The sequence below is a fragment of the Kaistia sp. MMO-174 genome, from assembly GCF_037147815.1.
GTDB lineage: Bacteria > Pseudomonadota > Alphaproteobacteria > Rhizobiales > Kaistiaceae > Kaistia > Kaistia nematophila.
The window spans coordinates 1,194,639-1,302,124 of the sequence record NZ_JBBCUO010000001.1 but is presented as its reverse complement, the minus strand read 5'-3'; the positions used below and the strand labels follow the sequence as shown (position 1 = coordinate 1,302,124).

The window sequence follows — 107,486 nt, the reverse complement described above, 5'->3', positions numbered from 1 at the left end:
TTTGTCGGATGGCAGGGTGTAGATCTGGTCATTCTGGGCACCGTTGAACGTCCCGAAGAAGAAGATGATCGGGTAGTAGCCCTTCCACTCGTAGGTGAAATCGATGTCGGTGTAGACGTTGTCCGTGGGGCTGTCGGCCGCGCCCTTCCGGCTCGAGGCGGGCGCATAGGTCTTGTTGATGACCGAGAAGTCGTCGTCGGAACTGAAGACCATCTGCGCCTTCGAACAGGTCTCGACGTTGAAGCCGGGCCGCGAGACGTAGAGACCGTACTCACTGCCCCGCTTGCCCATCATCATCCGCGCCAGCGGGTGCGGATCGTCGCCGACGATGTCCAGATCGCGCGCCGGGATCTTGAAGACGATGGCGCAGAGGTAATGGTTGAAGCGAAACTGCCCCGACTGAGAATAGATCACCACCCGGTCGTTGTAGGCCTCATAGGTGAGCGATCCCGCTCCTGGCGCCAGCGGGCCGATATCCTCGCGCCACCAGATCGTGCTGCCGTCCGGGCTGGATAGAAACACCTTCACGCACGGGACATAGGGAAGCGCCGGGAAGAAGATCTGCAGCGGGCTCGAATTGTCCGGTCCAGGGCTCTGGCTTGCATTGATGCCAATGATCCTGCGGCTGGCGACCGCATGAATGTTGCCGGCGAAGGGCCAGGCCGTGTCGAAATCGAGCCTGTCGCGTGTCAGGCTCGGATCGGATGCATCGAAGCCGGGCTTTGAAACGCGAGCCCGCCAATCGCCCGGCGACAGCTGGCCCGCAAACAGGCGAGGAGTGGCGACCATCAGGGCTCCGTGAAGATCATGGCGTCGTTGCGCAGATCGAGCTGGACGACGCTGTTCGAGGACTTGATCACCACGCCGCTCATGTAGACGACGCCATCGACGATCGCGAACGGAACGACATTGGTGGCACCGTTACCGATCGAGAACTTGTCGACCTGGAACATGCAGCGCGACACGCCACCGACGATGTCGAGCACCATGCCGGCCTCTTTCCAGTTCGGCGTCCCGACCGAGCCGGCATTCAGGAAGATCTGGAACCGCACGTCGACGCCTGTCGGCGCCGCCGTCGCCGCGAACTTCACGAAGCCGCCGGCCGACATCTGGTCGGCCTTGACGTTGACCGCGGTGGTCTGGTCGGCGATCGCCGTGTCGCCAGCGATGTAGGCCTGCGTCACCTGCTGGATGGCAGCGACCAGGTCGCCGCGGATCGCCGCGCGCTGGATGTAGTCGGCGCCGACATTTTCTGCCCCGTCGAGCGCGATCCGGTCTATCACCTCGTCCAGTTGCCGCTGCAGTTCCTGCATCGAACCGCGAGCGTCACCCGTCATCAGCGAAAGCTCGTAGGCCTGCTGCTGCGTCATGCCTTCGGCCACATCCGGCGTCAGGACGTTCAGCCATCCCGACCAGGCGGTGTCGCGAGGCGATGCGGGACGATAGCGGCCACGCGCCTGATACTGCGTCCGGCCCAGAATGTTCTGCGAGATCAGGATTGCGCCGGCGTCATAGCGGTCCGTCTCGCTCTGCAAGATGACGGTGCCGTCGACGGCAAGGCGGATCTCGAACTGCACGCCATCGACGTCATCGACGTTCGGGTCCCAGGCGAGGCGGATGCCGGCACGCTGGCTACCCTCATCACCATTGATCGTCACCGGCGTCGCCGACCAGTCGATGATGATCTGCGCCGCTGGCGGCAGGTTGAGCGTCGGCGCGATGACGATCGGCGTGAGGGCGCCGGGGTTGTAGTCGCTCGGATCCACCTCGGTCAGCGTCCAGCCGCTGTTCAGGTTCGGCAGATCCTGCACGGCGTCGATGCGCCAGAGCTTGCCGGAATAACGATTGCGGTCGCTCGACCAGGCGACGAAGTCGTTCGGCTCGAAGATCGAGCAATAGGACGGCATCGGGAGGTTGTGGCGACGGAATCGGCGCGATTCATCGCGGGCCGCCTTCATGAGCCGTTGCACCTGCGTGCCGGAGAAGACGAGCGCATAGTCGACATCGACCGCCTGGCGCCGGCCACCATCATCCGCCTCGAGCGTGAGCGAATAGAGCGGCGGCGCATCCTTCTGCACCCAGCCTTCGCCGGGCTCGACATACTTGGCCGTGACCGCATTCACCGCCTGGTCGAGCGACGGGAACGGCTCCAGCGTCTGCTTGTCGGTCGAGAGGATGTCCCCATCGGTGAAGGCGAAGATGGCGGAGCCGGCTGCGCCAACATGCGGCTTATAGATGCCGCCGACCTCTGCCAGACGACCGTTGCAGGCCTTCATCAACTCGGCGAGCACGTCGGCCGGAAGCGCCTCGAGCGAGATCTCGCCGGCTGCGCGGAACTGCCTCTCCGTACCCGAACCGATCGCCGCCACCAGACGGTCGCACTCATTCGCGGCGGCCGTCCAGGTCGACAGCGGCAGTTGCGGCGACGCGACTGTCTGGCCGCCGAAGAGCCATTTGCCGGCGAAGCGGATGCCGCGGATGATGTTGTAGGCGATCACGACCGGGTTATCGGGCGAGCCGGTCCAGGTCGACGGGTCGGTCCAACGCTGCGCGCCGTCGCCACCGGCCGAACTGTCCGCGCGCCAGTCATAGAGCGGGATGCCATCGACGACGAACTTGTACTGCGGCAGGCCCGACCAGAGCTTGTCATTGAGGCGGGCCGTCATCACGACATAGGCCACACCCGTGCCGATGCGCGTGTTGAGGTAGGGGTGCGCAGAGCCGGCGAATTTCTCGACCATCAGCGTGTCGGCCGCCGTCTGCCGGCCGTCATAGAACCGCACCATCAGGTGGTTCTTGTCGTCGTTGCGATATTCCGGAATCGCGATGCCGATTCCGCCCGGCGTGGCGTTCGGATCCCATGTGACCTTCTCGCCGCCGACCCAGATTTCCGCCAGCCCCTGAACCGGCAGGTCAGAAAGCGCAATCACCATCGAGAGATAGGCGTTCGGGGTGTTGTCGACTTCGCCCCAGGTGCCGGCATAGACCAGTTTGCCCGCCGTCATGGCGCGGCCAAGGATGAAGCTGCGCGGCACGGCGCCGCCGCTCTGCAGCTTGCCCGACATGCCGCCGACGCCCTGCTGCGGCTTCTTGCCGAACAGCGTCTGCGACAGGTAGGAGAGCCCCAGGCCGACGGCGAGGTTGATGCCGGCGGCGACGACGGATGCGAGCGTTCCGGTCAGGCCGATGAAGCCGGCAATCGCAGCACCGATCGGCAGGGCCTGGGCAGGCTCGATCGCGCCGGCGAAGAACACCAGCGCGGTGAAGATCAGCATGATGAAACGCATGTCAGGGAACCCGGAACGCCTTGGTCACCATGGAGCGGTCGACGCTGCCGAGCCCGTCCGGCCGCAGCACGGTCACACGCGGTCCGCCATAGACGCCGAGCGACCAGCCTTCGGCCGTCTCGATCGCGGCGATGTCGCCGACGCCGGCACGAACCGGGTGGATTTCTTCGAAGAAGCCCGCGACGACATCCGGAAGATCCTGGAAGCCGGCACGACGGATCGCCTTCATGGCGCCGGCCGCATCGTCATACCCACCGCGGAAGCCGAGGCCGAGATCATGCCCGGTCATCGCCTTGACGCAGTCGGCCGCGAACAGCGCGCAGTCGCGCTCGCCCCAGCGGAAGGGGGCGCGGCGGGTCGTCTCGATCACCTCATGCAGGGCCGGCCGCCAGTCGTCGCGGCGCTGGATGGTCATGTCTGCTTCACCTTTGCCTGCTTCTTGCCCCAGAACAGCGTCCAGTCACCGGCGACGCCGGTATCGCGATAGAAGTCATCCGTCGAACTGCGCAGGATCTGGCTCTCATGCGAAGCGACGTCGGGGTTCTTGCGGCGCAGTTCCTGCGTCGTGGACGTGCAGGAGAGCGTGACGGTCGAAGCACCGCCCTCGGCCGCCGTCTCGATCGGCGCGGTATCGACCTGGCCGAGGAAGCGACAACGTGCCGGCGCCACCTGCAGCATGGTGACGGGATCGAGGTAGACGCGGTGGATCTCGATCGGCGCATTGCGCACGTCATAGGTCCGCACCGCCTCCTGGACGTCGTCATCGATCGCCGCCAGCACGACCTCAACCTCACGCACCGAGATGTCGGAGATCAGCGGGATCTCGCCAACGCTGATCAGGGCGTCGCCGATGAAGCTCCGCGCCTCGGTTGCCCCGGTGCGCGGGTTGATGACATTGAAGGCGCCCGGCCCGGCATCCATCCAGAAGCCGAGCGGCACGGGGTTGCCGGTGAGCCGATCCTTCACGGTGAGAGAAATCAGCGTGCGCGCGACGACGGTGCCGGCCTGGATCGCGGCGAGTTCGGCAGGATCAACGTCACGCATCAGACCACCTGCACCGCTTGCAGGTTGATCGAACCGAGCATGCCCTGCGCATTGCCATTGAACGATCCCGGCACCAGCCGCATTTCGGCGGTCGGACGCTTCAGCGTCACGTCGGCGTTTGTCGCGGCCCCGGTCCGCAGGTTGGGCACCACCTCGAATTCCGGCGTGACGCCGCCACCGTTCGCAGCCGCCGATACGGAGGAGATCCGGTGAAAGGCGCGACGTCCGCCGAAGTCGAAGCAAAGGGGATCACCGCGCGACACCACATAGCCGGGCGGGAGCCCCTTCAGCGACAAGCTCCGATTGTCGGCACCGAGGCTGTTGATCTTGACGGCGCTGGCGCCAAGACCGGAACCGTCCGGGTCGAGCTCCGGAAAAGGCCGGCGCGGATCCCAGGCGTAGAAGCTGCCCTTCGAGCCCCCGATCTGGTCGATCAGCGTCTCGACATTGAGCAACTGGTCGAGGGTCAGCGTCGAGCACTCGGCCTCCATGGTCCAGAGCGGCGAACGCAGGTCGGCGACACGAATAGTGCCGCCGGCCTGGCCCGACGTTTCCTGCCCGTAGCTCAGGCCGAATTTGACGCTTGCGACGACGAGCGCCGCCATAAGGTCGGTGTTCGCCATCAACCGCGCCCCTGAAACTGGCCGCGGACCTGCGCCTTGGTAACGAGGCCCGGCAGATCCGCGCGGAGCTTTCGATCTCGCCGATCGAGTTCCGACTGGAGCCGGGCGAGCGTGTCCTTATCGGCCCCGCCCTGCACGGTGATTGTCGTCGACGGGGCGAAGGTGATGACGTTGCCGCCGCCCCCGCCATTGCCAACGGCCTCGACGCCGAGCCTCCCCCCAGCCAGGCGGCGCAACGGCATGACCGCCTCGAAATCCTTCTCTCCCATGACGCCAGTTCGACCACCGGACATCGGGAAGGGTGTCGGCCGGGTGACGATGCCGCCGTTTGCGAACGGGATCACGTTGCCGCCAGAGAACGCCGCGCCGTTGGCGAACAGGCCTCCCGTGATGGCGCCACCGCCGCCGAGCACGCCGGAGAGCTGTCCGAACAGGCCGCTGATCAGCTGGTCGGTCGCCATCTCGATCAGCTTATCCGCGAGGCGGTTCAGCGAGTTGCCGAGCGCCTCGAGGATCGACTGACCGTCGCGCAGACCCGAGATGAAGCTGGACGCGAAATCCATCGCCATATCCTTGCCGATAGCCAGCTGTTCGTTGAGGCGGATCATCTGCGCCTCGGTCGAGTTCATGTCCTCCGGCAGGCCAGCGCCGCGCAGCGTTGCCGCCACCGTCTGATCGATCGCCGAGCGGCCAAGCTGGCGCCGATCGAAGAGCAGATCCTGCTGCAGGCGAGCCTTCGCCACCTGCTCCGCCAAGGCCGCATATTCGTCGGCCAGCTTCTCGATCTCCTTGCGCATCGGCTCGGAGACCTTGCGCCCCTTGTCGGTGGCGCTGGCCAGCAGTTCCTGCCGCATGCGGTACTTCTCCGCCGCGGCATCGGCCATGCCGACCGTCTCGATCTCGACATGCAGCTGGTCGATGCGGTCCTGCGCGTTCTTGACCAGATCGCGATAGGCGTTCGCCTCGCGCTCGGCCGCCTTGCCGGCGGCGGCGCCGTAGCTGCCGTCCGGGTTGGCGGCGAGATAGTTCGGCTTCGAACGCGGCAGCGGCACCTTGCTGTCGGCGATACGCTGGCGGGCAGATTCGGCCGCACTGATCGCGGCGGCTCGATCGGCAGCGCTAGCTGTGCTGCCCAGCGCTGTATCGAGCGCCCGGTCCACCTGCTCAAGGTCTGAGAGCTGCGGCAGGGCGATCTGCGAGATCGTCTTGAGGGCATTGGCGTAGTTGTCGAGGCTGACCTGGTTGCGCCGGGCCGCCGAACCGGCAGAGTCGAAGCCGCCAGTCAGCCCAAGGAGCGAGCCCTGCGCCTGATTGGCCGTGTCGGTGATTTCCATCAGCTTCTTGACGGATTTGCCGAGCGCCTCGTTGGTCGGGTCCAGATTGGCGAGGTTGGCCACCTCGGAGCGCAGCCTGCGAACGTCCGGCTGGCCGGAGCGCACGCTTTCGAAGAACCGGTTTAGCGGCGCCTCGAGCGCCTTGAACTGCTCGGCGAGCGCGAAGCCGCCGCCGCTCGCACCGCGGGCGAGGTCACCAAAGCCATATCGCAGGGCCTCAGAAGCCTTTTTCATCTGATCCTGAAGATCGTTCTGCTGGATGCGCGCAAGCACCTCGGCGACGTTGCGCCCCTCCGCCGCGAACGCCTCCAGCTTGGGAGCGGCATCGCCATAGCTCGCCTTCAGCGTCTGGATCACGGACTGGTGGCGCTTCAGCACGGACTCGAGGCTTTCGGAATCGCCGCGCATCTTCCTGAAGATCAGGCTGGCCGCGTAGCCGCCCGCAGCCAGCGCCGCCATGCCGAGCGTCACCGGCGTGATCATCGACGCCAGGCCCTGGAAGGTGCCGACGAGCGCAGTGCGGATGCCACGGCTGCCGAAGATCTGCGAGACCTGGCCGCTCTGCTGCGCCAGGATCATGAAGGGCGACTGCCCGGTCGCGAGGCCGGTGGCGATATCGTTCAGCTGGTAGGTGAGGTTTGTCACCTCGTGTGCGGCCAGCTTGCTGCTGCCGCTCATCCTGGTCAGCGAGCCGACCGCGTCATCATAGCGGCCGCGCGCCATCGCCTGCGCCTGCGCCAGCTCGCCGGCGGAGATCGCACCAGCGTCGGCGAGCCGGGAATACTGCGTCAGTTCGCTGTTGAGCTGGTCGAGCGCCGCACCGAGCGGATTGATCTGGGCGCGTAGCTGCGCGGCCTCGCGCGCCATCTGCTGCTCGGCGCGCGCGGCATCCTCGAACACAGCGGCGCTGTCGCGGGCAGACTTGCCACCGGGCGCAAAACTCGCCGAGAGATCCTGATTGAAGTTCTGGCCGGTCTGCTGCGCCATCAGCGCGGCAATCTCAGCCCTTCTGGCGTTCGTCGCGGCTAGCGTCGCATCCATTCGGGCATACTTCGCCGTCAGCCTCTCGACCGCCTCGGCTGCCGCCTGAGTATCGATGACGCCCTGCTCGAGCGCAGCATTGATTATCCGCTGGCCCTTTTCCATCTGCACTTGGGCACGATAGTCCAAATCAATCGACTGGCGCAGCCGGTCATAGGCGCCGGCCGAAGACGTCACCTTCTTGGCGACGGTATCGGTGGCGACACCAAGCGGACCGGCCGAGGCCGCCACCTGCTTCTGCGCCGTGTCGACCAGGCGCAGATCCGCCGCGACCTTGTCGAGGCCCTCCGAGTTGCCACGGACCGACAGTCGCCGGATGGTTTCAAGCGTTGCCATTGTGAGGCTGGTCTTTCCGGGCTTTCTCGCGCTCGCGCTCGAGGTGGTCGAGATAGGTGCTGTCCATCGCCCGGATCAGGGCATGGAAGCGCTCGAAGCTGTCGGCATCATCGAGCCGATGGCGGATGGCGAAACGGTCTATCGCCGTCCAAGGGATGGGTCCGGTCGCAAAGCCGACCGGGCGATCCGTAGTCAGGCACCAGAAGGCATCCCAGACGAAGCGTGTCGCCTCGTCGGGATCCTCGCGTGTCGCCAGGAACGGCAGGTCGCCGAGCGGCAGTCCACTCTCATCTGCCGCAGCCGCGATCCGTTCGGCATGCGCCCCCCACTGGAGATGCCAGTTGAGGGCGCCCGTCAGTTTCCCGCGTCGTCGTCGAGATCGGACTTGCGCCGCTCGGAGACGGCGCCGGCCGCCCAGATCACGCCGTCGCTGAACGCTCGCATGTCGGGATCGGAGAGGATCGCCAGCACATTCTCGCGAGTGAAGGCCAGAGGCTTGCCGTCATCGGCCTCGACCTTCTCCCAGCCCTCGAGCAGGGTCTCGACGATCAGGGTGTTCAGGATCTTATCCTGCTCCGCCGGCTCCTTGCGAAGGTGGCGCGGCAGCGCGGCGGAAAGCTCCGACTGGCGCCGGCGATAGTCGTCGTTGCCGAGACCACGCACACGCAGGCGGATGTCGCCTAGGCCGGGGATGTCGCCGACCCAATCGCCATGCTCGAGCCTGGCGGAATCGATCTTGAGATTTGCGAGTTTCATCGTGAGGGTCCGGGTTGAACAGAGGGAGGGAAGCGGCGCCGTCCTACGGCAGGAACCAGAAGCGGCCGATGCTCATGGTGAAGCCCTTCACGGCGTCCATGATCGCGTTGAAGCCGGCCGACAGCATCACGTCGGCATTCTTGCCGGAGACGCCCGGCGAGCCGCTCGAGAGCTTGATCGACGGGAAATCGAACAGCAGCGCTTCCTTGTTGCCGTCCTGGCGGCCGAGACGCAGGTCGAAGGAGGTCAGCGTGTTGTTGATGACCTTCTGGTAGACCGTGGCGTCGCCGAAATAGGTCTCGAGCGTACCGGTCACCGAGAATTCGCCATTGCCGATGCCGACCGCGCCGAGATGGGCGACGGCGTCCTGGCGGCGAAGATTGTTGTTCACCTCGAACTGCGCCGACATGACGAAGTTCGGGCCGGAGAGAGCCGCGCCGTCGAAGCCGAGGCGACCGACATTCGACGATGTGTTGAGCACCGGATAGGTCGGCGCCGGAACGTCTGTGACGCCAGCGAACCGCACCGATGCGACCTCGGCGTCGGCGCCGATGTAGGACTTAGTATAGGCGGCAGGCTTCTTGGCCGGCGCGTTGACCGACAGCCGGTCGAGCGTCTGACCACGCAGATACTCGTAGGTCACCGGCGAATGGTCGAGATACTGCCGCTCGATCGTGTTCGAGCGCTTCGTCGAGCCGTTCACCAGGAAGTCGCCGGCATAGATCTCGATCGACTTGCCGGTACCGGCGTCGGCCGCAAAGCCTGCCGGCACATTCTCCAGCGACAGCCGGTTCGCTCCGATCGCCGCGATCCGAGCCCAGCCATTCGCGCCGGCCGTCGCGAAGAAGCTGTTCGCCGCCTTGCCGCCGATCAGGATCCACTCGCCGACATGCAAGCCGAGCGTCGTGAAGTCGAGCGCCGTCGACGCCAGCGCATTGCCGCCAGCCGTGACCGCGGAGATGTCGGCCGCCGCGCCGGCGAAACCGACGACGCGCACCGCGGCGCCGACCGGGATCGGATCCGTCTCGGCGGCGAAGGTCGCGGCCGGGAAGACGATAGTCGTGCCGGTCGACGAGGTGACCTTGGCCACCTTGTTGTTGCCCGCGGTAGGCAGTCCGGAAAGCAGTACCAGATGGTTCGCCTTGAAAGGCGAGCCGAGCCCGGCGCCGACCGTCAGCGTCGTCGCGGAGACGTCCGAGATCTCGGTGTCGGTCGTTGCGACCTCGATCGCCGGCTTGCTCGCCCAGGTGCCCTGCAGCGCTTCCTCGAAATCGTCATCCGCCGAGCGAAACGACAGCTCGCCGCCGATGTCGCCGCCGGCCTGGATGCCGACCAGGATCAGGTCGGTCACCTGGCGGTCGGGCCGGATCTCAGCTGACACTTCGGTCTGCGGGCTCGCCGAAAGGCCAGAAGAGGTCTGGCGGATACTCTTGAATGCCGGATTCGGCGGCGTGACGCCAAAGGTCGCTTCCCGGACCTTGGCGAGGGCAACGCGGTTCGTCGACTGAAGGTCGGCCATGGTACGGCTCCGTAGGGTGAGAGGTCAGCCGACGAGATCGGCCTGGTAGGGAACGGCGATCGAAAGCAGCAGGTAGTTGCCGTTGTCGGTGTCGTCCTCGATCGCGGGCGACGTCGGCGCATAGGTCGTCACGCCCATGAAGGTGTCGCTGGCGCCGAATTGCTTGCCGCGGAAGAGCCGCGCCAGCTCGTCCGTCCAGATCAGCGCCAGCAGTCGCCCATCGACAGTGCGCGGCATCGCCAGCACCAGGCGGAAAGCGCCCTCCTCCCGGAAGACGTTGCTGCCCGGCGCGCCGATGGTGATCTGGTCCGACATCGAAACCGGGTACTGAACGACGAGGAAGGCCGAGCCATCGTCCGGCGTGTCGCCGTTGTTGTCGTCAAAGCCGCGAACCGGACAATGCGTCCAGCCGTCCGCGAGCCGCGCCTCGACCGCGGCCACCACCTGTTGCAAGGGCATGTTCAGTGCGTCCTGATCTTGATCGCCGGCTGGCGGCGCAGCCACTCGCCGGGCGCCTTACGGCGGCCATGCCGACGGGCATGGCGAAGCGCGCTGGCGGTGTTGGCCCATTCGTCGATCTGGCCGGCCTGCAGCACGACATGGGTGAAGGAGATCGAGGCAAGATTGGAAAAGCGCCGCGCTGCGATGGCGGCGACGGCCTGAAAGACGCCGTCCGGTGCCTGCGAAGACAGGCCGCGCTCGATCTTGCGGGCATAGGCGACCGAGCTGACGAAGACATATTCCGATGCCGGCGGCACGGCTGCGCCCGGATCAACCACAACGCCGTCAGCGAGGAACAGGAACGACCGCGCATAGCGCCCAGAGCGGATCGGCGACGCCTGCACCAGCATCTCGCCGATCTGGGCGAAGATGTCCTGCAACATCTCGAACTCGAAGACGACGACGCCATCCGGCCGCACGGTCTCGATCGCAGCGCCGGCGCGGCCGTCGACATAGGTGTCATGCGGCGGCACCTGGCCGAGCGCCTGCAGGTTGATGCGCTGCGCCTCGGCCAGCTCGCGCCGGGCGAATGACGCCAGCTCGAGGCTGCGCGCCTCCGGTGACAACGTCTCGTCGAGCATGACGGCGATGTCGCGCTCGATCGAGTCGATCCGCGAGGCGATGGCCATCAGCCGCGGACCTGCAGGTTGATCCGCACAAGCCGATCGTCGATCAGCAGGAAATCAGCAGCCTCGACATTGCGGACCCTACCCCGGATGACGACCTTGTCGTTGCGCCTGATAGGCGCGGCGTCAAATTGCGAACCGGCAATCTGGGTTGGCGAAAGCGCAATGTTGGTATCGCCTTGGGCGATGCCGCCGACGATCTCCTCCGGCTTGTAGTCGCGCACGAAGCCTCGCGCGGTCAGGTCGTCCGTGGCCCGTCGCAGAATGACCGTCTGGCCGTGACGCGCGACCGTCCGGTCGAGCATCGCAATGGCGGCGTCGGGTGTCATCTACAGCGGCCAGCGGCGATAGTTGGAGAGCAGCGCGGACACGGCGCGCTCGACAGATCCGGAGACCTCGACGACGCCGCCAAATTGGGTCGAGCCGACACCCTCGACCGTCTCGGTGCGAACGAGCGCATCCCGGCCCGCCAGGCTGGCCGCGAGGCCGACCAGCAGAAGTATGGCGGACCGGATCTGTGCCGGCACTCGCTCCGGCGAGCCATATCCCGCGACGGCCGTAGTCACAATCCGCGACCCTGGTTTCTTCGCAGGCCACTGTCGGCCCGGGCTCAGACCAATCATCGGCGACAGCTCGTCGGCATCGACGTGATAGATATCGGCGGGGACGATCACGCTACTACCGTCGAGGTCGGTGTAAGCGATCGCCAGCAGCTCCTGGATGGGAGCCACAGGCAACGACGTCAGGTCCGAAAAATCGTCGCAGCTCATCTCGATTGTCTGGGTTACCAGGCGGACGCTGCAATGGAGCTCGACGAATTCGCGGGCCGTGGAGATATGCCGCTCGAGCTCCGACTGCCGGTTCGAAGCGGTAAGCGAAATCCCGCATTGCGCGGCAGCCTCGGTGACCGTGGCGGGCTCTTCGGCCGGCCCCTCCAGAAGCTTCGTTGCGCGCCACACGTCAGCCGCGCCGCTTGCGAGGGGAGCCGGCCTTCTCGCTCGCTTCTCCGCCGGCCTGCGGCTCGATCTCTGCCGGCAACGCGAGCGCGGGCTGCGCCGGCTCAGAAGCCCCGGAATCGGCGTCGGCGGCCGAGCCGTCACGCTCATCCGCTACGGGCGCAACTCCGGACTCGACCGCAGCCGTGGCCACTTGGCCCTCGGTCTCGGCCAGCTCCGCAGGCGTGGACGCGGCGGCGCCCTCGTCATCCAGCGCCTCACCCGCCGACGGTTCGATCTGTACCGGTTCGACATCCGCCGCCGATACGGGCCCAGGCACGGCACCGCCAGCCGTCGGCTCGACGGCCACGGCATAGGCAGCCTCGATCAGCCGGGCAGCCTGGACCTCGTCGAAGCGATCCGTTTCGTCGCCGCGGGAAAGGGCAAAGTGAGACCCTGCCAGGCTGACGAGCATCCGCACTTTCATGATGTTTCTCCTCGGGTTTCGCGGGCGGCGGAGGCCGCCCGCCTGGCTGTGCCCTGCGGCCTACGATGCGGCGGTGATGAGGTGCTTGACGGCGGCGCTGTCGCCGAGCTCGCCATCGAAGCGGATCAGGCCGGCGATGCCGAGATCGGGCCAGAAGCGCTCGCGCAGCACGCCGATCGCCGGCGCGCCGACCTTGCGGACGTAGTACTTGCCGAAGTCGCCGAACAGCATGACCTTCTTGGCGGCAGCGAGGGAATCCATCGCCTGGTTGATGCTGTAGCGGTAGCCGAGCAGCGTTCCGGGCTGGCTCTTGGAGACGTCCCCCATCTGCCAGAGATAGTTGCCCTGGCCGTCCTTCAGCTTGCGGATGGCCGCCAGCGTCAGGTCGTTGAACATGAAGCGCACCTTGGGCGACTGGCGATAGGCCGGGTCGACTGAGTGCACGAGATCGATGATCTCGTCGCCGGTGATCGCCGCGGCGGCGACCGACGTCCGGCCAAGGCTCGACGCGGCAACGACGCCGTTCGGCGAGCTCGTGCCGGTTCCGACCGAGAGCTGGCTGTTGGCGATCCGCCCGAGCCGCTCGCCGAGCAGGCTGCCGAGCAACGTCTCGACGTTGAACATCGAGTCCTGGGCCAGTTCGAACGAGAACCGCACGAAATGCGTGTCGAACACGTAGGCGTCGAGCGACTTCTGGCCGAAGGTGACATCCTTGTCGCCGGTGTCGGTGAGCGCGGCGCCCTCGGTATGCGCGGTGGCGGTGACGGCGGTATCATCGACCGTCGGGATCTTCATCGGCACACCGCTCGTCGTGCTGAAGACCGTGCAGATGTCCTCGTCATACATCGGCCCCCAGGCCTTCATCGACTTGACGATCTCGTTCGCCAGCTCGACCGGCACGGTGTAGCCGCCGGCCGAGCCGCCGCCGCCCGAAGTCGACTGGGCGCGGAATTCGGCATTGGCGACCGCGCCGGCACGCAGCACCGCCCGCTCTTCGGCGGAGAGCTCGCTGGGGTCGCCGCCATGCGCCAGGAACTTGTGAAAGATCTCGCGGTACTCGGGCTGGTCGCCCTCGTCCTGGCCGCGCGCCTCGCCTTCCGGCGGAATCGGCCGCAGCCGGGCGCGCAGTTCCTCTTGCCGCTTCTCCGCGGCCACGAGCTGCTCCTCGCGCTCGATCTGCTTCTCGAGCCGGTCGTGCTCAGCCATCGCCTTGTCATGCTGGGCTTCCAGCTCCTTGGCGCGGGCCTCGTCGGTCTCGGCGCCGATCTGGTCGAGACGCTCGCGAGCCTCGGCAACGATGATTGCCTGCTTCTCGCGCAGTTCCTTGATCCGATTAAGCATCGGTCAATCCTTTCCGAAAATGGAGGGGATTGGGCCTTGGCGCGATGCCTAGGCTTTACTCCGGATCCTGAGATCCAGGTTGGTTTTCATCCGCAGCCGGTAGGCGGCGGCCGTGAAATTCTGTCGGCGCTTTTCCTTGCGGGCACTGTCGAGCGATCGCAGCGCGATCGAGGTGCCGTCGTAGGCCGGCTCGGAGACGATCGAGACTTCGCGAAGCTCGACCTCGAGGATGGTGCGAAGCGGGATCTCGCCAGATTCGTCCCACTCCTGGCGCAGCACGACGAAGCCGAACGACATGCCGCTGATGTCGCCCCGCTCGATCAGCGTGCGGATGTCGCGCCCGTCGGAGGTATCGGGAAGATCGATCTCGACCGCGAGCCCCTTCGCGTCCTCCTGCAGACGCAACGTTCCGGCGGTGGTACGCCCGAGCACCCGGCCACGGTCATGGTCGAAATAGGCGCGGACATCCGCCTTCTGCAGGGTCTTGGTGAAGGCACCGCGCGCCAGAACTTCCTTAAAGTACCCGCCAATGTCGGCGACATCGCCGAAGGTGGCGGCGTATCCGGAGACAGTTGTCGTATCTCCTTCCGCCCTTCGCTCGACGGGTAGGACAAGCGATCGCTGTTCCGCTTCAGGCCGCGTCGTCATTCGTGTCTCCAACATCCGAGGGGGCCTCGGCCGGCGGCGCCGGACCGGACAAGACGGGCGGCGTGGCACGACGCCCCAGTTCAACGGTCGCCCCCTGCATGAACAGTTCATCCGCCGCGGAATTCCTGTGGTTGGGGCGGTTCTCGATCGCCCGCCCCTCATTCGGTGTGAGCAGGCCAGACTGAACGCCACGCGCGAGGCCTTCGATCCGGCTCTTGAAGTCGCCGCGCATAAGCGCGTCGAGATTGTGTTCGATGTAGCGCGTCGGATTGAGCCGACCGAACAGCTTCAGGTTCAGCTCGTCCTCGAGCGCCAGGGTCCACTGGCCGATCAGGTGCTTGACCAGGTGCAGGTCCTGCTGCTCGGCATTGGTGAAGGTGGCCCGCTCAAGATCCTGGAGAAACACAGGCGGCAGCTGGTAGGCGCGCGCGATCTCCACGGTCTGGAACTTACGCGCCTCGGTCATCTGCCCCTTGTCCGGATCAAAGCCGACGGGCTTGAGGTCGTGTCCCGGCGGCAGCGGAAAGACCGGCTTGGCGCTCTTCTTGGCGGCATCGATGACGCGATGAATGTCCGCCATCGCCCGCTTCAGGGCGTCCGCACCGGCCGGAAGCGGTCCCGTCAGAGCCAGCGGCGGAACACCGCCGCCGGCAAAAAACGTACTGGCATAGTCATTCATCGCCAGCGCCAACTGGATGGCCTTGGAGGCGAGATTGATCGGCCCATAATGCGATAGCTGATTGGCCCTCAGCATGAACGGGACATCGATCACGTCGCTGCCTGGATATGTCTTGCCGCCGGACTTGTAGGCAAGTTCGACACCATCACGCTGGATGGTGGTGCGGGTCGGATCGAGCAGCCACATCCCCTCAATTCCGGCGGCACCCGGGCGGCTGCGCTCAATCCAGGCGAGGCCGCGTCCACCCGTAAAAACCTGCTGCCAGAAGAACTGCCAGAACTTGAAGGCGCCCATCTGGTCGTTCGGGCTCTTGTGCACGATCGTGCCGAGCTTACCCTTGACCCGGACCGGTCCTTCGGCGGTTTCGCGGTAGGCATGCTTCGGGACGGCGGCGAGTGTCCGGGACAGAAAGGCGACGGCTGCCATGACGGCCGGCACCTTCAGCGCCGTGTCAGTCGTAACCGCGGGCAGATCGACGCCCTGCATCCCGAAGAAGCCGAGAAAGTTTTCGGCACTCACCGGAATCGTTGGGTTTTCCAGCGAAGTTCCCGAGCGTGTCTCACGCTCGACCCGAAGCCCGAGAAACCTCATGCCGACACCAGGCTGAACTCGGGATCATCCCATGGGGAGGTGATGACGCGCTTGCTCCGCAGCGTGGCGACGCCGATCGACATCGCTTTCGAGACGATGCCGTCGATACGGCCGAACGCCTTGTCCTTGGCAAACATCCGATGCCCCGTCCTGTTCTCGTGATAGACGACGGCTGCCGCACAGCTGTTCATCATCGGGTTGCGGTCGATGCGGAGGCGCTTCTCGAAGAGCGCGTTCTCTAGCTTGTTGATGCTGTCCGGCATCCAGAGGTACAGCTCCTGCTCCCCCTCGACGGCGCCCGGCTCCTTCTCGATGATCCGCTTCTGGAAGCCCTGCGGGTGGATCGTGAGCGGCAGATCGGCGCCGATTTCGTTGACGTGGTCGCGGAGCTGTTCGAGGCCGTACTGATCGCAGCCGATCTCGACGGGATGGGTCACGGCGCAGATCTTGGCGAGCGCCTCGGCAATCCAGCGATAGGAAACACGATCGCCGGCGACCGCTTCGATGAAGCCCTGCTTCTCCCAGACATCGTAAGGGGCGCCATCCTTGGCGGCGCGCCGCGCCAGCGTATCACGGGGCGTCCAGAACCATGTCTTCGATGCAAAGACTTCCTGATCCTTGGTGTTGTCGAGCACCCAGGTCAGGGTGAGTGCCGTGAAGTCGCGGACCCGCGAGAGGTCCAGGCCGCCGAAACAGGGATAGCCGGCAAGCACCAGCGCATCGACATCGACATCGCCGACGCAGGCCATCCAGGCCTCGCGCGAGAAGGCCGCCGACTCGGCGTCGGTCCATTCGCAGAAATGCAGCCGCGCGATGCCGTTGCGCTTGCCCGGGATTGCCTTTGCCTGCGCCACGACGCCGGCCAGGTAGTCGCGCGTGATTGTGACGTCGAGCAGCGGGTTTGGCTTGCCCCAGCAGGTGGGATCGTTCTCCCAGTCGTCCATCTTGTCGAGGGAGCAGACGAAGGAAAAGGTCGTGTCATCCTGGATGAGGCCGGCCGCGACGTTCACCGCGTGCTGGTGTTCCTCGAAGCAGATCGAGTTCCGGTCCGTACCGGAGTTGGTCGCCATCGCCAGCAGCGGCTGCTTGCGGAACTTGAAGCCGCGCTCGAGCAGATCGATCGTGTCGCGGTTCTTGTGCTCGTGTACTTCATCGCAGAGCGCGAAGTGCGGTCGCGGCCCCGACTGGCCGTCATCGGATGAGATCGGCTTGAAGAAGCGCCGGTCATTGCCTCGCCCTGCATAGGACAACTGCCACACGGGGTCGATGCCGTGCGACCTCACGCGCGCCTTCAGCGATGGCGACTGGTCCCGCATCGCGACAGCATCACGAAACAGGACCATGGCCTGGTCCTTCTTCGACGCAGCGGCGTAGATCTCTGCACGCGGTTCTGGATCCTTTACCAGGCCGAGCAGGCCAATGCCGGCCAGCATTGGGCTCTTGCCGTTGCCCTTGCCTTCCTCGTCGTAGAAGCGGCGAAACCGGCGCAGTTTGGTGTCGCGCCACTTCCAGCCGAAGATCGAGCCGACCCGGAAGGCTTGGCTCGGATGGAGCTCAAACGGGCGGCCCTCGAAGTCACCGCCGTTCAAGCGGAGGCGGCGCGGGAAGAACCCGATTGCGTCTTCAGCAGCTGCGACATCCCAGAACAGGCCTCGCTTCGGACCATCCTCCAGATCGGTCAGATGGCGCTTGGCGGTATTGCGGACATTCGGACCCGCAACGATACGCCCGGCCGCAACGTCCTCGGCCCATTTGGTGACGGCATCGGTCACGCGAAGTCACCGTCGCCGAAGTCGAAATCGCCCTGATCGGACGTCGCCTTAATGCCTCGCTCGGCCGCAGGCGTGAGCCCGAAATCCCGCAACAGGGTCAGCGCCTGCCGGAAGCTCTCGTTCATCTGGCCGACCTCGGGCCGCGACTTCAGCTGAGCGCCGTTGCGCGTCTGCGTCTCGTAGGTCTCGCCTTCCAATTCCATGGCTGCGCGAAGCCGCTCGTGACGAGCGATGCAGCGGCAGAGCATCACGAAGGATTCGACCATATGCGCCGCCAGCCGATTGACCGTCGGATGGCAGACGCATGGCGCCAGCCGGTCCCAGACCTTCGACACATCGCGCTCGAGGCCACGAGGCTTGAGGCTCCTCGCCTTCGCCTTGGCCGATGCTTCGAAGTCGAGCCGCCGGACGTCTTCTGTCAGCGGTACGACGTTCGAGTTCTGAGGCTTCCGTCCACGCACGATCAGTTTCCCGGATCACAGGCCACTTCTCGAAAGTGGCTTTTTGTCTCCAATTTCCGCTCGCCACACAGAATTGCCCTGAGCGGTCCGGCACCCCAGGCGCTCCAGAGCCCGTGCCACCCCTACCCCATGGGCCAGCCATCGGCATCGAGGCGACGAGGCTGGAGGCGGCGGGTGAGACGTTGGGCGGCGCGGCTGTCGAGCCAGAGGTCGGCGACGCCGATTTCGCCGCTGTCGAACATCAGCTCGAGGCGCTTCTTCACCACATCGTGGTGCCATCGGCAGCACGGCTGCCACATCGAGCTATCCCAGAACTTGGCCTGGTCGCCTCGGTGCGGCTCAACGTGATCAGTGACATCGACGGCGGTCACCTTGCCGACCGCCTTGCAGCCAAGACAGCACGGATGCTGTCGCTTGAACTGCTGCGACGCTCGATCCCAAGCGGCTGTGTAGCCGCGATGTCGGGACGAACCGCGATCGCGCTCATACACGACGTATATGCCGCGCTTGCCAGGTAGCCATACCCTAGGAAGACGAATGCCCGACCGCATCGCTGCGTGCCGGGCATAGAAATCCATCGTGGAGAGCGGGGATCCGCCTCCTGGGGGCGCCCTGCCACTCGCCGTTTCCGGTGCGACAGATCGAGCGCGCTCGTCCTGTGGCCAGCGTTAGGCCAAGAGCCGAAGCAGGTCAACCGGCACACTGACCTCCCTCACGCCTCCAAGCATGCGAACGGACACCATGGCGCGCGCCTGTCCCTGCTCAAAAGAGGCGACGCGCGCCTCGTAACCCACTAGCGGACCGGCGATAATCGTCACCGATGCATCTCTATGAATGAGATCCGGACTGGTCGCCCTGACCTGGTCGAACTCGCCGCAGTCCTGTGCATAGCGCAGCGCGTCTACCAGCTCCGACCGGGCGCGAACCGGCCGCTCGTTGTTCGTCAGGATGCCGCCGACGCCATCGACCTGGAGCAGCTGGTACCAGCGCGGGCAGGCCTCTATCGCGACGAACATATAGCCAGGGAAAACGGCCACCTGCACTTCGCGCTCGGCCTTCACATGCCGAGGCTTGATCCACTTCTTGCCCAGCGGCAGGTAGACCTCGAAGCCCGCTCTCAGCAGCCTGTCCCGCGTCGCCATCTCACGACGCGGGACAGTGTAGACGACGTACCAATCGAACTCGCCTGCCATCAAAGACCTACTTTCAGAATCATCAGCCGGCCCTCGTCACAGTCTGAGCAAGATCGGACGGCCACTGGCTCGGCACCTTGATGAACGGCATCCGCAGGTCGTTGGCGTTGAAGCGGAACAACGAATCCTGCGCCATGCGATCCGCCCAGGCATGGAACTCCGCCGTCTGATTGCCGGCAGCGTCCCGCACGGCAATGGTCACCAGAGCCGCAACTTCGTCCTGTTTCGGGACCGCGTTGGCCGACACGCCGATGCCTTGCCGCGCCTGCCCCCCGAGCGGAAAGGCCTGCTCGAACATGAACTTCACGCGCTCGCCGGCCTTCCACCGCCGCCAGAACACGGCCCACCACAGATCGGTCCCGGGCTCGATCGGCAGCGGCACGCCAGCCGGCGACACGCCGCCGGTTTTAGAGGCGAGATCCAGCCATTTCCGTTCTTCGATGAACGTGAAGAAGCGGCAATGAGCCCTGTCGATGCGCAGCTTAGCGATGAAGACCGGCACGGCCGCGCTCGCAGCGACTCGATCCGCCGCCGACAGCCGCAGCCAGCTGCCATGGGAACGGACGATGTTGTCGGTGTCCTGTTTCGGCCACTGTCGAAACTGAGACATGAACGCTTCGTCGGCCCGCGCAACTTCGGCCAAGGCCGCTCGCTCGGCGCCGGCATCGAGCTTCCTGCGAATTTCCGATCCCGATCCAAGCGGCGCGCGCGCCTCTCTCTCCAAGTCGTTATTAGAAGGGATCGTTCTATTGGATGCCGGTTCTGGACCGGCATCCCCATGCCGGTTCTGGGGCGGCATGGGGGATGCCGGTATACCGGCATGGGGGGAAGCCGGATCGATAGTAACGTCGTCCTCGTCATCATCGGAATCATCAAGACTATTGATGAATTCGGCCGGCCGCTTGTCGTCGAGCAGAACGCGATATTCATGCGAACGCTTGCCATTGTTCGGATGGAAGCGCTCCTGTTGCTGGACATACCCGCACTCGACGAGGATCGCGATCGCCGCCTGGACGGTCGAGCGTGCGCACTGCAACTGCTCGGCCATCTTCACCTGGCTGCGCGAACACCAGCCGCCGCGATCCGTGTGGCGACCGAGCATGCAGAGCACTTGCAGGGCCTTGCCCTTCAAGCGCGGATCCGTGGCGGCCTCGCCATGGATGATCGAATAGCGCGGCCCGCTCATGCCACGCCTCCCGGCGGTCGCGGCCGATCTAGGCCGAGTCTTTCCGCATGTCGCGCGATGCCGTGGACAACAGAAGAATGATCGCGCTCGAGGAAGCGGCCGATCTGCGGCAGCGACAGTTTCGTCTCCTTGGCGGCGCGATACATGATCTCATGGCGCGCCCGCACCAAGGCAGGGTTCCGCCGGTGCGAGAACAGCTCATTCTCGTTGAGGCCATCACGCAGCATCACCGCGGCGGCAATCGACAGCAGATGTTCCATGTCGACGTCCGACGCCTTCCTCCGCGACGGCCGCGCGGCCACCACCTTGGCGGCACGCTCCCGCCGGCGGGCGACTGCCGCCGGCGCCAACAGAGGCGGCGGCTCGTCCCGCCGCACAGCAGTCGCCCCGGCCGCGATCTGGCCGCGCAGGCGCGCCACGGCGGCGCGCGCGGCGCCATCGGGCGGGTTCGCGCCATGGTGGATCAACAGCAGCGACAGGGATCGTCGGCAGGCCTCGATCCGCTGCCCGCGCGACATGGCGAGGTCTTCAGGTGTTGCGTGGTTCATGCCACCGCCTCCGGCGCTTCCAGCCCCCAGACGTCCCATCCCGGCCGCGCGCGGCGGGCGTTCAGCTCTATCTTGGGGAGGTTCGGGTAATAGGCTTCGATCATCTCGGCGAAGATCTCCGGCTTCGCCGAATGCTCGCCGACGGGCGCCTCGATCACCGAGGGCCATTGCTCGCCCATCGCCGGCGCAGGGATGTCGCCCCGCGTGCCGACGAGCAGCAGCTCGTGCTTGTTGCGGTTCCAGAAGCCGGTGCTGATCCGGTCCTTTAGCCAGATGAACTGCGCCTTGTAGGTGAAGCCCCAATGCTCCATGACGCGCAGCGCAGCCTTGATCATCGGCGCGGTCGCCCAGAGGAACAGCACCGAATCCTTCGCCGCGATGTCGCCGACCGGGCGCGCCACGATGTCGTTGGTCGGCGAGGTCGGATAGTGGTTGTCGGCCGCGCGATCCATGCCCGTCTCGCGGCTATAGACCTCGAACTGCCATTCCGGGTCGGCGTAGATCACGCCGAAGCGCTTTTCCGGCAACGCGCGCTGGCGAACTGCCAGTGCCGCCTCGCGACCGGCGCGCTTTGCCTTCTTCTCCGCCGTCTTTCGGTCGCGAAACTGGCGCGCCACGGCCGCGAAGGCGCGCGGATCGACGCTCTCGACCAAACGCTTTTGCTGGTCGATCGGCAAGGATGCGATGTCGGCCGCTGCTGAAACAGAGACGCGCCCGCCCTCGACGGCGCGGACCAGTTCGGCCGAGCCATGCGCCAGCACTTCGCGCGCCGTCGTGACGCTGCGATCCGAGACGTTCGCGGCGCGCGCCGCCTCGCCCTGGCTGACCTTCCGCAAATTTGCGGAAGGTTCGGTCAGGTCCGTTCGCTCGCCTTGGCGCATCGTCGCGACGCGCGCGGCGATGATCGCGCGCTGGCTCGGCGACAACTGACGGCGATGCAGGTTTCTCGACATGACATAGGCGAGCGGGTCGCTACCGCGAAACTGGCGCGTGTGAACCGTCGCGCCGACGGCGAGCGCGGCGCGGTAGCGGTTGCGGCCGTCGAGGATGGCGCCGTCGAGCAGCTCGATCGGCTCCTGCAGCCCGTTGGCTGCGATGTCCGCCATCAGGTCGTCGAAGGCGTCGCCCTCGATCAGCGGAAACAGGTTCGCCAGCTCGTGAAACGGCAGCTGGCCGACCGGCGCCGGCACATCGCCAGGCTGCCAGGGCGCCACCGTCGTCATGCCGCCTCCGCTGGCCGCGACAACGCGGCGTTGAAGGTCGTGATCATGTCGTTTGCGCGCTGCCGCGCCTCGGCATCGAGGTAGTAGCCCCGTCCCCAGAGCGTGCCGATCGAAATGTCGTGCGGCTTCAGTTTCCTGCGGATCTTGCAGATGAAGACGTCGATGATCTTGATGGCCGGCAGTTCGCCGTCATGCAGCAGGTCATAGGCAGCATTCATCAGCTGCTCCTTGCTGCAGACATCGCGCTTCAGCAGCGCCAGGAAGACCCGCGCCTCGTGTGGCGTCAGGCCCAGACCGGGCGGCAGGTGCAGATGAAGACCGGCGTCGCGCTCGAGCGTCGCGACACGGTCCCGGAGGATCGCGTTCTCGGCCTCGAGCATGGCCACCTTTGCCGCAAGATCAGCCATTGCGCGCCTGCCGTTGTTTCGGCGTGGCGCGGAACCAGGCGATGGCCAGGGCGCGAGCCATCGGCATCTTCATGCCCTTGCGCACGGTGGATTCGGCATGAGCCTGCCACTGGCGGGCCGACTTCGAACGGATCGTTGCCGTCAGGTCGGCCGGATCGAGCGAATCCTTCCATTCCGGCTCGGTCAGCAGTGCGGTGACCGCGCCGATCTCGGCCGAGGCCAGCGGCGCGCGCTGCGCATCGATCAGGATCTTCAGCATCCGCGCCGTGAAATTGACGCCGCGCCGCTCGGTAATCGCGCGCAGCCCGGCGATCGCCATCGTGTCGCCGACCTTGAAGATTCCCTGCGCCGGCGGGCTGCGCAGGATGCGCGCGCCCGCCTTTTCGCAGGCCTGATCCATGGCCACCGCGATCTCGTCGCCCGCGGCGAGCGCGGCGTAGTAGAGCTGGTTGCTCGTCATCGCGACGCGGTTGGAATTGTGCCGGACGAAGGCCATGGCGCGCAGCGCCAGCTCGGCCGCGTCGACCACCATGACGGGAATCGCGTCGATGCCGGGATGGCTCGCCGCGGCGATCGCCGTGTGCTGCCCATCGATCACCATCAACACGCCGTCATCGCCCTCGGCGCAGACCGGCGGCTTGAACGAATCCCACGACCAGTTCCCGACGATGCGGCGGATCAGGGTGACCGACTTGTCCGCCAGCTCGCGCTGATACTTTTCCTCGACGCAGAGCGTCGTCGGATCGACCCAGCGAAATTCAGGCCGGTCGGCCACGACTTCGTTCGGCTCGACACCAGCGATCGGAATCGCCTTAATCGGCCGGAAGCCCGGAACCATGGCGGCAAGGTCGCCGCCGGACACGTCATGCTCGCTCATACGCCATGCCTCCGTTCAATGAATTCAACGTGTTTCACCAGGTGTTTCGCGTGGAACCGGCGCTTCCGGCGGGTTCACCAGCCGCTTGCCCGTCTTGGGGTCGACGAGGAACCAGTAGGGATTGGCGTCGATCCAGAGGCAGAGCCGCAGCATGTTGCCGGCCGAGATCGGCTGCGCGCGTTCAGCGCGGCAGTGCGTGGCGTAGGAAATGCCGGTAATCGTGGCGGCTGCGCGCATGCTGACGCCGAGGATCTCGGATCGATGCGCATGGACGAAGAGGCCGAACGTCTGGCGATCGATGTCCCAGCCGATGGCCGCGCGCGCCGCGCTGTCTTGGGGCGACGCCATCAGACCATCCCCAGCGCGTTCTTGTAGAGTTCGAGGATTGCCTCTTCCTCTTCGCGCTCGTTCGGATCCTTCTTGCGCAGCGCCACGACCTTGCGCACCGTCTTGGTGTCATAGCCATGCGACTTGGCCTCGCCGTAGACGGCCTTGATGTCGTCGGCGATCGCCTTCTTCTCTTCCTCGAGGCGCTCGATCCGCTCGACGAGCGACCGCAGCTGCGACGCGGCAATGCCGTTGACGTAGTCGCCGCCTTCGCCATCGCTGTCGGACTTGTCGTCGGCCGCAGATTTCGGATTGAGCGTCTTGCCCAGCCGGGCATGGCCGACCGCATAGGGATCGTAGACACCCTCATGCTCGCTCATGCCGCGCCTCCGAACAGCTGGGCCTGGCCGGTATCGGCGGCCGGCGTCGCCAGGTCTTCCTGTTCGGCCAGCCATCGCGGAATGGTGACGATCGCGCGCGAGGTGCCCGCCATGGCGACATCCAGATGCGCGAGCGCGACCCAGCGCGAATTGCGCAGGTCGCCATCACGCGATACGCGGACGGCGCGATCCGTCCGGCCATGCACGAAGAGGTCGAGCGTCAGGATGGGAGCAGCCACGGCTCACCTCCCCGGCTCTGCGCCTCGACATGTCGCGGGTGCCAGGCGCGAAGCCGCGACATCCATTCGCGTGCGACATCCATCTGGCTGCCACCGCGGAAGAAATCCCAGCCCTCGAGGCTGCGGATCGGCGCGGCCGTCTCGACATTGTTCGCCCACGGTCCGGGCGGATCACCCATCAGCTCGTCACGCTCGCGCCGCAGCATGCGCAGATCCATGTCGGCGACGATGCCATGCAGATAGGCCGAGAGCGGCCAGTCCAGCCCCAGCCGGCGATAGATTTCGGCGTCGAGCCCCGCCTTCATGATCTTGAGAGTGCTCTGGATGACGCCGTTCACCGGCCGGCCGAGCCGGTCGATCGCCATACGGTCGAGGCTGGCGACGAACGGCGACGTCGGGTCGCCGATGAAGGCTTCGTGCGCGTCGTGCAGCAGGAAGGCCAGCGCGGCGTCGGTGTCGCCGCCGGTCTCCTGCAGCACGGCGTCGGCGCCGAGATAGGCGTGCTGCGCGGTCGAAAAGCCACCGACATCCAACTTCGCCGTATGCCCGGCGAAGCGGTTGGTCAGCGAAAGCGGAATGGCGACATCGACCATCATGTCGATCGCCGAGAGGTCCGGCCGCGCCAGGTCGACCGCAAGGCCGGAGCGGGTCTGCATCCATCTCATGATGCGTCTCCGCAGGAGAGGCAGAGGAAGCCCTCGCCCGTCGCGCGCCGGGTCCAGCCGAACAGATGGGCCAGGTCGAGGACCGCGGGAAGTTTCCCGCGCGCGCAGAACTGCCGCGGTCATGCGTGGCATGTCAGGATCATGTGGGCCACCAGAGCTTGAGGGAGCGTTGATAGATTTCGGCCGCGCCGATCAGTAGGCCGGCGCTGCATGCGAGCCAGAGCACGATGATGGCGATGACCAGCCAGAACCGATCGCGAGCGGGTTGCGGGTTCGGCTCGGTGCGCATGGCTAGCCGACCACCCGGAGCGTCGGCCCACCCTTGGCCTCGGCGATGCCGAGACGCAGACCCGCCACCACGCGCTCAAGCGTGCCGGCGTTGCGGTCGAGAATTTCGAGTTCGGCGCCGGTGATCAGCCCATCGGCGAAGGCCGTCGCCGCCGACCCCAGCAGTTCGGACGCGGCGCGCATCGTCTCGGTGTAATGGTTGAGCATCGCCGCCGCGCTGCCCGCCTGATCCGACGGCCCTTCCAGCCGGCGCCCGCCGAGATCCGCCATGACGGTCGTCACGAGCGGCAGGCCGCAATCGGCCTCGAGCACGAGCACGGCGGCAAGCGGAATGATCGCCTCGTCTGTGTCGACCTGCCAGCGAGAGACCTCGGATTTCGAGGCGTGCGCGATGGCCTCGACGCGCTTCAGCCCGCCGCAGGCCTGGACAAGGTCACGGGTGGCGGATTTCACGCGGTGGAACCAGGCGTCGGAAATGGGTCGGGACATGGTCGCCTCGGGCAAAGCTTTCCCGGCTCGGGAAACGCCATGAGGCTTTCCCAGAGTGGGAACGGTTTCGGTCTGTCAGAATGGGAGCGTCGGAAACGCCTCAGGGAGGGCCGCGCAGATGTCGACCGTCGGGACGATCACCCGCGAAAAGAGCGGGCGGGCACGGCGCGGATTTGCGCCGGCCTGCCCCAAGGCCAGGGAGGAAGGAGATCCCCGCGCGTCGGCGACGAGCACGCAGGGCAGTCACGATCGCCGGGAGGAGATGGCGATCGCTTCTCGGTCCGGCCGTAGCCGGGAAGTCGGAGCCTTCGGAGAAGCGAAAGAGTTGGTCGGGCGTCATGGCGCCGGGCTCTCGGAAAGGGAAAACCGGTCACGACCATTCCGCCGGAGCCAGTCAAGACGAGCAGAGTGCATGTCCTCGGCCTTCACTGCCCCATCTGTAAGCGCGCTGATGGCGTTGATGAGGTCGGCATCGGCGAGCGCCTCACCGCTTTCGATCCGATGGACAGCGCGAGCAACATTAACCCCGGCTAGGCCGAGGTCTCGCCCCACCTCAGCCAGGCTGAGCATTTTCTCTTTTCGCCAGTTTTTGAGCAGCATGGCGCGAATATAGCGCTCAACGCTAACCGCAAGTCAAGTTGATATAGCGCTTGACGCAATATGCCGTCTTAGCGCGTGGCGCTATATAGGAGCTATGGCGTTGAGAATTAAAGAGATAAGGAACCTGCGCGGTCTAACCCAGCAAGAGGTTGCCGATCGCATCGGTGTGCATTTGACCAACTACAACAAGATTGAGAATGGCCAGTCGGATCCGCCGCTGTCCCGTTTTCAAAGGATCGCGGAAATCCTGAATTGCCGCATAGAGGATCTCTTTGCCGACAATTCGGATCTCGGCCGTCGTGTTGATGTGGTGACCACCGTCGAAGCTGGCGCCTGGTCCGAGGGGCTGGATCTCAGCGGCGAAGGCGAAACGGTGACGATACCCAACCTGCCGGCATGGCTGGGCCTGACGCTACGGGCAGCAATAGTGCGAGGCGATTCAATGAACCGGCGCTATTCTGACGGTTCGACAATTGTCTTCAACGATCTGTACGAGACTGGCGAGCGACTTATTCCCAATGCCGCCTACGTCGTGCAGAGAGCCAGACACGGCGAGTATGAGCGGACCTGCAAGGTTCTTCACAAACGCGGTGATGGCAGCTTATGGCTTGTGCCTGACTCGCTTGATCCGACGTTTGAGGCATTCCAGGCAGCACCCCGAGGCCAGGATGATGAGATCTCGATCCTCGGCCGCGTAGTATGGTCGTCTCGTGTCGAGCCGGCAGGCGAGCAGATCACGGGCCCGACTGACTGACCTTCTGCTCAATCGCAAGAAGTTCGCGAAGCGCCACGGCCTCTGCAGGCTCAATACCCCCCAGCTTTGCCAGCTTCAGGGCACATTCGAGCAGATCTCCAGCGGCCTCAGCATGCTTCGCCAATCGCCGATAGTTGGCACGAAGGCTCTCCAGCGAAGGGGCCATTTCCAGCGCATCACTGATCGCTCGAGCGATAGTGAAATCGTCGATCACGCCGCCCGAATAGAGACGTACCCGCTCGGCGTACTCGTTCATGACACGGCGCTCATCGTCGTCACTCCCGCCGTCCGCTGCTGCTATATGAGCAAGGATCTTCAGTCCAGGCATCGCAAATTCCCGCACCCAGACTCGCTCAGCCGCCTTGTCGATCTTCGCCAGTACGTCCTCTACCTCGCGCCGAGCGAAGACAATGAGCTCGATATCCGCAAATCCGCTGTCGCTGAGATAGCCGCTCGCCATGGCAACCTTGTACTCGCGACCTTGTAGGTCCTCGGCCACCTCGCTCGGCAGATAGCCGACGTGGATGGTTCGAAAACCGAGACTTGTTGAGAAGTATCCGTCGATGGCGATCGCGTTGGCATCCCACTTGTTATCAGGCTCAGGACGAGCCCGAAGGCCGTAGGGCTTGGTGCGCTGGATCGCCGACCATGCGCCCTTCAGAAACTCCCCCGCAGCGGCCCGTCGGTAACGGACACCCATGACATCAATCCACGCGCCGCCGTACAGCCGAACAAATTCCTCGTCCGAGAATGGCGTCTCGCAACGGATCTTGATCACCACAGAGCCTCCCGCTCAACAGCGGGAAAACGTAACAACGACCACCTGAGAGTGTAATAGCGTCACACGCTATATGGGACTTGACAGGTATTTAGCGTTGAACGCTATAATGATCCATCGGCGCCGGACACCCGTCGCGCCGAACCTCTCAAGGTTCACGATGGAGACCGCCATGCTTCAGACCCAGACCCGCTTTTCCCGCCCGCCGCGCCAGATCCGCGAAACCGCGCTCGACAAGGCCCGCCGCCTCGGCCGCGTGCCCGAGCTGATGGCCTCCGAGATGATCAATCTCGCCGCCGGCCGCGACAGCTGCACCCGGGATGACCTCCGCGACTACGGCTTCACGCTCGACGAGATCATGACCCACGGCCCGGCCGCCCGCCAAGAAGCCGAGCGCCGCACGGAACGGCAAGCCGCCTGACACGATCGTCAGGCCAGCGCGGCTTCGGTCCCTGCCCCTCCCCCGCCGAAGCCGCGTCGCCGGACGATCCTGTCCTTCGACGAGACCCCCATGAAAACCGTTCTGGATTTCTATGACGCCGTTCGCGGAAGCGAACGCGACGACTGGCTGGCGCTTGCCTTCCTGCCGGCGATGGCGGGACTGGCGATTATTTTCGCGATCGGCTTCGCGCCATGACGGTCATTTCCCCGGCCGATCAGCAAGCCCTGGCCCACGCCGCCGACCTGATGAGCGAGGCATGGCGCCTGCTCTGCGACGCCAAGCGCCTGCGCCAGCCGACGCCGCGCTCCGCCGTCAACAAGGTGGCCCAGGTCGTCGCCACGGCCCTGCGCATCGCCAACGAACGCGCCCACGACGCCGCCCTTCTGGACGCGCTCGAAAAGTGGCTGGCCGAGGATGCAGCGCGATGATGGAGATCATCGTCGACAGCTTCGCCGGCGGCGGCGGCGCGTCCACCGGCATCGAGATCGCGCTGGGCCGCTCGCCCGACATCGCCATCAACCACGATGCCGAGGCGCTTTCCATGCACGCGGCGAACCATCCCGACACGCTGCACCTGCCGCACAATGTCTGGAAGGTCGATCCGCACGCGGTGACCGCCGGCCGCCCGGTCGGCCTGCTCTGGGCCTCGCCCGACTGCAAGCACTTCTCCAAGGCCAAGGGCGGCAAGCCCGTCGCCCGCAACATCCGTGACCTGGCTTGGGTCGTCGTCCGCTGGGCGCGCCAGGTGCGGCCGCGCGTGATCATCCTCGAGAACGTCGAGGAGTTTCAGGGCTGGGGACCGCTCCGCGAGGACGGCATGCCGTGTCCCGAACGGAAGGGCGAAACGTTCAGGCAGTGGACCGGCGAGCTGCGCAAGCTCGGCTACAAGGTCGAATGGCGCGAGATGCGCGCCTGCGACTATGGCGCGCCGACGATCCGCAAGCGCCTGTTCCTGATCGCGCGCCGCGACGGCCGGCCGATCATCTGGCCGAAGCCGGCGCATGGTGACCCGAAGTCGGAGGCTGTGAAGTCGGGCAAGCTGCGGCCCTGGCGCACCGCCGCAGAGATCATCGACTGGTCGCTGCCGTGCCCGTCGATCTTCCTGACGAAGGAAGAGGCGCGCGCCGTCGGCGCCAAGCGGCCGCTGGCCGAGGCCACCATGGCGAGGATCGCCAAGGGCGTGCAGCGCTACGTGCTGGATGCCGCCAAGCCCTTCGTCGTGTCGTTCCGGCACGACCAGGTCGGCCGCGCCATCGACGAGTCGCTGGCAACCGTCACCGCTAACAGCTTCATCAAGCGGCCCGGCGGCGCCGTGCCGCTCGGTCTGGTCACGCCCTTCACCGCGCCGCTCACCCATCAGGGCGGCGACCGCGCCCATTCGCTCGAGGAGCCCGCCCGTACCGTTACGGCCGCGCACCGCGGGGAAGCCGCGCTTGTCGCTCCGGTTCTTTCCTATGCGCAGCAGGGCGGCGCGGTCCGTTCGCCGGAGACGCCCCTGCACACGATCACCGCGTCGTCGAAGGACCAGAACTGCCTCGTCGCGCCGCATCTGATGACGATGCGTAACGCGCAGAAGCCCTTCAATGGCGCGGACGAACCGACGCACACCGTCACAGCCGGCGGCGCAGGGCTCAGCCTGGTTGCGCCCTATCTCGTGCCGCGATACGGCGAGCGAGACGGTCAAGAGCCGCGCACCATGCGAGCCGATAGTCCGATCGGGACCATTGTTCCCGATAGCAACCAGGGCAGTCTCGCCGCCATCCATCTCTCGCGGCAATTCGGCGCTTCGATCGGCAGTGCGGCCGACGCGCCTGTCGGCACGATCACCGCCGGCGGCGGCGGCAAGACAGCGCTCGTTGCAGCCTTCCTTGCTCAGAACAACTACCAGGAGCCCGGGCACGACGCGCGCGAGCCGATGTCGACCATCGTCGCGAAGGGCAGCACGCAGTCCGTCGTCTCCGCCGGCATCCTGAACCTCAAGGGCAGCGACCGCCGCGACGCCGAGATCGACGAGCCTGCGCCGACGATCTGTGCCGGCGGCGGCCATGTCGCCGAGGTCCGCGCCTTCATCGCGAAATACTACGGCTCGACCGAGGACGGTCAGCCGGTCGATGAGCCGTTGCACACCGCCACCGCCAAGCCGCGCTTCGGCCTGGTGACGGTCGAGATCAACGGCGAGCCCTATGCCATCGTCGATATCGGCATGCGCATGCTCTCGCCGCGCGAGCTGTTCCGCGCCCAGGGCTTCCCCGACAGCTACATCATCGACCGGGGCGCCGACGGCGCGCCGCTGACCAAGACCAGCCAGAACCGCATGTGCGGCAACTCGGTCTGTCCGCCCATGGCGGCGGCACTGGTCGCGGCGAACTACGCGGTCGAGGACGTCGATCTCCCCGCCCCTTTCGACATTGGCCCACTCTTTACGGAGGCTGCAGAATGAGCCGCAACTATCTCGTTTGCGCGGGCTGCCATCGGCCGCTCGACATCGGCGATCGCTACTATCCCGGCATCTGTTGCACGCTCGGTGTTTGCTGCGCGCCGACCTTCGATGCACTGCTCCAGGAGCCGACCAGCTTCGTCGAGCGAGACGACGACACGATGCCGCTCAGCCGCGAGAAGCGCCAGGCCATGCTCGACGAGCACCTCGCCACGGGCGGGTGCATGACCGACTCCATGGCGTTCGAGGTGGTCGAATGACCAAGCGCCGCGACATCACACCGGCCATGCGCCAGCAGGCGAACGACTTCCTGCACTGGCGCCAGGCGCGCGGCGGCGCCGTCCGTTGGGATCGAGGCGGAGCCGCCGCCCGCCGGCGCAACCGCGAGCGCCGCGACGAGATCGCGTCGACCGGGCTGGTACCGATCGACAGCTTCCTGCTCAACGAAGGAGTCCTGCCATGAGGGTGGAACGCATCGTTCTGATGATCCTCGTCGACCGCGCGGCGATCCTCGGCGTGACCGCGTATGCCGTGTTCTGGCTTGACCGGTCCGGCAGGTGGTTTCTGCTCGCCATAATCCTGGCCGGCGGCGCCGAGTTCACCTTCTCCGAGAAGAAGGACCGGCCATGAGCAAGCCCAAAGCCAAGGAGCGCCCCATGCTGTTTTCGGGGCCGATGGTCCGAGCGTTACTGGACGGCAGAAAAACGCAGACGCGCCGACGGCTGGACGCCTGGACAGAAGAGCCACTGGCATACGTCGAGGCTGGCGCGATCGAGGCCCTCGACGCCGACGACCGTCCCTATCGCTGGCCTCGGACCCATGCGGTCGGTGATCGTCTTTGGGTGCGCGAGGCATGGAAAGCGCACAGCACGTTCGAGGGGGTTCCGCCTCGCGATGTCCCGCCGTCACGTGTGTTCTATCTGGCTGATGACAGCTATTCGCCTTCGGGATCGCGCGGCCGTCCTAGTGTGTTCATGCCCCGATGGGCGTCACGGCTGACTCTCACCGTGACCGACGTCCGCGTCGAGAGGCTGCAGGACATCAGCAAGCCCGACGCCATCGCCGAGGGCCTCATTCAGTTGCGGACAACCCGGCGATGGGTCGCCAGCAAGGGAGACCAGTATCTGGGATACGCGCACGCCGACCCTCGGGTCGTCTACGGCTGGCTCTGGAACACGATCAACGGCGATGGCGCCTGGGAGGCCAACCCTTGGGTTGCCGCTTACACCTTCACCATCGCTAACCGGAACATCGAAGCGGAAACAGCATGACGACAGAGATCAACGAGCGCGATACCTTCGTCGAGCACGGCGAAGTCGGCGTCAGCCTCTATCAGCTTGAGTGCGCGATCCAGACATGGTCCGCGCTGCAGAGCCGCGAGACGTCGATCGCCGAGGCTGCGACGACGTTCAATGTCCGCCCCGAACTGGTGCGCGAAGTTGTGGAGGCGAATATCTGGATGTCCGTGACTGGCCACGAGAGCGATCCGACGCAGCAGTTCATCGAGCACGAAGGCAGCGACGAATGACCGAATTCACAATCCGCGACCTCGTCGAGGAATTCGGCCTCACCCTGCGCACCCTCCGCTTCTGGGAAGAGCGCCAGATCCTGAAGCCGGCGCGGCGAGGCGCCATGCGCATCTACTCGGACGCCGACCGCGAGACCGTCCGCCGGATCACGGCCTGGTCGGATGCCGGTCTCACGCTGCTGGAGATCCGGGAGATGTTGTCGATGACAGCACCGGCTCGCAATGCCTTCTTGCGACGGCGCCTGCCGGAGATCCAGACGGCGGCCGAGCAGTCTCATGCGCGGCAGGCGGCCGCCCTCCAGAGCGTACTGGCCGGCCTCGCCGCCGAAGAGGAAGCGGCATGAGCAAGCGGCTCCGGCTCGATCCAAAGCAGCAGGGTAGCGACAGCGGGCGGATATCCGCATCGAAGTCGGGCAACGCAACCAGTGAACGCGCGGACGGGGCCTTGCTACTTCGACGACAGAGCGCAGATACTCGCACCGACGAGCGATTGATGGAGTTTGTCCGGATCCTCGCGCGCAAGGCAGCCAGAGATGACTACCGCGCAAGGAATCAGTGGCCCAACAACGACAACGTCGAGAGGATCTGATCCCGTGCGGGTAGCGCTCTACGGCCGTTACTCATCGGACATGCAAAGCGCTTCGTCGATTTCGGATCAGTTCCGAATTTGCCGGGACCATGCAGCTCGCCTCGGCTGGACGATAATCGAAGAATACTCGGATCACGCGATATCCGGGTCCTCCATGTTGAGACCCGGGATTCAGGCGCTTATGTCGGATGCCATCGCCGGCCGGTTCGATATCGTGCTGTCGGAAGCGCTCGATCGCATCTCCCGGGACCAGGAGGACATCGCCGGCTTCTTCAAGCGGATGATGTTCAGCAGCGTCCGGATGGTCACCCTTGCAGAAGGCGAGATCAATCAACTTCACATCGGGCTCAAGGGGACAATGAACGCCCTCTTCCTCAAGGACCTGGCTGACAAGACACGCCGAGGCCAGCGGGGTCGAGTCGAGGCCGATCGGTCGGGCGGAGGCAACTGCTACGGCTATGACGTCGTCCTGACCCTGGGAGATGCGGACCGCGGCAAGCGCACCATCAATGCGGCCGAGGCGGAAGTCATCCGTCGAATCTTCAGGCAATACGCCATCGGCCAGTCCCCGATGGCAATTGCGTCAGCTCTGAACGCTGCTGGTGTCGCCGGCCCTCGCGGCGGAGAATGGTCGGCAAGCACGATCAACGGAAACCGGAAGCGCGGCATCGGCATTCTGAACAATGAGCTCTACCGCGGACAGCTGATCTGGAACCGACAGCGGTTCCTCAAGGATCCGATCTCCGGCAAGCGGATCGCCCGGGAAAACCCCGAGACAGAATGGATCATCCGAGATCGACCGGACCTGCGGATCGTCAGCGACGAAGAATGGCAGACCGTCCGTGACCGGCAGGAAAGCCTGACGCGCGAGGATTTCGGCCAGAAGCCGCTAAATGCCCGGAAGCGCGCGAAGTATCTCCTATCGGGCCTCCTGGTCTGCGGTGAGTGCGGCGCCAACTATGCAGTGAGCGGCAGGGATCACCTGCAGTGCAGCAGAGCCACCAACAAAGGCACATGCGCCAATCGACGCCTCATCCGGCGCTCGAAGGTCGAGCGCGCCGTCCTGGATGGCCTGCGCTTCAATCTGCTCGAGATGGATGCCTTCCAGGAATTCTGCGACACCTACGTCCGTGAGACCAACCGCCTGCAGGCGTCGATCCTGGCCACGATCCAAGCCGATGAGGCGGAGATCGCGAAGATCGATCGGGATCTCGGCCGCCTGGTCGATGCCGTCCTGGCAGGAACGCTCTCCGACGACGTCGTGCGAGAAAGGAGCCAGAAGCTGGAGGCGCGGAAGACAATCCTGGCTGACCGTCTTGCCGGGGCCAAACGCCCGCCCCCTGCTCTTCATCCTCGAATGGCCGACAATTATCGGAAGCAGATCGAGGAGTTCTACGAGCAGCTCCAGGACGAGACGGCCAAGCCGGAAGCGATGGCCCACATCCGGAGCCTCGTCGAGCGGATCGAGATCACGATCCGGGGCGACGAAGTCATCCTCGATGTGGTCGGAGAATTGGCTGGAATCCTCACGATCGCCGCAAATGAAAAAGCCCCAGCCGTTAAGGCCGGGGCTTATCAAGTTATGCTGGTTGCGGGGACCAGATTTGAACTGATGACCTTCAGGTTATGAGCCTGACGAGCTACCGGGCTGCTCCACCCCGCGTCACGCGCGGCGACTGCCGTCGTCGCGCAGGGGTGATATAGGGGGTCTCACGGCGGTTTGAAACCCCACCCGGCGAATTAATCACGGGTTATGCACGGCGACCGACGACCGTGCAGCCAGGCACGAGCGTCCGCCGATGGCGAACAGCGCACCCGGCAGATCCGCCCCGGGCCTCCGGCAGTCGAAGACGCCGGCAGGGCAAGGTTGGGTCGCTCCGCCGGATGCGCGGGCCTCGCAGCACCCCAAGCTTCCACCGGCCACCCTGTCGCCGAGATTATGTCCCGTCTTTTTCTGTCCGCCTGCAAAATAACCATACCGCCGAAAAGCATATCGATCGCCATCGACATCGCCGGATACGTTCCGATTTGACATCCAAGTTTTTCGGTATCTGATGGGCCGCAGTTTCGTTGGAGGTTCCGATGCACTGGATACACGAAATCTTTCAACAGTCCCCCGAAATCGCTCTGTTCCTTTCGCTTGCCGGCGGCTATGCGATCGGCAAGATTCAGTTCGGCAAGTTCCAGCTCGGCGGCGTCGCCGGCTCGTTGCTCGTGGCCGTCCTGATCAGCCAGGTCGGCGTCTCGATCGACAACGGCGTCAAGTCGCTCCTGTTCGCACTTTTCATCTATGCGGTCGGCTTCGAGAGCGGCCCGCAATTCTTCCGCTCGCTCGGGCGCCAGTCGCTACGCGAGATCGCCATGGCCGTGGTGCTCGCCGTTAGCGGCCTGCTGACCGTGGTGGTGCTGTCGCGCATGTTCGGGCTCGACAAGGGTCTCGCCTCCGGCATCGCAGCCGGCGCGCTGACGCAATCGGCGATCATCGGCACCGCCAGCGCCGCGCTTGGCAAGCTCGGCCTCGCCGCCGACGAGGTGCAGCGACTGCAGGGCAACGTCGCCGTCGGCTACGCGGTCACCTACATCTTCGGTTCCTTCGGGGCCATCCTGATCTGCGTCAACCTCCTACCCAAGCTGATGGGCCGCAGCATCCGCGACGATGCGATCAAGGCCGAGGCCGAGCTGCTCGCCGGCGTCCGCGTCTACGGTCCGGGCGAGTCCGCCGCGGCGCCGGATCTGGTCGGCCGCATCTTCCGCATCGACAAGGTCGCCGGCAGGACCGTCGCCGAGGTGGAGGCCGGCACGCCCAAGGAGGCCGCGATCGCGATCGAACGGGTGAAGCGACGCGGCAAGCTGATCGGCGTCGAGCCCAATCTCCAGCTCGCCAAGGACGACATCGTGCTTCTGGTCGGCCGCCGCGCCGGCATGGTGGCGGCGGCCCCGACGATCGGCGCGGAGCTGCAGTCCTCGGAGGGCATGGATGTCGTGGTGGCGCTCCGCGACGTCACCATCAACAACCCGGAATTCGTCGGCAAGACGGTCGAGCAGATCCGCAACATCGCCGCCGCCGATCTCCGCCACGGCATCTTCGTCGTCGGCCTCAAGCGGGCGGACCGGCCGCTGCCACTCGCCCCCGACACCAGGATCGAGACTGGCGACATCGCCACCATCTACGGCACCGACCAGGACCTGCAGCGCGCCGCCAGGTCAATCGGCACGGTGCTCGTGCCCAGCGACAAGACGGACTTCGTCTTCCACGGGCTCGGCCTCGTCGTCGGCCTCCTGATCGGGCTCGCCGTGGTGCGGATCGGCTCCGTGCCGCTGACGCTCGGCAGCGGCGGTGGCGCACTGCTGTCGGGCCTGCTGTTCGGCTGGTACAGGAGCCGCAACCTCGCCATCGGCAACATGCCGACGGCAGCGTCGACACTGCTCCGCGATCTCGGCCTCGCCGGCTTCGTCGCGGTGGTCGGGTTGCAGTCCGGCCTGCAGGCGGTCCAGACCATCGCCACCAGCGGCGTGTCGATCTTCCTGATCGGCGTCGTGGTGACGATCCTGCCGCTCATCATCACCATGCTGTTCGGTCGCTACGTGCTGCGCTACGACAACACGGCGATCTTCGCCGGCGCGCTCTCCGGCTCGCGAAGCGCCAATCCGGCCTTCGGCGAAATCCTGGACAAGGCGGGAAACTCGATCCCGACCACGCCCTTCGCCATCACCTACGCCCTCGCCAACGTATTCCTGACATTGCTCGGTCCCCTGGTCGTCGCATTTGCCTGAGGAGAACGTCATGCCCCGCGAAGACTATAGCCAATACGCCAAGCTCAGCCCGTTCGAACTCAAGGACGCGCTGATCAAGATCGCCTCCAGCGACAAGAACCGGCTGATGCTGAATGCCGGGCGCGGCAATCCCAATTTTCTCGCGACCCTGCCGCGGCGCGCCTTCTTCCGGCTCGGCCTGTTCGCCGCGACGGAGTCGGAGCTCTCCTTCTCCTACATGGAGAACGGCGTCGGCGGGCTGCCGAAGATCGAAGGCATAGAGGGCCGCTTCGAACGCTACATCGCCGATCATCGCGAACAGCCGGGCGTCGTCTTCCTCGGCCGCGCGCTCAGCTATGTCCGCGACCAGCTCGGCCTGTCGGCGTCGGACTTCCTGCATGAGGCGGTCGAGGGAATCCTCGGCTGCAACTACCCGGTTCCACCCCGGATGCTCCGGATCAGCGAACAGATCGTGAAGCACTACATCGTCAAGGAGATGGCCGACGGCTACGTCAGCTCGTCCCAGATCGACCTGTTCGCGGTCGAGGGCGGCACGGCCGCGATGACCTATATCTTCGACACGCTGAAGCAGAACAAGCTGATCCAGGAAGGCGACACCGTCGCCATCGGCATGCCCGCCTTCACGCCCTATATCGAGATCCCGGAGCTGAACAATTACCGCCTGAAGCAGATCCATATCAACGCGGATCCCAAGGCCGACTGGCAGTATCCCGACTCCGAGATCGACAAGCTGCTCGACAAGGACGTCAAGATCTTCTTCTGCATCAACCCGAGCAACCCGCCCTCGGTGAAGATGGACGATCGCAGCCTCGATCGCATCACGCAGATCATCAAGGAGAAGCGCCCGGACCTGATGATCCTCACCGACGACGTCTACGGGACGTTCGCGGACGACTTCAAGTCGCTGTTCGCCACCTGCCCGGCCAACACGCTTCTGGTCTATTCGTTCTCCAAATATTTCGGCGCGACGGGATGGCGCCTCGGTGTCGTCGCGGCGCAGCGAGGCAACATCTACGACGAGAAGCTCGCCGCGCTCCCCAAGGCCGACCGGAAGGAGCTCGACGAACGCTATTCGACGCTGGTTCCCGACGTCTCGAAGCTGAAGTTCCTCGACCGCCTTGTCGCGGACAGCCGCACGGTGGCGCTCAACCACACGGCCGGCCTCTCGACGCCGCAACAGATCCAGATGGTGCTGTTCTCGCTGTTCGCGCTGATGGACGAGAACGACGGCTACAAGGCCGAGCTGAAGAAGCTGATCCGCCGGCGCGAGGCGGCGCTCTATCGCGAACTCGGCCTGCCGCCCGAATCCGGCGGCAACCAGGTCGACTACTACACGCTGCTCGACCTCGAGGACATTGCGCGCCGGCTCTATGGCGAGGATTTCGCCGCGTGGGTGACGAAGAATGTCTCGCCGACCGAGCTGCTGTTCCGCATCGCCCATGATACCGGCGTCGTCCTGCTGCCGGGCAGCGGCTTCGGCACGCTGCATCCGGCCGGCCGCGCCTCGCTCGCCAACCTGAACGAGTTCGAATACGCGAATATCGGCCGTTCGCTGCGCCAGCTCGCCGATCAGGTCTACCAGACCTATCAGGGCGGCAAGAAGAGCAAGCCCAAGAAGGGCTGACCCTTGGCGCCGGGACACGACGACAACGGACCCTTCGGCGGCCACCGCCGAAGGGTCCTGCATTTGGCCCTTCCGCCAAGCTCTCCCTTTTGGGCGCGAGGGATCCCGTCGATCGGCGCAGCGCCACGGCCTGACCAGGGCGTAGCACTCGACAACGGCGAGGCGACCGCTAACTAGCAATCTGGGCGAGTTGCCCCTTCCCGGGTCGATCAACCAGTCCGATGGAGTTGGCCATGCCGGCAGAAGACCCGTTCCGCCTGGATGGCGGCGTCGCCATCGTAACCGGAGCCGCCGCCGGAATCGGCCGCGGCATAGCGGAGACCTTTGCCAGCGCCGGCGCGGCCGTGGTCGTCACCGACCTGAAGAAGGCCGGAGCCGACCAGGTCGCCCACGCGATCGTCGCCGCAAGCGGCAGGGCGATCGGCGTCGAATGCGATGTCACTGACGAAGGGCATCGCGAGGTGGTGATCGACGCCGCGCTCAAGGCGTTCGGCAGGATCACCATCCTGGTCAATAATGCCGGCGGCGGCGGCCCCAAGCCGTTCGACATGCCAATGCGCGACTTCGAATGGGCGTTCGACCTCAACCTCTTCTCGCTGTTCCGCCTGACCCAGCTCGCCGCCCCGCACATGCGGGAAGCCGGTGGCGGGGCCGTGCTCAACATCTCGTCCATGGCGGGCGAAAACCGGAACGTTCGCATGGCGTCCTACGGATCCTCGAAGGCCGCCGTCAATCACCTGACGCGCAACATCGCCTTCGACTTGGGGCCGATGGGCGTCCGCGTCAACGCGATCGCGCCCGGGGCGATCAAGACCCAGGCCCTGATGTCGGTGCTGACGCCGGAGATCGAGGCGGCGATGCTGCGCCACACGCCGCTCGGCCGGCTGGGCGAGACGCAGGACATCGCCAACGCAGCGCTGTTCCTCTGCTCGCCGGCCGCCGCCTGGATCAGCGGCCAGGTGCTGACGGTTTCGGGCGGCGGGGTGCAGGAACTCGACTAGCCAGCCCCGGACGCCGACAGGTGCGAGCGCACCCTGCTCTCTCAGTGTGGAAGATCAAACGCATGTCCGGACGCGCAAAACAAAAGGCCCGCCGGTTAGGGCGGGCTTTTCGCTGTGCTGGTTGCGGGGACCAGATTTGAACTGATGACCTTCAGGTTATGAGCCTGACGAGCTACCGGGCTGCTCCACCCCGCGTCACGCGCGGCGACTGCTGTCGTCGCGCAGGGGTGATATAGACGGACGCCCGGCCTTTGTGAACCCCGGCTAAGAACAATTCGCCGTCGTCCACAGGCCAGGCTCCTGCCGATCAGGTCGGCAGGTTCAGGCGGATGTGCAGCTCGCGCAGCGCCTTCGGCGTCGGATCGCTCGGCGCGCCCATCAGCAGGTCTTCCGCCTGCTGGTTCATCGGGAACAGCGTGATCTCGCGCAGGTTCTGCGCGCCGCAGAGCAGCATGACGATGCGATCGACGCCCGCGGCCATGCCGCCATGCGGCGGCGCGCCGTACTGGAACGCACGGTAGAGACCACCGAAATCGCGCTCGACATCTTCCTTCGAACGGCCGACCAGCTCGAACGCCTTGACCATCGTCTCCGGCAGCTGGTTGCGGATCGAGCCCGAGGCGATCTCGAAGCCGTTGCAGACAGCGTCGTACTGATAGGCCTTGATCGTCAGCGGATCCTGGTTGGTCAGCGCCTCGATGCCGCCCTGCGGCATGGAGAAGGGGTTGTGCGCGAAATCGAGCGTCTTCGTCTCGTCGTCCCATTCGTAGAACGGGAAATCGACGATCCAGCAGAGCTCGAACCGGTCCTTGTCGACGAGGTTCAGGTCGGTGCCGACGCGCGTGCGCGCATCGCCGGCGAACTTGTAGAACTTCTGGGGATCGCCGGCGACGAAGAAGACGGCATCGCCGTCGTCGAGGCCGAGCTGCTGGCGGACCGCCTCGGTGCGCTCCGGGCCGATGTTCTTGGCGACCGGGCCGGCGCCCTCGAGGACGTCGCCTTCCTTGCGCCAGAAGATGTAGCCGAGGCCCGGCTGGCCCTGCTGCTGCGCCCAGGAGTTCATGCGGTCGCAGAAGGCGCGGCTTCCGCCGGTCTTCGCAGGGATCGCCCAGACCTCGGCCTTCGGATCGGCCTCGATCATGCGCGCGAACACCTTGAAGCCGGAGCCGGCGAAATGCTCGGTGACGGCCTGCATCTCGATCGGGTTGCGCAGGTCGGGCTTGTCCGAACCATAGGTGCGGATCGCCGTGTCATAGGGGATGCGGCGGAACTTCTGCGTCACCGGCTTGCCGTCGGCGAACTTCTCGAAGATCGCGCGCAGCACCGGCTCCATCGTGTCCCAGACGTCTTCCTGGGTGACGAAGCTCATCTCGAGATCGAGCTGGTAGAACTCGCCCGGCAGACGGTCGGCGCGCGGGTCCTCGTCGCGGAAGCAGGGCGCGATCTGGAAGTAACGGTCGAAGCCGGCCATCATCAGGAGCTGCTTGAACTGCTGCGGCGCCTGCGGCAGCGCGTAGAACTTGCCGGGATGGATGCGCGACGGCACGAGGAAGTCGCGCGCGCCTTCCGGCGACGATGCGGTCAGGATCGGCGTCGTATATTCATGGAAGCCGATCTCGGTCATGCGCTCCCGCATCGAGGCGATGATCTGGGTGCGCTTGACGATGTTGGCGTGCAGCGTCTCGCGGCGCAGGTCCAGGAAGCGGTACTTGAGGCGGATGTCTTCCGGATATTCCGGCTCGCCGAACACCGGCAGCGGCAGCTCCTTGGCCGCGCCGAGCACCTCGATCTCCTGGGCGAACACCTCGACCTGGCCGGTCGGCAGGTTGGCGTTGACGGTCTCGGGCGTCCGCTTCTTCACGAAGCCGTCGATCTTGATGCACCATTCCGAGCGCAACGCCTCGGCCACCTTGAAGGCGGGCGAGTCGGGGTCGCAGACGACCTGGGTCAGGCCGTAATGGTCACGCAGGTCGATGAACAGGACGCCGCCATGATCTCGCACGCGATGGACCCAGCCCGAGAGACGGACGGTCTCGCCCGCATGGGTCTCGCGGAGTTGTCCGCAGGTATGGGTGCGATAGCGGTGCATGGTGCTGGGATCCGAGTTTGGTCTGGCGACAACGGGGCATGCGCAAAGACCGGCTGACAAGATAGCTGCGCACGCGCGCGGAAGAACACACGCGGGTACGGCTTTGTCAAGAACGGGGGCCTCGGCGCCGCCTCGCGCCCACCCCTTGCAATCCGAGAAAGCCTCCCCATCTAAGTCTCATCCCAGCCACACAATACGGGCCGCGCGCCGCAAGGCGCCGCAGCTCGAACGATCGGGTCAGGACGGATGTACTCCGGCCCGTTCGGTTGGCTCGCGACGGGCTAGCCGTCGCGCGCCGCTGCTGATTGCAGGTTGGCGGGAAATCGGATTGCCCAGGCCCGCAGTCGACGCATGAGGCGCTTTCTCCTGGCGCCCGGTGTCGCCGGAGCCTGGGCTCTCTATGTCTGCGAAGCCGCCTCCCCCCGCGACAAGCCGGCCGGCCTGCGCTATTAGAAGCTTCATGACCGATATCATTACGACAACTGAACACCTCGCCGCCGCTTGCGATCGCCTTTCCCGGTTCGATTTCGTCACCGTCGATACGGAGTTCATGCGCGAGACCACCTACTGGCCGAAGCTCTGCATCATCCAGATCGCGAGCACGGACGAAGCGGTGGTGATCGACGCCGAGGCCCCCGGACTGGATCTCGCCCCCTTCTTCGCCCTGATGGCGAACGAGGCCGTGGTGAAGGTCTTCCACGCCGCCCGCCAGGACATCGAAATCGTCTGGCACCTGGGCGGCATCCTCCCGCACCCGATCTTCGACACGCAGGTCGCCGCCATGGTGTGCGGCTTCGGCGAATCGATCAGCTATGATCAGCTCGTCGGGCGCATCACCGGCCACCCGATCGACAAGTCGTCGCGCTTCACCGACTGGAGCCGCCGCCCGCTGACGCCGCAGCAGATCGAATATGCGATCGCCGACGTGACGCATCTGCGCGACGTCTACAAGGCGCTGAAGAACAAGCTCGACAAGGAAGGCCGCAACGACTGGGTTGCCGAGGAAATGAACGTGCTGACCTCGGTCGACACGTATCAGGTCGATCCGGCCAATGTCTGGAAGCGCCTGAAGATGCGCATCAAGAAGCCGCTGCAGCTGGCCGTGCTGATGGAAATCGCCGCCTGGCGCGAGCGCGAGGCGCAGGCCCGCGACGTCCCGCGCGGCCGCATCCTGAAGGACGACGCGATCTACGAGATCGCCGAGCAGCACCCGACCACGGCCGAGGCGCTCGCCCGCCTGCGCTCGATCCCGCGCGGCTTCGAGCGGTCGCGCACGGCCGAGGACATCCTCGCCGCCGTCAAGAAGGCCGTCGATCTGCCGAAGGACAAGCTGCCCAAGGTGCCGAAGGTGAAGCCGGCCTCGGAAGGCAACGGCGCCGCCGTCGACCTGCTGAAGGTGCTGCTGAAGATGACCAGCGAGGAGCACGGCGTCGCCGCGCGCGTGATCGCCACGGTCGACGATCTCGAAGCGATCGCCGGCGACAACAACGCCGACGTGCCGCCGCTGCATGGCTGGCGCCGCGAACTTTTCGGCGAGCAGGCGCTGAAGCTGAAGCGGGGCGACATCTCGCTGCGCCTCGACGGCCGCCGCGTGACGATCGTCAGCGACGAGCCGAAGCCGGCCATCGAAGCCGCCTGAACCCGCGGATCGAGGGCATCCTCGAACGACAAAGCGCCGACGGCCCGCCGTCGGCGCTTTCTTTTTGACCGCCTTCGCGGCGGATCAGCCTATGTGTCTTCGACGACGATCGCCGGCTTCATCGCGCCGAGCTTCGCCAACTGGGCGACACGGCGCTGCAGGCGGCTGCCGGCGAGCATGCCGCGATCGGTCGGCAGAACCAGGGTCAGCTGGTCGCCGCGCGCTTCCATCCGCGTGCGCGGAATAACGCCGGCCATGGCCCCAGAAACGAGATAGGCGACGCGAAGCGCGGCGCCGAGCGCCCTCGCCCGCTCCAGCAGGCGCGTCGTCGCCAGTTCGCGGATGCGCGAGGAGATATGCTCGTCGACGAGGCCTTCGTGGCGATAATAGTTGGCGAGCGCCAGATAGGCCCGGCCGGGATGGTCGATGCCGACGAAGGAGCCGTGCGCGATCATGTTGAGGCTCTGCTCGCCGCGATAGTCGGGATGGCCGCGCCAGCCGAGATCGGCGAGCAGGCAGGCCGCCGTGCGCAGGCGGATCTCGTCCGGCGTTTCCTCGATGCCGATCGCGGCCAAGGCCTGGCCGGTCCAGGGGCCGAGCTCGCGGGCATGGCCGGGCGAGCGCGAACGCAGCAGCGCCAGTTCGTCGGCGGCGGCGATCAGCGGGTCGAGCTGCTGCGTCTCGGTGTCGAGCAGGTCGTAGAGCAGCCCCTCGCGCACGCCGAGCGCCGACAGGATGATCATCGACGGCTTCATGGCGCGGATGACCTCGCCCAGCACGATCGCGCCATAGGGCAGCAGCAGACGGCGGCTCTTCGAGACCGCCTCGATCGAATCGAGCGATTCCGCGTCGCGGCGCGCCACCATGCGGCAGAAGTCGAGCGCCTCGCCGGCGGGAATGGCGTATTCGTGCATGATATGCAGCGGATAGCCCTTCTGGCGCATGTGCAGGCGGGCGAGCGAGCGCCAGGTGCCGCCGATGGCGTAGAAGGGGCGACCCTGCCCGTTTGCCAACACCGCCGAACCCGAAAGCGCGTCGGAAGCGATCTTCTCGGCTTTCTTCAGCGTCTTCTCGGACACTTCCTCGAGGCGAAGACCGCCGAGCGGGAAAGTCTCGCCAAGGCCGATCTCGCGGCCCCGGATGTCGACGACCTCGAGGCTACCGCCGCCGAGATCGCCGGCGATGCCATCCGGCTCATGCACGCCCGACAGCACGCCCATGGCGGAGAGGCGCGCCTCTTCCGGGCCGCTCAGAAGCGCCACTTCAGCGCCGGTGATGTCCTCGACCTGGGCCAGAAATTCCGGGCCGTTCGCCGCCTCGCGCGCGGCGGCAGTGGCGAGCACATGCACGGACTGCACCTGCATCTGCTCGCAAAGCCCCATGAAGCGGCGGATCGCCGCCAGCGAGGCCTCGACGGCCTGGTCGTTCAGGCGGCCGGTGGCGGCGATGCCGCGACCGAGGCCGGCGAGCTCCTTTTCGTTGAAAAGGGCCATCGGCGTGCGGCTCAGGCGCTCGTAGACGACGAGGCGGACCGAATTGGAGCCGATGTCGATGATCGCGACGGGACCGCTGCCATTCAGCCGTCCCGGCGCATATTCATGCGTCAGCAGGGTTCCCCCTGTCCCGATATCCATTTCAAGGCTTGGCAGGTCGGCTTCCGATTGACCGAGGGGAGCTGTTTTTGAGCGATTTTCCACGGCCAGAGAGACTCGGGTTCGTCATGAAATACTGATGGGCGTTGAAGACTTCTTCGCCCTTGCGCGGCACGATCCGTTTGGACGACCCGTCAGGCTGGATTTCCCAACTCTGCTGATTGTCCTTCAGGTTGGCGACCATAATCTGATCGAGCACCTGTTCGTGCACGGTCGGATTCAGCATCGGGATCATCGCCTCCACGCGACGATCAAGGTTCCGCGGCATCAGGTCTGCAGATCCGATATAAACGATCGCTTCCGGCGAGGGCAACCCGTGGCCGTTGCCGAAGCAGAGAATGCGGGCATGCTCCAGGAAGCGCCCGACGATCGACTTGGCGCGGATCCGGTCGGAAAGGCCCGGCACGCCCGGCCGCAAACAGCAGATTCCCCGAATGACAAGATCGATTTCGACGCCGGCGCGGCTGGCGTCATAGAGCGCGTCGATGATCTGGGGATCGACGAGCGAATTCATCTTCATCCAGATCGCGCCGGGGCGGCCAGCCTTCACATGGTCGATCTCGGCATAGATCAGGTCGAGGATGCGCTTGCGCAGGAAATGCGGCGAGGTCGACAGCCGCTCGATCTCGACCGGCTCGGTGTAGCCGGTGATGTAGTTGAAGATCCGCGCCACGTCGCGGGCGATCGCCGGATCGTCGGAGAAGTAGGAGAGATCGGTGTAAACGCGCGCCGTGACCGGGTGATAATTGCCCGTGCCGATATGGACGTAGCTGACCAGCGCCCCGCCCTCGCGACGGACCACCAGCGACAGCTTGGCGTGGGTCTTCAGCTCGATGAAGCCGTAGACGACCTGCACGCCGGCCCGCTCCAGGTCGCGGGCCCACTTGATGTTGGCTTCCTCGTCGAATCGCGCCTTGAGCTCGACCAGCGCCGTCACCGACTTGCCGGCTTCGGCGGCTTCGGCCAGCGCCTTGACGATCGGGCTGTCCTTCGAGGTGCGGTAGAGCGTCTGCTTGATCGCCACCACGTCGGGATCGAGGGCTGCCTGGCGCAGATACTGCACCACGACGTCAAACGACTCGTAGGGATGGTGGACGATCAGGTCCTTCTTGCGGATCGCGGCGAAGCAGTCGCCGCCATTCTCGCGAATGCGCTCGGGGAAGCGGGCCTGATAGGGCGGAAACTTCAGGTTGGGACGGTCGATGCCGACGAGCTGCGACAGGTCGTTGAGCGCCAGCATGCCGTCGACCAGGAAGATCTCGTCCGGGAGAACGGCGAGCGCGCCGGCGACGAAGTTGCGCAGCGCCTCGGGCGTCGCCGATTCGATCTCCAGGCGGATCACCGAACCGCGACGGCGGCGCTTCAGCGCCGTCTCGAAGAAGCGGACGAGATCCTCGGCTTCTTCCTCGACCTCGATGTCGGAGTCGCGGATGATGCGGAAGGCGCCAACGCCCTCGATGGAATAGCTCGGGAACAGGCGCGCGGTGAACAGCGAGACGGCATTCTCGAGGCTGATGAACCGCTCGATGCCCGCCTCGGACGCCGGCAGGCGGATGAAGCGGTCGAGCGTCATCGGCACGCGCAGCAGCGCGGTCATGCGGCTGCCCGTCGCCGGGCGCACCAGTTGCAGCACCAGCGAGAAGCCGAGATTGGGGATGAACGGGAACGGATGGGCCGGATCGATGGCGAGCGGCGTCAGGACCGGGAAGACCGAGTCCATGAAATAGCCCTCGAGCCAGATCCGCTCGTTTTCCTTGAGGCCGGCCGGATCGACCAGCATGATGCCGGAGATCGCCAGTTCGTCGCGCAGTTCGGCCCAGCGGCTCTGCTGGTCGGAGGCGAGCGACGAGACGGCATCGGCGATCTTCACCAGCTGTTCGCTCGGCGTCAGGCCGTCATCGCTGGTCAGGCTCACGCCCTCGCGCTGCTGGCCGCGCAGACCGGCGACGCGCACCATGAAGAACTCGTCGAGATTGTTGGCCGAGATGGAGAGGAAGCGGAGACGTTCCAGGAGCGGATGCTGCGGATTGCCCGATTCCTCCAGAACGCGCCGGTTGAACTCCAGCCAGGAGAGCTCGCGGTTGATGAAGCGCTCCGGGCTATGGCGCAGCCGGCTCACCTCTTCCGCCTCTACCTTGATCGCAGCCAGGGCCGCCTTGGCGTCCGGATTCTTCTGGTCCATTTCCGCTCTTCCACTCGCGTTGTCCGGGCAGGATACACGCGAATTGTGACAATTGCGTCAGGATCAGGCCGGCACCCGATCTTTAGTCGTCGAAAGGCAATTCCGGCTCGTCGCCTGCCTCGCGGGTCAGCACCGCCGCAGCCAGCTGGCGGTTGATCGGCCGGCCGGCGGCCAGCGCCTCGCGGTCGAGAAGCTCGACCAGCCGGTTGGCCGCGCCGAGCGAACGCTCCATGCGGTGGCTGATGAAATCGATCACGGCGGGGTCGACCGTCACCTGCCGGTCGGCGAACAGCTTGAAGATGACGCGGGCGAGAAGCTCGTCTTCCGGCTCCTGCAGTTCTACCGGCACGGCTGCCCGAAGGCGCGAGGCGAGGTCCGGCAGGTCGAAGCCGAGCGCATGCAGCGGCTTGCGGCTGGTCAGCAACGCCGAAACCCGGCGCTCACGCACCAGGTTAAACAGATGGAACAGCGCCGGCTGCGAAACACCCTCGTCGTGCAGGTCTTCGACCAGCACCGGGTTCGCGCGGACGAGCTCGTCCAGCCCGGCGGTCGCGAGATCGCGCGCAGCGATCTCGACGGCGCCGGCGGCGCCCTTCCAGATCTGGCCGAGATGGGTCTTGCCCGATCCCTCCGGTCCGACGAGCAGGGCGACCGGATTGGGCCAGTCGGGAAAGCGGTCGATCAGCGCGACAGCCGGCTGGTTCGCGCGGCCGACGATGAAGTCCGCGCGCGTCATGGCCGCGCTGTGCGGCAGCGAAAGCGGCAGCTGCCGCAGGGGTTCACTCATATCGACAAGGCTCGAACGAAGACGCTCAAGGATGCGCGGGAGGCTGGTCGTCGCCGCCCAGCCGGCCCCGATAGATCGGGCTGGTCAGATAGCGCGCAATCGCAAAGCGCATCAAGACGGCGATCGCCGCGGAAGCGGGGACAGCCACCAGCAATCCGACGAAGCCGAACAGGGCGCCGAAAGCGAACAGGGCGAACATCAGCCAGACCGGATGCAGGCCGACGCTGCGTCCGACGAGGCGCGGCTGCAGGATATTGCCCTCGATGAACTGGCCCACGGCGAAAACCAGCACGGTCGCGCCTATCCACTGCCATTCGGGCCAGAACTGCACCAGCGCGACGCCGACCCCGACGATGAAGCCGACCGTCGTGCCGACATAGGGGATGAAGGACAGGATGCCGGCGCCGATGCCGATCAGCAGGCCGAAATTCAGCCCGACCAGCATCAGGCCGAAGGCGTAGATGCAGCCGAGCAGGGCGCAGACCAGCCCCTGCCCGCGCACGAAGCCGGCAATGGCGTGATCGATGTCGCGGGCGATCGATCGCACGGTCTCGACATAGTCACGCGGGACCCAGCTATCGATACGGGCGACCATCTTGTCCCAGTCGATCAGCATGTAGAAGGCGACGACGGGCGTGACGACGAACAGCGCGCCGAGGTCAACCAGCGCCGACCCGCCGCTCCAGATCGATTTCAGCAGCGCCGACAGCCAGCCGGCGGCCTCGCTCATCAGGGTGCCCATCGAGTTCGACAGCTGGCCGGGATCGACCTTCAGCATCTGGCCGAGGCGCGTTTCGAGGAACGCCTGCACCAGCGCCTGCAATTGCTGCGCGTAGGTCGGGATCTTGTCGATCAGCCCGGCGAGCTGATTGACCATCAGCGGCACGATCAGCACCACAAGCAGCGCGAGCAGAACGACGAAGCCGATCAGAATCACCAGCGAGGCTGCGAGCCGGCTCAGGCCCCGTCGCTCGAGCCAGTCGGCGATCGGATCCAGGCCATAGGCGACCGCCATGCCCACCAGGAAGGGGAGCAGCACGTCGCGGAAGATGAAGAGGAACAGGACAAAGACCAGGAGCGTGCCCAGCCAGAATCCGATCTGACGCTGCAGATTCATGGCGTTCGCACCCTCTCGCTTCGTCGGTCGGCCGGGTACTCACCACAACCTGTTGTGCCCCAGATAGGGTTTCGAGGGCTGGATGGTCAAGGCGACCCGTTTGCAAGACACATGAACTCAAGGCAAAGTCGATCGATGTTCGCCAATATTCCAGATTCTGCCTGCATAATCGACGCACGATCGGGCGAGAGCTTCACCCGGACCGCGCTGGCCAGCGCAGTCCGGAACCGGGCTGAGGCACTGCTTGCCGCGGGGATCCGCGCCGGCGACCGCGCGGCCGTAGCCCATGGCTCGCCGGTCGGCGTGCTGATCGATCTCTTCGCACTCTGGCGGATCGGCGCCGTCGCCGTCCTGCTGAGCAAGACGCTCACCGCAAGCGAGCGAGCGAATGTGGTCAGCGCGATCCGACCGAGCCTCTGGATCGGCGATATCGACGACGGTCTCGTCCGGCACCTGCCGCCCGCATCCGCCACCTCCGGCATGGCGCTGCTCGCCCCGACCGACGAGCGGGACAATTCGGATCCGGATGCGCCGGCGCTGATCCTGATGACTTCGGGCACGACGGCGACACCAAAGGGCGTGGTGCACACGCGCCGCTCGCTGATGGCCCGGATCGCCCTCAACATCGCCCATATCCCGGCAGTGGATCTCGCCCGCAGCCTGTCGCTGCTGCCGATGCATTTCGGCCATGGCCTGATCGGCAATTGCCTGACGCCGCTCTTCGCCGGGGCGACGCTGGTGCTATCGCCCGATCCCGGCGCGATCGGCCTCGCCCGTCTCGGCGCGCTGCTCGATGCGCAGCGGATCACCTTTATGAGTTCGGTGCCGTCGCTCTGGCGCATCGTCCTGAAGACGAGCCCGCCGGCCGAGCGCGGGACGCTGCGCCGCGTCCATGTCGGCTCGGCCCCGCTTTCGACCGAACTCTGGCAGGCGATCGCGGCCTGGGCGCGCACCCGGCACGTCGTCAACATGTATGGGATAACCGAGACGGCGAACTGGATCGGTGGCCACGATCTCGCCGAGGGACTGCCCGCGGACGGCCTGGTCGGCCGGCCGTGGTGCGGCGCCTTCCGCGTGCTGCGCGAGGACGGCACGCTGGCCGGACAGGGTCGCGGCGAGGTCGCCGTGTCGACGCCCGGCGTGATGACGGGATATCTCGACCAGCCGGACCTGACCGCCTCCGTGCTGCGGAGCGGCTGGTTCCTGACCGGCGACAGCGGCGAGATCGATGCCGAGGGCCGGCTCAAGATCGTCGGCCGGCTGAAGCACGAGATCAATCGCGGCGGAATCAAGATCCCAGCCGAGGAGATCGACCTGCTGCTGGAGCGCCATCCCGACGTGATCGAGGCCTGCGCCTTCGCCCTGCCCGACCCGATCAGCGGCGAGACGGTCGCAGCCGGCGTTGTGATGCGCGCCGGATCGACGCTATCGGCTGCCGACCTCAGGGCCTGGTGCCGGAGCGTCATCCGCGCCGAGGCCGTGCCGGAACATATCGCGGTCCTCGCCGAGCTGCCACGCAACGAGCGCGGCAAGCTGGACCGGCGCCGCATGGCCAGCACATTCGAAGCTATGCGCGCGGTGCCGGCCGGATGAGCACCAGAGTGCGAGGTCTCGCATGAACCCGTTCAACAGGAGCGGAAACATCGAGCTGGCGCGGAGCGTCATCGCCGCCGCCCTCGAGATTCCGCCCGAAGGCGTGCCGGCCGATGGCACGATCGAGACCGTACCCAGCTGGGACAGCATCGGCCATGTCCGCATCATCCTGGCGATCGAGACGCATCGCGGCGAGCGCCTTCCGCCGGAAGAGATGCTGCGGGCGATCGACGTGCCCTCCGTCGCCGAATTGCTTGGCTGAGCGATGTCGGCCGGGAAAGCGCCCTCTGGACGAAGGAGTGCCGGGTGGTCAAATCGTTGCTGAAGCGGTTGTTGCCGCTGCCCCGCGTCGTCATCGAAACCGAGCGCTTCACGCTCAGGGCCGTGCGCCGCGATTGGCTCGGTGCGCGCAGCCTGCACTGGTCTGAAGACACCGATTTCGTCGAGGGCCTGGGCTGGCCTCCCGGTCCCTACAAACCGCGGCAGTGGCGGCGGCGCTTCAACCGCCCGGACAACCGGAAGATCTTCCACTTCGCCATCTTCCCGCGCGGGACGGAGACGCTGATCGGCGCGCATGGCGTGAATTTCACCGAGCCCGGTATCGCCTCACTCTATGTCGGCATAGGCGACCATGCCTGGTGGGGCAAAGGCGTCGTGCAGGAAGTGCGCGCAGCGCTGCTCGACTTCATCTTCGACCAGGCTGGCGGCCATCGCGCCTTCGGCATGGTGCATGCCAGCAATACCGCCTCGATCTACAACTACCAGCGCCTGGGTTTTCGCCATGAAGGGACCCTGCGCCGGCACCGCACCCTTGCAAGGACCGGCGAGCAGGTCGACCTGCTCGCCTTCGGCATGCTCAAGGAAGAGTGGCAGGCCCGCCGCCGGGGCGTCAAAAGCGCCGCAATCGCAGGCATCCGGTGATTCCGGGTTGACGGCGACGGCGCGAATGTGGTCCTCCCTGCCCAAAGCAACCGGGATCCTTCGATGACCGAAAAGACCGGCGCCAAAAACGCCCTGAGCTATGCCGACGCGGGTGTCGATATCGACGCCGGCAACCGTCTCGTCGACATGATCAAGCCGCTGGTGAAGGCGACACGCCGTCCCGGCGCGGACGCCGATATCGGCGGCTTCGGCGGCATCTTCGATCCGAAGGCGGCCGGTTACACCGATCCGCTGCTGGTTGCCGCCAATGACGGCGTCGGCACCAAGCTCAAGGTCGCGATCGATACCGGCATCCACGACACGGTCGGCATCGATCTCGTCGCCATGTGCGTCAACGACCTGATCGTGCAGGGCGCCGAGCCGCTGTTCTTCCTCGACTATTTCGCCACCGGCAAGCTCGACCCGAACGAGGCCGCTACCGTCGTCGCCGGCATCGCCGAGGGCTGCCGCATCGCCGGCGCCGCGCTGATCGGCGGCGAGACGGCCGAGATGCCGGGCCTCTACAAGGCGGGCGACTACGACCTCGCCGGCTTCGCCGTCGGCGCCGTCGAGCGCGCCGGCCTGCTGCCGCGCCCGGATATCGCCGAGGGCGACGTGCTGCTCGGCCTCGCTTCCTCCGGCGTGCATTCGAACGGCTTCTCGCTGGTGCGCAAGATCGTCGAGATCTCCGGCCTCGGCTTCGACGCCCCTGCCCCGTTCGCGCCGGAACTTTCGCTCGGCCGCGCCCTGCTCGCGCCGACCCGCATCTACGTGAAGCCGCTTCTCGCCGCGATCCGCGCCACGGGCGCGATCAAGGCGATGGCCCACATCACCGGCGGCGGCTTCGTCGACAACATTCCGCGCGTCCTGCCGGATGCGCTCGCCGCTTCCGTCGATCTCGACGCCGTCGCCGTGCCGCCGGTCTTCGGCTGGCTCTCCCGCACGGGCGGCGTCGCCGAGCACGAGATGCTGCGCACCTTCAACTGCGGCGTCGGCATGATCGTCGTCGTCAGCCCCGACGCGGTCGAGGCCGTCACCGCGGCGCTCGCCGCCGAGGGCGAGACCGTGATGCGGCTCGGCACGCTGGTTCCGCGCAGCGGCGAAGGCGTCGAATTCTCCGGCGCGCTGGCGATCTGACCATGGCAAGAAAGCGCGTCGCGATCCTGATCTCGGGCCGCGGCTCGAACATGACCGCCCTGATCGAGGCGGCGGCGGATCCCGAATTCCCGGCCGAGATCGCGCTGGTGCTTTCGAACCGCGCCGATGCGGGCGGCCTCGTCCGCGCGGCGGAAGCCGGCATCGCGACGACCGTCATTGATCACAAGGCCTATGGCAGCCGCGCCGAGTTCGACGCGGCGATGGATGCGCACCTACGCGCCGAAAACATCGATCTCGTCTGTCTCGCCGGGTTCATGCGGCTTCTGACCGATGGCTTCGTCGAGGGCTGGCGCGACCGGATGATCAACATCCACCCGTCGCTGCTGCCGCTGTTCCCGGGGCTGCACACGCATGAGCGCGCGCTGGAGGCGGGAATGCGGCTGCATGGCTGCACCGTGCATTTCGTCCGCGCGCAGATGGATTCCGGCCCGATCATCGGCCAGGCCGCCGTGCCGATCGCGCTCGACGATACGCCCGACACGCTGTCAAAGCGGGTGCTGACAGCCGAGCACCAGCTCTACCCGCTGGCGCTCGCCCTCGTCGCCTCCGGCCTCGCGACCGTCGAGGACGAGCGGCTGAAGCTGCACGAGGACCTGCCGGCCGATCTCGGCGGCATGCTGATCGGCCCCACCTTCGAAAGCTAACCGGCAGAACGCTCAGCCGGCAACCGCCCGCGCCAGCAAGAAGGCCGCTGTCGCGACGAGCAGCGTGATGGCCGAAACCCCGCCGAACAGCCGTCCAAAGCGACCTCGGCCGACCACCAGTGCATAGACGGCCTTGGCGATGGTATTCACCGCCACCGTCAGGGCGATCGCCAAAGCCGCGATCCCGGTGTCGAGGTTGGGAAGCTTCGCCACGGTCACGATCGCGGCGTCGACATCGCCGATGCCCGCCAGGGCGGACACTGACACGATGCCGGCCGAACCGAAGACGCTCGATGCCGCGCGCACGGCGAAGCCGATCGCGGTCAAGAACAGCACGACCTTCAGCACGCCTGCCAGCTCGAACGGATTGTCCAGCCGGCCCAGTTCATGGGCGCTGGCGAGGCGGCCGCGCACCAGCCACAAGGCGGCGGAGGCCATGACCAGCGCCCCGAGCAGCAGCGGCGGCAGCAGGAAGCCCGCAAGCGCGGGCGCGAGGCCGACCGCCAGCACGGCGGAGCGAAGATAGGAAACGCATCCCGCCGCGGCCGCCCCGGCCGCGAGCCGGTCGGCATCGCCGCCGGCGGCGACGCGGCGCGCATTGTCGAGCGTGACCGCCGTCGAGGATACAAGCCCGCCGGCGGCGCCTGCCGCCAGCTCGCCCCTCCCCGCGCCAAAGAGGCGGACGGCGACATAGCCCACATAGGAGATCGCCGCGAGCAGGATGGCGAGCGACCAGACGGACCGCAGCGACACGCCGCCAAACGGCCCATAGGGCGCTTCCGGCAGCAGGGGGAGGATGACGAAGCTCATCGCCAGGAGGATGATCGCCGAACGTAGCTCGACCCAGCTCAGCTGCTCGATGAAGCGGTGCAGCGGTTCGCGGCTGGCGAGGATCGCGGTCAGGCCGACGGCGCCGGCGGCGGCAAGGCGGAGATCGCCGACCACGGCCAGGACACCGAACAGATAGGTGAGCATGGCCGCGACCACGGTCGTCACACTGAAGTCAGATTCCGCCTGCTCCTCGCGCCACTTGTAGAAGGCGAAGATGCCGGCAAAGGCGAGGAAGATCGAGGCGACGACAAGGCCCGGCGGCCCGCCGGCCGGAAGCGCCGCCTCGATCAGTCCGGCGGCGCCGCCCAGCATGCCGATCAGCGCAAAAGTGCGAATGCCCGCCGTGCGCTGACCGGAAGCGGCCTCGCGCTCGCGCCAATGGCGCTCGACGCCGACGGTCAGGCCGATCGCGGCAGCCACGGCGAGGCGATAGAACGGCTCGAACTCGGTCACGCCCATCTCCGGCAGGGAATCGACGATGCCGATCATAGCGGCCGCCGCCGATCGCGGCACGGCGTCCGGCGACGTCGCCTGAAACCGTGCCGAACCGGGCCTGCGCCGACGGGTCGAAAGGACGGCCTCAGGCCGCCCTCACCCACACCTTGATGTCATGCACCGCCGCGCCGCCGAAGGGAGCGACGGGATCGGCGCCGGTCAGTGTGTTGATGCCCTTGCCGTCGACGAAGGCGCTGTTCGGCCAGAGACCTTCCGAAATCACCACGCCGCGCTTCAGCCCCTCGAACAGGCGGGCATGCACCTTCACCTCGCCACGCCGGTTGCCGACCGTGACCAGGTCCTCGGCGGCGATGCCGAGGCCGGCGGCGTCGTCGGGATGGATCATCAGTTCGGGGCGGCCCTCGCGGCCGATCGAGGAAGGCGTCTCGTTGAAGGTCGAATTCAGGAACTGCCGCGCCGGCGAGGTGGCGAGGCGGAAGGGATGCGCCTCGTCCGCCGCCTCGATCGAGCCCCAGTGATCGGGCAAGGTCGGCATGTCGGCATGCGGGCCGACGAGACCGTAATTCTCGTTGTCGACCGAGGCCCAGTCGACGCGGAAATGATACTTGCCGTCGGCATGGCCGAAGCCGTTCAGGAAATGCGCGGTCTCGAAGTCCGACTGGCAGTCGATCCAGCGCTTCTCCTCCAGGTCGGCGAGCGTGCCCCAGCCTGAACGCTGCAGCATCAGGTCGATGTGCTCGCGCTCGGTCATGGCGAAGCCGGGCTGCTTCAGCCCTAGTCGCCTGGCGAGGCCGGCGATCACCTGATGGTTGGTGCGGCACTCGGCCGGCGGGTCGACCAGCTTGGGCCCGAAGATGATGTACTGGTGGCCGCCGCCCTTGTAGATGTCGTCATGCTCCAGGAACATCGTCGCCGGCAGCACGATGTCCGCCATCTTCGCGGTGTCGGTCATGATCTGCTCATGCACGGCGACGAAAAGGTCCGGCCGGGCAAAGCCCTGCTTCACCAGCGTCTGGTCCGGGCAGACCGTCACCGGATTGGTGTTCTGGATGATCATCGCCGTCACCGGCGGGCCGCCGGCGAGCGCGTCGGGATCGTTGGTCAGCACCGAGGCGGTGCGCGACTGGTCGAGCTGGCGCACGTTCGGGTCGAGCAGGTCGAGGCCTTCGATCGCGGTCCGGTCGAGATGATAGATGCTGCTGTTCGAGTGGAACGCGCCGCCGCCCTCATATTGCCAGGCGCCGGTTACGGCCGGGATCGACAGCGCCGCATGCATGGCGACCGCGCCGTTGCGCTGCCGCGAAAAGCCGTAGCCGAGCCGGAAGAAGGTGCGCTTCGTCGTGCCGACCAGATGGGCGAACGCCTCGATCTCCGCGGCTTCGAGCCCGGTGATCGCGGCGGCCCATTCCGGCGTCCGTCCGGCGAGATGCGCTTCCAGCGCCTGCGGCTCGTCGGTGTAGCGGGCGAGATAGGCGCGGTCGGCGTGGCCGTCGCGGAAAAGCACATGCATGACCGCGCAGGCGAGCGCCGCGTCGGTCCCCGGCTTCAGGCAGAGCGCGAGGTCGGCCTGCTTCATCGTCTCGTTCTGGTAGATGTCGATCGCGACGATCTTGGCGCCGCGTTCCTTGCGCGCCTTGATCGCGTGGGTCATGACGTTGACCTGCGTGGCGACCGCATTGGTGCCCCAGATCACGATGCAATCCGACTTCGCCATCTCGCGCGGGTCGGAGCCGGCGATCTTGCCGGCGCCGGCGATGAAGCCGGTCGACGCCATGTTGGTGCAGATCGTGCCATAGAAGCCGGAATATCGCTTGGCGTGGCGGAGCCGGTTGATGCCGTCGCGCTGCACCAGCCCCATCGTGCCGGCATAGTAATAGGGCCAGACCGTCTCGGCGCCGAGCCTGGCCTCGGCCTTGACGAACGCCTCGGCGATCTCGTCGAGCGCGTCCTCCCAATCGACTACCTGCCATTCGCCGGATCCCTTTTCGCCTTTGCGGCGAAGGGGTTGCGTCAAGCGGTTCGGATTGTGAATCCGCTCGGCGTAGCGGGCGACCTTGGCGCAGATGACGCCGGACGTATAGTCGTTGTCCTTCGCCCCGCGAATGCGGCCGATCTTGTTGCCCGCCAGCAGCTCCACATCGAGCGCACAGGTCGACGGGCAATCATGCGGGCAGGCCGAATGACCGATGCGGGGAAAGGCGGGAGCGTTCATGGCGTGGGGTTTCCGTGTGTCGACCCGTTATCGCGCGATATTTCCCCGCGGTCCATGGCAACAGCGAGGCACGCCGCGACGCGTCGCCGCGCCCTTTGACAGAATCGTGCGTGCCGGACGATCGTCGGCCGGCATGCAGGCAAGGAGGCGGCCATGAGCGAAGCGGTGACATCGGGCGGCGACGCATTCGTCCGGGAGGGCGGCTGCCGCTGCGGCGCGGTCCGGCTCCGGATCCGCGCCCGTCCGCTTTTGACCATGGCCTGTCACTGCACCGGCTGCCAAAGGATGTCGTCGAGCGCCTATTCGCTGTCGGCCGCGATCCCCAGCGCCGCCTTCGAGGTGACGAAGGGCGAGCCGGTGATCGGCGGCCTGCGCGGCGCGTCGCAGCACTTCTTCTGCGGCCACTGCATGACGTGGATGTTCACGAAGCCGGAAGGCATCGACTTCTTCGTCAACCTGCGGCCGACCCTGCTCGACGACGCCAGCTGGTTCGTCCCCTACATGGAGACCTGGACCGGCGAGAAGCTCGCCTGGGCGACGACGCCGGCGGTGCGCAGCTTCGCAGCGCTGCCGCCGGAGGACGCCTACGGCGACATGATCGCGGGCTACGCCGCGACATGGGAGGGCGGCGACATGGGAAGGCGGGGCGGCTGACGACGCTCCCATCGAACACGCAAAGCTGATCGAACGAACGCGGATTGCGATGTCGGCGCGCCGCGCGCGGGCTCATAATGGCGCAACCCAACGGCGCAGGGCGCGTTGGCGTGATAGGTGCGCACCCCATGCCGGGAGGCGGCCGCCGTCCGCAACGATCCCCGCAGGAAGGTTTCCCATGCCCGATTTCCTCATCCATCACAACGCCCTGGTCCTGGTCGGCGACGGGCGCAAGGCGCTCTTCCTGCGCAATCGCGGCACGCCCCAGGCGCTGGACCTGGTCGTCGAGGAAATCCTCGACGGCAGCGACAATCCGCCGACGCGGGAACAGGGCACCGACCGTCCGGGACGGGTGATGCAGAGCGCGGGCTTCTCGAGAAGCTCCGTCGAACAGACCGACTGGCACCTTCTGGAAGAACAGAAATTCGCCGGCACCATCGCCGAGGCGCTCTACAAGGCGGCGATGGCCAACAGCTTCAGCGAACTGGTCATCGTCGCGCCGCCGAAGACCCTCGGCACGCTGCGGCAGAGCTTTCACAAGCAGGTCAGCGACCGCATCCAGGGCGAGATGACGAAGACGCTGACATCGGCCCCGATCGACGAGATCAGCCGGCTGCTGGCGGCCTAGGCGGCGAGCGCGTAGCCATCACGACCGTCGCGCTTGACGGCATAGAGAGCCCGATCCGCCAATTCCAGCAGTTCCGTGCCCGTCCGGGGATGGGCTGCGCTGGCTTCGGCCACGCCGATGCTGAGCGTCAGCGGGATGCCGCCCCCGCCCCAGGGCACGGGCCGCTGGCGAAAGGTCGCGACAAGCTCTGATGCGATCGCCGAAGCCCGCGAGCCGTCGAGATCAGCGAGCAGGATGCAGAATTCGTCTCCTCCCGGCCGGGCGACCAGATCGGCCGGGCGAAGCGCACCGGCGGCGATGTCGGCGACCTGGCGAAGGCAGGCGTCGCCGGCAGCGTGGCCATGCTCGTCATTGATGGACTTGAAGTTGTCGAGGTCGACCATCATCAGCGTGAAGGGCAGCCCGGTGTGCCGCAGGCGCTCCTCTGCGGCGACGAGCCGCTCCTGAAGCAGACGCCGATTGCCGACGCCGGTCAGCTCGTCGCGATAGGTCAGCACGGCGAGCTCGGCGCGCAGATGGTCGATCGCCATGACGATCATGCCGAAATTCCAGACGACGCCACTGAAGATCACGAGCAGGATTACGACGGTCTCGATCGTGTCGTAGTGAAGCTGGGCCATGCCGCCATGGGTGAAGGCGAAGTTCGCCGCGGTCTCGACGCCGTGAACGAAGATCGCGATGGCCATGGCGACGGCGGCCAGCATGCTGCCCGGCGTCCGCCGGCCGGGCCGGGTCAGATCGAAGATGGCGCAGGCGAGCGGAATCGACTGGCCGATGGCATAGACCGCGTTGCGCGCGCCGTTGCTCGGATAGGCCGTCGAGAAGACAACAAGCGCCACCATCGCGCCCGTCGTGATCAAGACGCTTTCGACCCAGGGCCGGCTGCGGCCATAGAACTGGCGCACGCCGACCCAGTAGAGGCAGAAGCCGAAGAAGATGACGCCGTTGCCGATGACGTTGGTCGGCACCTTGGCGAGCGATTCCAGCGCCAGGATCAGCCCGCCCAGCGCCGTGGTCAGGCAGGCGAACATCCAGATCCGGGCGGCGGCAAAGCTGCGATAGGACCACCAGATCAGGCCCCAGATGATCGCCATCGTGAACGCGTTGAGCAGGATGACGATGGACAGCGTCAGGAAATCGAGAACCATGGCGATCTTCGGAATCCGCGGCGGATGAGAGGGAGGTGGCCGGACATGCGCGGACGATCAGCTCGCCCAATTCCAGGAGACTGCAGCACCGACTAATTCATTCGGACCCCGATCGTCAACCTGAGGTTGAGATAAAATTCGCCCCGGCGCCACGAAGCCCCTCGTCGGACGCCTGAGATCCGGATGGCGGAGGAATGCCCCTTGCGCGGCCAGCGCGGCAATGCCAACACCTTGGCCATGAACTATCGTCACGCCTATCACGCCGGAAACTTCGCGGATGTCGTCAAGCACGCCATCCTCGCCCTTCTGCTCGAGCACCTGAAGGCCAAGGACAAGCCGTTCCGGGTGATCGACACCCATGCCGGCATCGGCCTCTACGACCTGACGGCAACAGAGGCGGGCAAGACGAACGAATGGCAGGGCGGCATCGGCCGGCTGCTCGACGCCGACGGCAAGCCGGCGGCCGAGCTGACGCGCAAGCTCGCCGAGGCGCTGGCGCCCTATCTGGAGACGGTGAAGGCCGCCAATCCGGATGGCGGGCTGAAGCATTATCCGGGCTCGCCCTGGCTGATCCGCCACCTGCTGCGCAAGACCGACCGCATGACCGCGGTCGAGATGCACCCGGAGGACCACGCGACGCTGGCCGCCCTCTTCGCCGGCGATTTCCAGGTCAAGGCGATCGAGCTCGACGGCTGGCTGGCGCTCGGCTCCTTCGTGCCGCCGAAGGAGCGGCGCGGACTGGTGCTGATCGACCCGCCCTATGAGCAGCCGGACGAGTTCAAGACCCTGTTCGACCGGTTCGAGAAGGCCTATCAGCGCTGGCCGACCGGCGTCTACGCGCTCTGGTATCCGATCAAGGACATCGGCGCCGTCACGAACTTCCACAAGCGGCTCGCCGAGAGCGGCATTCCCAAGATCCTGGGCGCCGAGCTCTGGGTGCGCGAACGGACGACGCCCGACACCTTCAACGGCACCGGGCTCGTGATCTGCAATCCGCCCTGGCAGATCGACCGCACGCTCGACGGCCTGCTGACAGGCCTCGCGCCGATCCTCGGCGAGACGGAAAAGGCAGGTCGCCGCGTCTGGTGGATTCGCGGCGAAACCTGACACTCCTGCCGGTCAGGCCGCGAAGGCGCGGTCCGGCCTCGCGTCGAAATCGAGGATCGGCCCGAGCGGAACGACGCCGGTCGGGTTAATCGTCTTGTGGCTCTCGTAGTAGTGCCGCTTGATGTGGTCGAAATCGACGGTCTCGCGGATGCCGTCCACCTGATAGAGCTCACGCGTGTAGGACCAGAGCGCGGGATAGTCGACCAGCCGGCGCAGGTTGCACTTGAAGTGGCCGACATAGACGGGATCGAAGCGCAGCAACGTGGTGAAGAGCCGCCAGTCCGCCTCGGTCAGCCGGTCGCCCGTCAGGTAGCGCTGCTCCGAGAGCACCCCCTCCAGCCAGTCGAGGCTGGCGAAGAGCGGATGGATCGCCTCCTCATAGGCCGTCTGGCTGGTCGCGAAGCCTGCCTTGTAGACCCCGTTGTTGACGGTGTCGTAGATACGCGCGTTGAGCGCGTCGATCTCTGGCCGCAGCGCCTCCGGGTAATAGTCGCCCGGCTTGGCGCCGACGCCGTCGAAAGCTGAATTCAGCATGCGGATGATCTCGGACGATTCGTTGCTGACGATCGTCCCGGTCAGCTTGTCCCACAGCACCGGCACGGTGACCCGGCCGGAATATTCGGGATCGGCCTTGGTATAGACCTGGTGCAGGAACCGGAAGCCGTTGACCTTGTCGGCGGTGACGCCCGGCCCGGGCTCGAAGGTCCAGCCGTTCTCGGCCATCAGCCAGTTGACCACCGAATAATCGATCATCCCCTGGAGCCTCTTCAGCGCGCGGAAGATCATCACGCGGTGGGCCCAGGGACAGGCGCGGGCAATATAGAGATGATAGCGGCCGGGCTCGGCCTTGAAGCCGCCCCTGCCCGTGGGGCCGGGGCTGCCATCCGCCGTCACCCAGTTGCGAAAACCCGCCGCGCTGCGCTGAAAGCGACCGCCCGTGTTGCGGGTGTCGTACCATTGGTCCTGCCAAACGCCATCGACCAGAAGGCCCATATCCGTGCTCCGTTCATCGTTGAACGACATATCGGCTTAATCAGGAGTTGTTGCCAGCACTCCACACGGCGACTCTCTGTTCACCACCCTGCCCGATCCGGCCGGTGAATGCTTGACCGTCGTGGCGGCTGTGACGCATCGTCTGGCAGAGCGTCCTCTGGGGAATCGCAATCATGATCCGTCGCCTCGTCGCAGCCCTTTCCTTCGTCGCCGCCCTCGCCGGATCCGGCGCGGCCCTTGCGGCGGACTATGACGGCAGCTACGGCCAGGAAGTGCATCGCGGCAGCGTTCCGCTCTGCGATTCGCCCAAGGTTCTCTCCAACATCGCCGAGCGCTACCACTGGGCCAACACGCATACCTGGGGCAACAACCTCGCCTTCCGCGAAGTCGCCTCGGTCACCGAGACCCAGTTCCGTCCCGGCGATCCCGGCCTGATAGACCGCCGCTTCTGCAAGGCCGACGTCTACATCGCCGACAATGTCCGCCCCACCGCCGTCTACTACCTGATCGAGGAGCGCATGGGCTTCGCCTCGATCGGCTGGTATGTCGATTTCTGCGTATCGGGCCAGGATCCGTGGCGCGTGCATGACGGCTGGTGCCGCACGGTTCGTCCCGGCTGGTTCTGAGCGTGAGGCCCTCCTCGGTCGTGCGCGGCCTGTTCGCCGCCTTCCTGGTGCTTGCCGGCTGGGTGACGAGCGCGCCGGCCTCGGCCGATACGCCAGGCGACTTCGATTTCTACGTCCTGTCGCTGTCATGGTCGCCGACCTATTGCCAGGATCGCGGCCGGTCGGATCGGATCCAGTGCGGCGGTCCGCGCCCGTTCGCCTTCGTCGTGCATGGCCTCTGGCCGCAATATGAGCGTGGTTCTCCGCGCGATTGCGATGTGGGCCCGCGCAGCGGCCTGCCGCGCCGCCTCGTCGACAGCATGCTCGACGTGATGCCGAGCCCGTCGCTGGTCCGGCACGAATGGCGAACGCACGGATCCTGCTCCGGCCTGCAGCCGGACGACTATTTCGACCTGACGCGGCAGGCGCGCGAGGCCGTGGAGATCCCGACGCAGTTCGTCGACCTGCCGGACTATCTGACCGTCTCGCCCCGCGACGTGGAATCGGCCTTCATCGCCGCCAATCCCGGCCTCAAGGCGAATGGCATCGCGGTCAGCTGCGATTCGCGCCGGCTGAAGGAAGTCCGCATCTGCATGACCAAGGACCTGCGCTTCCGCAGCTGCGCCGAGGTCGATCACAAGGCCTGCCGCAACAACAGCCTCGTCATGCCGCCCGTCCGCTGACGCGGGCGGCGGCCGACGCCCGGCCCGCTTCTCCCTCCTTCGGACAAGGACCCCGAACTTTGCTCGTCCTGCGCAGTTCCCCCGCCTCGCCCTTCGGGCGCAAGGTCAGGATCGCCGCCCATCACCTGGGTCTGATCGACCGGATCGATATCGTCGCCGCCGACACCACCGATCCGAACGAAATCCTTCGGCAGCAGAATCCGCTCGGCAAGATCCCGGCTCTGATCCTCGAAGACGGCACGGTGGTGTACGATTCCCGCGTCATCGTCGACTATCTCGACCATCTCGCCGGGGGCGGGAAGATCATCCCGGCCGACGCGGCGTCGCGCTATCCCGCACTGGTGATGCAGGCGCTCGCCGACGGGATCGCCGACGCCGCGCTTCTCCAGGTCTATGAGAGCCGCTGGCGCGAGGAAGGGCAGCAGAGCGTCACATGGAAGACGCATCAGCAGGGCAAGGTCGAGCGCGGCCTCGCCGCCGCGGAGGCTCTCCCCTTCGACGGCGCGGTCCATGTCGGCACGATCGCGCTCGCCTGCGCCCTCGGCTATCTCGATCTTCGCTTCCACGGAGCCTGGCGCGCGACGCATCCGAATCTGGTCGCCTTCCTCGACGACTTCGCGGCCCGTGTGCCGAGCTTCGAACAGACGCGCTTCAAGTCCTGATCCTTTTGTCTGGCCGCGTCTTCCGCCTGCGAGCCGGTGTCCGCTTCGCCGGAAGACGCCCCCCATCCCGGAGATTCGCATGAGCTTTTCAGTGGGCGATGCCCAGACCGTCGCCCGGATCCTGCGCGACGCGGCCGAGGCCGAGATCCTGCCGCGCTTCCGCCATCTGAGCGCCGGCGCCATCCGCCAGAAAACCTCGGCCGAGGACCTGGTCACCGACGCGGACGAGGCGGCCGAGCGGAAGATCACCGCGGCGCTGCTCAAGGAATTCCCCGGCGCGGTCGTTATCGGTGAGGAAGCGGTATCCGCTGACGAGACGCTGCTCGACCGGCTCGACGGGGCGGACCTCGCCTTTGTCGTCGACCCCGTCGACGGCACCAAGAACTTCGCGTCGGGACTGACGCTCTTCGGCGTCATGGCGGGCGTCGTCGTGCGCGGCGAGGCGGTCGGCGGCGTCATCCTCGATCCGATCGGCGGCGACTGGACCACGGCGCTGCGCGGCGAAGGTGCCTGGACGGAGAATTCCCGCGGCGAGCGCAACGATCTTCGCGTCGCCGCGCCGAAGCCGGTCAACGAGATGGCCGGCACCGCGTCCTGGTCGCTCCTGCCCGAGCCGCTGCGCACGCAGGTGTGCGCCAATCTCGCCGCCACCCGCTCGGCCGCCGGCTATCGCTGCGCGGCGCACGAATACCGGATGCTGGCGGGCGGCCACAGCCATTTCGCGCTCTATGCCAAGCTGACGGTCTGGGACCATGTCGCAGGCTGGCTGATCCACCGGGAGGCCGGCGGCTATTCCGCCCGTTTCGACGGCAGCGCCTATCTGCCGGCGCATCGCGAAGGCGGCCTGCTCTGCGCGCCGGACGAGACAAGCTGGCGGGCGCTGCAGGCGGCCCTCTTCGCCGGCACGGAATATGCCGTCGCCTGAACGGCGCTATATCGCCATTTCCGCAGAGAGCACCGGCATTCCACCGGTGCTCTTTTCATTTGTGCGCTCAGACGCCGCGCCCAAACGAAAAGAGCCGGCGGGTCGCCCCGCCGGCTCTTCGATACGGTTCGGAAGAACCGATTAGAACTTCACGCCAACGCCAGCACGGATCGTGTTGGTGTTGAAGTCGATGTCGGTGCCGCCCGGAGCGCCGATGTCGTAGTGCTCCTTGCCGTACGAAGCGTACTGGTACTCGACGCGAGCGGTGACGTTGTTCCAGACCTGGGCCTCGACGCCGGCGCCGACGGTCCAGCCCATGTGGGTCTTGTCGTCCGAGCCAGCACCGTCGACCGAAGCCTTGGCGCCCGAGAGAGCCGCGCCGCCCGTGCCGTAGGCCAGGTAGCGGTCGAAGGCGTAGCCGACGCGGGCGCGGGCCGTGCCGTCCCACTTCTGACGGACGCCGCCGATGGCGTTCGAGCCGCTGACGTCGTCGAGGTTGGCGTCGATTTCGGCGCCGATCACCCACTGGTTGCCCAGGTCGAAGTTGTAACCGGCGTAGAGGCCGCCCTTGAAGCCGTCACCGTTGACGCTGCCGAAAGCGTAGCGCGAATTGGCGTCCGAGGAGGACCAGCCGTAGCCGACCAGGGCGCCGACATACGGGCCGGTCCAGCTGAAGGCCTGCGCTGCGGGAGCGAGCGGAGCCGGAGCCGGCTCGTAGGTGAGATCCGCAGCCAGAACCGGGGCTGCCGAGAGGGCCAGCGCCATGGCGCCGAGGGAGAGGGTGCGGATACGCAGCATCTTGGTCTCCATGCGTACTAAACTAAAAGCTACAAAACTTGATCCGGGAGCGACCTTCTGCCCCGGATCCGATGGTCTGAATTAACCCTGCCATTGCGGCAGAACATGACAGGAATTGCGGCATGTTCGAGGCATTCGCGCCTCGTTGCCAAAATCACGCAATCCGCCGTTAAGCATCTGATTTCATGCAAATTTTAGCGACCGGAACCTTTCCGCGTTAACCTCTCTGACATGGTGTCGACGCAGGTGTTGACCACATTTAACGAAGCCTAACTAAGGCTTACCGAAATGGGCCTGCCACCCTATCTTCGCAGCTCCACGGATTCGCACGAACGGCAGGCAACATGACGGACGAAATGGGCACGGCACTGGTCACGGGCGGCGCGCGCAGAATCGGTCGCGCGATCGTCGAGGACCTCGCCCGGAACGGCTTCGCCGTCGCCATCCATTGCCGCAGCTCCGTCGACGTCGCCGAAGCGCTGGCAGACGACATCCGCCGCCAGGGCGGGCGCGCCCTCGTGCTTTCGGCCGATCTCGCCGACCTCGACGCAGCGCGCGCGCTCCCGGCCCGCGCCGCCGAGGCGCTGGGCCCGCTGACCCTGCTCGTCAACAATGCCTCGATCTTCGAGGCGGACGGCATCGGCGCGCTCGATCCCGAACGCTTCCAGCGCCAGACGACCGTCAACCTCGCCGCGCCGGTCTTCCTGGCCGACGCCTTCGCCGCGCAGTTGCCGGCTGGTCGCGAGGGGCTCGTCGTCAACATGGTCGACCAGCGCGCCTGGAAAACGACGCCGCATTTCCTGTCCTACCAGCTATCGAAGTCGGGCCTGCTGACGGCGACCCGCACGCTGGCGCAGGCGCTGGCGCCGCGCATCCGCGTCAACGCCATCGGCCCCGGCCCGACCCTGCCCTCGCCGCGCCAGGATCCGGCCGAATTCCGCAAGCAGGCCGAGGCCGTGCTGCTGCGGCACGGGCCGGACCTTTGCGAATTCGGGCGGACGATACGATATCTCTACGAGACGCGTTCCATTACCGGCCAGATGATCGCGCTCGATGGCGGGCAGCATCTTGCATGGGAAACGCCCGATATCGTAGGCATCAGCGAGTGAACACCCTGCCCCCCAACGATACCGACAAGTCCGAGATCGCCGCCGAAGCCGGCCCGCCGCCGGCGCTGTCGAGCGCAGACGCCGGCAGCGAAGCCGCGAAACCGGCTGAAGACGACGCACAGCCGGCCGAGGCCGCCTTCGAGGCGGGCGGCGAGCTGGTGGCGCGCGGCAAGGGTGCGGCCGTCATCGCCGATTTCGTCACCCGCCTGCCCAATGCGCCGGGCGTCTACCGCATGTTCGATCAGGGCGGCAACGTCCTCTATGTCGGCAAGGCGCGGAACCTGAAGAAGCGCGTAACCAGCTATACGCGCGTCGGCATGCAGTCGAACCGGATCATCCGCATGATCCAGCAGACGGCGACGATGGAATTCGTCACGACGCGCACCGAGACCGAAGCGCTGCTGCTGGAAGCGAACCTGATCAAGCGCCTCCGGCCGCGCTACAACGTGCTGCTGCGCGACGACAAGTCGTTTCCCTACATCCTGATCACCGACCACGAGGCGCCGCAGCTTGTGAAGCATCGCGGCGCCCGCAGCCGCGGCGGCGAATATTACGGCCCCTTCGCCTCGGCCGGCGCCGTCGGCAGCACCATGAACGCCATGCAGCGCGCCTTCCTGATCCGCACCTGCACGGATTCGGTCTATGAGAGCCGGACGCGGCCCTGCCTGCTGTTCCAGATCAAGCGCTGCTCCGCCCCCTGCACAGGCGAGATCTCGCTCGGCGACTATGCTGAGCTCGTGCGCGAGGCCAAGGGCTTTCTCACCGGCAAGTCGTCGGCCATCAAGACGGACCTCGCCCGCGCCATGGAGGCCGCCAGCGCCGATCTCGACTTCGAGCGCGCCGCCATCTACCGCGACCGCATCGCCGCGCTGTCGCATGTCCAGTCGCACCAGGGCATCAACCCGCAATCCGTCGACGAGGCGGACGTGCTGGCGGTGCATCAGGAAGGCGGCCAGAACTGCGTGCAGGTGTTCTTCTTCCGCACCGGCCAGAACTGGGGCAACCACGCCTTCTATCCGCGCGCCGACAAGAGCCTCGACGCGGCCGAGATCCTCGGCGCCTTCCTGGCGCAGTTCTACGAGGACAAGCCCGTGCCGGCACTCATCCTGCTCAGCCACGAAGTGGAGGAGATGGACCTGATCGCCGCGGCGCTCTCCGAGCATGCCGGGCACAAGGTCGAGATCGCGGTGCCGAAGCGCGGCGAGAAGAAGGACCTGGTCGACCACGCGCTGCTCAACGCGCGCGAGGCGCTCGGTCGCAACCTCGCGGAAACCTCCAGCCAGGCCCGCCTGCTCGAAGGCGTCGCCGAGGCGTTCGGGCTGGAGGCGCCGCCGCGCCGCATCGAGGTCTACGACAACAGCCACATCATGGGCACAAACGCCGTCGGCGGCATGATCGTCGCCGGGCCGACCGGCTTCGTGAAGAACCAGTACCGCAAGTTCAACATCCGCTCGGAAGAGATCACGCCGGGCGACGATTTCGGCATGATGCGCGAGGTGCTGACGCGGCGCTTCTCGCGGCTGGTCAAGGAAGTCGGCTCGCGCGAGACCGCGCCGCGCGACGAGGACGGTTTCGGTCCCTGGCCCGATCTCGTCTTCATCGATGGCGGCCAGGGCCAGCTCTCCGCCGCGCAGACCATCATCGACGAGTTGGGCCTGACCGACCAGGTGCCGCTGATCGGCATTGCCAAGGGCCCCGACCGCGATGCCGGCCGCGAGAAATTCTTCGTGCCGGGCCGCGAGGCCTTCATGCTGCAGCCGCGCGATCCCGTGCTCTATTTCGTCCAGCGACTGCGCGACGAAGCGCACCGCTTCGCCATCGGCACGCACCGCGCCAAGCGCAAGGCGGCGCTGACCAAGAGCCCGCTCGACGAGATCGACGGCATCGGCCCGACGCGCAAGCGCGCCCTGCTCGCCCATTTCGGCACCGCCAAGGCAGTCGGCAGGGCCAGCGTGCCGGACCTGCTCGGCGTTCCCGGCATCTCCGAGCAGATGGCCCGCAACATCTACGATTTCTTCCACGACAAGGGCGACTGAGGCGTTCGGGCGGCCTACTGGACCGCCCGGCGCCAATAGGCGATCGCCACCGGCCCCAGCTGGTCGGCCGCTTCGGCATGCAGCGCTTCGAGCGCGGCCAGAAAGCTGCGCGCCTCGCGCTCGAGCCCGAGCAGCGTCAGGGCGCGCAGGATGCGGCTGATGCGCAGCAGGTTGTGATTGCCGGGCCGCAGCCAGTTCCGCGCCTTTTGCGGGAACTCGGCCGTCCGGCTGATTTCAAGCCCGTCCTCCGTCTTCACCTCGGCGAAGCCATAGAAGGCCAGCAGCCGCTGGAGGGCCCTGTGCAGCGAGGTGCGCAGATCGGCGCGCTCCCGGAACGCCGCGATGTCGGACGGGGTCAGGATCGGCGCATACGGATTGAAGCCGCTCCGCTCCGGGAGAGGAAACAGCCACTGGATGTAGTCGTGGACCCGTTCGAGATCGTCGTCACCCCAGGCAAGTATCTCGGCGATCCGGCGTCCCTCGCTGTCGGTGGCGACGCCGGCGTGGAAGCGGACCAGCGCGGATTCGGCCGTCGTCATCCTGCCGCTCCCACGCCGATCGAAGGACCTGACGGTTTCGGGCACATTCAGTTGCCCTTCCCCGCGCCCCGCGCGGTCTTCTCGCCATATTTCATGCCTTCGAGCTTCAACCCGTCCGGGTCCAGGAAAAACACGGCGTAGTAGTCGTCGTAGTACTCGCCCGCGGGATCGACGATCTCCACCTTTTCCCGTTTCAGGAAGGCCTCGAGATCATCTACGTCCTGCCGGCTCCGGAGTTCGAAGGCGTAGTGGTGGAAGCCGATGTCGCCGATGCGGTATTTGTGCTTCTTGCCTTCGGCATCGGCCTCGCCGATCCAGAAGCGCGTCTTGCCGTTGGTCCAACCGATCGTGTCGCCATAGTCGCCCAGCACCTCGAAACCGAGAAACGCGAAGAGGCGGCCATAGAAGGCCTTCGATATCCCGAAGTCGCTGACGCGGATGACGAGATGGTCAATCCCGACGACGCGGACCATGGCGTGTTCCTCCTCCCGGCCCTCTCGAGGGGCATTGGAAACAATTCGCCGGCCGAAAGCCCGTTCCATCGTTTTGCTCAAAACCACGCGAGCCAGAAACCCCGCCGGATTCTGCGCTCATGAAGTTTATACGGGAAGCATAACATCGTGAACCCGTATCAGATCTATCCGGATCGCGAATTCCGGAAAGTAAAAATCGCGCATAAACCGAATTTACTCGACGGAACATCGGCAATCGCCATAGTTGCAGCCTGCGGAACATCTCACCCAGACCGCCTCGGGCGGAGAAAGCAGGCCAGGCTGATGCGTACTCGATGGATCGCCGCGACGCTGGGGGCTGCGCTGGCAGTCGCGGCCTCGCTGCCGGCTCAAGCGGAGCCGGCCCTGACAAAGGAGCAGGCGCGCGCCATCGGCGCCGACGCCTATCTCTACTTCTACCCCATGCTAACCATGGACCTGACCCGGCAGCAGAGCACCAACATCGAGCCCGGCAAGGAATTCGGCCGCGGGCCGATGAACATGTTCGTCAACGTCCCGGAATTCCCGCCGGCCGATTACAAGGTCGTCGTCCGGCCCAACTTCGACACGCTCTATTCGGTGGCCTGGCTCGACATGACGAAGGAACCGGTCGTCGTATCCAATGCCGACACGGACGGGCGCTACTTCCTGCTGCCGATGCTGGACATGTGGTCGGACGTGTTCGCCTCGCCCGGCTGGCGCACGACGGGCACCGGCGCCGCCAACTATCTGGTGACGCCGCCCGGCTGGCGGCCCGACTTGAAGGATTCGTGGCGCACGGAACTGAAGCTGCCGGAAGGCACGAGCCGCATCGAGGCGCCGACACCCTATGTCTGGGTCGTCGGCCGCACCAAGACCGACGGGCCGCCGGATTATGACGCGGTCCACAAGGTCCAGGCCGGTTACAAGGTCACGCCCCTGTCGGAATGGGGCAAGGACGCCAAGCCGCCGACCGTGACGGTCGATCCCAAGATCGACATGAAGACGCCGCCCAAGATCACCCTCGACACCATGCCGGCCGACCAGTACTTCGCCTATGCGGCCGAGTTGCTGAAGCTGCATCCGCCGCACATCACAGACCAGCCCATGGTGGCTAACCTGGCCAAGATCGGCATCGTGCCCGGCCAGTCCTTCGATGCCGGCAAGCTGTCGCCCGAGGTCCAGGAGGGCCTGAACCTGGCGCCCAAAGCGGCTCAGGACCTGATGGCCTGGAAGGTGAAGTCGCTGGCGCGCAACGTCAACAACTGGTCGATGAACACCGACACGATGGGCGTCTATGGCAACTACTACCTGAAGCGCGCCATCGTCGCGCAGCTGGGCCTCGGCGCCAACCTGCCGGAAGACGCGATCTACCCGCTCAACCTCGGCGACGCCTCCGACAAGCCGCTGGACGGCAACAACGACTACGTGCTGCATTTCGAAGCCGGCAAGACGCCGCCCGTCGATGCCTTCTGGTCCGTCACGCTCTATGATCCCGACGGCTTCCAGGTCGCCAATCCGCTGAACCGCTTCGCGGTGTCGAGCTGGATGCCCTTCGTCAAGAACGCCGACGGCTCGCTGGACCTCTATTTCCAGAACGCCAGCCCCGGCAAGGACAAGGAAGCCAACTGGCTTCCGGCCCCCAAGGGGCCGTTCAACCTCACGATGCGTCTCTACGCGCCGCAGAGCAGCGCGCTGACGGGCCGCTGGAACCCGCCGCCGGTCGAAAAGGCCGAGGCAGCGCAGATGCTGGCGCAGTAGGTCCTGTCGCTCCGGCAAAAATGCAGAAGGGCGAGGCGCAAGGCCTCGCCCTTTTTTGCGTGAGACAGCGAAGGACTGTGTCAGTCGAGCTTGGCAAGCAAAGCCAGCAACTCGCCAAGATGCGGCACCTCACGGAAGCGCGGCGCGCCGACCGGCGCCTCGACATGCTCGAATGACCACGTCAGGTCGTGCGGAACATAGACGCCCCAGCTTCCCGCCTCGATCGCCGGCACGATGTCGGACTTCAGCGAATTGCCGACCATCATGCTGTGCGCGGGGCCATCGGCATGGCGGGTGAAGATGCGCTGATAGGTCGAGGTGTTCTTGTCGCTGACGATCTCGACGGCATCGAACAGGTCGCCAAGGCCGGAAGCGGCCAGCTTGCGCTCCTGGTCGAACAGGTCGCCCTTGGTGATCAGGATCAGCCGATAGGCGCCGGCAAGCTGCTCCAGCGTCTCGCGCACATGCGGCAGCGTCTCGACCGGATGCACCAGCATGTCACGACCTGCGGCCAGGATCTCGCTGATCGCCGCCGACGGGATGCGGCCGCCGGTCAGCTCGATCGCGGTCTCGACCATGGAAAGCGTGAAGCCCTTGATGCCGAAACCGTAAAGCTTGAGGTTGCGCCGCTCCGCTTCGTTCAGCCGCCGCGAAATCTCCTCCCGGTCGCCATGCTCCGCCAGCAGGTCGATGAAGCGCTGTTCGGTCAGCCGATAGAACTGCTCGTTCTGCCAAAGCGTGTCGTCGGCGTCGAAGCCGATGGCGGTGAGGGAGGATCGCGGAGAGGGCATTCGAATTCTCGTATGGGGCGCCAGACAAAAATGGCGGGACCGGATTCTAGCCGGACCCGCCAGGAATTGTCACGGGCGCGCTTGCCGCGCGCTCGTCATTCGGTCCGGAGGCTCAGGCCTCCTGGATCGCCGAGAGCTTCCATTCGCCGCCGGCCTGACGGGTGAATGTCCAGATCTCGGTCGTCTCCGTCGGCGCATCGGCATCGCCCGAGAGGATCGCGCCGGTCGTCCGGTCGCGCATCACGTCGCGGCTCTCGTAGCGCATCGCGACGGTGGCGTAGTCGGTGTCGCCCTCGCTCCAGGCCTCGGCGAGATCGCCCTGCAGCAACGTGACGTCGGTGACGTCGTTGCGCTGGCCGCTGGTGGCGTTCTGGCTCAGTTCCTCCGAGAGATAGGACATGATCTCCGGCGTCGTGTGCTGGCGCAACGTCGCGTAGTCCTCGCGGCCGAAGGCGCCCTGCACTTCGCCCAGCAGCTTCTGGAACGCGTCGAGATCGCCGCCGGTGATGCCGACCTCGTCATTGGCGTTCATGGCGTTGGCCGGCCGCGCCGGCTTGGCGCCCGAACCGAAGCCGCCGAGGCCGCCGAAACCGCCAAAACCCGAGCCGAGGCCGTTGCGGGCAGCCGCCTGCGGCGCATCCGCCGCCGGGGCATCCGGGGTCATGCCGCGAGCCATGCCAGCCGGCGCCGCGCCGGCCATGCCGGCGGAGGCGGCCGCCGTGCGATTGCGGCTACCGAGGAAGCGGAACAGAAACATCGCGGCAATCGCGAGCAGCGCGATCTGCAGGATGAAGCCGAAGGCGCCCGCCATGCCCCCGAGGCCGTTGCCCAGCAGCATGCCGATCAGGCCGCCCATCATCAGGCCGCCCAGCATCGAGCCGCCAAGACCGCCCAGGAAACCGGGGCGTGACGCCTGCTGGGCCGCCGGACGAGCCGCATTGGTCGCCTGCCCGGCCGACGACTGCGTCATGGAACGCTGCACGGGCTGCGCCGCGCTGGGCGCGGTCGGCGTGGTGGCCGGAGCCTGGAAGGTGCGCGCGCCGCGGCTGCCGAAGCTCCCACCCCGCCGGGCGTCCGCGTCGTCCACAACAGCGAAGCTCATCGCCGTGGCGATGCCGACCATCGCCAGAAATCCCGGTGTGCGCTTGCCGAAAAACATGTCTCGTCCCTTGTTTGAAAGAGTGGGCCCTTTCAGGCCCTCGGACGCCATGTAGGAACGATGCAAGCCCTTGGTTAGGGGCAGCCCGCGTCATTCTTGCGATTTCTTCAATCGCGACATCGTGTTATTGGCTCGCGCCATGACATACAAGGTTGCCGCTCTCTATCAGTTCGCGTCGCTTGCCGATTTCGAGGACCTGCGCGCGCCGTTGCTGGAACTGTGCGAAACGCACGGGATTCGCGGCACGCTGCTGCTGTCACCGGAGGGGATCAACGGCACGATCGCCGGCCCTGACGCGGGCATCGACGCGGTCGTGACGGAGCTCGAGACCGGTGACCTTTTCGGCGGCCGGCTCAACCACATGGAGCTGAAATTCTCGACTGCCGCCGCCATGCCGTTCAAGCGGCTCAAGGTCCGGCTGAAGAAGGAGATCGTCACGCTGGCGCAGCCGCATGTCGACCCGACGAAGCAGGTCGGCACCTATGTGGCGGCCGAGGACTGGAATGCGCTGATCTCCGATCCCGACGTCGTTGTGATCGACACGCGCAACCGCTTCGAAGTGAAGATGGGAACCTTCCAGCGGGCGCTCGACCCGGAGACGCGCAAGTTCTCGCAGTTCCCCGACTTCGTCAGCCGCACGCTCGATCCGGCCAGGAACCAGAAGGTCGCCATGTTCTGCACCGGCGGCATTCGCTGCGAGAAGGCGAGTTCCTACCTGCTGTCGCAGGGCTTCGCCGAGGTGTTCCACTTGAAGGGCGGCATCCTGAAATATCTGGAAACCATCCCGCCGGAAGAGAGCCTATGGCAGGGCGAGTGCTTCGTGTTCGACGAGCGCGTTGCGCTCGGCCATGGCCTGGTCGAGCGCGTGGCCGCGGAGGAAGAGAGCGAAGGCGAAGCGCCCTAGATCAGGATGACGCATCGTCCCTCACCTCTCCCTGAAGGAGATGTCGACGCACGAAGTGCGGCGGGTGAGGGTATACGGCCTCACCCGATAGTTCCCTAAACCCTCACCCGGAGCTTCGCCCCGACCTCTCCCTCAGGGAGAGGTGAAGGATCGGGTCGCCTTAGCCGGCGTCTTCGGCGTCGTTGCGCAGATAGGCCTCGACGACGCCCTTGAGCTTGATCGTCAGCGGATTGCCGAAACGGTCGCGCGCCTTGCCGGCGGCGACGCGGATCCAGCCTTCGCTGATGCAGTATTCCTCGACATTGGTCTTCTCGGCGCCGTTGAAGCGGATGCCGATGCCACGCTCCAGCAGGGCCTCGTCATGGAAGGGGCTCTTCGGATCGTTCGAAAGACGGTCGGGCAGCGTGTCGGTCATGATGAAGCCTTCAAATCGATGAGCATTGGCCGGGAGACATAGCGGGACGGCACCGTCCTGCCAACCCGCCTGACACGGCGGTTCACCGGCCTATCGCGGCCGCGACCGTCAGCAGCAGCACATAGATCCCCGTGCCGATCAGCATGAACATCACGGCAGCCGAGCCGAGGTCCTTGGCGCGGCGCGCGAATTCGGAATGCTCCGGCGAAACGCGGTCGACGATCTCCTCGATGGCCGTATTCAGAGCCTCGACCGCGAGCGAGGCGAAGGCGAGCATCAGGTAGACGCCGATCTCCGCCAGCGAGCGGCCAATGACGACGATCCAGACGAGGCCGACGACGCCGGCCGCCAGTTCCATGCGCGCCGCCATCTCGCCCCGGAACAGATCGGCCGCCCCGGCGCTCGACCAGCGCAGCGCCGAGAAGAAGTGGTCGATCCAGGCCCGCATGCTTGTTCCCCCATCCATGCGCGCCAGAACCGGCAGCCAGGATCCCTTGAATTGTTCCATGGTCGCGCATTTTTTGCGCGACGCGCTTATCATGTACGCGATTCCCCGCGATTGCCTCCCCCCGCATCGCATCCCCGCCATTCTTGCCTGCATAACCTTGGCAGGGCGCGGTCCGGATGCAATATGAGGGGAAGGGTTCAGGACAGACATGAGCGAACTTCGCACCTTCGACGTCAGACGGCCGCAGCGGGCACTCCTGCTCTCGCTTCCGAACATTCTGACCTATGGCCGCATCCTGGCCGTCCCGCTCGTCGTCTTCTGCGTCGTCGGCGGCAAGGACACCTGGCGCTGGACGGCGCTGGCGCTGTTCATCATCGCCAGCATCACCGACTATCTCGACGGCTATCTGGCGCGGATCTGGAAGCAGCAGTCATCGCTCGGCCGCATGCTCGATCCCATTGCCGACAAGCTGCTGGTCTCGGCCTGCCTGCTGGCCCTCGTCTTTGAGCGCACCATCGACGGCCTGTCGCTCTGGGCGGCGCTGATCATTCTCTCGCGCGAGATCCTGGTTTCGGGCCTGCGCGAATACCTGGCGGAGTTGCGCGTCAGCGTGCCGGTCTCGCGCCTCGCCAAGTGGAAGACGGCGCTGCAGATGGTAGCGATCAGCTTCCTGCTGGCCGGTCCGGCCGGCGACGCCTATTTCGCCTATACGACGCTGATCGGCCTCGTCCTGCTCTGGGCCTCGGCCATCGTGACGCTCTACACCGGCTATGACTATTTCCGCGCCGGCCTCGGACACATCCTGGAGGAAGAGCCGTGAAACTCGTCTATTTCGCCTGGGTCCGCGAGCGGATCGGCACGGCGGAGGAGACGGTGGAGCCGCCGCGCGGCGTCGACACGGTCGGCGATCTGCTCGGCTGGCTCCGGACCCGCGGCGACAGCTACGAGGCGGCGCTCGCGGAGCCGGCGGCGATCCGCGTGGCGCTTGATCACGACCACGCCGACCATGAAGCGTCCATCAGCGGAATTCGCGAGGTTGCCCTCTTCCCGCCCATGACCGGAGGCTAGGTTCGCCATGACCCATGCCCGTTCTCCCAATGTCCGCGTTGCCATCGTTGCCGAGCCGCTCGACATCACGGCGGAGATCGAGCGCGTTTCGGCAGGGCGCGGCGACATCGGCGCCATCGTCACCTTCACCGGCCTCTGCCGCGACGAGGACGGCCGGCTCGAGGCGCTCGAACTCGAGCACTATCCCGGCATGGCAGAGACCGAGGTCAAGCGCATCGCCGAGCAGGCGGCCGGCCGCTGGGAAATCTCCGACGTCACCGTCCTGCACAGGCACGGCAAGGTGCGCCCGGGCGAGAACATCGTCCTCGTCGTCACCGCCTCCAAGCACCGGCACGCCGCCTTCGAATCGGCCGAGTTCATCATGGACTTCCTGAAGACCCACGCTCCCTTCTGGAAGAAGGAGCACACGGCCGCCGGCGCCGTGGCCTGGGTCGCCGCCAAGCAGGCGGACGACGAGGCGGAAGAGCGCTGGAACAACTCCGATTGAGCCATTCCCGAAGTGACCGGCCCGGCGGCGCCTTCGCGCCGCATGAGCCCTTGGCCGAAGCGCTGCTGCCGCATGCGACGTCGAGCGACGACGGCTCGCACGATGTCGCGCATCTTGCGCGCGTCTGGAGCAACGCAGCCGCGATCCTGGCCGAGGAAGGCGGCGCAGCCGAGGTCGTCGCGGCCGCGGCGCTGCTGCATGACTGCGTGACGGTCGAGAAGAACGATCCGATGCGCGCCCAGGCCTCCCGCCTCGCCGCCCGCAAGGCGGAGACGGTGCTGCGGGATCTCGGCTGGGACGGCGAGCGGATCGCCGCTGTCGCACACGCGATCGAGGCGCACAGCTTTTCCGCCGCGATCCCGCCGGAGACGCTCGAAGCGAAGATCCTGCAAGACGCCGACCGGCTCGATGCGATCGGCATGGTGGGCGTGGCGCGCTGTTTCTATATCGCCGGGCGGATGGGCAGTGGCCTCTACGATCCCGCCGATCCCGAGGCTGCGTGGCGCCCGCTCGACGACAAGCGCTTTGCCATCGACCATTTCGAAAACAAGCTCTTCAAGCTCGCGGCCGGCTTCCAGACCCGGACGGGCGCCCGGCTGGCCGAATTGCGGCAGGCGCGGCTGCGTCGCTTCTACGACGAATTCCTCGACGAAATCTGAGCCGCGCCGTCGAAAGCCGGCCATGGGAGACACTTCATGCTGACGATCTGGGGCCGCAACAACTCGAACAACGTCAAGAAGGTGCTCTGGTGCGCCGAGGAGATCGGTCTCGCCTATGAATCGATCCCGGCCGGGGGTAGCTTCGGCCTGACCGCCGATCCCGCCTATCGCGCCATGAACCCGAACGGGCTTGTTCCGACGATCCGCGACGGTGACTTCGTTCTGTGGGAATCGAACGCCATCGTCCGCTACCTGGCCGGGCGCTATGCGCCGGGCGTGCTTTCGCCGGAGGATCCGCAGGCTCGCGCCAGCGCCGACCGCTGGATGGACTTCACCACTTCCAGCGTCGCCGCCCCGTTCCGCGACCTGTTCTGGGGCATGGTCCGCACGGCGCCGGACAAGCGCGACCTGGCCGCGATCGAGGCCGGCCGCGCGAAATTCGCCACGCTGCTCGCGATCGCCGATCGCACGCTGGCCGAGCAGCCCTTCCTTTCGGGCGACAGCTTCGGCATGGGCGACATCCCGCTCGGCTGCTTCACCTATGCGTGGTTCGAGATGCCCATCGAGCGCCCGGACCTGCCGCATCTTGCCACCTGGTACGAAAGGCTGAAGCAGCGCCCCGCCTACCAGAAGACGGTGATGATCGGCCTGAGCTGAGATCGGCTCACGGCGATCGCCAAACAAAAATGGCCGGGACGAGCCCGGCCATTCGCAACTCTCCGAAGCTTCGGCGAATTAGCCGACGAGTTCGATGCCCGAGAACCAGTAGGCGATCTCCTGGGCAGCGGTCTCCGGAGCGTCCGAACCGTGCACCGAGTTCTCGCCGATCGACAGGGCGAATTCCTTGCGGATGGTGCCGGCGTCGGCGTTGGCCGGGTTGGTCGCGCCCATGACTTCGCGGTTCTTCAGGATGGCGCCTTCGCCTTCCAGGACCTGCACGACGGTCGGGCCGGCGGTCATCGTCTCGACCAGCTCGCCGAAGAAGGGACGCTCCTTGTGGACGGCGTAGAAGCCTTCGGCCTGCTGGCGCGACATCCACACGCGCTTCGAAGCGACGACGCGCAGGCCGGCCTCTTCCAGCTTGGCGGTGATCTTGCCGGTCAGGTTGCGCTTGGTCGCGTCGGGCTTGATCATCGAGAAGGTGCGTTCGATCGCCATGTCTTCGGTCCTGTCGAATGGAAAGGGGTAAATGGGTGGCGCTGTATAGCCTTGGCGCAGGCACCGGGCAAGGGCGGCGACGGCGCCTGCGATCGTTTGAACCGCCCGGATTCGGCTACGAGATCGAGAGAGCGCCTTGATTCGGTAAGCCGGCTTGCTCGGGCAAGGCGCTGTGGGACGTCTTCACGGCAAGGTCGTGGCTGAGCAGCCCGCGCAGCGCGATGTCGATCGCCTTCTCCTTTCGCATCAGGGCGCGAAGCCGCCCGACATCCCATTGCAGCACGCGCGCTCCGGCCTGCAGGCGCACATCGGCCGTGGCGGGACCGCCGGTCAGGAACGCGATCTCGCCGATAAACGATCCGGCTCCGACACCGAGCCGCCGGCCGTCCTTGTTCACCTCGGCGGCGCCGGAAAGCACGTGGAACAGCGAAGTCGGCCGCACGCCCCGCTCCGTCAGCGGCATCGCTCCTCCCCGGCGCTCCGCGCAGGCGAGCAGCCTGCGGAACTGGCCGGGCGACAGCACGCCAAACGCCTCGAACAGCGGCTTCACCTCGTCGTCAATGCCGAAGCGCAGCCGGTCGCGGAACAGCAGGGCGATCATGACGACATTGACGACGATGGTCAGGATCTTCCAGCTGAGCGGATCCCAGAGCGGTCCGCCGGCCGAGATCAGCACGTAATAGCTCGACTGAAGGATCATGCTGACGATGACTACCACGCGCAGATGGATCTGGTCCCGGAACAGATAGGCGATCAGCGCGATCGCATTGCCGACATGAAAAATGATCTCCAGCAGGAGCGGGTGGGATATTCCCATATCGCGAACGAAGCCTCAGCATTGCGCGGGATTCGCCCGCCGGTCTGACGCTAGGTTATCCGCAATATTCCCCCTGCCGTATGACAGGCTTCATATATTCCCGCCGCCGCTTGCCGTCATTTGGAGAACCCGAGGCCATGAAGCCGCATTTCGAGATGTTCGCCGCCTATAATGGCTGGGCCAATGACCGCCTCTATGGCGCGGCGCGCGCCCTCGCCCGCGCGGACTATCTCGCCGATCACGGCGCCTTCTTCGGCTCGCTCAACGGCACGCTCAACCATCTCCTGGTCACCGACCGTATCTGGATGCGCCGCTTCACCGGCGAAGGCCCCGCCCCTGCCGCACTCAACGAGTTGGTGACGGACGACCTGGAGGAACTGGCGACGCAGCGGGCGACCGAGGACGCGCGGATCATCGCCTATGTCGACGGGCTCGATGAGGCGACCATCGCCGGCACCTTCACCTATCGCCCGGTCACCAATCCGGTCGAGATCACCCAGCCGCTCGGCCCCGCCCTCGCCCATCTCTTCAATCACCAGACCCACCACCGCGGCCAGGCGACGGCGATCCTGACGCGGATCGGCGGCCGCGACGCCTGCCCGAGCCTCGACCTGATCCAGTTCCAGCGGCAGACCGGAATCGGCCTCCGCTGAGCGACGGCCAGTCGCGCAAATATATCGGAGATGTGTGAAGCCGGTCGCTTGATTCAACCGGCACGGAAGCGCACGCTTTCCAGAGTCTGTACCTGTCTCTGTGAGTCCTCATGTTTCGGCCCCTGGTCCTTGCGTTCGCTCTTTCCGTCTCCGCCGCGCAGGCAGCGACCCCGAAGCTCGAGGCCGAGCCGCCGCAGGGAATGTCGGATGCCGAGATGGCCGAGGTCGTCGATTTCGTCGTCGGCAACGCCGTGTTCGCGCTCTATCACCAGGCCGGCCACATGATGATGGAGCGCTACGGCATCGAGCCCGCCGGCGGCGAGCAGGCAGCCGACGATTTCGCGGTCATGACCCTCCTGGAGCCGCGCAGCGGCGCCGGCGACCAGACGCTGGTCGACGCCGTCGACAGCTGGATGCTCTCGAATCACCTGACCGCCTCGGCCGGATCCGACGCCATTGGCCTGCCCGACCGGCATTCGGTCGACGCCGATCGCGCCAATGCCATCGTCTGCAACATGGTGGGATCCAACGACAAGGATTTCGCCGACATCGCCGACGCGGCAGCGCTCACGCCCGCCGCGCGCGCCAACTGCGCGACCTCCTACCAGAGCAAGCGTTCGCTCTGGGACAACGCGCTGAAGCCGATGCGACGGGCTGCCGGCGCGCCGCTCTCGGTCATTCCGGTCGTCTACGACCCGCCGGCCGCCAACGAGGTCGTCGAGCTGACCATCCTGCACGACAACAAGGTGCTGGAGGAGGTCGCGACCCGGCTCGCCAACGATTTCACCCTGCCGCAGCCGCCGACGCTGCGCGCCAAGAGCTGCGGCGCGGTGACATCCAGCTATGACCCGGCCAGGAACGAGATCGTGCTCTGCTACGAGCTGTCCGGCTATCATGCCGAACTGATCGTCCGCGACATCCAGGCCCGCTGAGCCCCAAGCAGCGACATCTTCACGCGATCCGCTTGCGTCCGCCCGCAAGGCACGGCACATAGCCGCCATGCTGCACGTCAATGAAGTCACCTATCGCATCGCCGGCCGTACGCTTCTCGAGGAGGCGACCATTGCGCTGCCCGACGGCGTGAAGGCGGGCTTCGTCGGCCGCAACGGCACCGGCAAGACGACCCTGTTCAAGCTGGTCACGGGCGACATCGCTCCGGAGAGCGGCTCGATCGGGCTACCGCGCGGCGTGCGCATCGGCCAGGTGGCGCAGGAAGCGCCCGGCACCGAGCAGTCGCTGATCGAATTCGTGCTCGCCGCCGACACGGAGCGCGCCGCGCTCATGAAGGAAGCCGAGCACGCCACCGACCCGCACCGCATCGCCGAGATCCAGATCCGCCTGACCGATATCGGCGCCCATGCCGCCGAGGCGCGGGCCGGAACGATCCTCGCCGGCCTCGGCTTCGACGCCGAGGCGCAGTTGCGCCCCTGCTCCGCCTTCTCCGGCGGCTGGCGCATGCGGGTGGCGCTCGCCGCCGTGCTGTTTTCCGAGCCGGACCTGCTGCTCCTCGACGAGCCGACCAACTATCTCGACCTCGAAGGCACGATGTGGCTCGAGAACTATGTGGCGCGCTATCCGCACACCGTGTTCCTGATCAGCCACGATCGCGACCTCCTGAACCGCGCCGTCGACATGATCGTCCATCTCGACCAGGGCAAGCTCACCGCCTATCGCGGCGGCTATGACAGTTTCGACCGCCAGCGCCGCGAGAAGCAGGCGTTGCAGCTGAAGCTGAAGAAGAAGCAGGACGAGCAGCGCAAGCACCTGCAGGCTTTCGTCGACCGCTTCAAGGCGAAGGCCTCCAAGGCGCGCCAGGCGCAGTCGCGCATGAAGGCGCTGGAGCGGATGCAGCCGATCGCAGGCATCGTCGACGAACACGTCACCCCCTTCTCCTTCCCGCCGCCGTCCAAGATCCTGGCGCCGCCGATCATCGCGCTCGACAACGCCTCGGTCGGATACGAGGAAGGCAAGCCGATCCTGCGCAAACTCGACATCCGCATCGACGTCGACGACCGCATCGGCCTGCTCGGCGCCAACGGCAACGGCAAGTCGACCTTCGCCAAGCTGCTCGCCGGCCGTCTTGCCGCCGCCGGCGGCGCGATGCGCCGCGCCGACAAGCTCGACATCGCCTTCTTCGCCCAGCACCAGCTGGACGACCTGAGGCCAGCCGATACCGCGGTGCAGCATGTGCGACCGCTGATGCCGGACGCGACCGAGGCGCAGCTTCGCGCCCGCGTCGGCGCCATGGGCTTTCCGACCGCCAAGATGGACACGCCGGCGCGCGAGCTTTCCGGCGGCGAGCGCGCGCGGCTGCTGCTCGGCCTCGCCACCTTCCGCGGCGCGAACCTGCTCATCCTCGACGAGCCCACGAACCATCTCGACATCGACAGCCGCGAGGCGCTCGTGCAGGCGCTCAACGACTATCCGGGCGCCGTCATCCTGATCAGCCACGATCGCCATCTGATCGAGGCCTCGGTGGACCGGCTGCTGCTCGTCGCCGACGGCACGGTATCGCCGTTCGACGGCGACATGGACGATTACCGCAAGCTGATCGTGAAGGGGCCGGAGACGGCCAGCGCCAAGCCGGATGCCGACGCCGCGAAGACCTCGGCGCAGGATCGCCGGCGCGAGTCGGCCGCCCGGCGCACGGAACTCGCGCCACTCCGGAAAAAGATCAAGGAAACCGAGTCCTTGATGGAGAAGCTTCAGAAAGAGATTCAGAAGCTCGACACCGCCCTGGCCGATCCGAACCTCTACACCCGGGACCCAGCCAAGGGGACGACGCTCGCCAAGCAGCGCGCCGACGCCGTCAAGGCGCTGGCCGAGCGCGAGGAAAGCTGGCTGGAAATGTCGGCGGAGTACGAAGAGGCGGTCGGCGCGGACTAGCCGTCACGAGGGGGCTATCGAAGCGGTTCGCTGCTGTCCGTTGATCACCTCTCCCAGAGGGAGAGGTCGACGGCCGAAGGCCGGCGGGTGAGGGGTTGAGCCCTCGCCGGATGGTTCCCTACCCCCTCACCCGGAGCTTCGCTCCGACCTCTCCCCATGGGAGAGGTAAAGGCAGAGGCGTCCCCGGCCGAGCCCCGCCTCACGCCTTCTTCTGCCAGCGGCCCTGTTCGGATTGCTGCCAGTAAGTCGCGTCGTGGCCCTCGGCCTTGACGCGCTTCCAAGAGGCGCGGGCGGAATCGAGCGCTTCGGGATCGTTGCCGTCGAACATCAGCACCACGCGGGCATAGCCCGCAAGGTCGCCCGCCGAGGCGCCCGCGACGAGGAAACGGACATTGGCGCCGTTCGGATTGCCAGCCCCCGGCGTGATCAGGATCGGGTGCTGCGCGGCTTCCGGATCGCGCCAGAGGCCATGCGGCAGGAAGCTGTCGTCGGAATAGGTCCAGAGCAGCGCGTCGAGCTGGTCGCAGCGCTCGGCCGAGCCGGCCTCGACCACGACGCGCCAGCCGCGTTCGAGCGACTTCTCCAGCAGCCCGGGCAGGAGCGCTTCCAACGGCTGCTGCTGCAGATGGTAGAACAGGACCTCGGTCATCACGCCTTCTCACGCGGCGCCGTCCGCCCCGAGGCATTCGGAGCGGGCGGCGTCTCGCGGGACTTGTAGCAGATCAGCCTTCGTAATTGTCGGCGACGAGGCGATCGAGAATGCGCACGCCCCAGCCCGAGGCCCAGGAGCGGTTGATCTCGGTCTGCGGCGAGCCCATCGCCGTGCCGGCGATGTCGAGATGCGCCCAGGCGACGCCGTCGTCGACGAAGCGCTTCAGGAACTGCGCCGCGGTGATCGATCCGCCATAGCGGCCGCCGGTGTTCTTGATGTCGGCGAACTTCGATTCGATCATCTTGTCGTAGGCGGCGCCGAGCGGCATGCGCCACACCTTCTCGCCGGTGGCGGCGCCCGCCTTCGACAGCGCTTCCGCCAGCGCGTCGTCATTGGCGAACATGCCGGCATGGTCGCTGCCGAGCGCCACCATGATGGCGCCGGTCAGCGTCGCGAGGTCGACGATCGCCTTCGGCTCATAGGTCTTCTGCGCGTACCAGAGCGCGTCGGCGAGCACGAGGCGGCCCTCGGCGTCGGTGTTGATGATCTCGATCGTCACGCCCGATGCCGCCTCGACGATGTCACCCGGGCGCTGGGCGTTGCCGTCCGGCATGTTCTCGACGAGGCCGATGATGCCGACGACGTTCGCCTTGGCCTTGCGCGAGGCGAGCGCGTGCATCAGGCCGACCACGGCGGCGGCGCCGCCCATGTCACCCTTCATGTCCTCCATGCCGCCGGCCGGCTTGATCGAGATGCCACCCGTATCGAAGACGACGCCCTTGCCGACGAAGGCAACCGGCTTTTCCTTCGACTTGGTGCCGTTCCAGTGCATGGCGACGAGGCGCGGCGGCCGGACGGAGCCCTGCGCCACGCCGAGCAGCGCCCGCATACCGAGCTTCTTCATCTGCTTTTCGGTCAGGGTCTCGATGGTGACGCCGAGCGCCGCCAGTTCGGCCGCCTTCTCGGCGAACTCGACGGGGCCGAGCACGTTAGCAGGTTCGTTGACGAGTTCACGCGCGAGGATAGCGCCCTCGGCGATGGCCGAGCGCGCCGCCCAGGCCTTTTTCGCCTTGCTGGCCTCGCCGGCGACGATGTCGAGCCGGATCGGGCCCTTGGCCGCCTTGCCGTTCTCGCCCTTCGAATCCTTGCCGGCCTTGCCGCCCTTGTAGCGATCGAAGGAATAGCCGCGCAGCACGGCGCCGAGGCCGATATCGGCGAGTTGGTCCGCCGACATCGCCGTGCCGTCCGGCCGCTCGGCCAGGAGGGTCGCCTGTTCGCCCTTTCGCAGCGCACCCAGGACCGTCCCGCCGAGACGGGACCAGTCTTCCTCCACAAGTTCTTCGGCCTTGCCGAGTCCGACCACGATCAGCCGGTCAAAGTTGAGCCCGGCCGGCGCCAGCAGATCGAGGGTTGCGAGAGCCTTGCCCTTGTAGTCGGCCGTCCCTGCGGCCTTTCGAAACAGATCGGCGATCCCCGACGCCTGTGTTTCCACACCCAGGGCGAGCGTTTCGTCGGTGAGGACCACCAGCGTGCCGGCCTCGGACGAAATGGATTTATGGAAGGAAATGGCTGGGCTTTCGGTCATTTTAATACTCGCGGACGAGGATGGGCGGGCGCCGATCGGCGCTGTCTGGGACAGGGGGTGCGTGCGTTAGGCCACACCCAGAGGATGATCAATCTGTCCATGGCCGGCGTCTCTGGCAAGTAGCGCCGGTTCCAGTTAAGCGTTTACGCTTTGTTAAGGGCGTTCATTCGCGTTTGATTCACCCAATTGGTTCACCCATGGACGGGGTCGAACCCGAGCTCGCAAGGAGGCTGGTCCGCCAATATCTCGCAGCCAGGCAAGGCTGACATCGCAGGGGCGTTCAGAGTTCGAGGATCGACGAAACCAAGATGAAGCTCATCGAGCGCTACATCTTCAAACGCATGTTCGCAGCGTTCCTGCTGAGCCTTTGCGGCTTGTCGGGCACCGTGTGGCTGAGTCAGGCCCTGCGCGAGCTCGACCTGATCACCAGCAAGGGCCAGAACTTCGTCACCTTCTTCCGTGTGTCGAGTTTGATCTTCCCGGGCCTGCTGCTGATCGTCTGCCCTGTCGCCCTGCTGATCGGCGCGATCTACACGTTCAACCAGCTCAACGCCGATTCCGAGCTGGTGGTCATCAACGCCAGCGGCGCCTCGCAGACCCGGCTGCTCAAGCCGGCGCTCGCCATGGGCCTGATCACCGCCATCATCGTCGGCTCGATGTCGCTCTATCTGGTGCCGCGCTCGCTGCAGGCATTCCGCGGCCTGCTGACGGGAATCAATGCCGACCTGATCACCAGCTTCGTGCGCGAGGGCCAGTTCATGGAACTCGGCAACCGGCTGGTCTTCCATGTGAAGGACCGCAAGCCGGACGGCACGCTCGAAGGCATCTTCATCCAGGACGGCCGCCAGCCCGACCAGACCTCTGTCTACATCGCCAATCGCGGCGCGGTGCTGAAGAACCCGCTCGGCACCTTCCTGATCATGCAGAACGGCACGATCCAGCAGAAGTCCGAGACCAACCACTCGATGTCGATCATCGAGTTCGAATCCTACGCCTTCGACCTGTCGACCTTCGGCAGCCGCAACAGCCTGCCTGACTACACGGCCTCCGAGCGCAGCACCGCCTATCTGCTCGCGCCGAACCCGAACGATCCGGAATACCAGAAGCGGCCGGGCGCCTTCCTGTCGGAGCTGCATGACCGCCTCGCCGCGCCGCTCTACGCCCTCTTCTTCGCGATCCTGCCGGTCGCGGCGCTTGGACAGGCGCAGACGACCCGCCAGGGTCGCGGCATCGTCATTCTCGGCACCATCGCGGTCGCGACCGGCGTGCGAATCGGCGGCCTGATCCTCGCCAGCCTCGCGGCCAGTGATTCCCGGCTGATCCCGGCTCTCTACGCTCTGCCGATCGCCTTCATCCTGCTGTCGCTTTTCGCCGTCTACAGCTCGTTCCGCTTCTCCGCCTCCGACAGCATCGGGTCGATGGTGACGGAGTTCGTGCAACGAATCGCCAATCGGTTCAGGATTGGCCCACGCCCATCGGCAGGGGGCCGGACCTAAGCCATGTTCCGAAACCCGACGCTCAGTCGCTATTTCGCCAAGCGCTTCGCAAAGACGGCGCTGATCATCTTCATTGTCGTCTTCGTCCTGATGGCGTTCATCGACTATCTCGAGCTCGCGCGCCGCGCCGCGCGCCGCGAGGGCTTCGACGCCTTCCTCTATCTCCTGGTGTCACTCGCCCGCGTGCCGAACGTCATCGAGCGCGCCCTGCCCTTCACAATCCTGTTCGCTGCGATCGCCGCCTTCGTCATGGCGAATCGCCAGCTCGAGCTGGTGGTCGCGCGCGCGGCGGGCGTCTCGGCCTGGCAGTTCCTGCTGCCGGCCGGCCTCGTCGCCGTGATGATCGGCGTGTTCGCGACGACGGTGTTCAACCCGATCTCGACCGACCTCAAGGCGCGCTCGATCCTGCTCGCCAACGAGCTGGCGCAGAACCGGGCCAAGCTGGAGGCGAAAAACAATCCGACGCCGACGCCGGAGCCAGCCGCCGAACCTCCGCCATCCATGCCGTCCGACGTGTCGTCGACTCCCGAATCATCCTCGTCCGACTGGACGATCTGGATGCGGCAGACGGGACGCGAGGGCTCTTCGATCATCGGCGCCAAGCAGAGCCTCAATCGCGGCCTTTCGCTCGTCGACGCGTCGGCTTTCGTGTTCAAGAGCAACGGCACGCTGGACCATCGGATCGACGCATCCACAGCTGATTTCGAGAGCGGCGACTGGGTGTTCCGCGACGCCACCGTGACCCGTCCGGGCAGCCGTCCCGCACCGGAAGCCGAGGTCCGCCTCCCCACGGATCTCAACGCCAACCAGGTCAGCCAAAGGCTGGCCGACCCTGAGACAGTTTCGTTCTGGTCCTTGCCGGAACTCATTGAAATATCGAGAAAATCGGCAGTTCCGAGTGATGCGTACGAAATGCAGTTCCAGTCCCTGCTGGCGCAGCCCCTGCTCTTCCTCGCCATGGTGTTCGTCGCCGCGACCGTGTCGCTCCGATTCTCCCGTTCAAGGGATCTCGGGCAGGTGATTTTGACTGGTGTCGCCGTAGGCTTCGTGCTTTATGTTGTCACTGAATTGGCGAGGGGTTTGGGGAGGAGCGGCGTCGTGTCACCGATGATTGCCGCTTGGACTCCAGCCGTCATCGCCAGCTTGTTGAGTATCACAGTGCTTCTGCATCGGGAGGACGGATGATGTTCGTTTCCGTTCCTCTCCGAGGGCGTAGCGTGATGTCTCGCGCCAGGCGCGGTCTCGGCGTCCTGCTGCTCGCGGCGACGATGGGGCTTGGCTTCGCGGCCGTCTCCGGCAGCGCCCATGCGCAATCCAAACCCGGCACGCTCGGCTTCGGCGCCGACAACCTGCCGCGTCCGGCCAAGGACGCGCAGATGGTGCTGGAGTCGGACCAGCTCGTCTACGACTACGACAAGTCCGCGGTGTCGGCCGTGGGCAAGGTCAAGATCTACTATGACGGCTATACGCTGGAAGCTGACCGGGTCACCTACGACCAGAAGAACAAGAAGATGCGCGCCGAAGGGCGCGTGAAGATCGTCGACCGGACCGGCGCCGTCATCACGGCAGACACGATCGACATCACCGACGATTTCGCCACCGGCTTCGTCAACGCGCTGCGGCTCGACACGCCGACGCAGACGCATTTCGCGGCCGAGAAGGCGTTGCGCGACCAGGGCAAGACCACCACCTTCTATCGCGGCGTCTACACCGCCTGCGAACCATGCCGCGAGAAGCCCGAAAAGGCGCCGATCTGGCAGGTGAAGGCGGCGCGCATCATCGTCGATCACAACGAGCACATCGTCTACTTCAAGCAGGCCTCGCTCGAATTCCTGGGCATGCCGATCGCCTATTTCCCGGCGTTCTCGGCGCCCGATCCGACGATCAAGCGCAAGAGCGGCTTCCTGTTCCCGTCTGCCGGCTACAAGAAGACCCTCGGCGCTTTCATCCAGACACCCTATTTCTGGGCGCTGGCTCCGAACTACGACCTGACGCTGGCTCCCGCCGTCTACACCAACCAGGGCTTCCTGATGGATGTGGAATGGCGCCATCGCCTTGAATACGGCCAGTATTCGCTGCGCATGGCCGGCATCAACCAGTTGAACCCGGACGACTTCTACGACGAAGGCACACGCAATTCCGGCGTCAAGGATTGGCGCGGCGGCGTGAAGACCGAAGGCGAGTTCTACCTGAATCGCTACTGGACCGTGGGCTGGGACGCAACGCTGCTCAGCGACCGCACCTTCAGCCGCGACTACAACCTTCTGTCGAACAACACCGATATCAACGTCTCGAACGTCCACCTGACGGGCATCAGCCAGCGCAACTATTTCGACGCGCGCGCGCTCTATTTCCAGGTGCTGACCAATGACGAGGACATCAAGTACGACCAGGGCCGGCAGGCGATCGTCCATCCGGTGATCGACCACAGCTACCTGTTCGATGATTCGATCCTGGGCGGCCAGCTCTCGATCAAGTCGAACCTGACCAGCCTGTCACGCGACGAGACCGACATCGTCAACAACAAGGGCGATGGCATCACGGTCGCCGAGGGCGTCACCAACGGCGTGCTCGATAACAACGCCCACATTCTCGGCCTCTCGGGCAACTACAACCGCGTCAGTTCGCAGGCGACGTGGGAACGCAGCATGATCGGCCCTATGGGCATGGTCTTCAAGCCGTTCGGCTATCTGCGCGGCGACGGCTACTACCTGAACCAGGACCAGATCATCGCCGGCCTGAACGATGACGGCACCTATTTCCGCGGTATGCCGGCGATGGGCCTGGAATGGCGCTGGCCGATCATGGCCGCCGGCCTTTCCTCGAGCTTCCTGTTCGAACCCGTTGCGCAGATGATCGTCCGCCCGAACGAGCCGATGGCCGGCGAGCTGCCGAACGAAGACGCGCAGAGTCTCGTATTCGACGATTCGAGCCTGTTCGACTGGGACAAGTTCTCCGGCTATGACCGCATCGAGGGCGGCACCCGCGCCAATATCGGCTTCCGCTACCTGGCGAGCGTCGGGCAGCTGGCGACGATCCAGGGCGTGGTCGGCCAGTCCTACCAGGTCGCCGGCGAGAACTCCTTCGCCGTCACCGACCTGACTTCGACCGGCGCCGTGTCGGGCCTCGAGGACACCGTCTCCGACTTCGTAGCCGGCATGACGCTGGACACGGGCTACGGCTACTTCCTGACGGCGCGCGGCCGCTTCGACCACGACAACCTCGACGTCAACCGCGCCGAGCTCACGGCGACCGGCAAGTTCGGCGACGTGACGGCGTCTGCGTCGTACTTGTTCCTGCGCGAGCAGCCGGCGATCGGCAACGATTCCCGCACGGATACGATCAGCGGCAAGGCATCCTGGCAGATGACCGAGACGTGGCGCGTGTTCGGTTCCGTCGCCTGGGACATCGAGGGCGACCAGCTCGCCTCCAGCGGCATCGGCATCGCCTATGACGACGAGTGCACGACCTTCTCGATCGCCTATAGCGAGATCCGCCAGGACTACACCGACCTGCAGACCTCGAAGCAGCTGATGGTGCGGCTCGAGCTCCGGACGCTCGGCGGAACGAAGCTCAAGAGCGACGTTGGCTCGCTCACGAGCAACAGCAGCTATTGATCTTCATGGTTTCGCCGGATTTGCAGGGTCTATCGCGTCGAAATCAACTCCTCCGTAGCGGCAGGATGATTCGACGCGCCGTGATGCTGGCGCATCCCCGCAGCTGACAGGACCCGGATTTTCGCCATGCGCAATCGACTGAACTCCACTCTTCTGCCGGCCATCGCGATCGCCCTCGGCGTGGCAGGCGCCAGTCTGCCGGCCACTGCCTTCGCGCAGGCGGCAGTCCGGGCGACGGTCAACGACCAGGCCATCACGTCCTATGACGTCAGCCAGCGCATCAAGCTGATGAAGCTGTTCCACCAGCCTTCGGGCGACAAGGCGGTGCTCGACGACATGATCGACGAGACCCTGCTCGACCAGGTGGCGAAGCGCCGTGGCATGAGCGTGCCGGATTCGGCGGTCGAAGAGCGCTTCAACGGCATCGCCAAGCAGGTCAAGCTGCCGCCGGCGCAGTTCGCCAAGGCGCTCAGCTCGCAGGGCGTGCAGGCCGATACGCTGCGCAAGTTCCTGCGCGCGCAGATGATGAGCGGCATGGTGATCAAGGCGCGCGCGCGCAGCATCAAGGTCAGCGAAGCCGACGTGCAGGCGCAGATCGAGAAGCAGGGCATCAACACCGAGAACGCGACGATCAAGGAGTTCAAGCTCCAGCAGATCGTGTTCGTCGTGCCCAAAGGCTCCTCGCCCGGTTTCGTCGGCCAGCGCCAGCGTGAGGCCGAGGCCTTCCGCAAGCGCTTCGCCGGCTGCGACGGCAGCCTGGCCCAGGCCAAGGCCATGAAGGGCGTCGTGGTGCTCAACATGGGCCGCCGCGACAGCGCGCAGGTCCAGGGTCCTGTCGGCGACGAGCTGAAGACCACGCCGGTCGGCGGCACGCTGAAGCCGCAGGTGACCGAACGCGGCGTCGAGATCATCGCCATCTGCGAGGCCAAGGAAGTCCGCAGCTCCGCCGGCGTCCGCGCGGAGATCGAAGAGAAGCTGACCGCCGAGCAGGGCAAGAATCTCGGCAAGGATTTCATTGCCGAGCTCCGCAAGGATGCCAAGATCAATTACAAGTAAGGCGGTTCCGCGCATGGCGGAGCCTATCGAGTGAGACGACATGGTTGATTCCGCATCGTTCCGGCCGCTTGCACTGACCATGGGGGAGCCGGCCGGCATCGGTCCGGATGTGACCCTGGCGGTCTGGCGGGAACGGCGCGAGCGCAACCTGCCGCCTTTCTACGTTCTGGCCGATCCCGAGGCGCTGCGCAGCCGCGCGGCGCTGATGGGGCTGGACATCCCGATCGAGACCATCGACGCGCCGGAAGCGATTGACGCGTTCGATCGCGTGCTGCCGGTGGTGGCTCTCGAATCGCATGCCGTCGCTGCGCCGGGCGTTCCGGAACGAAGCGCCGCGCGCGGCGTCATCGAGGCGATCGCGCGGGCCGTTGGCGATGTCCGCGCCGGGCTCGCTTCTGCACTCGTCACCAACCCGATCAACAAGAAGGCGCTGTTCGACGCCGGCTTCCAGCATCCGGGCCATACCGAGTTCCTCGGCATGCTGTCGGCGGCCTGGAGCGGCTCGCCCGCCCACCCGGTGATGATGCTCGCCGGCCCCGGCCTGCGCGCGGTGCCGGCCACTATCCATGTGCCGATCGCCTCCGTACCCAACCTGCTGACCGAAGAGATGCTGATCCGCACCGGCCGCACGATCGACCACGACATGCGCCGCCGCTTCGGCCTCGCCAATCCGCGCATCGCGGTCGCGGGCCTCAATCCGCATGCCGGCGAGGGCGGCGTCATGGGCACCGAGGACGACGCCGTGATCCGTCCGGCCGTCGCCGCGCTGCGCGCCGAGGGCATCAACGCCTTCGGGCCGCTGGCGCCCGACACCATGTTCCATGCCGAGGCGCGCGAGCGCTACGACGTCGCGCTCTGCATGTATCACGACCAGGCCCTGATCCCGACCAAGACCATCGCCTTCTCGGAGACGGTCAACGTCACGCTCGGCCTGCCCTTCGTGCGGACCTCGCCGGACCACGGCACCGCCTTCGACATCGCCGGCACCGGCAAGGCCGACATTTCGAGCCTCGCGGCGGCGCTGCGCCTCGCCGACGAGCTGGCGCGGCACGAGGCGGATTATCGCCGGCTCGAGACTGCGGGCGCCGCTTCGTGACCCTGGCGCAGGACGGGCTCCCTCCCCTTCGCGAGGTGATCGCGGCGCATGGCCTGCAGGCCATGAAGGCGCTAGGGCAGAACTTCCTGCTCGACCTGAACCTGACCGGCCGGATCGCCCGCGCCGCCGGGCCGCTCGCCGGCGTGACGGTGATCGAGGTCGGGCCCGGCCCCGGCGGCCTGACGCGGGCGCTGCTCGCCGAGGGCGCGGAGAAGGTCATCGCCATCGAGCGCGACCGCCGCTGCCTGGATGCGCTGGCAGAGATCGCCGCGCACTATCCCGGCCGCCTCGAAGTGATCGAGGGCGACGCGATGCAGGTCGACATGGCGAAGCTCGCTACCGGCCGCGTTCGCATCGCCGCCAACCTGCCCTACAATATCGGCACGCCGCTGCTGCTCGGCTGGCTGCAGAGCGAGCCGTGGCCGCCCTTCTACGAGAAGATGACGCTGATGTTCCAGCGCGAGGTGGCGGAACGAATCGTCGCCACGCCGGAAGACGACGCCTATGGACGCCTCGGCGTCATCTGCGGCTGGCGCGCCGAGGCGCGCATCCTCTTCGACATCTCGCCCAAGGCCTTCACGCCGCCGCCCAAGGTGGTGTCGTCGGTCGTTGAGGTCATCCCCCGCCAGGCGCCGCTCGCATGCAGCCGGACGAAGCTGGAGCGCGTCACCGCCGCCGCCTTCGGCCAGCGCCGTAAGATGCTGCGCCAGAGCCTGAAGAGCCTTGGGACCGATCCGCTGCCGCTGCTGGCTGCGGCCGGCATCGTCGAGACAGCCCGCGCCGAGGAGATCGAAGTCGCCGGCTTCGTCCGCCTCGCCAACGCCCTGCCCTAGCGCGAGCGGCGCAGTCGGGTATTTGTCCGCACCCGGCGCCGGGACTCTCGAGAGTCAGCCGCGAGGCGGATCCCATCCATGTCTCGCACTAGGTTCCGACAGGCTGCAGCCCGGCGCTGAGAGCCGCACACGCCAGTGCCACCGTCTTCGGGATTGCGACGGCGCGACCGTCTTCGCGCCTAACCCCGCTTTCGTAGTTTTGAACCGAGCCCGGCGACAGGCCGAGGGCCTCGGCCGCCTGCCTCTGGGTCAAACCGAGTTGATCGCGCCAGGACCGGAACTCATCCGAGGTCATTTCGCATTCTCCAGCAATGGGGCAGTCAATCGCTTTGCCACACGCGGCCCAGGCCTTCCCCGTCCACCCGATCGCGCTTAGCCTTCAGGAGCAGTTTCCGGCCGCAAAGCCTGTGGATCCAATCCGGGTCTTCGTCTTGACGGATCCCGCCGGCGCTTGGCGCGTCGGCGGGTCCAACCTGGCCCTAATCCGCGGTTTCGCAGTTCGTGGTCTTGCCCGCGATCGTAAGGGTCGCGCTGCTGCCCTTGATCCAGAACTCGATGTCGTCCTTGGTGTAGCGGCCGCCATCGGCGGAGACGGCCTGCGGCAGCGCCACCTTCTTGCCGTCGGCGAACACCAGATCCGCCACGCCATGCGCCTGTTCCGGCGGGCTGAACGTCGCCGTCAGCTCCGTTCCATCCTCGCACTCATACTGAAAATCCTTGGCAGAGGCGGCCTGGAGCGCGAGGAAGCTGGAAGCGACACCAAGGACGATCGCAAGGCCCAAACGCGGGAAATACATGGTCGGCTCCAATCGACAGGATGTTTCGGCAATTGTCGCAGCCGCCAGGATCGAAGGCAATCGGGCAAGGGCCAAGGGAGAGCCGCGCGGACCGGACCCGTTCTTGCCGTCCGGCAACCCCTATGCCTGCTGCAACAGGTCGTCGACGAAGCCTTCCAGCCAGGTCGTGCGGGCGCGGCGCATGCGCTCGGCGTAGAGGATCGCCTGCGCTTTCTCCAGCGAGGTCTGGAGGTCCTTATTGATCAGGACATAGTCGTAGTCGCGCCAGTGCTGGATCTCGGCCCTGGCGTTCGCCAGCCGCTTGGCGATCACGTCCGGCGCGTCCTCGGCCCGGCGGACGAGGCGCGACGCCAGCTCGGCCATGGTCGGCGGCAGCACGAAGATGCGGACGAGATCCTCCGGCATCGCCTTGGCCACCTGGTCGGCGCCCTGCCAGTCGATGTCGAACAGCACATCCTTGCCGGACGTCAGCCATTCCTCCACCGGCGCGCGCGGCGTGCCGTAGCAATTGCCGTGCACCTCGGCCCATTCCAGCAGTTCGCCGCGATCGCGCAGCTTGTTGAAGGTCGGCTGATCGATGAAGTGATAGTGGACGCCGTCGATCTCGCTCGGCCGGCGCGCGCGCGTCGTCACGGAGACGGAGAGGACGATGTCCTTGTCCTCCGCCATCAGGTGGCGCGCGATGGTGGACTTGCCCGCGCCGGACGGCGAGGAAAGCACCAGCATCAGGCCGCGGCGCGAGGGGGAGTTTCCGGCAAGCGACATCAGGGACTTCCTATTCGAGATTCTGGACCTGCTCGCGCAGCTGATCGACGGCGGCCTTCAGATCGAGGCCGATTGCGGTCAGGGAGCGATCATTCGCCTTGGCGCAGAGCGTGTTGGTTTCGCGGTTGAATTCCTGGGCGAGGAAATCGAGCTTGCGGCCGACCGGCCCGCCCTCTGCGAGCAGCGCGCGGGCAGCGGCGACGTGGGCCGTCAGCCGGTCGAGTTCCTCGCGGATATCGGCGCGGGTCGCCAGAAGCGCCGCCTCCTGGTGGAGACGGTCCGGATCGAGCGCCGGCGAGGCGTCAAGGAGCGCAGCGACCTGGTCGGCGAGCTTCTTGCGGATCGCCTCCACGGTGCGCGCCGGCGAGGCCTCGGCGGCGGCCGTCAGGCGCTCGATCTCGTCCATGCGGGCGTTGAGCACGGCGCCGATCGCGGCGCCCTCGCGGTTGCGGGCGACAACGAGCTCGGCGAGCGCGGTGTCGAGATCGACGAGCAGATCGGCTGCGAGCGCCTCGGCGACGGCGGGGTCATCCTCGGCGTCGACGGTTTCGAGAATGCCGCGGATCGACAGAAGCCCATCCAGCGTCGGCGGCGCGGCATCGATCTCGCTGCCGACCCGGCGGACGAGATCCATCACCTGCCGCAGCAGTTCCTCATTGACGCGGAGCGCCGAGGCCGTCGTCTCGCGCTGCAGGCTGAGGCCCACCTGGAGGTTGCCGCGCTGGAGCGCCCTGCCGACGCGCTCGCGCACCGGCTGTTCCAGATGGTCGAAGCTCGGCGGCAGGCGAAGGCGGATATCGAGGCCCTTGCCGTTGACGCTGCGCAGTTCCCAGGTCCAGCGATAGCCGTGCCCGGCGCCTGCGGCGCGGGCGAAGCCGGTCATGCTCGTCAGTGCCATCGGAATTCCCCGGCTGTGAATGGTCTCTGGCCATGAAAAGCATCCGGTCAGGCCCGCCGGTTGGAGGCGGACAGTAATCCGCGCGCCGATAGCGCTCAAGGGCGCGGGCACGGATATCCGTCAAACCGACACACAGACAGCCTTAGATATGTTCTATGGTTCCAACTCTACCTGGCCGGTGCGCCTTGCGCGGCGAGCCGGCCGACCATCCCTGCCGGGGGCCCGCATGCAATCCATCCTGAAATTCTCGCTCATCGCCCGCTACAGCGCCTTCGCGCTCTGCATCCTGGGCGCGCTGCTGGTGCCGCTGATCCCGATGGACCGGACGCTCAGCTTCGCGCTGACTCTCGCCTTCGCCGCGCTTTCCGTGCTCGGCGTCTTCGACCTGCTCCAGAAGCGTCATGCGATCACGCGCAACTATCCGGTGATCGGCCATATGCGCTTCCTGGTCGAATCGGTCCGGCCCGAACTCCGGCAATATCTGTTCGAATCCGATTCCGACCGCCTGCCCTTCTCGCGGGCCGAGCGCTCGCTCGTCTATCAGCGCGCCAAGAACGAGGCCGACCAGAGGCCGTTCGGCACGTTGCTCGACGCGTATGCGCATGGCTACGAGTTCATCGGCCATTCGATGCGCCCGGCGCCGCTGCAGGATCCGGAAACCTTCCGCATCACCATCGGCAACGAGCAATGCAAGCGGCCCTATTCCGGCTCGGTGCTGAACATCTCGGCCATGAGCTTCGGCGCGCTGTCGGGCCAGGCGATCCTGGCGCTGAACCGAGGCGCCAAGCTGGGCGGCTTCGCGCAGGATACCGGCGAGGGCTCGATCAGCCCTTACCACCGGCAATATGGCGGCGACCTCGTCTGGCAGATCGCCTCGGGCTATTTCGGCTGCCGCAACGCGGACGGCACCTTCTCGGCCGAGAAATTCGCGTCGCAGGCCGCCGACGACCAGGTCAAGATGATCGAGATCAAGCTCAGCCAGGGCGCCAAGCCCGGCCATGGCGGCATCCTGCCGGCCAACAAGGTCAGCCCCGAGATCGCCGCGACGCGCGGCATTCCGGTCGGTCGCGAATGCGTATCGCCCGCCGCCCATTCCGCCTTCTCGACGCCGACCGAGATGATGCTGTTCGTCGCCCGGCTGCGCGAGCTTTCCGGCGGCAAGCCGGTCGGCTTCAAGCTCGCCATCGGCCAGCCCTGGGAATTCATGGCCATCGTCAAGGCGATGCTGAAGACCGGCATCGTGCCCGACTTCATCGTCGTCGACGGCGCCGAGGGCGGCACGGGCGCGGCGCCCGTCGAGCTCACCGACCATGTCGGCACACCGATGCGCGAGGCGCTGCTTCTGGTCCACAACACGCTGGTCGGCGCGGGACTGCGCAAGCATGTCCGCATCGGCGTCGCTGGAAAGATCGTCTCCGCCTTCGACATCGCCGCCGTGCTCGCCATGGGCGCCGACTGGGTCAACTCGGCGCGCGGCTTCATGTTCGCCGTCGGCTGCATCCAGTCGCAGAGCTGCCACACCAACAAATGCCCGACCGGCGTTGCCACCCAGGACGCCCTGCGCCAGCGCGCGCTCGTCGTACCGGACAAGGCCGAGCGTGTCGCCAACTACCACCGCAACTCGCTGCATGCGCTGGCCGAACTGCTGGCGGCGGCCGGCCTGGAGCACCCGTCGAGCCTGAAACCGCACCACGTCGCGCGCCGCGTCAGCTCCAACGAGATCCGCCTCTATTCGCAGCTCTTCCCCTATCTGGCGGAAGGCGAGCTTCTCGGCGGCGACAGTCCCCACCCCTTCTATCGCCAGGCCTGGGCGCTCGCCTCGCCGGACGGCTTCGCCATCGCAGGCGAACTGCGCAAGGCCAGCTGACACTTGCAACCCTGAGGGGAGACAGATAGCTTTCGCGACCCTATCCCGGCGCGAGAGACCCCATGTCCGCATCCCATCACGGCTCGTGCCTCTGCGGCGCGGCCCGGTTCGAAGTCTCCGGCGACTTCCAGAGCTTCTTCCTGTGCCACTGCTCGCGCTGCCGCAAGGACAGCGGCTCTGCCCACGGCGCCAACCTGTTCTCGACCGAAGCGCGGCTCGGCTGGCTGTCGGGCGAGGAGAAGGTGCGGACGTTCCAGCTGCCGGAGACGCGGCATCAGCGCAGCTTCTGCGCCGATTGCGGCTCGGCCCTGCCGGGGCTGCAGATGGACGGCGCATTGCTGGTCGTGCCGGCCGGCAGCCTCGACAGCCCGCTGCCGATGCGGCCGAACGCGCATATCAACGTCGCCAGCCGCGCCGACTGGGACGAGCATCTGGAACAAATCCCCCGTCTCGACGGACTGCCCGGCTGAGGCGGGGTCGTCGGTCCGCGGAAGCGATCAGGGCTTCGGGGTCGGCACCGGCGCCGCATTGGCGCTGTCGTCAGGCGCATCGCCTTCATCGACGGCATCGCCCGGACCCGCACTCTGCTCGGCGGCCGCCGCATCGCCCTTCGCCTTCTGCTCGGCGACCCACTTGCGATAGCGCGCAACGTTCTTGCGGTGGTCCGCATAGCTCTCGGCGAAGGCGTGGCCGCCGGTTCCGTCCGCGACGAAATAGAGATCCTTGGTCCGCGACGGATTGGCGACCGCGGCCAGCGACGCCTTGCCCGGATTGGCGATCGGCCCCTTGGGCAGGCCATTGATCTTGTAGGTATTGTAGTCGTTGACGGCGTCGAGATCGGAACGACGGATCGGCGTGCCCGAAGGCAGGCCGGCGCCGCCATAGATGCCGTAGATCACGGTCGGGTCGGACTGCAGGCGCATGTTGCTGCGGAGGCGGTTGATAAAGACGGCGGCGACGCGGCTGCGCTCGTCGGCCATGCCGGTTTCCTTCTCGACGATCGAGGCGAGCGTCACCAGCTCCGCCTGCGTCTTCATCGGCAGGTCCTTGTCACGGCTGGTCCAGATCGCGGTCATCACCCGGTCGCGCTCGCGCAGCATGCGGTCGATGATGTTCTGGCGGCTGTCACCGCGCGAGAAGCGGTAGGTGTCGGGCAGGAGGCTGCCTTCCGGCGGCACTTCCTTGATCTCGCCGACCAGGCCGGGATCGGCGTTCAGCCGGTCGACGATCTGCTGGCTGGTCAGGCCTTCCGGGATCGAGACGGAGTAGAGGATCGCCTTGCCGCTCACCATAGCGTTCATGATGTCGCGCATGCTGGAATGCGGCGCGATCAGGTAGTCGCCCGATTTCAGATCGTCCTGCATCTGGTTGGCGCGGACGCCGGCAATGAAGATCCACTTGGACGAGATAAGGCCGCGCTCATGCAGTTCCTCGGCGATCTCACGCAGGCTCTTGCCGCGCTCGATCGAGACCGTCCGCGCCTGGCCGAAATGGCTCGCCTGCTCGAAACGGAGCTTGCCGAAGAAGAAGAGGCCGACCGCACCGAGAACGCCGACGACGAGGATCGTCATGGCGAAATTCATGATGATGACGATGGGGTGGCGCGCCTGCTGCGAACGGGGCGGCGGCGGCGGCACGCGCTCGGGACGGAGCGCGTCGCCGGGGCTGCGCGGGTTGATGCGATTGCCGAATTCGGCCGATCCGACCTCACCGGCATCGCCAGCCTTGTTGTCCTTGGCGCCCGGTTGGTTGGTCTCGTTCATCGCATCCTACTTCTCACCTGCCGACATCCGGAGAGGATCCGGATGCCGAGAGGCGAATGTATGGAGGATTATGGCGAAAGCGCGAAGACGCGCTCTCAATCCGCGTGCCGACGGAAGACGAGCGAAGCGTTGGTGCCGCCAAAACCGAAGGAATTGGAGAGCGCTACGTCGATCTGCCGCTTCTTGGCAACCTTGGGGACAAGGTCGATCGCCGTCTCGACGGAGGGGTTGTCGAGATTGAGCGTCGGCGGCGCGACATTGTCGCGAATCGCCAGCAGCGAGTAGATCGCCTCGACCGCGCCGGCCGCACCCAGCAGGTGGCCCGTCGCCGACTTCGTCGAGGACATGGCGATCTTCGAGGCGGCGTCACCGACGACGCGCTCGACCGCCTTGAGTTCGATGCCGTCGGCCATGGTCGACGTGCCATGGGCGTTGACGTAGTCGATCTCGGACGGCTGCAGGCCGGCGCGCTTCAGCGCCGCGACCATGCAGCGATAGGCGCCGTCGCCGTCCTCGGACGGTGCAGTGATGTGATAGGCGTCGCCGGACATGCCGTAGCCGATCACTTCGCCATAGATCTTAGCGCCGCGACGAATTGCGTGCTCGCGCTCCTCGAGCACGACGATGCCCGAGCCCTCGCCCATGACGAAGCCGTCACGGTCGCGGTCGTACGGACGCGAAGCTTCCTGCGGGCGATCGTTGAAGTTGGTCGCCAGCGCCTTGCAGGCGGCAAAGCCTGCGAGCGCGATACGGGAGACCGAGCCCTCGGTGCCGCCGGCGATCATGACGTCGGCATCGTCGAGCGCGATCAGGCGCGCGGCGTCGCCGATCGCGTGCGAGCCCGTCGAGCAGGCCGTCACGACCGAATGATTCGGTCCCTTGAAACCGTAGCGGATCGAGACCTGGCCGGAGGCGAGGTTGATCAGGCGGCCGGGGATGAAGAAGGGGCTGATCCGGCGGGGGCCCTTGTCGCGCAGCGTGAAGCCGGCCTCGACGATGCCCTGGATGCCGCCGATGCCGGAACCGATCAGCACGCCGGTGCGGATCTGGTCCTCGTACTCGGTGGGCAACCAACCCGAATCATGCACGGCCTGGTCGGCCGCGGCCATCGCGTAGACGATGAAATCATCGACCTTGCGCTGGTCTTTCGGCTCCATCCAGTCGTCCGGATTGTACTTGCCGTCGGCCTTGTCACCGTGCGGGATAAGGCAAGCGATCTGAGCCGGCAGGTCCTCGACCTCGAAGCTCGTGATCTTCTGGGCGCCGCTCTTGCTGGCAAGAATGTTCGACCAGTTGGCGTCGACGCCGCAACCGAGCGGCGTCACCATACCCATCCCGGTTACAACGACTCGTCTCATACGCTTCCCCCGATCCGGACCCAGGCGGGTCCGGCCGTTCTTGTCATTGGCTTACGATGGATGAACATCGGCGATCAGCCGGCGTTCTTCTCCAGGAAGCTGACTGCGTCGCCGACGGTCAGGATCGTCTCGGCTGCGTCGTCGGGGATCTCCACGCCGAACTCTTCCTCGAACGCCATGACCAGCTCGACCGTGTCGAGGCTGTCAGCGCCGAGATCGTCGATGAAGCTCGCGCCCTCGGTCACCTTGTCGGCTTCGACGCCGAGATGCTCGATGACGATCTTCTTTACCCGATCAGCGATGTCGCTCATGTCTCAAAACCTCGATTGTTCTCTGTCTACTATTGCCGCGACTTCTCGCGCGCTGGAAACCCGGACGTCTCGGCAATCCCCCGAAAACGCACCGCGATATCGTCACTAGTCTTCGGCGATCGTCAATCCACACCCGCTCCGCCGCGAAAGCGGCGAAGACGCGGCACTGATATTGCGCGGTCCTAACATAGTTTCTGAACCTTGACCAGCCGCCGCGAAGGGGTGTGACAGACCCTCTCCGAGAGGTTTGCGCGAACGCAGAAACCTCAATTAGATCATAGCCATACCACCGTTGACATGAAGGGTCTGGCCGGTCACGTAGGCCGCTTCTTCCGAGGCCAGGTAGACCACGGCGGCGGCGATGTCCTCGGGCGTGCCGAGACGCTTGGCCGGCACCCGCTCCAGAAGCGATGCACGAATCTTTTCGTTGAGGGCGTCGGTCATCGCCGTCTCGATGAAACCGGGGGCGACGCAATTGACCGTGACGTTGCGACTCGCCACTTCCTGGGCGAGCGACTTCGACATCGCGATCAGCGCCGCCTTGGACGCGGTATAGTTGCCCTGGCCGGCATTGCCCGTCACCGCGACGATCGAGGTGATCGAGATGATGCGGCCGGAACGGCGGCGCATCATGCCGCGCAGCGCGGCGCGGGTCAGGCGGAAGGCCGAGGTCAGGTTGACGTCGAGGACTTCCTGCCACGCCTCGTCCGACAGGCGGGCGAACAGCATGTCGCGCGTGATGCCGGCATTGTTGATCAGGAGGTCGACCTCGCCCATCGCCTCTTCGGCGCGCGGGACCAACTGCTCGACCTCTTCGGCGACCGACAGGTTGCACGGCAGGACATGGACATTGGTGCCGAGCTCGGTCGCCAGAGCCTCGAGCGCCTCGCGGCGGGTGCCGGAGATGGCGACGGTGGCGCCCTGCTTGTGCAGCGCCTGGGCGATCGCCCGGCCGATGCCACCGCTGGCGCCGGTAACGAGCGCGCGCTTGCCGGTCAAATCGAACATGACGACTTCCTTCTGATGATCCGGTTCATACCTGGATTGGCTGCCCTGGACGGACTGTGACGCGGCCAGCGCTCAAGCGAGACGCTCGATCGCCGCGGCCACGTCGTCGGGCGTGCCGACATTGAGCGTCTGTGCCTCGGGGGCGATGCGCTTGGCAAGCCCCGACAGCACCTTGCCGGCGCCGATTTCGACAAAGAGATCGCTGCCATTGGCGGCGAGCCAGCCGATCGACTCGCGCCAGCGCACCATGCCGGTCACCTGCTCGACGAGGCGGGCGCGGATTTCGGCGGGATCGGAGATCGGCGCGGCCAGCACGTTGGCGACCAGCGGCACGACGGGCGCGTTGATCGTCACCTTGGAAAGAGCGTCGGCCATCACGTCGGCGGCGGGCTGCATCAGGCGGCAATGGAACGGCGCGCTCACGGGGAGCAGCAGCGCACGCTTGGCGCCCTTGGCCTTGGCGATCTCGAGCGCGCGCTCGACAGCGGCCTTGGCGCCGGAGATGACGACCTGGCCGGGACCATTGTCGTTGGCTGCCTGGCAGACATCCCCCTCGGCGGCCTCGTCGGCAACCGCCTTGGCGGCGTCGAAATCGAGGCCGAGCAGCGCGGCCATGGCGCCCTCGCCTACCGGCACGGCGGCCTGCATGGCGGTGCCGCGGATGCGCAGCAGGCGGGCCGCGTCGGAGATCGACAGGCTGCCGGCGGCGGCCAGCGCCGAATATTCGCCGAGCGAATGGCCGGCGACATGGGCCGCCCTGGAAACGGAGAAGCCCTGGGCCTCCAGCACGCGCAAGGCGGCGAGGCTGACCGCCATCAGGGCGGGCTGGGCATTGGCGGTAAGGGTCAGCGTCTCGATCGGGCCATCCCAGATGACGGTCGAGAGCTTCTCGCCGAGCGCTTCGTCGACTTCATCGAAGACGGCGCGTGCTTCGGCGAAATTGTCGGCGAGCGCCTTGCCCATACCGACGGCCTGGCTGCCCTGACCGGGAAATGTGAGAGCGATCGTCATGGCTGTTCCCGCACGAAATGTTGGCGCGATGATCATCGCGTGTCGGCGGCGGCTAATCCTCTGTTACGGCCGCGAAGTCAAGCCTCGGGCCGATTTTTGCCGCTGCGGGGCCTCGCTGGAAAGGACTTCCGGCCACGTCCGGAACAGGCGCCGCCGCGCTCCTGGCTGAGGACCGCCGCGGCGGCGGGACGTCGCGGCGGCAAGGATTCTCACGCTTAGACCGGCCCGACAGTGGGGATTTGTCCACCGCCGGGCTCGGGATCGTGGCGTCAGGCGGGCCTCGGTTTGCGGATGTTCGGCAGGAAGGCCGTCAGCAGACCGAGAACCGGCAGGAAGGCGCAGATCTGGAACACGAAGGTGATCGAGGTCCAGTCGGCGAGTTCGCCGAGCGCTGCCGCGCCGATGCCGCCCATGCCGAAGGCGAAGCCAAAGAACAGGCCGGAGACGAGGCCAACCTTTCCGGGCACCAGCTCCTGCGCATAGACGATGATCGCCGGGAAGGCCGAGGACAGGATGAAGCCGATCACGATCGACAGCGCGATCGTCCAACCGAGGCTGGCGTGCGGCAGCAGCAGCGTGAACGGCAGCACGCCCAGGATCGAGAACCACATCACGAACTTGCGGCCGAAACGGTCGCCGATGGGGCCGCCGGCGATGGTGCCGGCCGCGACGGCGGCAAGGAAGACGAACAGGTAGATCTGCGCGTCCTTCACCGACACGTTGAACGTCTCGATCAGATAGAACGTGTAGTAGCTGGTCAGCGCCGCCATGTAGAAGAACTTGGAGAAGATCAGCACGGCGAGGATCAGGATCGAGCGGACGACCACCTTGCGCGACAGCGTCTGCACGACCGGCGCGACATTGGCCTTCTTGCGCTCGCGCTGATGGTCCCGATACCAGAAGCCGACCCGGGTCAGGATCATCGCGCCGACGAGGGCGACCAGCGAGAACCAGGCGACGCTGGCCTGGCCGCGCGACAGCACGATGACCGCGGCGAGCAGCGGGCCGATCGCCGAGCCGAAATTGCCGCCGACCTGGAACAGCGACTGGGCAAAGCCATGCCGGCCGCCGGACGCCATGCGGGCGACGCGCGAGGCTTCCGGATGGAAGATCGACGAGCCCATGCCGATCATCGCCACCGCGAGCAGCAGCATCGGATAGGTGTTGGCCATCGACACCATCAGCAGGCCGCAGAGCGTCACGCCCATGCCCACCGCCAGCGAGAAGGGCTGCGGATGCTTGTCCGTATAGATGCCGACCACAGGCTGAAGAATCGATGCCGTCAGCTGGAACGCCAGCTGGATCAGGCCGATCTGGCCGAAGCTCAGCGCGAACTCCGTCTTCAGGATCGGGTAGATCGCCGGAATCACCGACTGCATCAGATCGTTCAGCATGTGGGAAATGCTGATGGCCACCAAAATGCCCAGGGAGGTCCGCTCGGCGATGCCGCGGGCGGACGATGCGGGCAAAGCTTGCGCGCTCTCGCTCACTTCCGAAGTCCTTGATTGAGATGACCTGGGGAAGGGCGAGCCCAAAAGCGGCGATTCCGGAGGTCTTTTCGAAGAAAAGCACTATGGCCGCGGTCGATTGGAAAGAAAAGTGCGGAAAAATTGATGCTGTCATCACGAAAATCGATGTTTTGCATGGCCGAAAGCGGCCAGCGCGATCGCCCTGCCCGCCACCGCGACCGGCTGGCGGCAACGTGATGTCCAATCCGCCGCCATTGCGATAGAAAACTGGCAGGCACAACCGCCGCGACGCCCGGGCTACCATCAGGCGTCCGGCCGGAAGCCAGTCGCCGCATCACCCGCTGAAGGGACGTGTCGATGACCACCGATCCGGGCAGCCCGCGCGAACCGACACCGCGAATCGATTCGACCTTCCGCAACGGCTCGCTGACGGCGATGGGTATCGTGCTCGGCTTCTCGCTCGGCTTCACCGTGCAATGGGCGACCGACGATTCGCCCTGGATGACGACCGACTTCATCGAGGCCATCGCGCTGGCGATCGGCGTCGCGCTGCAGATCAAGGCGCTGGCCGAGATGCTCGAGGTCAACTCGCTCGAAATCCCGATCTACCAGCGCGCCAAGAACCGCTTCATGCTCGGCCTTCTGGTGACGGCGCTCGGCATCGCCATGATGATCGTCGTGAACGTCGTCTCGCCAACCTGAGCGGGAGCCTCAAGCGCGCAGCGCCGACGCCGCCGGCTGGCGATAGGCAAGGATGGCCGGGATCGCCGCCAGCACCGCCGCGACCGCCAGCAGCGAGGCGACCAGAACCCAATCGGCCCATGCGAAGCCCACCGGCAGCACGACGCCGTTCTGCCGCGTGAACAGCGCCGACAGGAAACGCGCCGCGCCATAGCCGAGCGCCAGGCCGAGCATCACGCCACCCGCGACCAGCGCGAAGAGTTCCGACCAGACGATGCCGAACAACGCCAGGCGTGGTGCGCCGAGCGCCCGCAGCGCGCCGATCTGGCGGCGGCGCTGGCCAACATGCACGATCGTGACCAGAGCGATCGCGGCGGCCACCAGCGCCTGCGCGCCGATCGCGACGGCGCCCAGCACCGTCTTGGCGTCGCCCAGCGTGGCATAGAGATTGGTCAGCACCTCGCCGGGGAAAACGGCCAGCGTCGCGCCGGCGCGATACTGGCCGCGCAGCTTGTAGGCATCGGCGAAGGTCTTCGGCTTGACGAGGATCGCCGGCACGCCGGGCGTCGTCTCGCTCCACGGGCCGCCGAGCGCGGCCGGCCCGGCTTCGTCGTGGCCGTGATCGTGATCTTCGGCATGCGCGTGTCCGGGCTCCGCTGTGTGATCATGCTCCGCTTCCGGCGCCGCCCCCGCATCCGCCTCGTGAGCGTGATCCCGGTCATGGTCGTGATCGTCGCCGGCCCCGGCCGCCTTATGATCGTGCCCGGCTTCCATGCCGTGGATGCCCCAGACCGCCTCGATCGGCACCAGAATGGCGCGGTCCCAGGGCGTGCCGGTCGGCGGCATGCGGCCGACGACGCGATAGGCGATCTCGGCATGCGTGTGACCGCCCTCGCCCGGCATGCCGTGCATCGGCTTGACCTCCTGGCCGAGCTTGAGCGGCACGGCCGAGCCAATGACGGCTTCGGGCTTCGCCGCGAAGGCGCGGCCTTCCGCCAGCCCGCCGCCGGCGCCATCGATCAAGCCGACGGTGGTGCCGACGATCGGGTAGCCATCGAAGGAATCGCCGAAGCCCACCGGCGCCGCCCAGCTGACGCGCGGATCCTCGGCGAGGTCATGCAGCACCTTGCCGGGCACCAGCGGCAGCGGTGCCGCCTGCAGGAAGATCGAGGAAAGGACAAGCTGCGTCTCGCTGCCGGCAGCGCCGACGACCAGATCGAACTTGTCAGCCGCCCGGGCGCTGCCGAGGCGCAGCGCACGCTCCTGCAAGGTCACCGCGACACCGAGCGCCGTTGCCAGCGCCACAAGCAGCACGACCACCAGCGAACCGGCCCAGAGGCGGCGGAGATCGGCGAAGACGAAGCGAATCATGGGGCCAGGCCTCCGGCGGCGGCTGCGAGGTCTCCGTCAGGCTCGGCAGCGATGCGGCCCGCGACGAGGCGGATGGCTCGATCCATCCGTTCGACCAGACGCGGGTCGTGCGAGACGACAAGGAGCGTCGCCCCCTCCTCGCGCGCCAGTTCGAGCAGCAATTCGGCGACGACGGCGCCGCTCTCGGCATCGAGGCTCGCGGTCGGCTCGTCCGCGACGATGACGCCCGGCCTGCGCAGCAGCGCGCGGGCAACGGCGACACGCTGCATCTCGCCCCGCGACATGGTGGTGATCGCCTGGTCGAGCCGGCGCAGCCCGACACGGGCGAGCAGTTCGCGCGCCCGACCGAGATGGGCGCCGACGCCGCGCATGCGCAGCCTGACCGGCAGCAGCACGTTCTCCAGCGCCGAGAGACCGGGGAAGAGGTGAAAATCCTGCATGACGAGGCCGACATTCTCAGCCCGCCAGCCATCGCGCGCGCGTTCGGAGAGGCGGCCAATGTCGGTATCGCGCCAGCGCACGACGCCCTGCTTCGAGCGTTCCAGCCCGGTGACGATATGGACCAGCGTGCTCTTTCCCGAGCCGGAAGGGCCGGTGACGGCGACGCGCGCGCCGGGGGCGATGTCGAGTTCCGGAATCTCCAGCACGGGCGCCGGCAGACCGGGGAAGGAGACCGAAAGCCGTTCGATATGCAGGCCGAGCATGGATCTAGACGAGCCCGAAACTGGCGTCGCGCAGGCGCAGCAGGCTGACGAAGCCGGTCTCTGGATCCGTCCACGAGCCGTATTCGAGAATGCCCTTCACCTCGATGACCGCGTTCGGCTGAACGAAGGTCTGCTTCTCGCCGAGATAGACGACGATGATGTTGTCCGGCCAGTCGGCATCCGACGAGCAGAACGGGCAGAGCGACATCGGGATTTCGGTCAGGACGAAGAAGGCGGCTTCAGCCTTCAGCGGCGGCGCCATGAAGCCGCGCATCGTCACGGCCTTCCCCGCCAGTTGCTTGACCTTGTCGGAGAAGGTGAGGCCGAGCACGCCGACCGAGCCGTAGAGCTCGTCGAAGGTCAGTGCCGGCAGGGCGGCAAGCGCGGGACGCGCCGGGATCACGGGGGCCGCCAGCGCGGCAAGACCTCCGAGCAGCGCATCGCGCCGCGAAATCCGAACCAACGGCATCGGTCTCTCCTCAAAAGGAAGCGGCCTCGGGCGCTTGCGCCCGAAGCCTGTCTTTCAGGATGCGGCCAGTGGCCCGCGGATTATTGCTTGGCGGGCGCCAGCGCCAGGGCGTCGACGATCACGCGGTAAACGTCGCTCTGCTCCATGTAGCCCTTGAAGCCTTCCGAGCCGGGGCCGGTCGACTGCAGGACGACGTCGTCGACGGCATGGACGCCCGAGTCGCCTTCCTTCGGAATATTGCCCTGAACGAAGACGGCGCCGGGAACGTCCTTGTAGGCTTCGTTCGCGACATATTCCTTCTTCTCGTTCTGCACGGCCGGCACGAACGGGCCATCGAGCTTCGGACGGAAGGTCTCGTAGTGGTCCGGGCCGTTGTTGGCGGCGAGGAACAGGCGACGGCTGACGTCGATCTTGTCCGGGTAGCCGTCCTTGTTCTCGTCCGTGTAGTTCGGGAAACCGGCGTCGGCATAGGTGCCGACCTTTTCGCGCATTTCCGAGCCGGCCT

117 protein-coding genes, 2 tRNA genes and 1 pseudogene (1 of these 120 only partly in view) are annotated in these 107,486 nt (G+C 66.2%); 50 read left to right on the top strand and 70 right to left on the bottom strand.

All coding sequences use genetic code 11. From position 1 onward, the window contains the following. From WFK98_RS05980 to WFK98_RS05825, 33 genes and pseudogenes are all read right to left on the bottom strand, one after another. A pseudogene (locus WFK98_RS05980) lies at positions 1 to 789 on the bottom strand (hypothetical protein); the annotation flags it as partial. After that, entirely contained in the window at positions 789 to 3,287 is a 2,499-nt protein-coding gene (locus WFK98_RS05975; protein ID WP_336799579.1) for a phage tail protein, read from the bottom strand. The gene WFK98_RS05975 and the pseudogene WFK98_RS05980, both read right to left, overlap by 1 nt. 1 nt (position 3,288) lies before the next feature. Next, a complete protein-coding gene (locus tag WFK98_RS05970; protein ID WP_336799578.1) occupies positions 3,289 to 3,702 on the bottom strand; it encodes a DUF6950 family protein in 414 nt (137 codons plus the stop codon). After that, entirely contained in the window at positions 3,699 to 4,331 is a 633-nt protein-coding gene (locus WFK98_RS05965; RefSeq protein ID WP_336799577.1) for a hypothetical protein, read from the bottom strand. The genes WFK98_RS05970 and WFK98_RS05965 overlap by 4 nt, the downstream gene beginning before the upstream one ends. Then, positions 4,331 to 4,954, bottom strand: a complete 624-nt coding sequence (locus WFK98_RS05960; protein ID WP_336799576.1) for a hypothetical protein — start codon at positions 4,952 to 4,954, stop codon at positions 4,331 to 4,333. Before WFK98_RS05960 ends, WFK98_RS05965 begins: the two co-directional genes overlap by 1 nt. Further along, positions 4,954 to 7,665 (bottom strand): phage tail length tape measure family protein, encoded by a 2,712-nt coding sequence (locus tag WFK98_RS05955; protein ID WP_336799575.1) that lies wholly within the window; start codon positions 7,663 to 7,665, stop codon positions 4,954 to 4,956. Before WFK98_RS05955 ends, WFK98_RS05960 begins: the two co-directional genes overlap by 1 nt. Then, the gene (locus WFK98_RS27325) at positions 7,652 to 7,921 is read right to left on the bottom strand and encodes a phage tail assembly chaperone (RefSeq protein WP_420909641.1); all 270 of its coding nucleotides are present in this window, start codon (positions 7,919 to 7,921) and stop codon (positions 7,652 to 7,654) included. The genes WFK98_RS05955 and WFK98_RS27325 overlap by 14 nt, the downstream gene beginning before the upstream one ends. Before the next feature lie 98 nt (positions 7,922 to 8,019). Then, positions 8,020 to 8,421 carry a hypothetical protein gene (locus WFK98_RS05950; protein WP_266339578.1) on the bottom strand — a complete coding sequence of 134 codons (402 nt, stop codon included), beginning with the start codon at positions 8,419 to 8,421 and terminating at the stop codon, positions 8,020 to 8,022. Between the two features lie 43 nt (positions 8,422 to 8,464). Continuing rightward, the gene (locus WFK98_RS05945; protein ID WP_336799574.1) at positions 8,465 to 9,940 is read right to left on the bottom strand and encodes a phage tail tube protein; all 1,476 of its coding nucleotides are present in this window, start codon (positions 9,938 to 9,940) and stop codon (positions 8,465 to 8,467) included. A 24-nt stretch (positions 9,941 to 9,964) separates the two neighbouring features. Continuing rightward, complete coding sequence (locus WFK98_RS05940) at positions 9,965 to 10,399, bottom strand: phage tail terminator-like protein (RefSeq protein ID WP_336799573.1); 435 nt, start codon at positions 10,397 to 10,399, stop codon at positions 9,965 to 9,967. 2 nt (positions 10,400 to 10,401) lie between these two features. Further along, complete coding sequence (locus WFK98_RS05935) at positions 10,402 to 11,070, bottom strand: hypothetical protein (protein ID WP_266339575.1); 669 nt, start codon at positions 11,068 to 11,070, stop codon at positions 10,402 to 10,404. Continuing rightward, a complete protein-coding gene (locus tag WFK98_RS05930) occupies positions 11,070 to 11,396 on the bottom strand; it encodes a hypothetical protein (protein ID WP_336799572.1) in 327 nt (108 codons plus the stop codon). Before WFK98_RS05930 ends, WFK98_RS05935 begins: the two co-directional genes overlap by 1 nt. Further along, positions 11,397 to 12,026 (bottom strand): head-tail connector protein, encoded by a 630-nt coding sequence (locus WFK98_RS05925; protein WP_266339573.1) that lies wholly within the window; start codon positions 12,024 to 12,026, stop codon positions 11,397 to 11,399. Between the two features lies 1 nt (position 12,027). Further along, the gene (locus tag WFK98_RS05920; RefSeq protein WP_266339572.1) at positions 12,028 to 12,489 is read right to left on the bottom strand and encodes a hypothetical protein; all 462 of its coding nucleotides are present in this window, start codon (positions 12,487 to 12,489) and stop codon (positions 12,028 to 12,030) included. A 60-nt stretch (positions 12,490 to 12,549) separates the two neighbouring features. After that, complete coding sequence (locus WFK98_RS05915) at positions 12,550 to 13,830, bottom strand: phage major capsid protein (RefSeq protein WP_266339571.1); 1,281 nt, start codon at positions 13,828 to 13,830, stop codon at positions 12,550 to 12,552. Positions 13,831 to 13,878: 48 nt separating this feature from the next. Beyond that, positions 13,879 to 14,478: an HK97 family phage prohead protease gene (locus tag WFK98_RS05910; protein WP_336799571.1), complete on the bottom strand. Its 600-nt coding sequence runs from the start codon at positions 14,476 to 14,478 to the stop codon at positions 13,879 to 13,881. Next, positions 14,462 to 15,748, bottom strand: coding sequence for a phage portal protein (locus WFK98_RS05905; protein WP_266339569.1), 1,287 nt, complete (start codon positions 15,746 to 15,748; stop codon positions 14,462 to 14,464). The genes WFK98_RS05910 and WFK98_RS05905 overlap by 17 nt, the downstream gene beginning before the upstream one ends. Then, positions 15,745 to 17,520 carry a terminase large subunit gene (locus WFK98_RS05900; RefSeq protein WP_336799570.1) on the bottom strand — a complete coding sequence of 592 codons (1,776 nt, stop codon included), beginning with the start codon at positions 17,518 to 17,520 and terminating at the stop codon, positions 15,745 to 15,747. The genes WFK98_RS05905 and WFK98_RS05900 overlap by 4 nt, the downstream gene beginning before the upstream one ends. Further along, the gene (locus tag WFK98_RS05895) at positions 17,517 to 17,981 is read right to left on the bottom strand and encodes a P27 family phage terminase small subunit (RefSeq protein ID WP_266339567.1); all 465 of its coding nucleotides are present in this window, start codon (positions 17,979 to 17,981) and stop codon (positions 17,517 to 17,519) included. The genes WFK98_RS05900 and WFK98_RS05895 overlap by 4 nt, the downstream gene beginning before the upstream one ends. A 122-nt stretch (positions 17,982 to 18,103) precedes the next feature. Continuing rightward, the gene (locus WFK98_RS05890) at positions 18,104 to 18,559 is read right to left on the bottom strand and encodes an HNH endonuclease (RefSeq protein WP_266339566.1); all 456 of its coding nucleotides are present in this window, start codon (positions 18,557 to 18,559) and stop codon (positions 18,104 to 18,106) included. 90 nt (positions 18,560 to 18,649) lie between these two features. After that, positions 18,650 to 19,174: a transcription termination/antitermination protein NusG gene (gene nusG, locus WFK98_RS05885; protein WP_336799569.1), complete on the bottom strand. Its 525-nt coding sequence runs from the start codon at positions 19,172 to 19,174 to the stop codon at positions 18,650 to 18,652. A 22-nt stretch (positions 19,175 to 19,196) separates the two neighbouring features. Beyond that, complete coding sequence (locus tag WFK98_RS05880; RefSeq protein ID WP_336799568.1) at positions 19,197 to 20,360, bottom strand: helix-turn-helix domain-containing protein; 1,164 nt, start codon at positions 20,358 to 20,360, stop codon at positions 19,197 to 19,199. Then, complete coding sequence (locus WFK98_RS05875; RefSeq protein ID WP_336799567.1) at positions 20,357 to 20,908, bottom strand: helix-turn-helix domain-containing protein; 552 nt, start codon at positions 20,906 to 20,908, stop codon at positions 20,357 to 20,359. Before WFK98_RS05875 ends, WFK98_RS05880 begins: the two co-directional genes overlap by 4 nt. Next, entirely contained in the window at positions 20,905 to 22,131 is a 1,227-nt protein-coding gene (locus tag WFK98_RS05870; RefSeq protein ID WP_266339562.1) for an MT-A70 family methyltransferase, read from the bottom strand. The genes WFK98_RS05875 and WFK98_RS05870 overlap by 4 nt, the downstream gene beginning before the upstream one ends. Continuing rightward, on the bottom strand, positions 22,128 to 22,538 hold the full coding sequence (locus WFK98_RS05865; RefSeq protein WP_277614290.1) for a helix-turn-helix domain-containing protein: 411 nt from the start codon (positions 22,536 to 22,538) through the stop codon (positions 22,128 to 22,130). Before WFK98_RS05865 ends, WFK98_RS05870 begins: the two co-directional genes overlap by 4 nt. Next, positions 22,531 to 23,415, bottom strand: a complete 885-nt coding sequence (locus WFK98_RS05860; protein WP_266339561.1) for a DUF6551 family protein — start codon at positions 23,413 to 23,415, stop codon at positions 22,531 to 22,533. Before WFK98_RS05860 ends, WFK98_RS05865 begins: the two co-directional genes overlap by 8 nt. Before the next feature lie 24 nt (positions 23,416 to 23,439). Beyond that, complete coding sequence (locus WFK98_RS05855) at positions 23,440 to 23,763, bottom strand: hypothetical protein (RefSeq protein ID WP_266339560.1); 324 nt, start codon at positions 23,761 to 23,763, stop codon at positions 23,440 to 23,442. Next, entirely contained in the window at positions 23,763 to 23,990 is a 228-nt protein-coding gene (locus WFK98_RS05850; protein WP_336799613.1) for a DUF2312 domain-containing protein, read from the bottom strand. Before WFK98_RS05850 ends, WFK98_RS05855 begins: the two co-directional genes overlap by 1 nt. A 128-nt stretch (positions 23,991 to 24,118) precedes the next feature. Continuing rightward, on the bottom strand, positions 24,119 to 24,361 hold the full coding sequence (locus WFK98_RS05845; RefSeq protein ID WP_336799566.1) for a hypothetical protein: 243 nt from the start codon (positions 24,359 to 24,361) through the stop codon (positions 24,119 to 24,121). After that, entirely contained in the window at positions 24,343 to 25,026 is a 684-nt protein-coding gene (locus WFK98_RS05840; protein WP_336799565.1) for a hypothetical protein, read from the bottom strand. Before WFK98_RS05840 ends, WFK98_RS05845 begins: the two co-directional genes overlap by 19 nt. A 139-nt stretch (positions 25,027 to 25,165) precedes the next feature. Then, the gene (locus tag WFK98_RS05835; protein WP_336799564.1) at positions 25,166 to 25,315 is read right to left on the bottom strand and encodes a hypothetical protein; all 150 of its coding nucleotides are present in this window, start codon (positions 25,313 to 25,315) and stop codon (positions 25,166 to 25,168) included. Positions 25,316 to 25,317: 2 nt separating this feature from the next. Continuing rightward, a complete protein-coding gene (locus WFK98_RS05830; protein ID WP_336799563.1) occupies positions 25,318 to 25,803 on the bottom strand; it encodes a hypothetical protein in 486 nt (161 codons plus the stop codon). A gap of 336 nt (positions 25,804 to 26,139) precedes the next feature. Further along, positions 26,140 to 26,403, bottom strand: a complete 264-nt coding sequence (locus WFK98_RS05825) for a helix-turn-helix domain-containing protein (protein ID WP_336799562.1) — start codon at positions 26,401 to 26,403, stop codon at positions 26,140 to 26,142. A gap of 100 nt (positions 26,404 to 26,503) precedes the next feature. Between WFK98_RS05825 and WFK98_RS05820 the strand changes: the two genes are divergently transcribed. Next, a complete protein-coding gene (locus WFK98_RS05820) occupies positions 26,504 to 27,157 on the top strand; it encodes a helix-turn-helix domain-containing protein (RefSeq protein ID WP_336799561.1) in 654 nt (217 codons plus the stop codon). On the opposite strand, the gene WFK98_RS05815 is transcribed toward WFK98_RS05820, so the two are convergent. After that, positions 27,138 to 27,935 (bottom strand): HIRAN domain-containing protein, encoded by a 798-nt coding sequence (locus WFK98_RS05815; protein WP_336799560.1) that lies wholly within the window; start codon positions 27,933 to 27,935, stop codon positions 27,138 to 27,140. The two genes, WFK98_RS05820 and WFK98_RS05815, sit on opposite strands and share 20 nt — an antisense overlap. Before the next feature lie 172 nt (positions 27,936 to 28,107). Between WFK98_RS05815 and WFK98_RS05810 the strand changes: the two genes are divergently transcribed. From WFK98_RS05810 to WFK98_RS05755, 12 genes are all read left to right on the top strand, one after another. Then, positions 28,108 to 28,356, top strand: a complete 249-nt coding sequence (locus WFK98_RS05810; protein WP_336799559.1) for a hypothetical protein — start codon at positions 28,108 to 28,110, stop codon at positions 28,354 to 28,356. Between the two features lie 90 nt (positions 28,357 to 28,446). Beyond that, on the top strand, positions 28,447 to 28,572 hold the full coding sequence (locus WFK98_RS05805; RefSeq protein ID WP_336799558.1) for a hypothetical protein: 126 nt from the start codon (positions 28,447 to 28,449) through the stop codon (positions 28,570 to 28,572). Beyond that, positions 28,569 to 28,805 (top strand): hypothetical protein, encoded by a 237-nt coding sequence (locus WFK98_RS05800; protein ID WP_336799557.1) that lies wholly within the window; start codon positions 28,569 to 28,571, stop codon positions 28,803 to 28,805. Before WFK98_RS05805 ends, WFK98_RS05800 begins: the two co-directional genes overlap by 4 nt. Then, positions 28,802 to 30,817, top strand: a complete 2,016-nt coding sequence (locus tag WFK98_RS05795) for a DNA cytosine methyltransferase (RefSeq protein ID WP_336799556.1) — start codon at positions 28,802 to 28,804, stop codon at positions 30,815 to 30,817. The genes WFK98_RS05800 and WFK98_RS05795 overlap by 4 nt, the downstream gene beginning before the upstream one ends. Next, positions 30,814 to 31,074, top strand: coding sequence for a hypothetical protein (locus WFK98_RS05790; RefSeq protein WP_336799555.1), 261 nt, complete (start codon positions 30,814 to 30,816; stop codon positions 31,072 to 31,074). Before WFK98_RS05795 ends, WFK98_RS05790 begins: the two co-directional genes overlap by 4 nt. Beyond that, complete coding sequence (locus WFK98_RS05785; protein ID WP_336799554.1) at positions 31,071 to 31,277, top strand: hypothetical protein; 207 nt, start codon at positions 31,071 to 31,073, stop codon at positions 31,275 to 31,277. The genes WFK98_RS05790 and WFK98_RS05785 overlap by 4 nt, the downstream gene beginning before the upstream one ends. Continuing rightward, the gene (locus WFK98_RS05780) at positions 31,274 to 31,444 is read left to right on the top strand and encodes a hypothetical protein (RefSeq protein ID WP_336799553.1); all 171 of its coding nucleotides are present in this window, start codon (positions 31,274 to 31,276) and stop codon (positions 31,442 to 31,444) included. Before WFK98_RS05785 ends, WFK98_RS05780 begins: the two co-directional genes overlap by 4 nt. Then, entirely contained in the window at positions 31,441 to 32,085 is a 645-nt protein-coding gene (locus tag WFK98_RS05775) for a hypothetical protein (RefSeq protein WP_336799552.1), read from the top strand. Before WFK98_RS05780 ends, WFK98_RS05775 begins: the two co-directional genes overlap by 4 nt. After that, entirely contained in the window at positions 32,082 to 32,342 is a 261-nt protein-coding gene (locus tag WFK98_RS05770) for a hypothetical protein (RefSeq protein ID WP_266339544.1), read from the top strand. The genes WFK98_RS05775 and WFK98_RS05770 overlap by 4 nt, the downstream gene beginning before the upstream one ends. Continuing rightward, positions 32,339 to 32,686 (top strand): MerR family transcriptional regulator, encoded by a 348-nt coding sequence (locus WFK98_RS05765; RefSeq protein WP_266339543.1) that lies wholly within the window; start codon positions 32,339 to 32,341, stop codon positions 32,684 to 32,686. The genes WFK98_RS05770 and WFK98_RS05765 overlap by 4 nt, the downstream gene beginning before the upstream one ends. Next, positions 32,683 to 32,931 carry a hypothetical protein gene (locus WFK98_RS05760; protein WP_266339542.1) on the top strand — a complete coding sequence of 83 codons (249 nt, stop codon included), beginning with the start codon at positions 32,683 to 32,685 and terminating at the stop codon, positions 32,929 to 32,931. Before WFK98_RS05765 ends, WFK98_RS05760 begins: the two co-directional genes overlap by 4 nt. Further along, positions 32,876 to 34,561, top strand: a complete 1,686-nt coding sequence (locus WFK98_RS05755) for a recombinase family protein (RefSeq protein ID WP_336799612.1) — start codon at positions 32,876 to 32,878, stop codon at positions 34,559 to 34,561. Before WFK98_RS05760 ends, WFK98_RS05755 begins: the two co-directional genes overlap by 56 nt. Here WFK98_RS05755 and WFK98_RS05750 read toward each other — a convergent pair. Beyond that, positions 34,518 to 34,594, bottom strand: a tRNA-Met gene (locus WFK98_RS05750). The genes WFK98_RS05755 and WFK98_RS05750 overlap by 44 nt on opposite strands. 419 nt (positions 34,595 to 35,013) lie before the next feature. Between WFK98_RS05750 and aspT the strand changes: the two genes are divergently transcribed. The 3 genes from aspT (at position 35,014) to hdhA (ending at position 39,330) form a co-directional block, all read left to right on the top strand. Beyond that, positions 35,014 to 36,705, top strand: coding sequence for an aspartate-alanine antiporter (gene aspT / locus WFK98_RS05745; RefSeq protein WP_336799551.1), 1,692 nt, complete (start codon positions 35,014 to 35,016; stop codon positions 36,703 to 36,705). Between the two features lie 10 nt (positions 36,706 to 36,715). Continuing rightward, positions 36,716 to 38,329: a bifunctional aspartate transaminase/aspartate 4-decarboxylase gene (locus WFK98_RS05740; RefSeq protein WP_336799550.1), complete on the top strand. Its 1,614-nt coding sequence runs from the start codon at positions 36,716 to 36,718 to the stop codon at positions 38,327 to 38,329. Between the two features lie 233 nt (positions 38,330 to 38,562). Continuing rightward, entirely contained in the window at positions 38,563 to 39,330 is a 768-nt protein-coding gene (hdhA, locus tag WFK98_RS05735) for a 7-alpha-hydroxysteroid dehydrogenase (protein ID WP_336799549.1), read from the top strand. Positions 39,331 to 39,448: 118 nt separating this feature from the next. Here hdhA and WFK98_RS05730 read toward each other — a convergent pair. Together WFK98_RS05730 and aspS are read right to left on the bottom strand one after the other, a co-directional pair. Then, positions 39,449 to 39,525 (bottom strand) — tRNA-Met (locus WFK98_RS05730). A gap of 112 nt (positions 39,526 to 39,637) precedes the next feature. After that, a complete protein-coding gene (gene aspS / locus WFK98_RS05725; protein ID WP_336799548.1) occupies positions 39,638 to 41,419 on the bottom strand; it encodes an aspartate--tRNA ligase in 1,782 nt (593 codons plus the stop codon). A gap of 460 nt (positions 41,420 to 41,879) precedes the next feature. On the opposite strand from aspS, the gene rnd reads away from it, so the two are divergent. Then, complete coding sequence (gene rnd / locus WFK98_RS05720) at positions 41,880 to 43,058, top strand: ribonuclease D (RefSeq protein WP_266339540.1); 1,179 nt, start codon at positions 41,880 to 41,882, stop codon at positions 43,056 to 43,058. An 89-nt stretch (positions 43,059 to 43,147) separates the two neighbouring features. On the opposite strand, the gene ppx is transcribed toward rnd, so the two are convergent. The 4 genes from ppx to WFK98_RS05700 all read right to left on the bottom strand — a co-directional run bounded on the left by ppx (position 43,148) and on the right by WFK98_RS05700 (position 48,796). Further along, positions 43,148 to 44,692, bottom strand: coding sequence for an exopolyphosphatase (gene ppx, locus WFK98_RS05715; protein ID WP_266339539.1), 1,545 nt, complete (start codon positions 44,690 to 44,692; stop codon positions 43,148 to 43,150). Position 44,693: 1 nt separating this feature from the next. Continuing rightward, the gene (locus WFK98_RS05710; RefSeq protein WP_266339538.1) at positions 44,694 to 46,892 is read right to left on the bottom strand and encodes an RNA degradosome polyphosphate kinase; all 2,199 of its coding nucleotides are present in this window, start codon (positions 46,890 to 46,892) and stop codon (positions 44,694 to 44,696) included. Positions 46,893 to 46,974: 82 nt separating this feature from the next. Further along, on the bottom strand, positions 46,975 to 47,679 hold the full coding sequence (locus tag WFK98_RS05705) for a DnaA ATPase domain-containing protein (protein WP_266339537.1): 705 nt from the start codon (positions 47,677 to 47,679) through the stop codon (positions 46,975 to 46,977). A gap of 25 nt (positions 47,680 to 47,704) precedes the next feature. After that, positions 47,705 to 48,796: an AI-2E family transporter gene (locus tag WFK98_RS05700; protein WP_336799547.1), complete on the bottom strand. Its 1,092-nt coding sequence runs from the start codon at positions 48,794 to 48,796 to the stop codon at positions 47,705 to 47,707. A 135-nt stretch (positions 48,797 to 48,931) separates the two neighbouring features. Here WFK98_RS05700 and WFK98_RS05695 point away from each other — a divergent pair, with 135 nt between their 5' ends. From WFK98_RS05695 to purN, 5 genes are all read left to right on the top strand, one after another. Next, positions 48,932 to 50,389, top strand: coding sequence for a class I adenylate-forming enzyme family protein (locus tag WFK98_RS05695; protein ID WP_336799546.1), 1,458 nt, complete (start codon positions 48,932 to 48,934; stop codon positions 50,387 to 50,389). A gap of 22 nt (positions 50,390 to 50,411) precedes the next feature. After that, positions 50,412 to 50,651 carry an acyl carrier protein gene (locus WFK98_RS05690; protein WP_336799545.1) on the top strand — a complete coding sequence of 80 codons (240 nt, stop codon included), beginning with the start codon at positions 50,412 to 50,414 and terminating at the stop codon, positions 50,649 to 50,651. A gap of 44 nt (positions 50,652 to 50,695) precedes the next feature. Further along, entirely contained in the window at positions 50,696 to 51,310 is a 615-nt protein-coding gene (locus tag WFK98_RS05685) for a GNAT family N-acetyltransferase (RefSeq protein ID WP_266339533.1), read from the top strand. Positions 51,311 to 51,373: 63 nt separating this feature from the next. Next, entirely contained in the window at positions 51,374 to 52,447 is a 1,074-nt protein-coding gene (gene purM / locus WFK98_RS05680) for a phosphoribosylformylglycinamidine cyclo-ligase (protein ID WP_336799544.1), read from the top strand. Positions 52,448 to 52,449: 2 nt separating this feature from the next. Then, a complete protein-coding gene (gene purN, locus WFK98_RS05675) occupies positions 52,450 to 53,112 on the top strand; it encodes a phosphoribosylglycinamide formyltransferase (protein WP_336799543.1) in 663 nt (220 codons plus the stop codon). A gap of 12 nt (positions 53,113 to 53,124) precedes the next feature. Here purN and WFK98_RS05670 read toward each other — a convergent pair whose 3' ends face one another. Beyond that, the gene (locus tag WFK98_RS05670; protein WP_336799542.1) at positions 53,125 to 54,432 is read right to left on the bottom strand and encodes an MgtC/SapB family protein; all 1,308 of its coding nucleotides are present in this window, start codon (positions 54,430 to 54,432) and stop codon (positions 53,125 to 53,127) included. Positions 54,433 to 54,523: 91 nt separating this feature from the next. Further along, complete coding sequence (locus tag WFK98_RS05665) at positions 54,524 to 56,611, bottom strand: molybdopterin-containing oxidoreductase family protein (RefSeq protein WP_336799541.1); 2,088 nt, start codon at positions 56,609 to 56,611, stop codon at positions 54,524 to 54,526. Between the two features lie 153 nt (positions 56,612 to 56,764). Between WFK98_RS05665 and WFK98_RS05660 the strand changes: the two genes are divergently transcribed. Together WFK98_RS05660 and WFK98_RS05655 are read left to right on the top strand one after the other, a co-directional pair. Continuing rightward, a complete protein-coding gene (locus tag WFK98_RS05660; protein ID WP_336799540.1) occupies positions 56,765 to 57,265 on the top strand; it encodes a GFA family protein in 501 nt (166 codons plus the stop codon). Between the two features lie 178 nt (positions 57,266 to 57,443). Beyond that, entirely contained in the window at positions 57,444 to 57,893 is a 450-nt protein-coding gene (locus WFK98_RS05655; RefSeq protein WP_266339527.1) for a host attachment family protein, read from the top strand. Here the strand turns inward: WFK98_RS05655 and WFK98_RS05650 are convergent. Then, the gene (locus tag WFK98_RS05650; RefSeq protein WP_336799539.1) at positions 57,890 to 59,041 is read right to left on the bottom strand and encodes a GGDEF domain-containing protein; all 1,152 of its coding nucleotides are present in this window, start codon (positions 59,039 to 59,041) and stop codon (positions 57,890 to 57,892) included. The two genes, WFK98_RS05655 and WFK98_RS05650, sit on opposite strands and share 4 nt — an antisense overlap. Positions 59,042 to 59,278: 237 nt before the next feature. Between WFK98_RS05650 and WFK98_RS05645 the strand changes: the two genes are divergently transcribed. Then, entirely contained in the window at positions 59,279 to 60,148 is an 870-nt protein-coding gene (locus tag WFK98_RS05645; RefSeq protein ID WP_336799611.1) for a 23S rRNA (adenine(2030)-N(6))-methyltransferase RlmJ, read from the top strand. Positions 60,149 to 60,160: 12 nt separating this feature from the next. Here the strand turns inward: WFK98_RS05645 and WFK98_RS05640 are convergent, their stop codons facing one another. Continuing rightward, positions 60,161 to 61,141, bottom strand: coding sequence for a glutathione S-transferase family protein (locus tag WFK98_RS05640; RefSeq protein WP_336799538.1), 981 nt, complete (start codon positions 61,139 to 61,141; stop codon positions 60,161 to 60,163). A 173-nt stretch (positions 61,142 to 61,314) separates the two neighbouring features. On the opposite strand from WFK98_RS05640, the gene WFK98_RS05635 reads away from it, so the two are divergent. The 4 genes from WFK98_RS05635 to WFK98_RS05620 all read left to right on the top strand — a co-directional run bounded on the left by WFK98_RS05635 (position 61,315) and on the right by WFK98_RS05620 (position 64,016). Continuing rightward, on the top strand, positions 61,315 to 61,767 hold the full coding sequence (locus WFK98_RS05635; protein WP_336799537.1) for a hypothetical protein: 453 nt from the start codon (positions 61,315 to 61,317) through the stop codon (positions 61,765 to 61,767). A 2-nt stretch (positions 61,768 to 61,769) separates the two neighbouring features. After that, positions 61,770 to 62,429, top strand: coding sequence for a ribonuclease T2 family protein (locus WFK98_RS05630; RefSeq protein ID WP_336799536.1), 660 nt, complete (start codon positions 61,770 to 61,772; stop codon positions 62,427 to 62,429). A 59-nt stretch (positions 62,430 to 62,488) separates the two neighbouring features. Beyond that, positions 62,489 to 63,091, top strand: a complete 603-nt coding sequence (locus WFK98_RS05625; protein WP_336799535.1) for a glutathione S-transferase family protein — start codon at positions 62,489 to 62,491, stop codon at positions 63,089 to 63,091. A 79-nt stretch (positions 63,092 to 63,170) separates the two neighbouring features. Next, positions 63,171 to 64,016 (top strand): inositol monophosphatase family protein, encoded by an 846-nt coding sequence (locus WFK98_RS05620; RefSeq protein WP_336799534.1) that lies wholly within the window; start codon positions 63,171 to 63,173, stop codon positions 64,014 to 64,016. Positions 64,017 to 64,157: 141 nt separating this feature from the next. On the opposite strand, the gene WFK98_RS05615 is transcribed toward WFK98_RS05620, so the two are convergent. Next, entirely contained in the window at positions 64,158 to 64,814 is a 657-nt protein-coding gene (locus WFK98_RS05615; RefSeq protein WP_266339521.1) for an outer membrane protein, read from the bottom strand. Between the two features lie 344 nt (positions 64,815 to 65,158). Here WFK98_RS05615 and WFK98_RS05610 point away from each other — a divergent pair, with 344 nt between their 5' ends. Both WFK98_RS05610 and uvrC read left to right on the top strand, forming a co-directional pair. After that, positions 65,159 to 65,923, top strand: coding sequence for an SDR family oxidoreductase (locus tag WFK98_RS05610; protein ID WP_336799533.1), 765 nt, complete (start codon positions 65,159 to 65,161; stop codon positions 65,921 to 65,923). Beyond that, positions 65,887 to 67,959 (top strand): excinuclease ABC subunit UvrC, encoded by a 2,073-nt coding sequence (gene uvrC, locus WFK98_RS05605; protein WP_336799532.1) that lies wholly within the window; start codon positions 65,887 to 65,889, stop codon positions 67,957 to 67,959. Before WFK98_RS05610 ends, uvrC begins: the two co-directional genes overlap by 37 nt. A 14-nt stretch (positions 67,960 to 67,973) precedes the next feature. Here the strand turns inward: uvrC and WFK98_RS05600 are convergent, their stop codons facing one another. Together WFK98_RS05600 and WFK98_RS05595 are read right to left on the bottom strand one after the other, a co-directional pair. After that, positions 67,974 to 68,498: an opioid growth factor receptor-related protein gene (locus tag WFK98_RS05600; protein WP_336799531.1), complete on the bottom strand. Its 525-nt coding sequence runs from the start codon at positions 68,496 to 68,498 to the stop codon at positions 67,974 to 67,976. A gap of 47 nt (positions 68,499 to 68,545) precedes the next feature. Beyond that, positions 68,546 to 68,971: a VOC family protein gene (locus WFK98_RS05595; protein WP_266339517.1), complete on the bottom strand. Its 426-nt coding sequence runs from the start codon at positions 68,969 to 68,971 to the stop codon at positions 68,546 to 68,548. Positions 68,972 to 69,274: 303 nt separating this feature from the next. On the opposite strand from WFK98_RS05595, the gene WFK98_RS05590 reads away from it, so the two are divergent. Beyond that, entirely contained in the window at positions 69,275 to 70,729 is a 1,455-nt protein-coding gene (locus tag WFK98_RS05590) for a DUF1254 domain-containing protein (protein ID WP_266339516.1), read from the top strand. Between the two features lie 80 nt (positions 70,730 to 70,809). On the opposite strand, the gene WFK98_RS05585 is transcribed toward WFK98_RS05590, so the two are convergent. Next, positions 70,810 to 71,520, bottom strand: coding sequence for an HAD family hydrolase (locus WFK98_RS05585; protein WP_266339515.1), 711 nt, complete (start codon positions 71,518 to 71,520; stop codon positions 70,810 to 70,812). A 112-nt stretch (positions 71,521 to 71,632) separates the two neighbouring features. Further along, complete coding sequence (locus tag WFK98_RS05580) at positions 71,633 to 72,679, bottom strand: Tim44 domain-containing protein (RefSeq protein WP_336799530.1); 1,047 nt, start codon at positions 72,677 to 72,679, stop codon at positions 71,633 to 71,635. A gap of 139 nt (positions 72,680 to 72,818) precedes the next feature. Here WFK98_RS05580 and trhO point away from each other — a divergent pair, with 139 nt between their 5' ends. Then, positions 72,819 to 73,583 (top strand): oxygen-dependent tRNA uridine(34) hydroxylase TrhO, encoded by a 765-nt coding sequence (gene trhO, locus WFK98_RS05575; RefSeq protein ID WP_336799529.1) that lies wholly within the window; start codon positions 72,819 to 72,821, stop codon positions 73,581 to 73,583. Positions 73,584 to 73,743: 160 nt separating this feature from the next. Here trhO and WFK98_RS05570 read toward each other — a convergent pair whose 3' ends face one another. Further along, entirely contained in the window at positions 73,744 to 73,998 is a 255-nt protein-coding gene (locus WFK98_RS05570; protein WP_266339512.1) for a DUF3297 family protein, read from the bottom strand. An 82-nt stretch (positions 73,999 to 74,080) separates the two neighbouring features. Next, positions 74,081 to 74,446 carry a diacylglycerol kinase gene (locus tag WFK98_RS05565; RefSeq protein ID WP_336799528.1) on the bottom strand — a complete coding sequence of 122 codons (366 nt, stop codon included), beginning with the start codon at positions 74,444 to 74,446 and terminating at the stop codon, positions 74,081 to 74,083. A gap of 208 nt (positions 74,447 to 74,654) precedes the next feature. Here WFK98_RS05565 and pgsA point away from each other — a divergent pair, with 208 nt between their 5' ends. The 5 genes from pgsA to WFK98_RS05540 are packed head-to-tail and all read left to right on the top strand — an operon-like array spanning position 74,655 to position 77,317. After that, entirely contained in the window at positions 74,655 to 75,266 is a 612-nt protein-coding gene (gene pgsA / locus WFK98_RS05560; RefSeq protein WP_266339510.1) for a CDP-diacylglycerol--glycerol-3-phosphate 3-phosphatidyltransferase, read from the top strand. Further along, on the top strand, positions 75,263 to 75,514 hold the full coding sequence (gene moaD / locus WFK98_RS05555) for a molybdopterin converting factor subunit 1 (RefSeq protein ID WP_266339509.1): 252 nt from the start codon (positions 75,263 to 75,265) through the stop codon (positions 75,512 to 75,514). Before pgsA ends, moaD begins: the two co-directional genes overlap by 4 nt. Before the next feature lie 7 nt (positions 75,515 to 75,521). Continuing rightward, a complete protein-coding gene (locus tag WFK98_RS05550) occupies positions 75,522 to 76,001 on the top strand; it encodes a molybdenum cofactor biosynthesis protein MoaE (protein ID WP_266339508.1) in 480 nt (159 codons plus the stop codon). Beyond that, positions 75,998 to 76,660 carry an HD domain-containing protein gene (locus tag WFK98_RS05545; RefSeq protein WP_336799527.1) on the top strand — a complete coding sequence of 221 codons (663 nt, stop codon included), beginning with the start codon at positions 75,998 to 76,000 and terminating at the stop codon, positions 76,658 to 76,660. The genes WFK98_RS05550 and WFK98_RS05545 overlap by 4 nt, the downstream gene beginning before the upstream one ends. A gap of 36 nt (positions 76,661 to 76,696) precedes the next feature. Beyond that, the gene (locus WFK98_RS05540; protein ID WP_336799526.1) at positions 76,697 to 77,317 is read left to right on the top strand and encodes a glutathione S-transferase family protein; all 621 of its coding nucleotides are present in this window, start codon (positions 76,697 to 76,699) and stop codon (positions 77,315 to 77,317) included. A gap of 78 nt (positions 77,318 to 77,395) precedes the next feature. Here WFK98_RS05540 and ndk read toward each other — a convergent pair whose 3' ends face one another. Together ndk and WFK98_RS05530 are read right to left on the bottom strand one after the other, a co-directional pair. Then, entirely contained in the window at positions 77,396 to 77,818 is a 423-nt protein-coding gene (ndk, locus tag WFK98_RS05535) for a nucleoside-diphosphate kinase (protein ID WP_266339505.1), read from the bottom strand. A 115-nt stretch (positions 77,819 to 77,933) separates the two neighbouring features. Further along, complete coding sequence (locus WFK98_RS05530) at positions 77,934 to 78,635, bottom strand: cyclic nucleotide-binding domain-containing protein (RefSeq protein ID WP_266339504.1); 702 nt, start codon at positions 78,633 to 78,635, stop codon at positions 77,934 to 77,936. Between the two features lie 137 nt (positions 78,636 to 78,772). Between WFK98_RS05530 and WFK98_RS05525 the strand changes: the two genes are divergently transcribed. From WFK98_RS05525 to WFK98_RS05515, 3 genes are all read left to right on the top strand, one after another. Then, the gene (locus WFK98_RS05525) at positions 78,773 to 79,288 is read left to right on the top strand and encodes a DinB family protein (protein ID WP_266339503.1); all 516 of its coding nucleotides are present in this window, start codon (positions 78,773 to 78,775) and stop codon (positions 79,286 to 79,288) included. Positions 79,289 to 79,398: 110 nt separating this feature from the next. Beyond that, complete coding sequence (locus tag WFK98_RS05520) at positions 79,399 to 80,220, top strand: DUF4344 domain-containing metallopeptidase (protein ID WP_266339502.1); 822 nt, start codon at positions 79,399 to 79,401, stop codon at positions 80,218 to 80,220. Between the two features lie 67 nt (positions 80,221 to 80,287). Then, positions 80,288 to 82,174 (top strand): ABC-F family ATP-binding cassette domain-containing protein, encoded by a 1,887-nt coding sequence (locus tag WFK98_RS05515; protein WP_336799525.1) that lies wholly within the window; start codon positions 80,288 to 80,290, stop codon positions 82,172 to 82,174. Positions 82,175 to 82,373: 199 nt separating this feature from the next. Here the strand turns inward: WFK98_RS05515 and WFK98_RS05510 are convergent, their stop codons facing one another. Both WFK98_RS05510 and WFK98_RS05505 read right to left on the bottom strand, forming a co-directional pair. Further along, the gene (locus WFK98_RS05510; protein ID WP_336799524.1) at positions 82,374 to 82,823 is read right to left on the bottom strand and encodes a DNA polymerase III subunit chi; all 450 of its coding nucleotides are present in this window, start codon (positions 82,821 to 82,823) and stop codon (positions 82,374 to 82,376) included. Positions 82,824 to 82,896: 73 nt separating this feature from the next. Next, positions 82,897 to 84,411 carry a leucyl aminopeptidase gene (locus WFK98_RS05505; RefSeq protein ID WP_336799523.1) on the bottom strand — a complete coding sequence of 505 codons (1,515 nt, stop codon included), beginning with the start codon at positions 84,409 to 84,411 and terminating at the stop codon, positions 82,897 to 82,899. Positions 84,412 to 84,719: 308 nt separating this feature from the next. Here WFK98_RS05505 and lptF point away from each other — a divergent pair, with 308 nt between their 5' ends. The 6 genes from lptF (at position 84,720) to rsmA (ending at position 92,509) form a co-directional block, all read left to right on the top strand. Next, positions 84,720 to 85,907: an LPS export ABC transporter permease LptF gene (gene lptF, locus WFK98_RS05500; RefSeq protein WP_266339498.1), complete on the top strand. Its 1,188-nt coding sequence runs from the start codon at positions 84,720 to 84,722 to the stop codon at positions 85,905 to 85,907. Between the two features lie 3 nt (positions 85,908 to 85,910). Beyond that, positions 85,911 to 87,092: an LptF/LptG family permease gene (locus WFK98_RS05495; RefSeq protein ID WP_266339497.1), complete on the top strand. Its 1,182-nt coding sequence runs from the start codon at positions 85,911 to 85,913 to the stop codon at positions 87,090 to 87,092. Positions 87,093 to 87,127: 35 nt separating this feature from the next. Continuing rightward, a complete protein-coding gene (locus tag WFK98_RS05490) occupies positions 87,128 to 89,524 on the top strand; it encodes an LPS-assembly protein LptD (RefSeq protein WP_266339496.1) in 2,397 nt (798 codons plus the stop codon). Between the two features lie 126 nt (positions 89,525 to 89,650). Next, positions 89,651 to 90,580, top strand: coding sequence for a SurA N-terminal domain-containing protein (locus WFK98_RS05485; protein ID WP_336799522.1), 930 nt, complete (start codon positions 89,651 to 89,653; stop codon positions 90,578 to 90,580). A gap of 40 nt (positions 90,581 to 90,620) precedes the next feature. Continuing rightward, the gene (pdxA, locus tag WFK98_RS05480) at positions 90,621 to 91,676 is read left to right on the top strand and encodes a 4-hydroxythreonine-4-phosphate dehydrogenase PdxA (RefSeq protein ID WP_336799521.1); all 1,056 of its coding nucleotides are present in this window, start codon (positions 90,621 to 90,623) and stop codon (positions 91,674 to 91,676) included. 62 nt (positions 91,677 to 91,738) lie between these two features. Continuing rightward, the gene (gene rsmA, locus WFK98_RS05475; protein WP_336799610.1) at positions 91,739 to 92,509 is read left to right on the top strand and encodes a 16S rRNA (adenine(1518)-N(6)/adenine(1519)-N(6))-dimethyltransferase RsmA; all 771 of its coding nucleotides are present in this window, start codon (positions 91,739 to 91,741) and stop codon (positions 92,507 to 92,509) included. Positions 92,510 to 92,597: 88 nt separating this feature from the next. Here rsmA and WFK98_RS05470 read toward each other — a convergent pair whose 3' ends face one another. From WFK98_RS05470 to WFK98_RS05455, 4 genes are all read right to left on the bottom strand, one after another. Further along, entirely contained in the window at positions 92,598 to 92,804 is a 207-nt protein-coding gene (locus WFK98_RS05470; RefSeq protein WP_266339493.1) for a helix-turn-helix domain-containing protein, read from the bottom strand. A gap of 184 nt (positions 92,805 to 92,988) precedes the next feature. Further along, positions 92,989 to 93,423, bottom strand: coding sequence for an MliC family protein (locus WFK98_RS05465; protein ID WP_336799520.1), 435 nt, complete (start codon positions 93,421 to 93,423; stop codon positions 92,989 to 92,991). Positions 93,424 to 93,426: 3 nt separating this feature from the next. Further along, positions 93,427 to 94,071, bottom strand: coding sequence for a guanylate kinase (gmk, locus tag WFK98_RS05460; protein ID WP_266339491.1), 645 nt, complete (start codon positions 94,069 to 94,071; stop codon positions 93,427 to 93,429). Between the two features lie 10 nt (positions 94,072 to 94,081). Next, positions 94,082 to 94,969 (bottom strand): YicC/YloC family endoribonuclease, encoded by an 888-nt coding sequence (locus WFK98_RS05455; protein WP_336799519.1) that lies wholly within the window; start codon positions 94,967 to 94,969, stop codon positions 94,082 to 94,084. Positions 94,970 to 95,195: 226 nt separating this feature from the next. Between WFK98_RS05455 and WFK98_RS05450 the strand changes: the two genes are divergently transcribed. Together WFK98_RS05450 and WFK98_RS05445 are read left to right on the top strand one after the other, a co-directional pair. Beyond that, complete coding sequence (locus WFK98_RS05450) at positions 95,196 to 96,836, top strand: FMN-binding glutamate synthase family protein (protein WP_336799518.1); 1,641 nt, start codon at positions 95,196 to 95,198, stop codon at positions 96,834 to 96,836. 62 nt (positions 96,837 to 96,898) lie between these two features. Beyond that, positions 96,899 to 97,306 carry a GFA family protein gene (locus tag WFK98_RS05445; RefSeq protein WP_336799517.1) on the top strand — a complete coding sequence of 136 codons (408 nt, stop codon included), beginning with the start codon at positions 96,899 to 96,901 and terminating at the stop codon, positions 97,304 to 97,306. A 27-nt stretch (positions 97,307 to 97,333) separates the two neighbouring features. Here WFK98_RS05445 and mltG read toward each other — a convergent pair whose 3' ends face one another. The 6 genes from mltG to WFK98_RS05415 form a co-directional block, all read right to left on the bottom strand. Continuing rightward, on the bottom strand, positions 97,334 to 98,599 hold the full coding sequence (gene mltG, locus WFK98_RS05440) for an endolytic transglycosylase MltG (RefSeq protein WP_336799516.1): 1,266 nt from the start codon (positions 98,597 to 98,599) through the stop codon (positions 97,334 to 97,336). A 95-nt stretch (positions 98,600 to 98,694) separates the two neighbouring features. After that, positions 98,695 to 99,957, bottom strand: coding sequence for a beta-ketoacyl-ACP synthase II (gene fabF, locus WFK98_RS05435; protein WP_266339486.1), 1,263 nt, complete (start codon positions 99,955 to 99,957; stop codon positions 98,695 to 98,697). Positions 99,958 to 100,031: 74 nt separating this feature from the next. Continuing rightward, a complete protein-coding gene (locus tag WFK98_RS05430; RefSeq protein WP_104218330.1) occupies positions 100,032 to 100,268 on the bottom strand; it encodes an acyl carrier protein in 237 nt (78 codons plus the stop codon). A gap of 270 nt (positions 100,269 to 100,538) precedes the next feature. After that, complete coding sequence (gene fabG, locus WFK98_RS05425; protein ID WP_266339485.1) at positions 100,539 to 101,276, bottom strand: 3-oxoacyl-[acyl-carrier-protein] reductase; 738 nt, start codon at positions 101,274 to 101,276, stop codon at positions 100,539 to 100,541. Between the two features lie 72 nt (positions 101,277 to 101,348). Beyond that, complete coding sequence (gene fabD / locus WFK98_RS05420; protein ID WP_336799515.1) at positions 101,349 to 102,287, bottom strand: ACP S-malonyltransferase; 939 nt, start codon at positions 102,285 to 102,287, stop codon at positions 101,349 to 101,351. Positions 102,288 to 102,556: 269 nt separating this feature from the next. Then, a complete protein-coding gene (locus WFK98_RS05415) occupies positions 102,557 to 103,681 on the bottom strand; it encodes an MFS transporter (protein WP_442907370.1) in 1,125 nt (374 codons plus the stop codon). Positions 103,682 to 104,113: 432 nt separating this feature from the next. On the opposite strand from WFK98_RS05415, the gene WFK98_RS05410 reads away from it, so the two are divergent. Further along, positions 104,114 to 104,458 carry a hypothetical protein gene (locus WFK98_RS05410; RefSeq protein ID WP_266339482.1) on the top strand — a complete coding sequence of 115 codons (345 nt, stop codon included), beginning with the start codon at positions 104,114 to 104,116 and terminating at the stop codon, positions 104,456 to 104,458. Positions 104,459 to 104,467: 9 nt separating this feature from the next. Here WFK98_RS05410 and WFK98_RS05405 read toward each other — a convergent pair whose 3' ends face one another. The 4 genes from WFK98_RS05405 to WFK98_RS05390 form a co-directional block, all read right to left on the bottom strand. Continuing rightward, positions 104,468 to 105,808, bottom strand: coding sequence for an FtsX-like permease family protein (locus tag WFK98_RS05405; RefSeq protein ID WP_336799513.1), 1,341 nt, complete (start codon positions 105,806 to 105,808; stop codon positions 104,468 to 104,470). Further along, positions 105,805 to 106,512: an ABC transporter ATP-binding protein gene (locus WFK98_RS05400; RefSeq protein ID WP_336799512.1), complete on the bottom strand. Its 708-nt coding sequence runs from the start codon at positions 106,510 to 106,512 to the stop codon at positions 105,805 to 105,807. The genes WFK98_RS05405 and WFK98_RS05400 overlap by 4 nt, the downstream gene beginning before the upstream one ends. Before the next feature lie 4 nt (positions 106,513 to 106,516). Beyond that, the gene (locus WFK98_RS05395) at positions 106,517 to 106,981 is read right to left on the bottom strand and encodes a hypothetical protein (protein ID WP_336799511.1); all 465 of its coding nucleotides are present in this window, start codon (positions 106,979 to 106,981) and stop codon (positions 106,517 to 106,519) included. Positions 106,982 to 107,061: 80 nt separating this feature from the next. Continuing rightward, positions 107,062 to 107,486, bottom strand: the 3' portion of a protein-coding gene (locus WFK98_RS05390; RefSeq protein WP_336799510.1) for an alkaline phosphatase. The gene runs 1,330 nt beyond the window's last position; 425 of the gene's 1,755 nt are visible here — the last part of the coding sequence; its start codon lies off the right edge, out of view — the gene reads right to left on this strand; it ends in the stop codon at positions 107,062 to 107,064.

Coding starts and splice junctions, on each gene's coding strand:
- WFK98_RS05975 (WP_336799579.1), bottom strand. CDS start 3,287: ATGCGTTTCATCATGCTGATCTTCACCGCGCTGGTGTTCTTCGCCGGC.
- WFK98_RS05970 (WP_336799578.1), bottom strand. CDS start 3,702: ATGACCATCCAGCGCCGCGACGACTGGCGGCCGGCCCTGCATGAGGTG.
- WFK98_RS05965 (WP_336799577.1), bottom strand. CDS start 4,331: ATGCGTGACGTTGATCCTGCCGAACTCGCCGCGATCCAGGCCGGCACC.
- WFK98_RS05960 (WP_336799576.1), bottom strand. CDS start 4,954: ATGGCGAACACCGACCTTATGGCGGCGCTCGTCGTCGCAAGCGTCAAA.
- WFK98_RS05955 (WP_336799575.1), bottom strand. CDS start 7,665: ATGGCAACGCTTGAAACCATCCGGCGACTGTCGGTCCGTGGCAACTCG.
- WFK98_RS05950 (WP_266339578.1), bottom strand. CDS start 8,421: ATGAAACTCGCAAATCTCAAGATCGATTCCGCCAGGCTCGAGCATGGC.
- WFK98_RS05945 (WP_336799574.1), bottom strand. CDS start 9,940: ATGGCCGACCTTCAGTCGACGAACCGCGTTGCCCTCGCCAAGGTCCGG.
- WFK98_RS05940 (WP_336799573.1), bottom strand. CDS start 10,399: ATGCCCTTGCAACAGGTGGTGGCCGCGGTCGAGGCGCGGCTCGCGGAC.
- WFK98_RS05935 (WP_266339575.1), bottom strand. CDS start 11,070: ATGGCCATCGCCTCGCGGATCGACTCGATCGAGCGCGACATCGCCGTC.
- WFK98_RS05930 (WP_336799572.1), bottom strand. CDS start 11,396: ATGACACCCGACGCCGCCATTGCGATGCTCGACCGGACGGTCGCGCGT.
- WFK98_RS05920 (WP_266339572.1), bottom strand. CDS start 12,489: ATGAAAGTGCGGATGCTCGTCAGCCTGGCAGGGTCTCACTTTGCCCTT.
- WFK98_RS05915 (WP_266339571.1), bottom strand. CDS start 13,830: ATGCTTAATCGGATCAAGGAACTGCGCGAGAAGCAGGCAATCATCGTT.
- WFK98_RS05910 (WP_336799571.1), bottom strand. CDS start 14,478: ATGACGACGCGGCCTGAAGCGGAACAGCGATCGCTTGTCCTACCCGTC.
- WFK98_RS05905 (WP_266339569.1), bottom strand. CDS start 15,748: ATGAGGTTTCTCGGGCTTCGGGTCGAGCGTGAGACACGCTCGGGAACT.
- WFK98_RS05890 (WP_266339566.1), bottom strand. CDS start 18,559: ATGGATTTCTATGCCCGGCACGCAGCGATGCGGTCGGGCATTCGTCTT.
- nusG (WP_336799569.1), bottom strand. CDS start 19,174: ATGGCAGGCGAGTTCGATTGGTACGTCGTCTACACTGTCCCGCGTCGT.
- WFK98_RS05880 (WP_336799568.1), bottom strand. CDS start 20,360: ATGAGCGGGCCGCGCTATTCGATCATCCATGGCGAGGCCGCCACGGAT.
- WFK98_RS05875 (WP_336799567.1), bottom strand. CDS start 20,908: ATGAACCACGCAACACCTGAAGACCTCGCCATGTCGCGCGGGCAGCGG.
- WFK98_RS05870 (WP_266339562.1), bottom strand. CDS start 22,131: ATGACGACGGTGGCGCCCTGGCAGCCTGGCGATGTGCCGGCGCCGGTC.
- WFK98_RS05865 (WP_277614290.1), bottom strand. CDS start 22,538: ATGGCTGATCTTGCGGCAAAGGTGGCCATGCTCGAGGCCGAGAACGCG.
- WFK98_RS05860 (WP_266339561.1), bottom strand. CDS start 23,415: ATGAGCGAGCATGACGTGTCCGGCGGCGACCTTGCCGCCATGGTTCCG.
- WFK98_RS05855 (WP_266339560.1), bottom strand. CDS start 23,763: ATGGCGTCGCCCCAAGACAGCGCGGCGCGCGCGGCCATCGGCTGGGAC.
- WFK98_RS05840 (WP_336799565.1), bottom strand. CDS start 25,026: ATGAGATGGATGCAGACCCGCTCCGGCCTTGCGGTCGACCTGGCGCGG.
- WFK98_RS05835 (WP_336799564.1), bottom strand. CDS start 25,315: ATGCGCACCGAGCCGAACCCGCAACCCGCTCGCGATCGGTTCTGGCTG.
- WFK98_RS05830 (WP_336799563.1), bottom strand. CDS start 25,803: ATGTCCCGACCCATTTCCGACGCCTGGTTCCACCGCGTGAAATCCGCC.
- WFK98_RS05825 (WP_336799562.1), bottom strand. CDS start 26,403: ATGCTGCTCAAAAACTGGCGAAAAGAGAAAATGCTCAGCCTGGCTGAG.
- WFK98_RS05810 (WP_336799559.1), top strand. CDS start 28,108: ATGCTTCAGACCCAGACCCGCTTTTCCCGCCCGCCGCGCCAGATCCGC.
- WFK98_RS05805 (WP_336799558.1), top strand. CDS start 28,447: ATGAAAACCGTTCTGGATTTCTATGACGCCGTTCGCGGAAGCGAACGC.
- WFK98_RS05800 (WP_336799557.1), top strand. CDS start 28,569: ATGACGGTCATTTCCCCGGCCGATCAGCAAGCCCTGGCCCACGCCGCC.
- WFK98_RS05795 (WP_336799556.1), top strand. CDS start 28,802: ATGATGGAGATCATCGTCGACAGCTTCGCCGGCGGCGGCGGCGCGTCC.
- WFK98_RS05790 (WP_336799555.1), top strand. CDS start 30,814: ATGAGCCGCAACTATCTCGTTTGCGCGGGCTGCCATCGGCCGCTCGAC.
- WFK98_RS05785 (WP_336799554.1), top strand. CDS start 31,071: ATGACCAAGCGCCGCGACATCACACCGGCCATGCGCCAGCAGGCGAAC.
- WFK98_RS05780 (WP_336799553.1), top strand. CDS start 31,274: ATGAGGGTGGAACGCATCGTTCTGATGATCCTCGTCGACCGCGCGGCG.
- WFK98_RS05775 (WP_336799552.1), top strand. CDS start 31,441: ATGAGCAAGCCCAAAGCCAAGGAGCGCCCCATGCTGTTTTCGGGGCCG.
- WFK98_RS05770 (WP_266339544.1), top strand. CDS start 32,082: ATGACGACAGAGATCAACGAGCGCGATACCTTCGTCGAGCACGGCGAA.
- WFK98_RS05765 (WP_266339543.1), top strand. CDS start 32,339: ATGACCGAATTCACAATCCGCGACCTCGTCGAGGAATTCGGCCTCACC.
- WFK98_RS05760 (WP_266339542.1), top strand. CDS start 32,683: ATGAGCAAGCGGCTCCGGCTCGATCCAAAGCAGCAGGGTAGCGACAGC.
- WFK98_RS05755 (WP_336799612.1), top strand. CDS start 32,876: ATGACTACCGCGCAAGGAATCAGTGGCCCAACAACGACAACGTCGAGA.
- aspT (WP_336799551.1), top strand. CDS start 35,014: ATGCACTGGATACACGAAATCTTTCAACAGTCCCCCGAAATCGCTCTG.
- WFK98_RS05740 (WP_336799550.1), top strand. CDS start 36,716: ATGCCCCGCGAAGACTATAGCCAATACGCCAAGCTCAGCCCGTTCGAA.
- hdhA (WP_336799549.1), top strand. CDS start 38,563: ATGCCGGCAGAAGACCCGTTCCGCCTGGATGGCGGCGTCGCCATCGTA.
- aspS (WP_336799548.1), bottom strand. CDS start 41,419: ATGCACCGCTATCGCACCCATACCTGCGGACAACTCCGCGAGACCCAT.
- rnd (WP_266339540.1), top strand. CDS start 41,880: ATGACCGATATCATTACGACAACTGAACACCTCGCCGCCGCTTGCGAT.
- ppx (WP_266339539.1), bottom strand. CDS start 44,692: ATGGATATCGGGACAGGGGGAACCCTGCTGACGCATGAATATGCGCCG.
- WFK98_RS05710 (WP_266339538.1), bottom strand. CDS start 46,892: ATGGACCAGAAGAATCCGGACGCCAAGGCGGCCCTGGCTGCGATCAAG.
- WFK98_RS05705 (WP_266339537.1), bottom strand. CDS start 47,679: ATGAGTGAACCCCTGCGGCAGCTGCCGCTTTCGCTGCCGCACAGCGCG.
- WFK98_RS05700 (WP_336799547.1), bottom strand. CDS start 48,796: ATGAATCTGCAGCGTCAGATCGGATTCTGGCTGGGCACGCTCCTGGTC.
- WFK98_RS05695 (WP_336799546.1), top strand. CDS start 48,932: ATGTTCGCCAATATTCCAGATTCTGCCTGCATAATCGACGCACGATCG.
- WFK98_RS05690 (WP_336799545.1), top strand. CDS start 50,412: ATGAACCCGTTCAACAGGAGCGGAAACATCGAGCTGGCGCGGAGCGTC.
- purM (WP_336799544.1), top strand. CDS start 51,374: ATGACCGAAAAGACCGGCGCCAAAAACGCCCTGAGCTATGCCGACGCG.
- purN (WP_336799543.1), top strand. CDS start 52,450: ATGGCAAGAAAGCGCGTCGCGATCCTGATCTCGGGCCGCGGCTCGAAC.
- WFK98_RS05670 (WP_336799542.1), bottom strand. CDS start 54,432: ATGATCGGCATCGTCGATTCCCTGCCGGAGATGGGCGTGACCGAGTTC.
- WFK98_RS05665 (WP_336799541.1), bottom strand. CDS start 56,611: ATGAACGCTCCCGCCTTTCCCCGCATCGGTCATTCGGCCTGCCCGCAT.
- WFK98_RS05660 (WP_336799540.1), top strand. CDS start 56,765: ATGAGCGAAGCGGTGACATCGGGCGGCGACGCATTCGTCCGGGAGGGC.
- WFK98_RS05655 (WP_266339527.1), top strand. CDS start 57,444: ATGCCCGATTTCCTCATCCATCACAACGCCCTGGTCCTGGTCGGCGAC.
- WFK98_RS05650 (WP_336799539.1), bottom strand. CDS start 59,041: ATGGTTCTCGATTTCCTGACGCTGTCCATCGTCATCCTGCTCAACGCG.
- WFK98_RS05645 (WP_336799611.1), top strand. CDS start 59,279: ATGAACTATCGTCACGCCTATCACGCCGGAAACTTCGCGGATGTCGTC.
- WFK98_RS05640 (WP_336799538.1), bottom strand. CDS start 61,141: ATGGGCCTTCTGGTCGATGGCGTTTGGCAGGACCAATGGTACGACACC.
- WFK98_RS05635 (WP_336799537.1), top strand. CDS start 61,315: ATGATCCGTCGCCTCGTCGCAGCCCTTTCCTTCGTCGCCGCCCTCGCC.
- WFK98_RS05620 (WP_336799534.1), top strand. CDS start 63,171: ATGAGCTTTTCAGTGGGCGATGCCCAGACCGTCGCCCGGATCCTGCGC.
- WFK98_RS05615 (WP_266339521.1), bottom strand. CDS start 64,814: ATGCTGCGTATCCGCACCCTCTCCCTCGGCGCCATGGCGCTGGCCCTC.
- WFK98_RS05610 (WP_336799533.1), top strand. CDS start 65,159: ATGACGGACGAAATGGGCACGGCACTGGTCACGGGCGGCGCGCGCAGA.
- uvrC (WP_336799532.1), top strand. CDS start 65,887: ATGGGAAACGCCCGATATCGTAGGCATCAGCGAGTGAACACCCTGCCC.
- WFK98_RS05600 (WP_336799531.1), bottom strand. CDS start 68,498: ATGACGACGGCCGAATCCGCGCTGGTCCGCTTCCACGCCGGCGTCGCC.
- WFK98_RS05595 (WP_266339517.1), bottom strand. CDS start 68,971: ATGGTCCGCGTCGTCGGGATTGACCATCTCGTCATCCGCGTCAGCGAC.
- WFK98_RS05590 (WP_266339516.1), top strand. CDS start 69,275: ATGCGTACTCGATGGATCGCCGCGACGCTGGGGGCTGCGCTGGCAGTC.
- WFK98_RS05585 (WP_266339515.1), bottom strand. CDS start 71,520: ATGCCCTCTCCGCGATCCTCCCTCACCGCCATCGGCTTCGACGCCGAC.
- WFK98_RS05580 (WP_336799530.1), bottom strand. CDS start 72,679: ATGTTTTTCGGCAAGCGCACACCGGGATTTCTGGCGATGGTCGGCATC.
- trhO (WP_336799529.1), top strand. CDS start 72,819: ATGACATACAAGGTTGCCGCTCTCTATCAGTTCGCGTCGCTTGCCGAT.
- WFK98_RS05570 (WP_266339512.1), bottom strand. CDS start 73,998: ATGACCGACACGCTGCCCGACCGTCTTTCGAACGATCCGAAGAGCCCC.
- WFK98_RS05565 (WP_336799528.1), bottom strand. CDS start 74,446: ATGCGGGCCTGGATCGACCACTTCTTCTCGGCGCTGCGCTGGTCGAGC.
- pgsA (WP_266339510.1), top strand. CDS start 74,655: ATGAGCGAACTTCGCACCTTCGACGTCAGACGGCCGCAGCGGGCACTC.
- WFK98_RS05550 (WP_266339508.1), top strand. CDS start 75,522: ATGACCCATGCCCGTTCTCCCAATGTCCGCGTTGCCATCGTTGCCGAG.
- WFK98_RS05540 (WP_336799526.1), top strand. CDS start 76,697: ATGCTGACGATCTGGGGCCGCAACAACTCGAACAACGTCAAGAAGGTG.
- ndk (WP_266339505.1), bottom strand. CDS start 77,818: ATGGCGATCGAACGCACCTTCTCGATGATCAAGCCCGACGCGACCAAG.
- WFK98_RS05530 (WP_266339504.1), bottom strand. CDS start 78,635: ATGGGAATATCCCACCCGCTCCTGCTGGAGATCATTTTTCATGTCGGC.
- WFK98_RS05525 (WP_266339503.1), top strand. CDS start 78,773: ATGAAGCCGCATTTCGAGATGTTCGCCGCCTATAATGGCTGGGCCAAT.
- WFK98_RS05520 (WP_266339502.1), top strand. CDS start 79,399: ATGTTTCGGCCCCTGGTCCTTGCGTTCGCTCTTTCCGTCTCCGCCGCG.
- WFK98_RS05515 (WP_336799525.1), top strand. CDS start 80,288: ATGCTGCACGTCAATGAAGTCACCTATCGCATCGCCGGCCGTACGCTT.
- WFK98_RS05510 (WP_336799524.1), bottom strand. CDS start 82,823: ATGACCGAGGTCCTGTTCTACCATCTGCAGCAGCAGCCGTTGGAAGCG.
- WFK98_RS05505 (WP_336799523.1), bottom strand. CDS start 84,411: ATGACCGAAAGCCCAGCCATTTCCTTCCATAAATCCATTTCGTCCGAG.
- lptF (WP_266339498.1), top strand. CDS start 84,720: ATGAAGCTCATCGAGCGCTACATCTTCAAACGCATGTTCGCAGCGTTC.
- WFK98_RS05495 (WP_266339497.1), top strand. CDS start 85,911: ATGTTCCGAAACCCGACGCTCAGTCGCTATTTCGCCAAGCGCTTCGCA.
- WFK98_RS05490 (WP_266339496.1), top strand. CDS start 87,128: ATGTCTCGCGCCAGGCGCGGTCTCGGCGTCCTGCTGCTCGCGGCGACG.
- WFK98_RS05485 (WP_336799522.1), top strand. CDS start 89,651: ATGCGCAATCGACTGAACTCCACTCTTCTGCCGGCCATCGCGATCGCC.
- pdxA (WP_336799521.1), top strand. CDS start 90,621: ATGGTTGATTCCGCATCGTTCCGGCCGCTTGCACTGACCATGGGGGAG.
- rsmA (WP_336799610.1), top strand. CDS start 91,739: ATGAAGGCGCTAGGGCAGAACTTCCTGCTCGACCTGAACCTGACCGGC.
- WFK98_RS05470 (WP_266339493.1), bottom strand. CDS start 92,804: ATGACCTCGGATGAGTTCCGGTCCTGGCGCGATCAACTCGGTTTGACC.
- gmk (WP_266339491.1), bottom strand. CDS start 94,071: ATGTCGCTTGCCGGAAACTCCCCCTCGCGCCGCGGCCTGATGCTGGTG.
- WFK98_RS05455 (WP_336799519.1), bottom strand. CDS start 94,969: ATGGCACTGACGAGCATGACCGGCTTCGCCCGCGCCGCAGGCGCCGGG.
- WFK98_RS05450 (WP_336799518.1), top strand. CDS start 95,196: ATGCAATCCATCCTGAAATTCTCGCTCATCGCCCGCTACAGCGCCTTC.
- WFK98_RS05445 (WP_336799517.1), top strand. CDS start 96,899: ATGTCCGCATCCCATCACGGCTCGTGCCTCTGCGGCGCGGCCCGGTTC.
- mltG (WP_336799516.1), bottom strand. CDS start 98,599: ATGAACGAGACCAACCAACCGGGCGCCAAGGACAACAAGGCTGGCGAT.
- fabF (WP_266339486.1), bottom strand. CDS start 99,957: ATGAGACGAGTCGTTGTAACCGGGATGGGTATGGTGACGCCGCTCGGT.
- WFK98_RS05430 (WP_104218330.1), bottom strand. CDS start 100,268: ATGAGCGACATCGCTGATCGGGTAAAGAAGATCGTCATCGAGCATCTC.
- fabG (WP_266339485.1), bottom strand. CDS start 101,276: ATGTTCGATTTGACCGGCAAGCGCGCGCTCGTTACCGGCGCCAGCGGT.
- fabD (WP_336799515.1), bottom strand. CDS start 102,287: ATGACGATCGCTCTCACATTTCCCGGTCAGGGCAGCCAGGCCGTCGGT.
- WFK98_RS05415 (WP_442907370.1), bottom strand. CDS start 103,681: ATGCTGAACGATCTGATGCAGTCGGTGATTCCGGCGATCTACCCGATC.
- WFK98_RS05410 (WP_266339482.1), top strand. CDS start 104,114: ATGACCACCGATCCGGGCAGCCCGCGCGAACCGACACCGCGAATCGAT.
- WFK98_RS05405 (WP_336799513.1), bottom strand. CDS start 105,808: ATGATTCGCTTCGTCTTCGCCGATCTCCGCCGCCTCTGGGCCGGTTCG.
- WFK98_RS05400 (WP_336799512.1), bottom strand. CDS start 106,512: ATGCTCGGCCTGCATATCGAACGGCTTTCGGTCTCCTTCCCCGGTCTG.
- WFK98_RS05395 (WP_336799511.1), bottom strand. CDS start 106,981: ATGCCGTTGGTTCGGATTTCGCGGCGCGATGCGCTGCTCGGAGGTCTT.